The sequence below is a fragment of the Rhodococcus sp. P4_E4 genome (assembly GCF_056401575.1).
The window spans coordinates 1-90117 of sequence record NZ_JBFUJB010000018.1; the positions used below are offsets into that span (position 1 = coordinate 1).

At 62.0% G+C, this 90117-nt stretch carries 56 protein-coding genes and 2 pseudogenes; 24 read left to right on the top strand and 34 right to left on the bottom strand.

The genetic code is table 11. The annotated features are described in order from the left end of the window. Nucleotides 1–5288 (bottom strand): amino acid adenylation domain-containing protein (locus tag AC1DVN_RS20060; protein ID WP_477994153.1); only part of this gene is annotated, 5288 nt, incomplete at its 3' end. A 259-nt stretch (nt 5289–5547) separates the two neighbouring features. Here AC1DVN_RS20060 and AC1DVN_RS20065 point away from each other — a divergent pair. The 3 genes from AC1DVN_RS20065 to AC1DVN_RS20075 are packed head-to-tail and all read left to right on the top strand — an operon-like array spanning nt 5548 to nt 10030. Further along, a complete protein-coding gene (locus tag AC1DVN_RS20065; protein WP_477994154.1) occupies nt 5548–6372 on the top strand; it encodes an FAD binding domain-containing protein in 825 nt (274 codons plus the stop codon). Beyond that, entirely contained in the window at nt 6369–9062 is a 2694-nt protein-coding gene (locus tag AC1DVN_RS20070) for a molybdopterin-dependent oxidoreductase (RefSeq protein WP_477994155.1), read from the top strand. The genes AC1DVN_RS20065 and AC1DVN_RS20070 overlap by 4 nt, the downstream gene beginning before the upstream one ends. Beyond that, nucleotides 9059–10030, top strand: coding sequence for an antibiotic biosynthesis monooxygenase (locus AC1DVN_RS20075; RefSeq protein ID WP_029255495.1), 972 nt, complete (start codon nt 9059–9061; stop codon nt 10028–10030). Before AC1DVN_RS20070 ends, AC1DVN_RS20075 begins: the two co-directional genes overlap by 4 nt. A gap of 85 nt (nt 10031–10115) precedes the next feature. Here the strand turns inward: AC1DVN_RS20075 and AC1DVN_RS20080 are convergent, their stop codons facing one another. Together AC1DVN_RS20080 and AC1DVN_RS20085 are read right to left on the bottom strand one after the other, a co-directional pair. Then, nucleotides 10116–11372, bottom strand: a complete 1257-nt coding sequence (locus tag AC1DVN_RS20080) for an HNH endonuclease signature motif containing protein (protein WP_477994156.1) — start codon at nt 11370–11372, stop codon at nt 10116–10118. Nucleotides 11373–11490: 118 nt separating this feature from the next. Beyond that, nucleotides 11491–14595 carry a multicopper oxidase family protein gene (locus AC1DVN_RS20085; protein ID WP_238076849.1) on the bottom strand — a complete coding sequence of 1035 codons (3105 nt, stop codon included), beginning with the start codon at nt 14593–14595 and terminating at the stop codon, nt 11491–11493. Between the two features lie 317 nt (nt 14596–14912). On the opposite strand from AC1DVN_RS20085, the gene AC1DVN_RS20090 reads away from it, so the two are divergent. Further along, nucleotides 14913–15524, top strand: a complete 612-nt coding sequence (locus tag AC1DVN_RS20090; protein WP_029255497.1) for a VOC family protein — start codon at nt 14913–14915, stop codon at nt 15522–15524. A gap of 34 nt (nt 15525–15558) precedes the next feature. Here the strand turns inward: AC1DVN_RS20090 and AC1DVN_RS20095 are convergent, their stop codons facing one another. The 3 genes from AC1DVN_RS20095 to AC1DVN_RS20105 form a co-directional block, all read right to left on the bottom strand. Then, complete coding sequence (locus AC1DVN_RS20095) at nt 15559–44184, bottom strand: non-ribosomal peptide synthase/polyketide synthase (protein WP_477994157.1); 28626 nt, start codon at nt 44182–44184, stop codon at nt 15559–15561. A gap of 209 nt (nt 44185–44393) precedes the next feature. Continuing rightward, on the bottom strand, nt 44394–45431 hold the full coding sequence (locus tag AC1DVN_RS20100; protein WP_029255498.1) for a cation diffusion facilitator family transporter: 1038 nt from the start codon (nt 45429–45431) through the stop codon (nt 44394–44396). Next, nucleotides 45428–45850: an ArsR/SmtB family transcription factor gene (locus AC1DVN_RS20105; protein ID WP_020907992.1), complete on the bottom strand. Its 423-nt coding sequence runs from the start codon at nt 45848–45850 to the stop codon at nt 45428–45430. Before AC1DVN_RS20105 ends, AC1DVN_RS20100 begins: the two co-directional genes overlap by 4 nt. A gap of 109 nt (nt 45851–45959) precedes the next feature. Here AC1DVN_RS20105 and AC1DVN_RS20110 point away from each other — a divergent pair, with 109 nt between their 5' ends. Continuing rightward, nucleotides 45960–46385, top strand: coding sequence for a nitroreductase/quinone reductase family protein (locus tag AC1DVN_RS20110; RefSeq protein ID WP_029255500.1), 426 nt, complete (start codon nt 45960–45962; stop codon nt 46383–46385). A gap of 60 nt (nt 46386–46445) precedes the next feature. Here the strand turns inward: AC1DVN_RS20110 and AC1DVN_RS20115 are convergent, their stop codons facing one another. The 4 genes from AC1DVN_RS20115 to hisI form a co-directional block, all read right to left on the bottom strand. After that, nucleotides 46446–46832, bottom strand: coding sequence for a DUF2784 domain-containing protein (locus tag AC1DVN_RS20115; RefSeq protein WP_020907994.1), 387 nt, complete (start codon nt 46830–46832; stop codon nt 46446–46448). A 73-nt stretch (nt 46833–46905) separates the two neighbouring features. Next, on the bottom strand, nt 46906–47535 hold the full coding sequence (locus AC1DVN_RS20120) for an SRPBCC family protein (protein ID WP_477994158.1): 630 nt from the start codon (nt 47533–47535) through the stop codon (nt 46906–46908). Nucleotides 47536–47559: 24 nt separating this feature from the next. After that, complete coding sequence (locus tag AC1DVN_RS20125) at nt 47560–47853, bottom strand: DUF1905 domain-containing protein (RefSeq protein ID WP_019748768.1); 294 nt, start codon at nt 47851–47853, stop codon at nt 47560–47562. Between the two features lie 6 nt (nt 47854–47859). Then, complete coding sequence (gene hisI / locus AC1DVN_RS20130) at nt 47860–48207, bottom strand: phosphoribosyl-AMP cyclohydrolase (RefSeq protein ID WP_003942390.1); 348 nt, start codon at nt 48205–48207, stop codon at nt 47860–47862. A gap of 101 nt (nt 48208–48308) precedes the next feature. On the opposite strand from hisI, the gene AC1DVN_RS20135 reads away from it, so the two are divergent. Continuing rightward, complete coding sequence (locus AC1DVN_RS20135; RefSeq protein WP_020907996.1) at nt 48309–48830, top strand: universal stress protein; 522 nt, start codon at nt 48309–48311, stop codon at nt 48828–48830. Between the two features lie 21 nt (nt 48831–48851). Here the strand turns inward: AC1DVN_RS20135 and AC1DVN_RS20140 are convergent, their stop codons facing one another. Next, entirely contained in the window at nt 48852–50333 is a 1482-nt protein-coding gene (locus AC1DVN_RS20140; protein ID WP_020907997.1) for a flavin-containing monooxygenase, read from the bottom strand. A gap of 118 nt (nt 50334–50451) precedes the next feature. Here AC1DVN_RS20140 and AC1DVN_RS20145 point away from each other — a divergent pair, with 118 nt between their 5' ends. Further along, nucleotides 50452–51069 (top strand): TetR/AcrR family transcriptional regulator, encoded by a 618-nt coding sequence (locus tag AC1DVN_RS20145; RefSeq protein ID WP_477994167.1) that lies wholly within the window; start codon nt 50452–50454, stop codon nt 51067–51069. On the opposite strand, the gene hisF is transcribed toward AC1DVN_RS20145, so the two are convergent. The 11 genes from hisF to AC1DVN_RS20200 all read right to left on the bottom strand — a co-directional run bounded on the left by hisF (nt 51066) and on the right by AC1DVN_RS20200 (nt 59456). Continuing rightward, the gene (hisF, locus tag AC1DVN_RS20150; protein ID WP_003942380.1) at nt 51066–51839 is read right to left on the bottom strand and encodes an imidazole glycerol phosphate synthase subunit HisF; all 774 of its coding nucleotides are present in this window, start codon (nt 51837–51839) and stop codon (nt 51066–51068) included. The two genes, AC1DVN_RS20145 and hisF, sit on opposite strands and share 4 nt — an antisense overlap. Continuing rightward, nucleotides 51836–52669, bottom strand: a complete 834-nt coding sequence (locus tag AC1DVN_RS20155) for an inositol monophosphatase family protein (RefSeq protein WP_021333657.1) — start codon at nt 52667–52669, stop codon at nt 51836–51838. Before AC1DVN_RS20155 ends, hisF begins: the two co-directional genes overlap by 4 nt. 9 nt (nt 52670–52678) lie before the next feature. Next, nucleotides 52679–53413: a bifunctional 1-(5-phosphoribosyl)-5-((5-phosphoribosylamino)methylideneamino)imidazole-4-carboxamide isomerase/phosphoribosylanthranilate isomerase PriA gene (gene priA / locus AC1DVN_RS20160; RefSeq protein WP_003942371.1), complete on the bottom strand. Its 735-nt coding sequence runs from the start codon at nt 53411–53413 to the stop codon at nt 52679–52681. 19 nt (nt 53414–53432) lie between these two features. Next, entirely contained in the window at nt 53433–53684 is a 252-nt protein-coding gene (locus tag AC1DVN_RS20165; RefSeq protein ID WP_019748773.1) for a hypothetical protein, read from the bottom strand. Continuing rightward, nucleotides 53681–54316, bottom strand: a complete 636-nt coding sequence (hisH, locus tag AC1DVN_RS20170) for an imidazole glycerol phosphate synthase subunit HisH (RefSeq protein ID WP_003942389.1) — start codon at nt 54314–54316, stop codon at nt 53681–53683. Before hisH ends, AC1DVN_RS20165 begins: the two co-directional genes overlap by 4 nt. A gap of 9 nt (nt 54317–54325) precedes the next feature. Beyond that, the gene (locus AC1DVN_RS20175; RefSeq protein WP_024487482.1) at nt 54326–55447 is read right to left on the bottom strand and encodes an MFS transporter; all 1122 of its coding nucleotides are present in this window, start codon (nt 55445–55447) and stop codon (nt 54326–54328) included. Between the two features lie 92 nt (nt 55448–55539). Further along, a complete protein-coding gene (locus AC1DVN_RS20180; protein WP_007732248.1) occupies nt 55540–55689 on the bottom strand; it encodes a hypothetical protein in 150 nt (49 codons plus the stop codon). Continuing rightward, nucleotides 55686–56300: an imidazoleglycerol-phosphate dehydratase HisB gene (gene hisB, locus AC1DVN_RS20185; RefSeq protein ID WP_003942383.1), complete on the bottom strand. Its 615-nt coding sequence runs from the start codon at nt 56298–56300 to the stop codon at nt 55686–55688. The genes AC1DVN_RS20180 and hisB overlap by 4 nt, the downstream gene beginning before the upstream one ends. Further along, nucleotides 56297–57439, bottom strand: a complete 1143-nt coding sequence (locus AC1DVN_RS20190; RefSeq protein WP_019748776.1) for a histidinol-phosphate transaminase — start codon at nt 57437–57439, stop codon at nt 56297–56299. The genes hisB and AC1DVN_RS20190 overlap by 4 nt, the downstream gene beginning before the upstream one ends. Continuing rightward, nucleotides 57436–58758, bottom strand: a complete 1323-nt coding sequence (gene hisD, locus AC1DVN_RS20195; RefSeq protein ID WP_020908000.1) for a histidinol dehydrogenase — start codon at nt 58756–58758, stop codon at nt 57436–57438. Before hisD ends, AC1DVN_RS20190 begins: the two co-directional genes overlap by 4 nt. Nucleotides 58759–58910: 152 nt before the next feature. Further along, entirely contained in the window at nt 58911–59456 is a 546-nt protein-coding gene (locus AC1DVN_RS20200; protein WP_019748778.1) for a hypothetical protein, read from the bottom strand. 55 nt (nt 59457–59511) lie between these two features. On the opposite strand from AC1DVN_RS20200, the gene AC1DVN_RS20205 reads away from it, so the two are divergent. The 3 genes from AC1DVN_RS20205 (at nt 59512) to AC1DVN_RS20215 (ending at nt 64671) form a co-directional block, all read left to right on the top strand. Beyond that, complete coding sequence (locus AC1DVN_RS20205) at nt 59512–62781, top strand: arabinosyltransferase domain-containing protein (protein WP_477994159.1); 3270 nt, start codon at nt 59512–59514, stop codon at nt 62779–62781. A 140-nt stretch (nt 62782–62921) separates the two neighbouring features. Beyond that, a complete protein-coding gene (locus tag AC1DVN_RS20210; RefSeq protein ID WP_477847084.1) occupies nt 62922–64175 on the top strand; it encodes a glycoside hydrolase family 1 protein in 1254 nt (417 codons plus the stop codon). A gap of 46 nt (nt 64176–64221) precedes the next feature. Then, nucleotides 64222–64671: a DUF8021 domain-containing protein gene (locus AC1DVN_RS20215; protein WP_003942394.1), complete on the top strand. Its 450-nt coding sequence runs from the start codon at nt 64222–64224 to the stop codon at nt 64669–64671. Here AC1DVN_RS20215 and AC1DVN_RS20220 read toward each other — a convergent pair. Beyond that, nucleotides 64649–65452, bottom strand: coding sequence for an AraC family transcriptional regulator (locus AC1DVN_RS20220; RefSeq protein ID WP_133727455.1), 804 nt, complete (start codon nt 65450–65452; stop codon nt 64649–64651). The two genes, AC1DVN_RS20215 and AC1DVN_RS20220, sit on opposite strands and share 23 nt — an antisense overlap. A gap of 92 nt (nt 65453–65544) precedes the next feature. Here AC1DVN_RS20220 and AC1DVN_RS20225 point away from each other — a divergent pair, with 92 nt between their 5' ends. Then, complete coding sequence (locus AC1DVN_RS20225) at nt 65545–66348, top strand: sulfite exporter TauE/SafE family protein (RefSeq protein WP_259349288.1); 804 nt, start codon at nt 65545–65547, stop codon at nt 66346–66348. On the opposite strand, the gene AC1DVN_RS20230 is transcribed toward AC1DVN_RS20225, so the two are convergent. Together AC1DVN_RS20230 and AC1DVN_RS20235 are read right to left on the bottom strand one after the other, a co-directional pair. Continuing rightward, nucleotides 66345–66986: a dihydrofolate reductase family protein gene (locus tag AC1DVN_RS20230; RefSeq protein ID WP_477846885.1), complete on the bottom strand. Its 642-nt coding sequence runs from the start codon at nt 66984–66986 to the stop codon at nt 66345–66347. The two genes, AC1DVN_RS20225 and AC1DVN_RS20230, sit on opposite strands and share 4 nt — an antisense overlap. Continuing rightward, nucleotides 66980–67636 (bottom strand): nitroreductase family protein, encoded by a 657-nt coding sequence (locus AC1DVN_RS20235; protein WP_003942413.1) that lies wholly within the window; start codon nt 67634–67636, stop codon nt 66980–66982. Before AC1DVN_RS20235 ends, AC1DVN_RS20230 begins: the two co-directional genes overlap by 7 nt. 110 nt (nt 67637–67746) lie before the next feature. On the opposite strand from AC1DVN_RS20235, the gene AC1DVN_RS20240 reads away from it, so the two are divergent. Beyond that, on the top strand, nt 67747–68376 hold the full coding sequence (locus tag AC1DVN_RS20240) for a LysE family transporter (protein WP_019748785.1): 630 nt from the start codon (nt 67747–67749) through the stop codon (nt 68374–68376). Nucleotides 68377–68397: 21 nt separating this feature from the next. Here the strand turns inward: AC1DVN_RS20240 and AC1DVN_RS20245 are convergent, their stop codons facing one another. From AC1DVN_RS20245 to AC1DVN_RS20265, 5 genes are all read right to left on the bottom strand, one after another. Continuing rightward, the gene (locus tag AC1DVN_RS20245) at nt 68398–69069 is read right to left on the bottom strand and encodes a DUF1345 domain-containing protein (protein WP_020908009.1); all 672 of its coding nucleotides are present in this window, start codon (nt 69067–69069) and stop codon (nt 68398–68400) included. A 68-nt stretch (nt 69070–69137) separates the two neighbouring features. Further along, nucleotides 69138–70457, bottom strand: coding sequence for a lipase family protein (locus tag AC1DVN_RS20250; RefSeq protein WP_477994160.1), 1320 nt, complete (start codon nt 70455–70457; stop codon nt 69138–69140). Between the two features lie 20 nt (nt 70458–70477). Continuing rightward, the gene (locus AC1DVN_RS20255; protein ID WP_214500078.1) at nt 70478–71809 is read right to left on the bottom strand and encodes an SAM-dependent methyltransferase; all 1332 of its coding nucleotides are present in this window, start codon (nt 71807–71809) and stop codon (nt 70478–70480) included. A 145-nt stretch (nt 71810–71954) separates the two neighbouring features. After that, nucleotides 71955–73529, bottom strand: coding sequence for a pyridoxal phosphate-dependent decarboxylase family protein (locus tag AC1DVN_RS20260; RefSeq protein ID WP_214500077.1), 1575 nt, complete (start codon nt 73527–73529; stop codon nt 71955–71957). Continuing rightward, a complete protein-coding gene (locus AC1DVN_RS20265; RefSeq protein WP_477994161.1) occupies nt 73526–74923 on the bottom strand; it encodes an MFS transporter in 1398 nt (465 codons plus the stop codon). The genes AC1DVN_RS20260 and AC1DVN_RS20265 overlap by 4 nt, the downstream gene beginning before the upstream one ends. A 123-nt stretch (nt 74924–75046) precedes the next feature. On the opposite strand from AC1DVN_RS20265, the gene AC1DVN_RS20270 reads away from it, so the two are divergent. The 3 genes and pseudogenes from AC1DVN_RS20270 to AC1DVN_RS20280 all read left to right on the top strand — a co-directional run. Beyond that, nucleotides 75047–75700, top strand: coding sequence for a GNAT family N-acetyltransferase (locus AC1DVN_RS20270; protein ID WP_211917609.1), 654 nt, complete (start codon nt 75047–75049; stop codon nt 75698–75700). 59 nt (nt 75701–75759) lie between these two features. Then, nucleotides 75760–76188, top strand: a pseudogene (locus AC1DVN_RS20275) (DUF4287 domain-containing protein); the annotation flags it as partial. Beyond that, nucleotides 76154–76261 (top strand): annotated as a pseudogene (locus tag AC1DVN_RS20280) (hypothetical protein); the annotation flags it as partial. The pseudogenes AC1DVN_RS20275 and AC1DVN_RS20280, both read left to right, overlap by 35 nt. Nucleotides 76262–76408: 147 nt before the next feature. Here the strand turns inward: AC1DVN_RS20280 and AC1DVN_RS20285 are convergent. Together AC1DVN_RS20285 and AC1DVN_RS20290 are read right to left on the bottom strand one after the other, a co-directional pair. After that, the gene (locus AC1DVN_RS20285; RefSeq protein WP_279219748.1) at nt 76409–77140 is read right to left on the bottom strand and encodes an IS6 family transposase; all 732 of its coding nucleotides are present in this window, start codon (nt 77138–77140) and stop codon (nt 76409–76411) included. A 339-nt stretch (nt 77141–77479) separates the two neighbouring features. After that, the gene (locus AC1DVN_RS20290; protein ID WP_477994162.1) at nt 77480–77875 is read right to left on the bottom strand and encodes an AMIN-like domain-containing (lipo)protein; all 396 of its coding nucleotides are present in this window, start codon (nt 77873–77875) and stop codon (nt 77480–77482) included. 422 nt (nt 77876–78297) lie between these two features. Between AC1DVN_RS20290 and AC1DVN_RS20295 the strand changes: the two genes are divergently transcribed. Then, on the top strand, nt 78298–78600 hold the full coding sequence (locus AC1DVN_RS20295; RefSeq protein WP_378668758.1) for a peptidase inhibitor family I36 protein: 303 nt from the start codon (nt 78298–78300) through the stop codon (nt 78598–78600). 1510 nt (nt 78601–80110) lie between these two features. Here AC1DVN_RS20295 and AC1DVN_RS20300 read toward each other — a convergent pair. Next, nucleotides 80111–80719 (bottom strand): TetR/AcrR family transcriptional regulator, encoded by a 609-nt coding sequence (locus AC1DVN_RS20300; protein ID WP_113684132.1) that lies wholly within the window; start codon nt 80717–80719, stop codon nt 80111–80113. 115 nt (nt 80720–80834) lie between these two features. On the opposite strand from AC1DVN_RS20300, the gene AC1DVN_RS20305 reads away from it, so the two are divergent. From AC1DVN_RS20305 to AC1DVN_RS20340, 8 genes are all read left to right on the top strand, one after another. Beyond that, nucleotides 80835–82391, top strand: coding sequence for an AMP-binding protein (locus AC1DVN_RS20305; protein WP_133727460.1), 1557 nt, complete (start codon nt 80835–80837; stop codon nt 82389–82391). A 12-nt stretch (nt 82392–82403) separates the two neighbouring features. After that, nucleotides 82404–83594 (top strand): acyl-CoA dehydrogenase family protein, encoded by a 1191-nt coding sequence (locus AC1DVN_RS20310; protein WP_113684134.1) that lies wholly within the window; start codon nt 82404–82406, stop codon nt 83592–83594. A gap of 100 nt (nt 83595–83694) precedes the next feature. Next, nucleotides 83695–84024 (top strand): YidH family protein, encoded by a 330-nt coding sequence (locus tag AC1DVN_RS20315; RefSeq protein ID WP_230091163.1) that lies wholly within the window; start codon nt 83695–83697, stop codon nt 84022–84024. Then, a complete protein-coding gene (locus tag AC1DVN_RS20320; RefSeq protein ID WP_477994163.1) occupies nt 84021–84332 on the top strand; it encodes a DUF202 domain-containing protein in 312 nt (103 codons plus the stop codon). Before AC1DVN_RS20315 ends, AC1DVN_RS20320 begins: the two co-directional genes overlap by 4 nt. A gap of 170 nt (nt 84333–84502) precedes the next feature. Further along, the gene (locus tag AC1DVN_RS20325) at nt 84503–85828 is read left to right on the top strand and encodes an MFS transporter (RefSeq protein ID WP_477994164.1); all 1326 of its coding nucleotides are present in this window, start codon (nt 84503–84505) and stop codon (nt 85826–85828) included. A 53-nt stretch (nt 85829–85881) separates the two neighbouring features. After that, a complete protein-coding gene (locus AC1DVN_RS20330; protein WP_477994165.1) occupies nt 85882–87114 on the top strand; it encodes a serine hydrolase domain-containing protein in 1233 nt (410 codons plus the stop codon). Nucleotides 87115–87313: 199 nt separating this feature from the next. Continuing rightward, nucleotides 87314–88048 carry an SDR family NAD(P)-dependent oxidoreductase gene (locus AC1DVN_RS20335; RefSeq protein WP_195849594.1) on the top strand — a complete coding sequence of 245 codons (735 nt, stop codon included), beginning with the start codon at nt 87314–87316 and terminating at the stop codon, nt 88046–88048. A gap of 728 nt (nt 88049–88776) precedes the next feature. Continuing rightward, on the top strand, nt 88777–89133 hold the full coding sequence (locus AC1DVN_RS20340) for a hypothetical protein (protein ID WP_279219894.1): 357 nt from the start codon (nt 88777–88779) through the stop codon (nt 89131–89133). 669 nt (nt 89134–89802) lie between these two features. On the opposite strand, the gene AC1DVN_RS20345 is transcribed toward AC1DVN_RS20340, so the two are convergent. Further along, nucleotides 89803–90117: diiron oxygenase (locus AC1DVN_RS20345; RefSeq protein WP_477994166.1), on the bottom strand; the 315-nt coding region annotated here is incomplete at its 5' end.

Sequence of the window (90117 nt, forward strand, 5' to 3'; positions counted from 1 at the left end):
ACCGCAACCCCCACACCATCCCAACCACCCACCACCAACCCACGCTCGGGCGCACCCAGAATCTCCGTATCACCCACTGGGGCAGTTGGATCCGATACGACGGACCGCAGTAGGCGGACGAAGCGCTCCCCGAATTCGGTGACTGTGGTGCGCTCGAAGATATCGGAGGCGTAGGTGAAGGCGGCGTCGAAACCCACCGGGATTCCGTCCTTGCCACGCTTTTCGGAGAGCGACAATTGCAAGTCGAATTTGGCGACACCGATGTCGACTGAAACAACATCGACACCGAGTCCTGGTAGTTCGAGGTGAGGATCTGCGGTGTTCTGAAATTCCAACAGAACCTGGAAGAGCGGTGAATGAGATGGTGAACGCTCCGGAGCAACTGCATCGACGACTCGCTCGAACGGCACCTCGGTTTGCCCGAACGCTGCCAGATCAACTTCGCGAGTTCGTGAAAGGATTTCCTCGAAAGTCGCGGCGGTATCAACGGCGGTTCGCAGGACGACCGTGTTGACGAACATCCCGACCAGATCGTCGAGGACTTGCTCGGCGCGCCCTCCTACCGGAGTGCCGATCGCTATGTCCGGCGAGGCGCTCAGCCGTGCCAACAGAACGGCCAGCACTGCGTGCATCACCATGAACGGTGTCGCGTTGTGATTCCGAGCGAGTTCGAGGAGGTCACTGTGCACGTCTGCGGGCACCGAGAATCGGACCGATTCACCGCGCATGGATCGTTCCGCCGGCCTCGGTCGATCCAGCGGAAGGTCGATCACGTCAGGTAGACCGGACAGGGTGGACGTCCAGTAGTCCAACTGCTTCGCCTGGAGCGTGTCCGGATCGGCGTCACTGCCGAGCAGTTCGATCTGCCATTGGCTGTAGTCGGCGTACTGCACAGGCAAAGGCGGCCAGTCCGGTGCCCGACCGGCAGCCCGCGCCGCGTAGGCGCGGGTCAGGTCGCGGGCCAGCGGCTCGAGTGATGCTCCATCCGCCGAAATATGGTGAACCACCAACGCGAGGACGTGAACGTCCCGAGTGATTCGAAAAAGGGAGCCGCGCACGGGCACGTTCGCGCTCACGTCGAACCCCTCGCGAGCGAGATCGGCGACGCGCCTGTCCAAGGCTTCCTCGTCAACGGATACTTCCCACGCCATCTCCGACGTCACACGTTCCGAAGGAACCACGACCTGATGTGGACCGTCGACCGACGCCGGGTAGACGGTGCGAAGCGATTCATGTCGATCGACAACATCTCCCATCGCGAGTTTCAGCGCAGCCACATCCAACGCCCCTGACAGTCGGACCACCATCGGGATGTTGTAGGCCGGGGACGACGTGTCGAACTGATTGACAAACCACAGGCGTTGTTGCGCCAGAGACACCGGAATCTTGTCCCTGTACGAATGTGCCTGCAGGATTGGACGCTTCGAACGCGAGGGATCAACGCCGGAGGACTTCGCGTCACGCACGTGGAGAGCCAGTGATTCGATCGTCGGTGCTTCGAACAAAGTCCGCACCCCGAAATCGATTGCTTCAGCGGCATTGACTCGTGCGATCAGCTTTGTGGCGATCAGTGAGTTCCCACCCAGCTCGAAGAAGTCGTCACCCGCACCCACCGCCTCAGCACCTAGAACGTCGGCAAAAATCTCGGCCAGCAGTAGTTCTTCGGCGCCCTCGGGCGGGCGAAAGTTGTCCGACCGAGCATCGAACCGAGGTGCCGGTAAGGCAGCGCGATCGACCTTTCCCGATGGAGTTACCGGCAACTCGTCGAGAAGAACAAAGGCCGCAGGAACCATGTACGACGGCACACGGCTCGCGGCGTACTGCGTCAGATCGGCCGTCGAGAGCGCACTTCCGCCGGCAGGCACGACGTACGTGGTAATCATCGTTGTACCGGAGGGAGCCGCACGCGCCACGGTAACTGCATTCTCGACCTGCGGACACGACTGCACGACGCTGTCGATTTCCCCGAGCTCGATACGGAATCCGCGAACTTTCACCTGGAAATCGCTGCGGCCGACGTACTCGAGTGCACGGCCACGGCGCCGCCGCACCAAGTCCCCCGTTCGATACATCCGCCGGCCCGGGAGACCGAACGGGTCGGCCACGAATCGTCCTGCGGTCAACGCATACTTCCGGTGATATCCGCGTGCGAGCGCGTCTCCCGAGATGTACAGCTCGCCCACAACACCGTCGGGGACGGGGTGCAATCGCTGATCGAGCACGATCTCCTCGAAACCGCGGAGCGGACCGCCCACTGTGATGTTCTCCGACGACACCATCGGCTCGCCGATGTTCGACATGACGGTGGTCTCGGTCGGCCCGTAGGCATTGCACAGCCGTCGGCCGGGAGCCCACCGCTGCACAAGATCCGGCGGACAGGCCTCACCACCGACCACCACGTCGCCGAAGTCCGAAAGGCCCTCGGGCGAAACTGTTCCGAGCGCCGCAGTAGTGACAAAACCATGCGTGACACGCTGGGATTCGAGGAAGCGAGACAGCTCGTCACCGCCGTAGATCGTGCTCGGTACAATCACCATGGTCGCTCCGGCCCCGAAAGCCAGCAGGTATTCGAAAATCGAGGCGTCGAAACTCGGGGTCGAGAAGTGCAATGTTCGCGCATCCTGGGTCGCACCGAACCGCGAACGCTGTTCGGCAGCAAGCGCTTCCAGTCCACGATGCGATACCGTCACCCCCTTGGGGAGTCCGGTGGAACCCGAAGTGTAGATCACGTATGCGGGATTGTCGGGCCGGATCGGGTGCACCCGATGGACGTCGGAGATGGAGCGCACGGACAGCCGTGCAAGTCGGCCACGGAACTCAGCGTCGTCGATTGCTATCCAGGAAATCGAGTCCGGCAAACGATGAAGTTCGGAAACGACCGTGAGCCCCAGTACGGCGCCGGAATCGTTCAGCATGAAGCGAACACGTTCACCCGGATAGGTCGGATCCACCGGCACGAATGCCGCGCCGGCTTTGGTCACCGCCAACATCGCGACAACCGATTCGATCGAACGCGTCAAACCCAGCGCCACACTGTTTTCCGGACCGATGCCGCGGTCGATCAAGACTCGGGCCAACTTCGACGAACGATCGTCGAGTTCTCGATACGTCAACTCGCCATCGAGATACGACAGGGCCACGCCGTCGGAGTGTGTGCGCGCCGCACCGTCGAACAGTTCGGCCAGGGTGCGGTGCGAAGCGCGAGGGTCACTGCGGACAGGCTGCATCGCGGATCGCTCGTCGTCGGACAAGATGTCGATGTCGCCGACCATCATTGCCGGATCTGTGGTGACGGATTCCAGGACGCGCGCGAACCGCAAACCGAGGCCACGTGCCGTCTCGGCGTCGAACAGGTCGGTGGCAAACGCGAGCGTCACCGTGATTCCGGACGGCGTACCCACCTCGTCGAACAGTTCGACTGCAGACACTCCGAGATCGAAGCGGCCGAGGTCGGGAGGGTGCTCGTCAGCGCTGGCGACGGACTCGAACGTCACCTGTATCACCGGCGCATACGCAGGTACATCCTCCACCTCGAGCGACTGCGCCACCTGCTCGAGCCGTATCCCACTGTGCGGCAGCGCATTACTTCGGACCTCGACGACACTGCCCACGAGCGCCGTGAACGGCGTCTCCAGATCGATGCGACTCCGGATGGCAACGATGTTCGTGTCGGATCCCGTCGGCGTACCGATTACCACGTCCGAAGCCCCGGACAATCGGCTCACCACTAGCGCGAAGCCCGTATGTAGGACCGCGCGTGTGTCCGTCCCGAGATCACTTGCCATTTCTGTAATCCGCGCGTGGGTGTCTGCGGCGATCACGACCTCAACCTGTGCACTGTCCAGCGATTGCGTTGCAGGCCTTGGTCGATCGAAGGGAAGTTGCAAAAGTTCGGGCGCCCCGGTGAGCTCATGTCTCCAATACTCGAGGTGCCGCACTTCGCGTTGTCGTCGCTCGCCCTCCCGGGCCGTCGGGCCGTGAATGTCTGCGAGCTCGGCACCGGAATCAGACGCGATCAACTCTTCCAGCAAGCCGACAAAATTCCGGTGGTGCTCGCGTAAACCCGCCTCCTCGTATCGGATCGGGTTTGCCCGGAAGTCGACACGCAGCCTGTCGCCGCTCGGATACACGTTGACCAGAAGGTCTTCCACCGGCCCGGAGGTGACGATGTGATACTCCCCAACCACCTCGCCCAACTGCACCTCCTGGCGAAACAGCATGACGTTGACCATGGGCCCGGCATATGAGTCTTCGCCTTCCAGACCGCTCGTCACGCCTGCGTCCCGACGGATGTCGTCGAGGCTGCAGCGCTGGTGCCGCAATGCACCCATGAGCTCATGCTGGACCTGGGCGAAGAGTTCACCGACGGTGTCGACGGCGGCGACACTGATGAGCAGCGGCGCGACGTTCACCATCATGCCGCCCGAGTCCCGCAACACCGCCGTAGTCCGTCCGGACATCGGAACATGAATCTGGACAGTCTCTTTCGCCGTCATTCGCGAGAGGTACAACGCGAGCGCAGCGACGACCGTTGCAGCGTGGTTCTCGGATTCGTGGAGAAGGGCACAGCTCCGGTCCGACATCAGTGTGCTTTCGAGTCGGCTCTCGATGTGTGCGGGCCCAGAAGCCTCCGCCAAGCTGGATCCGGCACCGACTGTATTGCGCCCTGCCCAGTACTCACGATCGGCAGCGAATCGATCCGACTGTCTGTACCGCTCGTCGATGTCGTACAGCGTGCGCAGTGTCGCGGCACGACTCGGCTGCAGATCTTTTCTCGCCGCCGAGGCCGAGTACCGATGCGCAATGCGGTTCATCATGGTCATGGCACCGAAACCGTCGAGCGCGACATGATGGATACGGCTGTACCACAGATAGTGCGCGTCACCCACGCGCAGCACAGCGGTCGCGACGATTCCGTCGACTGCCAGGTCGAGCGGCGTCCGGCAATCTCGACGCATCCACTCGAGCGCAGCCTCGAAGGGATCCTCGGTCCAGCGGAAGTCGACCAAACCGACCGAGATTTCGGCCTTCTCGTCCACGTACTGCATCGGCTGACCATCAACCTCGATGACTTTGAGCATGGGAGATTGAAACTCGTAAGCACCTGCCCGCGTTTCGCGATCCAGTAATTCGACGTCGAGTTCGCCGCGCAACTCCACGTAGTGCGCTATCAGAATCGGGACTTCGGGATCGAATTGCTGAGCGAACCAGGTTGCCCGTTGGGCGGCCGAGAGCGGAAAGAGGGTCTCATCAAAAGGGTCGGTCCGTCTTACCTCGAAGGGTTTCACAGCGCCCCGCCCCGCATGATCTCCGCGGCCGCCGAGTGCGTAGCCGCGTCCGAATCAACAGCGCGAAAGCAAGAGGCTGATCGCGCCTCTCAAGCAGTCGTACCCAGAATCGGCAAGCACATGCACGGACCACCAGGCGATGTCACGTACGTATCGCCCATGTTTCACGTGCCCGATATGCACTAAAAGTGTGAATGTGTCCCGTCACCTCGGTAATGTCCCACTCCGAGACGACACATCCCCCGAGGGGAGCAGGCGCATGGACATCACCACCATTACCGACGTGATACGCCGACCACCGGATCGCCCAGGGGACGTGTGGCGTCCCGGCGACGCCTGGCTCGCGGGAGGAACGTGGCTGTTCTCAGCGGAACAACCCGACACACGTCGACTCGTCGACCTCACCGCGCTCGGGTGGACACCACTGGAGGTCGGCGCGACTCATTTCAGTGTCGGAGCTACGTGCACCGTTGCCGAACTGTATGCGTTTGTCCCGCCGGACAATTGGGGTGCGAGTCCACTTATTCGCGTCAGCTGCGAGTACTTCCTCTCGTCTTTCAAGGTGTGGAATTCGGCCACCGTAGGCGGGAACATCTGTATGTCGCTTCCCGCCGGACCGATGATCACCCTGGCAGTTGCACTCGAGGCTACTTTCACGCTGTGGGCCACCGCCGGAACAGTGAGGACCGTCGACGCGCGCGACTTCGTGACCGGTGACCACCAGAATGTCCTGGAGCCGGGCGAAGTTCTTCGGAGCATCGAGTTCCCGGTGCACGCGCTCACCAAACGCCACGCCCACCGCCGCTTCAGTCTCACGCACCTCGGCCGTTCGACGATCTTCATGATCGCGACGCAGACTCCGGGAGCCGACGACTTTCACGTCACCATCACCGCCGGCACTACGCATCCGATACGGCTGACGTTCGACACGATGCCGGACGAGCACTCTCTGCGACGAGCTGTCGACTCCATTTCGGCCGACAGTTGGTTCGACGATCCCAACGGAACCCCCGACCACCGCCTGCACCTCGCCCGTCACTACGCCGACGAGCTCCGAATCGAACTCACGGGGAGCCAGTCATGAGCTACACGGTGAACGACCGGAAGTTCGACGAGGAACCGTTCCCGGGACAGTGTCTCCGGACGTTTCTTCGACACCTCGGACACCACGGGGTGAAGAAGGGTTGCGACGGCGGGGACTGCGGGGCGTGCACAGTGTGGCTCGACGGAGCGCCGATACACAGCTGCATCACGCCCGCCTTTCGCGCCGACGGTCGCGCGGTGACCACGATCGAGGGACTCGGTACGCCCGAAGATCTCCATCCGATTCAGCAACAGTTCCGGGATGCACCCGGCTTTCAGTGTGGGTTCTGCACCGCCGGAATGATCATGACCTCCGCGGCGCTCACCGACGCGCAGAAAGAAGACTTGCCGCGAGCGCTCAAGGGAAACCTGTGCCGCTGCACCGGTTACCGATCCATCGAAGACGCGGTCAACGGTGTCGGCGCTGTCGAAGTTGCCCTCCCCGGACAGGCGGTCGGGACCAGCGTCGGGGCGCCGGCGGCCACCGACGTCGTGACCGGCCGAGCCGAATACACTATGGACACCGCGATCGACGGCATGCTGCACCTGAAAGTGCTGCACTCGCCCCACGCGCATGCACGCATCACCTCCATCGACACCACCGAGGCGCTCGCCGTCCCCGGTGTCCATCGCGTGTACACCTGGAAAGACGTGCCGCGCAAGCTCTTTACAACGGCAATTCATACCGACCACCTTGTTGATCCGGACGACACGTACATCCTCGACAACGTCGTGCGGTTCGTGGGTCAGCGGGTGGTGGCCGTCCTCGCCGACTCCGTCGTCGCTGCGGAAGAAGGCCGTCGGAAGGTGAAGGTCGATTACGAGATCCTGCCTTCCGTGTTCGATCCGGAAGAGGCCATGGCCGACGGCGCTCCAGCCCTGCACGGATCCGACGATCCCTTTGTTCGAGATCCCGAGCACAACATCCTGCTCGAACTTCACGGTCACGTGGGCGACGTCGAGGCCGGGTTCGCCGAGGCCGACGTCATCCACGAAGGCACCTACTTCTCGCCGCGAGTGCAGCACGCACATCTCGAGACGCACGGTTCGATTTCATGGATGGAAGACGGACGCCTTCACGTTCGCACGAGTTCGCAGTCCCCCTCCATCGCCAAGGTCAAACTCGCCCATCTCTTCGACCTCCGCCCGGATCAGCTGCGCGTGTTCTGCAAACGCGTGGGCGGCGGGTTCGGAGGAAAACAGGAAGTGATCAGCGAAGATCTGGTGGCGCTCGCCACCCTGGACACCGGTCGTCCCGTCTGCCTCGAATTCACCCGAGAAGAAGAGTTCACCACCGCGTCACCGCGTCATCCGATGAAACTCACAATCAAGCTCGGAGCAAAGTCGGACGGGACACTCACCGCGTTCCACTATCGCAACGTCTCGAACACCGGTGCATACGGAAACCACGGCGGAGAGACACTCTTTGCCGGCGGCGCGGCAGTCTCGCTCTATCGCTGTGCGAACAAGAAGTTCGATGCGTATTCCGTGTACACCAATAACGTCCCGAGCGGCGCTTTGCGTGGGTACGGGATGACTCAACCGGCCTTTGCCGTGGAATCGGCCATGACCGAATTGGCCATCGCGCTGAACATGGATCCGCTCGAACTGCGTCGACGCAATATCGTCCGACCTGGCGATTCACTCGTCGCACTCGAAGACGGCCCAGACGACGTGATCTTCACCGAAGACGGACTGGGGCAATGCGTCGATCTGATCGACGCAGCGTTGAAGCGCCAACCGGTTCCCTCGCTCGGAGACGATTGGCTGATCGGCACCGGTACTGCCAGTTCACTACATGAGACCGCGCCACCCACCGAGCACATTTCCGAGGCTTGGCTCACCCTCGGCGAAGACTGTGTATACGAACTTGCTATCGGCACAGTCGAATTCGGTGAGGGAACTTCTACGGCCCACGTGCAGATCGCCGCAAATCAGCTGGGCACAACACCGTCACGTGTACGAATCATTCAGTCGGACACCGACCGAACCGGTTTCGACACAGGCGCTTTCGCCAGCGCCGGCCTGTTTGTCGCTGGGAACGCGGTACTCCGCGCGTCGAATGCGCTCCGCGATCGACTACTGGCCTTCGCCGCACATCACACCGGCGTCTCGATTGACCTGTGCTCGATGGACGACGACAAGATCGTCTGCGGTAGTACTCGATTAACACTGCAAGAGTTACTCGAGGCTGCACGCCCGCGCGGGATCCGATTCACCGAAGCACGGAAAGCGTACGGGTCGCCGCGCAGCGTGGTGTCCAACACTCATGGCTTCCGGATCGCCATCCATCGCATCACCGGCGAGATCCGCATCCTCTACAGTGTCCAAGCCACCGACGCTGGGGTGATCATCAATCCGGCGCAGGTGCGGGGACAGATCGAAGGTGGCGTCGCCCAGGGCATCGGCTTCGCACTCACCGAGAACTTCCACGTAGACGCAAACGGCGCGATGACGAACCCGAATCTACGTAACTACCGGATCCCGACCTATGCAGATGTCCCACGCACCGAGGTGATCCTCGTCGAGTCATCAGACTCCGTCGGCCCACTCCGCTCCAAGGGCATGGCGGAGTGCTGCATCAATCCGGTTGCCCCTGCTTTGGCGAACGCACTGCAGGATGCCACCGGGTCACGATTCCGGTCACTACCGCTCACCCCGGAACGCATCTACTCAGGCCTGAACCGATGACCGCGAACACATCGGCGGACAGCGCCGCTACGGTCATCATCGGCCAGCGAGTGCGTGCCGGACTGGAGAAAGAATTCGAGGTCTGGCAGAAAGATCTCAACCGGGCGGCCGCAGATTATGCAGGCTTCCTCGGGGCAGAAATCGCGGCTCCGACGCCCACCCAACCTGATTGGGTGATCGTGTACCGATTCGACTCCATCGCTCATGTTCAAGCGTGGATCAACAGCGCGACGAGGCAGGACTACCTCGACAGCGGTCGTCAGTTCTTCGACGGCCCGGCCACGCAGCAGGTAGTGAGCGGCGGGATCAGGCCTCCGGACCCACTGCTGACTGTCGTAGTGACGCACCGAGTAGGTGACGACAGTATCGACGAGTTCCTTGCCTGGCAGGATCGCCTTCGGGAGGTGGAGAGTGCTTTCGACGGATTCCGCGGCACCGAACTGTTTCGCCCAGTCGACGGTGTGCAGGATGAGTGGACCCTGCTGTATCGCTTCGACAATGCTGCCCATCTCGACACGTGGCTGACTTCCCCTGAGCGACAACAGCTTCTCGCCGAGGGTCGCAAGTTCCACGACTTCGAACTGCGAACCGTGGACAATTCGTTCGGCAGTTGGTTTGCCTTCGACGAGAACGGAAACGAGGCCCCTCCACCTTCGGAGACAAAAACCTCGATCGCGGTCTGGGTCGGTCTCTACCCGACTGTCGTCTTGCTAACTTTGGCGCTGTCACCGCTGAAGCTGCCACTCTGGCTCGGATTGTTGATCGGCAACCTGTTGTCGAGCTTCATCATGAGTTTCTTCACGATGCCGTACTACGTGAATCGGCTCCTGCACCGTTGGCTGCGTCCACCTCCAGGGATTCCTGTCGCAAAAACCAACGCGCAAGGGGTGGCGATCGTCGCTGCGGTGACCTTGTTCTGGGTGGTCGTCTTCTATCTGGTGACTACTCAGTTCTGGTCGCTGCCCTGAGCTCTCCAGAACGCGAAATGCCAGCGCATGTACCGGGGCATGATTCTTCCCCGGTGCATACGCTGGCATTTCCAGTTATGCCCGTTCAGGCGGCCGTCGGCGGGCTGTTCCCRCCGATCGGMTGCTGATACGGATCAACCGACATCGGCGGRTAGAACACCGWCTTCCGATCCKGKCCGATCTCCACCCGCCACTCCGTGTGGTGCAGTGTCCGATGATGRTGACCGCACAACAAGATCAGRTTGTCGAGATCTGTTGGGCCRCCATCGTTCCAGTGAACAATATGRTGAGCATCGCACCACCCCGACGGAGTCCCGCACCCCGGAAACGCACACCCACCATCACGAACCGCCAACGCACGCCGCTGCGGCACCGTCGCCGTTCTCGCTTCCTTACCGCACTCGAGCGGAACACCCTTCTCGTCCAACAAGATCCGCGTCACGGTGCAGTCGCACGCCAACATCCGCGCAGTATCGATACTGATCGGGCCCACCCAATCCGTCCACGCAAGCCCCAACTCCTCAGTGGACGGCAACAGGTCTTTCAACGCCTGCAGATCCGTCAAGTCCTTCGCGGACGCGGTGACCGTGATGTGTGGTTTCACGCCGCCTTCGATCGGACCCAACCCCGCCCGCTCGTACCGGCGCAATAACTCGTACCGGCGCAATAACTCGCAAAACCCGTCCGCCCGTCGTAATGCCGGCGTGCGGGTGTCCTTGACACCGTCCTTCTCCGGCGTCGGAGCCGACAAACTCGACAACAACGTGATCAGACGGGCCCCGTTCACAGCATCCAGATCGCCCTTCACCGTGACCCGCCCGTACAAGCCTTTCGAGGCGTAGAACTCGTTACGCTCCGAATCTTCCCCGACCGGAACACCGTCCTCGCGTTTTCCGTACTGCTTCTCGATCCGCCGAATCGCCGCCCGCACCGCATCACAATCCGCGATGTTCTTCGACGCCAGACCAAGCAGAATCCCGCGAGCCTTGTCCACATCTGCCAGAGTCATGTTCTTCGGTGGATGCTGACAAAACGACGCCACCTGACGGGCTTTCAACGCATCCACGTCACCCCGGTGAAACGCATCGCCGACAACGGGTTCGAGCATCAACAACCGCGCCAACCCGACCAGCAGACTGCACTCACCGATCTCGAGATTCGTCGAACCATGCAACCACTGCGCGATCGCCCGAAAACCCTTCCCCCCGAGAACCTCACGGGAAAACATTTCCACGATCAACAACACCATCCGCGACTGCAACTCGTGTCGGACACGCACCAGATCCAGAACCTCACTCTTGAGGCCCTCGCCATCCAGCTGCCACGCTTCCCGACTGTCCATACTCAAAGTCTAATCGAACATACTTTCGAGATCCAGAGACATAACGGACAGGTTTCAAGAAACATCGAACTCGAGACCGGTTGATATATAACTACTTTCAGAAAATCTCAAAACCTGATCATCGACCACCGAGCGGCAGAACTCCCCCGCCGACGGGATAGGGCGGCAGCGTTCCCACAAGCGTCGGTGTCAATGTGGTCGCAGACGGATCGGCACGACCGAGAGTGAATTTCCGAACTTCGGCACCCGTTCCGTTGCTGCCGCTGACGAGGAGATCCGCGCCGGTAGTCGTGCTCGTCGTGGCCACTCCCACACCCGACCCTGGATCGGTGAACGGGTCGAAAGCTGCAACCTCCCGAAATGCCACGTCCGTCGAATGGTGATCTGGACTCTCGAGGTACATCTCGGGTGCACCGTCGAGCCTGGATCCACTCGAGAAGACGCGGATTGATCCGTCTCCTCCGAGCATGCCTGCCACTATCGACTTTGCGCCGCCCTCGGCGCCGGCCACCCAACCCGTCGACAGAGACACCCCGTCGCGGTAGCCCTGGTCGAAGGCCAAGAACTGTGATGTCGTTACCGGACCATCCGTATGACCTGCGTGTTCATCGGAGTCGCCCTGCGCAGCCGCCGTCGGTTCGTACAGGTCGTAGCGGAACGTCTTGATCAACGGCTCCTCGCCCGCACCGGGTGCTGTCACGATGCTCGCTCGACCGGAGTGACTGTCGACCATTCCGGTTGCGAACGTGACTCCGCTACTCGATCCCGGGTACGGCGAGAACGAACCGAATTCTGCGGGTGCGGACCTCTTGTCCGCCGGAAGGTCGGTGGAGTAAATCTTGACCTGCGACTCCATCCCCGGGCCTGATGCAACGATGATGTTGTCTGCCAGTGCATTTCCGTCGATGTCGACACCACCGACGTTCACTCCACCGCGGAAACCCACATCGAAGGGCGCAAATCTTGCCAACTCGTCGGTGAACGGCACGCCGCCGACTGCGTTGTACGCCACCACTTCCGGAGCCGAGCCTGCCCCTGTTCCAGCGACCAGATCAAGCACCATGTCTCCGTTCACGTCCGCCATCGCCACACTCGGGGTGCCTTCGAACGACGGGAAGGGCGTCACAGCGGTGATCAGTTTGTCGCCGTTGGCATCGAATATCTGCACCTTGGCGGGCACGCCGGCCGAACCAGGTATCGCGACGGCATACGTCGATACCTCGGGAATCACGTTGACGGTAGCCATCAAACCGTTGTCCTCGTGATTGAGTCGGTGGCAGTGAATCACAAAGGTTCCGGTGTACTCGGTGAACTTCGTTCGCAACGTCACTGACGCAGGCTCGAGAGCATTCTCATTCTCGTCAGTCACCGGAGCAGGCACGTTCACATTGTCGATCCCCCAGGGCTGAACCCCTGTCGTCGTCCCTGCGACGGGATCAACGACTTCCATCACTTGGAAGTCGTTCACGTGAATATGCATCGGGTGTTCGTCGTTGTTGAGGTTCGTGATCTTCCATTCTTCAACGGAATTCAGCCGCGGTTGAATCAGCGGGATGTTGGGGAACGTGTTGTCGGCGAATTCGTAGGTGAAGGCCTTCGGATCGCTGTTGCTGGCCTTCTCGTTTCCGAACCCACCGGACACTGTGAGGTTGCGGGTCACGTCGGGCGTCATCGCTGCTGTATCCACGAACGAGGTGTAGGTATCGAGCTTCTGTCCGAACTCGAAGGGAGTCGTCTTCCCTTCGCCCTCGTCTGGCGTCGCGCGGATCAACTGCTGAGTCGGGAACGTGAAGAATCCGTCCGCGTAACTGATCACCGACGGGTCGACGGTGACGGTTCCGAGTTCGGCGGGCGGATTGTCGGTACCGTTGTTGGTATAGAGAATTCCCGGATTGCTCACCGGTTTCGCACCTTCCAGCGGTGGCATCTCCAGCACCAGATCGCCGGACTCCGGCATCGTCACGGCGATTGCATAGCGCGAGGCCGGCGGAATCACCAGCCTGGTTCCGTCCCCGTCCACGGGTGGCCTGACCTCGTCGAACGGGTTTCCGTCCTGCCCCACGATTGCGAACTTCGGATGGGTGCCGGTTGCGGTTTCCGTCAACGTAACCGGCATGTAGGCAAAGTCGCTGATGTTGGCAAGCACCCAGATCTCGGTCTGCCCCGGCTTCAGTTTCAGCGACGGCTGGAACTGACCGTTCACGGTGTACTGCACATCGCGTTGGTTGTCCGGCAGTGAGGGATCGGCCGGAACACTCGTCGATTCACCCACGAAGCTCTGCAGATTGCCTGGAACGAATTGATTCTGTCCACGATGATTGGCCGGGGACAACGGTCCCGCGTACCAGTTGGTGAAATACTGCGCGCCCTCGGTGGTGTCCGAGAAATTCACCGGAGCAAGGCTCGGACGGTACGTCCCGTCGGCTAATTCGGTACCGGCGGGTGGCGTCAACGTACTGACGAATTGGGGCCAGTTCGCGTCGTTGAGCTGCCGGCCCTTTCCTTTGCGGTCGAATACGAAGTTGTACTGCAGTGCCATATCGCGAATCGGAACGTCGTTTGCCGTCACGACAGGCAAATTCCCGTCCGGCCGGCCGATTTCCAGTAGCCCGGCCAAGCCCATGTACGTCTGCTGGGCGGTGAGGGTGTGCCGGTGACTGTGGTACCAGTAGAGACCGTTCGGCATCGTCCCCGGAATCGCGTAGTCGTACACGTTTCCCTGGCCGGCGGGAATGTTGAGCAACACGTTGTCCGCATTGCCGTCCGGACTCACGTGCACTCCGTGCGTGTGCAGATTCAGCGGAGCCGACGTCAGCGCCGGCGGATAGATCGGCACGTCCCCGCCCGCCGGTGTGAATGCCGGATCGTAGAAGTCCTCGATCGTGAGATCCTGCAAATCGTTGTCGTAATGAATGATCAATCGCTCTCCGGGATTGACGCGGAGAGTCGGCGCCGGATAGACGTCACTCGCCGAGGTCGATCCGTCCGACGCCGTACCGCGGATGACCTCGTACCCGAAGAGCAGAAAATTCGACACGGGCGCCGAAGCGGTATCGAGCGGAATCACTCCCTGATGAGCGGACAAGCGCACCTCGAGAACACCATCTCGGCTACTCAGTTTCACCGGCTCCCGGTAGTCGACGGCGGTTCCGTCCGAGCCGTAGTTGGCGCCCACCTCGGGCGCCGATTCAGCGGACGTACACGCGGCCAACGCCATCGTCATGGACACCACTACTGCTGCGGCTAACGACCTTCCTCGCAGTGCGATCACTGGTTTCCCCGTTCCATGGTGGCGTGAGATACGTCCGATCAGCGCTCATCAGCCTATCGAGAAAACATCGGCTGAACAGTACATTCACGACAAATTGCCCACCTAGTGCCCGCTCGAGCGCTGCACCTTGCAAGCAGTCTCAGCAAACCGATCAGAAATCGAGAAGCACAGCCAAGGGGCCCGCAATTACGTTGAAACACATGAACACACCACAGAAGTCCACTTCCGACCACACGTCGTCAATCCACACATCAGCAGGGAGCGCCCGGATGACCACCGCGCAATCCGTGATCCTCGACGTACCCGACCTCGTCGCAGCCGAAGCCTTCTACAACGCTCTCGGCGTCGGAGATCGAATCCAGCTACGCGAATCGAACGAACCGACAACCGGATTTCGTGGGTACACCCTTTCGCTCGTCGTCTCCCAACCGAACATCGTCGACGCCTTCGTCGGCGCCGCACTCGCAGCCGGTGCCGCCGTCTTGAAGCCGGTGAAGAAATCCCTCTGGGGATACGGCGGAGTCCTTCAGGCTCCGGACGGTTCGATCTGGAAGATCGCCACGTCGTCGAAGAAGAACAATGAACCCGCCACCCGCACAATCGACAGCCTCGTGCTGCTGCTCGGCGCCGAAGACGTCAAGGCCAGCAAGCAGTTCTACCTCGACCACGGCCTCGAGGTGTCGAAGAGCTTCGGCCGCAAGTACGTCGAATTCACCAGCGCAGCAAACAATGTCACGCTGGCACTGTACGGCCGAGGCGCCCTGGCAAAGGACGCCGGGCTCGCTCCCGAGGGCACCGGATCGCACCGAATCACCATCACCGGTGCGTCCGAACCCTTCGCGGATCCTGACGGTTTCGCCTGGGAAAGCACCCATTCCTGACGCAGGCGGTGTCTCGAGAACACGCCCGCCCGACTCAGGACATCCGACGAATCCTCTCCAAGTTGTGCGACATCAACGGACCAACGGTCTCGAGAGCGGCGGGCGAGGTGATGTCCCAGTGAGTGCACTCGACGGGGTGATTCACGATATCCCCGCTGACATACGCACGCCATGAATCGACTCCACGGTTCAGCCATGGATCATCCAGCGCTGCAGTGAAGTACAGCACGTCGCCATCGAAGATCCCCGGCTGGTGAGCCTGCATCAACGTGTCGTTGTGCCGGGCCGCGAAGACAAGCCTGCCGACATCTTCCGAAGTCAACTCGCCCATGGCGTGCGCGAACTCGAGTCCCATGTCCGCGTCGTCGTCAGCGTCCGAACCTTCACCGTCTTCAGCGGCATGGGCGAAGCTGTCCAGCATCACCAACGAATCGACCGACTCGCCCGCTGCCTGCAATAGCACCGCCATCGAGTGTGCGATCACGCCACCGAGCGACCAACCGGCAAAGTGATACGGACCTTCAGGCTGGATTTTTCGAACTTCCTCGAGGTACCTGGCGGCGGTGAACTCGATGGACTCCGGCAGCGGATCCGCGGACGAGACTGCTGGAGTTTGGATCCCGTACATCGGAGTCGCCGAATCGATGTACGGCGCCAAGCCGGCATAGCTCCAGGCCAGGCCGACGATCGGATGGACGAAGAACACAGGCGGCCGATCACCGGTCGTCCGAATCGGGAACACGACGTCCAGCGCGCCGGAAGATTCTTGTCCGGAGTCGACACGAATCGCAATCGACGCCGGAGTCGGCTCGGTCATCAACCACTGCAATGGGATCTCGCGAGCAAGCGACATCCGCAGTTTGGTCACTACTCGCATCGCCGACAGTGAGTTCCCACCGAGTTCGAAGAAGTTGTCGTCGGCGCCGACGTCAGCGATCTCGAGGACCTCCGAGAAGGCAGTGGCCACAGCGATTTCCGTAGGCGTGCTCGGCTCCCGATACACGATCTTCGACGCAAAATCAGGGGTCGGCAATGCCTTCTCGTCGACCTTTCCTGTCGGTGTCGTCGGCACCTTGTCGATGAAGACGACAGCGCTAGGGATCATGTGACGTGGCAAGAACTCGGAGACAAAGGCGACGACCTGATTCACCTCCGGCGCAGTCCCCGGCGTCGGCACGACGTACGCGACCAACGCGGTGTCCCCGGACGGTGTCCTCTTGCCGCGGGTCATGGCCACATCCACGTCCGGGTGTGCGTGCAGGGCCGAGTCGATCTCCCCGAGTTCGATGCGATGACCACGAATTTTGACCTGAGTGTCGGTCCTGCCCCGGTACTCGATGGTGAGTTCGGGTGTCCAGGCGGCAATGTCGCCCGTGCGATACAGACGATCACCCGGCCGGCCGTGCGGGTTGGCAACAAATCGGGTTGCCGTGAGCACAGACTGGTCATGGTATCCCCGGGCGAGAGCCGGCCCGGACACGTACAGTTCGCCCGGCGTCCCGATCGGCACCGGGAGCAGTCGCGAGTCGAGGATCAGAGTGTCGAATCCACGCACGGGTGATCCGATCGTGACTGGTTTGCCCGCGACGAGATCACCGACGGTGGAGATGTCGGTTGCCTCGGTAGGCCCGTACCCGTTGAGCATGGTTCGACCACGCTGCCAACGGTTCACCAGTTCGGCAGATACCGCTTCCCCGCCCACACCGAGAACCCGAAGCTCTTCGAGCCCTTCCGGTTCCATCGACGTCAACATCGCCGGAGTGATCAGTGCGTGAGTGACCCGACGTCCGATCATGAACCGGGACAACTCTTCTCCGCCCAGGATGGTGGGCGGTGTGACGACCAGAGTCGCCGCCGCGGACAGCGCCGACATCATTTCACCCACCGACATGTCGAAGCTCGGCGAGGTGTTGTGCAGGAATCGTGAGTGCGAGTCGACGCGATAGTGCTCACGACGCTCGGCGGCAAGATTCGCGAGACCACCATGCGTGACCACGACGCCCTTCGGTTTGCCCGTGGATCCGGACGTGTAGATCATGTAGGCCGGATTGTCGATGCGAGCCGCTCCCGCGATACTCGACTCGGGTAGCTCTTGGATCGCGGTTTCGAGTGCGTCCAGATCGAGCCAGCGCACCGAATCGGGAAGTTGATTCCCACCTCGGCTGATGCCGATGACAGCACCGGAGTCTGTGATCATGTGTTCGATCCGCTCAACCGGATAGTCAGGATCGACGGGCAAGTAGGCGGCGCCGGTCTTCGTCACTGCCCACACCGACATCACGGACGCTGCCGATCGCCGGAGTGCCACGGCTACAAAGGTTTCCGGACCGACTCCGTGATCGAGCAGGATGGAAGCAAGGCGGTTCGACCAGGCGTCCGCTTCACGGTATGTCCACGCACGCCCGTCGGCCCAGATCGCGATTCCGTCGGGGTTCTGTGTGACGGCGGAAGCGATGAGATCAGCCAGGGTTGCGCTGGGCGCAGCCGGCAGGCCCGATACCGGGACAAGCAGGCGACGCTCGTCGGGCCCCAGAACATCCAGGATTCCGGCAGCGGTGTCCGGCAACTCCACGAATGCACGCAGGATCCGAAGCATCCTCTCGCGCAGAACCTCGATCGTCGGCGCATCGAAGACATCCTGCTGATACTTGAGCGTGAATGAAATGCCGTCATCAGCGACAACGGTAAGTGTCAACGGATAGTGGGTCGCATCGTCACCGGTGATCGCAGTAACCGTCATGCCGTCGATCGAGCTCGTTGCAGCGATACCTTCCGTATCGACGGGGTACGACTCGAAGACGGTCAACGTGTCGAAGTCAGCGGCATTTCCGACGCTCTTGACGATCTCCGTCAGTCCGAGTTGGTGGTGCTCGAGAAGCGCCGCCTGTTCTGCCTGCAGCCGTGAGAGCAAGGAACGCAAAGACTCCGCGGGGTCGATCGTGACCCGGACGGGCAGCGTGTTGATGAACAGGCCGACCATCGACTCGACATGATCGAGCTCGGGAGGACGACCCGACACGGTTGCACCGAACACGACATCCGTTCGACCCAGCTGGCGCGCCAGCAGAATTCCCCAACCGGCCTGCATCATGGTGTTCAATGTGACGCCGTTGTCGGCGCTGAAGGCACCGAGCTGCTCGGCGAGTTCGGGCTCCACCTGAGTCACAACCGACTCGACGGTGCCGGCACTCGAACCAGCAGACCGTTCCCCGGCGAGCAGGGTCGGCTGCTCGAGCCCGGACAGCGCCTCGGCCCACGCCAACTCGGATTCCGCAGCGTCCCGAGAATTCAACCAGGACAGGTAATTACGATAGGACGCTGCGCGGGGAAGCACCGACTCGTCGCCGTGCGTTGCGTAAAGAACCATCAGGTCCTTCATCAGAAGCGGCATCGACCACCCGTCGAGAAGAATGTGGTGCAGTGTCACTGCAAGCGCGTGTCGACTGGGATCTCGTGTGATGAGCGTGAACCGAAGCAATGGCGGTGTTGCCAAATCGAAACGCTCGGATCGATCACGCGCGAGGGTTCGCTCGTAGACAGCTTCGCGCTCACTCGCAGGCTCGGCACCGAGGTCGACCACACGCCACGGGACATCGACCTCACCGAGAACGATTTGCGCGAGTTCGCCGGACAGATCGGCGACAAAGGCGGTCCGTAGGTTGTCGTGACGGTTCAGCAGAGCAGTCACGGCCCGGTTCATTCGTATCGGATCGACAGTTCCTGTCAGCTCCAGAACCATCTGGGTCTGATAAACGTCGGCACTGTTGCCGGCGAGCAACGAGTGGAAGGCAAGTCCGTGCTGCAACGGCGACAGTGGCCAAATGTCACTGACCAGCGGATACCGGTCTTCCCAGACATCGATGTCCTCTTGAGAGACCGTCACCAACGGAACGTCGGAAGGCGTCAGGCCTCCCCCAGCGCCTCTGCCGACGTGGGAGACCAGGCTCCGCAGCGCGCTCGCCCAGTACTGCGCCAAGCCTCGGACGTCCGTTTCGGTCAGGAGGCGTCCGGCGTAGGAGAACGTCGCGGACAACTCGGCATCACCCGAAATGTCTGTGACTATCGCGTTGATGTCGAGAACTGCGGCGGCAGGCATGTCGGGGTTTCCGGGGCCTTCGATGTCACCGACATCCACGGACGGAGTCCACCCCAAATCGGCGAACTCCTCCGGGACGTTGCCGGCAGACACGCGACCGAGGTAGTTGAAACTGATTTGCGGCATGCTGTCCGGCAGTGGTGTACCCGGGTCGCTGCCGGTCATGTCGCTGCCGGCCGTATCGCTGTCGGTCAGATATCGGAGGACCCCGTAGCCGATGCCACGACCGGGCACGGCGAGCAGTTGTTCCTTGACCGACTTGACGGCCCGACCCGCCGCGACGCCGCCGCGCATGGCGTCGTCGATGTCGAGCGCACCGAGTTCGAGGCGCACGGGATAGACGCTGGTGAACCAACCGACGGTACGCGAGAGGTCAGCACCGGGTGCAGTCTGCTCTTCTCGCCCGTGACCTTCCATCTGGATGAGCGTCGATGTGGTGTGCACGCCTCGTTCGCGACGCCACCGAGTGACTGCAAGCGCCAGAGCTGTCAGCAAACCGTCGTTCACGCCGCCACGGAACGCGGCCGGAAGCTCGGTCAGCAGTGCCTGAGTCGTCGACGCGTCGACGCGCACCTCGATGTCGCGGACAGTTGCGACCAGATCGAGCGAGGGGTCGAAGCGCGCCGATCCCAGATCCGGGTCCTCGCCGTCGACGATTGCCCGCCACGTCGGCAGGTCTGCCGTCGCCCCAACTGCACTGTCCTGCAGCGCATGTGCCCAGCGACGCATCGACGTGCCGACAGGTGCCAGCTGCGCCGGCGCACCATTGGAGATCTGTGCCCACGCGGTCATGAAGTCCGGCACCAGGATTCGCCACGACACTCCGTCGACGACCAGATGGTGCATCACGACGAGCAGTCGCCCGGTCACCTTTTCCGCGTCACCCACCGGCGCGAGCCAGACGCACGCGAACATCACACCGCCGCGCGGATCAAGTTCTCGTCGAGCCAGTTCCACTTGGGATCGTGCCAATTCGGTCAAGCTTTCCGCGCTGTCGACGGCAGCGGGATCGAAGTCGACCTTCCGCACACGTGCGGCCACGTCCACGCTTCCGGGCTCGGCCACGTGCAAAGTTTTGCTGTGCAAGGTCGACCGAAGCATGTCGTGGTGATCGACGACGGCGGCCACCGTGGCGACGATCCCCGCCTGATCGACGCCGACTGGCAGATCCAGTGCGATCGACTGTGAGTAGCGATCGAAGTGATCGGTGCTGCCGAGCACCATGCGCATCACCGGCGTCAGCGGCAACTCTCCGACACCGTTGCCCGGCAGTTCGGCAAGTACCCTCTGCGCCGGCGCGTCAGATCGCAAAACGACCTGTGCCAGCGCGGCAACAGTCTTCTGTTCGAAGACGTCTCGTGGGGTCATCACGAGACCACGAGCCTTCGCTCGGGAGACCAGTTGGATGGATGCGATGCTGTCGCCGCCGAGCCCGAAGAACGAATCGTCGACGCTCACCGCCTCGACACCGAGCAGGTCTGCGAACAGCGAAGCGAGGATCTCTTCCGTCTCGGACGCGGGTGCTCGATAGCGCACCTTCGACGCGGAGAACGTCGGAGCGGGAAGAGCCTTGCGGTCAAGCTTTCCGTTCACGGTCACCGGTAGAGCGTCCAGCACGACATACGCGTCGGGCACCATCGGTCGTGGCAGCGCGGACTCCAGATAGCGCCTTACGGACTCGGTATCGATCACGCGCCCAGCTTGCGGCACCAGGTATGCCGCCAGCCGCTTGCCCAGTGCAGTCTCGACGACAAGCACCACGGATTGCGCGATCTCGTCGCACTGTGTTGCTACCGTCTCGATTTCACCGAGTTCGATGCGTTGACCTCGGATCTTGACCTGACTGTCGATCCGTCCGCGGTACTCGATGGTGAGATCGGCCGTCCAGGCAGCGATGTCACCGGTCCGGTACATGCGCTGTCCAGGATCACCGTGGGGATCGGCGATGAATCGTGTTGCGGTGAGAATGTGTTGGTTGTGGTAACCGCGAGCCAAAGCTGGCCCCGCCACGTACAGTTCACCAGGCGTACCGATCGGCACCGGTCGCAGTCGAGTGTCCAGGATCAGGGTCCGGAATCCGCGCACAGGTTTACCGACCGTGACAGGTTGTCCCGCTTCGAGGTCTGCAACTGTGGAGATGTCGGTCGCCTCGGTCGGTCCGTAGCCGTTGAGCATCGTTCGCCCTGGCTGCCAACGATCGACCAGTTCAGCGGATACCGCTTCACCGCCCACACCGAGAACGCGAAGATGTTCGTGGTCGTGGGGGGCGATCGTGCTCAGAACGGCCGGGGTGATCAGAGCGTGAGTGACTCGTTGCGAGTCCAACAACTCGGCCAAGTCGTCACCACCGATCGTGGTCACCGGAACGATCACCAATGTTGCTGCAGCAGAGAGCGCGGAGATCATTTCGCCGACAGCCATGTCGAAGCTGGGTGACGCGGTGTGCAGGAACCGGGCGTCGGGCGTGATCTGGTAGTGCTCACGCCGTTCGGCCGCCAAGTTGGCGAGACCGGAATGAGTGACAACCACGCCCTTGGGCTTGCCCGTCGAACCCGACGTGTAGATCATGTACGCCGGATTGTCGATCCGCACCGGCGGCCAGCTCGCGCTCACCGGGGCTGCCGCCAGTTCTTCGGCGATGTCCTCGAGAACCAACCATTCGACGTCGTCGGGCAGGAACTGACGCTGCTCGGCGATCGTCACACCCAACCTCGCTCGAGAATCTTCGAGAATGTGGTCGATGCGATCGGCCGGATAGCTCGGGTCGACCGGCAGATATGCGGCACCCGTCTTGGCAACCGCCCAGACTGCGAGGACGGATTCGAGCGATCGTGGAAGAGCCAGCGCAACAAATGTTTCCGGTGTGATGTCGCGTCGCAGCAGGACGTGAGCGAGGCGGGTCGAGAGTTCGTCGGCCTCGGTATAGGGGACGGCGCGGCCATTCCACAGGAAGGCGATCCCCGTTGGATTCGACGAGACCGCAGCAAAAATCAGCTCGGACAGAGTCGCGGGATGCGCCGCCGTAAGTCCTCGCACCGGCACCAGTAGGTTCTGCTCGTCCCGATTCAGGACGTCGATATCCCCGATTACTCTCGCGGGATCCCGCGTCAGCTGCTCGAGCATCATGACGAATCGGTCGGCGAACGACGCAGCCGTGGAACGGTCGAACAAATCCGTCGCGTAGGTCAGCGAGCCACTAACCGCTACCGACTCGGTGTCTGCGCCGCTGGTAGATTCCGTGGTCTCGAACAACGTCAAGGCAAGATCGAATTGAGCTGGAGTGACGTCGAATTCGACGGCGGACACCCGCAGATCAGGAAGCTCGAACGTGGCGTCTTCGATATATTCGTAGGCAAACGTGACTTGGAACAGCGGTGTGTGAGCCTGTGAGCGAACAGGTTGCAGAGCGTCCACCAGTCTCTCGAAAGGCACATCGACGTTGCCGAACGCACTCAGATCTCGGTCACGCACCTGGTCGACCAACTGCGCGAACGTCAGTGCGGGGTCGGCCTCCGTTCGCAGGACGACCGTGCCGACGAACATTCCGATGAGATCCTCGAGAGCCGCTTCGCCTCGTCCGGACACGGGCGTGCCGACGATGATGTCGGTGCTCGCCGACACTCTCGCCAACAGTGCCGCATACGCAGCGTGAATCACCATGAACACACTTGCGTTGTGGTGATCGGCGACCTCACGAACGCGATCCATGATCTCGGACGCGATGTCGAAGCGAACCATCGCACCGTTCTGGGTGGCCACCGCCGGTCGCGGTCGATCGGCCGGAAGCTCGAGCAGTTCCGGAATCCCGTTCAATGTTGATTTCCAGTAATCGATCTGAGTCGATGCGATGCTCTTCGGGTCAGCCTCGTCACCGAGGAGCACCCGCTGCCACAGCGCAAAGTCGGCATACTGGATCTCCAGCGGCGCCCAGAACGGGGCCTGGCCGGTCAACCGTGCCGAGTAGGCGATCATGACGTCGCGAGCCAACGGCGTCATGGACACGCCGTCCGCACTGATGTGATGCACCGACATCACCAGTACATGCTCGAATTCCTCGACGCGGTACAACTTCACGCGAATCGGCACGGAAGCAGTGACGTCGAAACCTTCGGACATGACCTCGAGAATGCGAGTGTCGAGGTCGCCACGGTCGACGTCGATCGGGCTCAGATCGAACTCGACGTCCTCGGGTGTCAGGATCACCTGGACGGGGCCGTCACCGTTGTCGGGGAACACTGTTCGCAGCGACTCATGGCGCGTCAGAACATCACCGAAGGCGCCGCGAAGCGCCGGAACGTCAACGGTGCCGGCGAGTCGGATGGCCAACGGGATGTTGTATGCCGCAGATTCGACATCGTACTGATTGAGGAACCACATCCGATTCTGTGCAAGTGAAAGCGGGATCTGCTCCGGACGAGTCTGCACCTCGAGGGCAGGCCTGTCGGCACGCTCTGCATTGTCCAGTGCAACAGCAAGTTCCGCCACAGAGGGGTGATCGAACAACGTCCGAAGCGGCAACGCGGTACCAGCGTGTTGGTTGATGCGGCTGACAAGTCTGGTCGCATTGAGCGAATTACCACCCAACCCGAAGAAATCATCATCCACACCAACCCGCGACTCACACCCCAAAACCACCGCAAAAGCAGCAGCCACCACCAACTCCGAAGCAGAACCAGGCGCCCGAAACACCCGCACACCGAAAACAGGCTCCGGCAACGCCTTCCGATCCAACTTCCCCGCACTCGACAACGGGAACTCGTCAACAACAACCACCACATCCGGAACCATGTACGACGGAAGCACCAACCCCACCGCAGCCCGCGCCCCCACCGAATCCACCGAAACTTCCGCATCGACCGAGGACCCAGCCGTCACATACCCGACCAGACGACTCCCCCCATGCACCACCACCACAGCACCAGAAACACCCGGCAACGCACCCAACGCCGACTCGATCTCACCGAGCTCGATCCGCACCCCACGAATCTTCACCTGAAAATCCGACCGACCCAAATACACCAAAGACCCAGCAGCACTCCACAACACACGATCACCCGTGCGATACATCCGAGCACCCACCACAAACGGATTCGCCACAAACCGATCCGACGTCAAATCCGGACGCCGATGATAACCACGAGCCAACTGCGCACCATCGAGATACAACTCACCCGCAACACCCACCGGCACCGGACGCAACCGCGAATCCAACACATACCCACGCGTATTCCACACCGGCGTCCCGATCGGCACCACCCCCGACACCGAACCCACAATCCGATGCGCCGTCGTCGTAATCGCCGCCTCCGTCGGACCATACGTGTTATGCACCGCAGCCGACGTCAACGAACCCAACGCCACCGCAAGCTCCGGCGACAACTCCTCACCACCGGCAAACAAATGCCGCAACGAACCCAACGCACCACCAAAACCATCAGCCACCAACGCCGCAAGCACCGACGGAACGAACTCCGCCACCGAAATCGCATGCTCGACCATCACACCCGCAAGATAATCCAACTCACGATGCCCACCCGGCCGCGTCACCACCAACCGCGCACCCACCGTCAACGGCAAAAACGACTCCCACACCGACACATCGAACGTGAACGGCGCACGCGCCATCACCCGATCATCAGCACCCACCCCGTACTCCCCAGCCAACCACGCCAACTGATTGACAATCGCCCCATGACTGACCGACACCCCCTTCGGCCGACCCGTCGAACCCGACGTGAACATCACATACGCCGCATTACCCGACCGCAACGGCGCAACCCGATCACCATCAGAAACCCGACCACCCGAAAACCCACCCACATCAAGACCATCGAGAACAACAACATCCACACCCACAGGCAACACACCCACAAACGCAGAAACAGTCAACACGAGCTGCGGCGCAGCCGAATCAACCACAAACCCGATCCGCTCCACCGGCAACTCCGGATCAATCGGCACATACGCACCACCCGCAGCAACAACCGCATGCATCGCCACGATCATCTCCACCGAACGCTCCACCGCAAGACCCACCAAAACATCCGGCCCCACACCACGCCCGATCAACCACCGCGCCAACCGATTCACCCGCACACCGAACTCGGCATACGACAACACCACATCACCGAACACCACAGCCACACGACCCGACGACACCTCAACCGAAGCCGCCACCAAATCCGCCAACGTCACACCGTCAACACAACGATCCGTCTCATTCACACCCCCCAACACCAACCCACGCTCCACCACAGACTCCACCTCGAACATCTCGACTCGCCGATCCGGTTCTGCGACAGCAGTAGTCAAGACCGATTCGAAGGCGTACATCAGGCGTGAGGCGGTGGATTCCTCGAACAGATCAGTGGCGTAGGTCAACTGAACGACAAGCCCTGCCGGTAGGCCGTCGTTGTCGAATTGTTCGGCCGCAACAAAATCGAGGTCGAACTGAGTGCTCACCACCGCAGGTTCGATGCTCTCGATGTGCAACCCGTTGAGAGTCAACCGTGAATCGAGATGGTTCTGTAGTGCGAGGCTGACCTGGAAGAGCGGTGAATAGGACTGCGAACGAACGGGATCGAGTACCTCGACCAGACGCTCGAACGGAACGTCGCCGTGCGCAAAAGCCTGAAGATCGACGTCGCGGACTCGGGACAGCAGGTCGGTGAACTCCTCACCTGGATCGACTCTGGTGCGCAACACGACGGTCCCCACGAACATACCGACGAGATCGTCGAGCACGCGTTCGCCGCGCCCGGCGGTCGGCGTCCCGACGGCAAAGTCGTAACTGCCGCTGAACCGTGACAGTACGACGGCCAGAGCAGCATGCAACACCATGAACGGCGTAGCGCGATGCCGTCGTGCCAGTTCGGAAATTGCCTGTTGCAGAGCAGGTTCGAGATGCACGCTCAGAAGCGATCCTCGTCCGGAGGCCTCAGCCGGGCGGGGCCGATCCAACGGGAGTTCGAGGGCGGCGGGCGCTCCCTCGAGAGCGTTCCGCCAGAAGTCCAACTGTCGTGTGACGAGTGAGGTCGACGATTCTTCCGAACCCAACGTCTCGAGCTGCCACAGCGCGTAATCCGCGTACTGCACCTCGAGCGGCGCCCACAACGGCTCCATACCTCGGGACCGCGCCTCGTACGCCACCATCACGTCACGCGTCAACGGACCCATCGAGAAACCGTCACCCGCAATGTGATGCACCGTCATCGCCAGGACGTACTCGAACTCGTCAACCTGCAACAGCGAGGCTCGAACGGGGATCTCGGACGTGACGTCGAACGTCACGCCGAGAACATCGGCCAGCACGCTGTGGAGCGAATCCTCCTGCACCGTGACAATGTCGAGAATGTCGAGAGCACGAGGTTCCTCGACGACCTCCTGGTAACCCGTTCCGTCGTACTCCGGGTACACGGTTCTCAGGACCTCGTGGCGAGCGATCACGTCGGCGACACTGGCGCGCAACGCCTCGACATCCAATGGACCTGTGAATCGCAGAACCACCGGGATGTTGTATGCCGACGAATCGGGATCGAAGCGATTGAGGAACCACATACGAGTCTGCGCAGCGGAGAGCGGAATCCTCGCCGGCCTCGGCTGCGAACCCAGCGCGGGCCGCCGCGAAAGCTCGGCAGTTTCCACCACTGCAGCCAACTCTGCGACAGTGGGCGACTCGAAGACCACACGCACGGGCAAGTCCGTGCCCGCCGCGGCGTTGATCCGCCCGAGCACCCGAGTTGCACTGAGCGAATTGCCGCCGCGTTCGAAGAAGTCGTCGTCGATGCCCACCTCCCCCGTGCTTCCGCTGCCGAGAACCTCGGCAAAAGCGGTCGCCACCGACAGTTCGGCCGGTGTCGTCGGTGCACGGAAACCACGTGCCTCGAAGACTGGCTCCGGTAGCGCATGTCGATCTACCTTGCCTGTACTCCCCAGCGGCAGGGAGTCGAGCGTCATCAGCGTTGTCGGAACCATGTAGCCGGGCAGGGTGGCGCGCAGTCGTGCCAGAATCGCTGAGCTCTCGATGTCCGAGCCAGCTGCCGCGGTGACGTAGCCGACCAGGTTTTGCTCACCGGTGGCCGACGTCGTGACCGTGACCACCGCATCGCGGATCGGTCGTTCGGCGCGCAACGCTGTTTCGATCTCGCCGAGTTCGATGCGGAAACCTCGGACCTTGACCTGGAAATCTGCACGCTCGAGGTATTCGAGGCTGCCCGCGGCATTCCACCGAACCAGATCGCCGGTTCGATAGAGACGCTCTCCCGTTCCATTCGGGTCGGCGACGAAACGGCTCGAGTTCTGCCCCGCATCCCCGATGTACCCGCGCGCCAGCTGAACTCCAGCGAGATAGAGCTCACCTGCCACACCGACCGGAACCGGGTGAAGCCGCTCGTCGAGTACATGCAGGCGCGTGTTCCAGGCGGGGGTTCCGATCGGCACTACGGCAACGTCTGCATCGCTCGTTCGGTGCGCTGTGACGCTGACCGCTGCTTCCGTGGGTCCGTACAGGTTGTAGACCTGCGCCGAACTCTGCTCTCGCATGTGCTCGGCTGTCTGTATCGGGAGAGTCTCGCCGATGCACAGAATCCTGGTGAGCGAATTCGGCAGTCGGCGCTCGGACACACTGAGCAGCGACAACATCGAGGGGACGGCATGCAGTGTCGTGACGTGCTCACGCTCGATCAGCAGCGTGAGGTACTCGCCGTCCTGCTGTGCCCCTGACTCGGCGAGAATCATGCAGGCGCCGGTTTGCAACGCCCACCAGTATTCCCAAACGGACAGGTCGAAGGTAGATGCAGTTTTGACGAGTACGCGGTCGTGCGCGCCGAGCGGGAATTGATCCTGCTTCCACAAGAGTTGGTTCGTGATCGCTCGATGGGAAATCGCCACGCCCTTGGGCTTTCCGGTGGATCCCGAGGTATAGATCGCGTATGCGATGTTGTCCGGTCGCAGGCAGGCGAGGCGTTCGGTGTCCCGAATCGGTGCTGCGTCGTTTCCGTCCAGATCGAGAGTTTCGATGTCCACGACGTGGAACTGCCCGTCGAGCGAATCGCGGGAAGTGCTCAGAACAACTGCGGGCGCTGCAGATTCGAGGATGTGAGCCGTGCGTTCTGCCGGCTGATCCGGGTCGAGCGGAACGTAGGCCCCGCCTGCCTTCACCACCGCGTACATGGCAACGACCAGTTCGACGGAGCGCCGCAGATTGAGCGCGACAGTCACTTCCGGGCCGATCCCGATTCCGATCAAATACCGTGCCAGGCGGTTGCTTTCGGCGTCGAACTCGGTGTAGGTCAGGCGACGGTCACCGAGAACCAGCGCTTCGGCGCGCGGTGTTCTGCGCACCTGGGCGTCGAACAGATCCGCGAGGGTCGTCTCTGGAACGACAGTGTCGGTGTTGTTCCACGTGTTGACGGTGGCCGCGATCTCTTCGTCGCCGAGCAGAGCGACGTCGCCTACCGGGAGGTCCGGGTTTCGACCGATCGAATCGAGAACGCGAAGCAGACGGTTGGCGAATGTCGCCACTGTGGATTGGTCGAACAGATCCGTTGCATAGGTGAACGACGCCGACATCGACCCCGAGTCCCCAGGGGTGACGGTCAAGTGCAGGTCGAACTTCGCCGTCCCGACTGGGGCGCCAACTGCCGCGATCTGCAGTCCGGGTAGCTCGAACATTGTCGGCGTGAGGTTCTGGAAGGACAGTGCCACCTGGAACAACGGATGGCGGGCTGTCGATCTGACCGGATCGATGATCTCGACGAGCCGCTCGAACGGTAGGTCCGCGTGCGCGAAGGCGGCGAGATCCTGATCGAGGGTGTGGTTCAGCAGGTCCGTGAACGGTGCTGCCGTGTTCACCTGGGTTCGCAATGCCAAGGTGTTCACGAACATCCCCACGAGTGCATCGAGCGACTCGTGCCCTCGTCCCGCGATGGGCGAGCCGATGGTGATGTCAGCACTGTTGCCCAACCGGGCAAGCAGTGCGGCGAATGCCGCGTGGACCACCATGAACAGGCTCGCGCCTGATCCGACAGCAAGATCACGCAGTCGATCGGCGGTGTCCGAGCCGATCGTGAAGTGAATCTCCTTGCCGCGGTAGCTCTGACGGGGCGGACGTTGCCTGTCCGTCGGCAGACTCAACAGGTCCGGAATTCCGGCGAGTGCAGAGGTCCAGAACTGAATTTGTCTCTGAGCATCGACGGAGGGATTCTCATCCGCGCCGAGCAGATCATGTTGCCAGAGCGCGTAATCCGCATACTGCACGGGCAACGGTGTCCACTGTGGAGCTTCGCCGCGAGACCGCGAAACGTAGGCACCCATGACGTCGGCGGCCAGGGGTCCGAGCGATGATCCGTCCGATGCGATGTGATGCATGACGACGGCGAGCACATGTTCGGTCTCGGAGATTCGATACAGAGCGGTCCGCAGTGGTACGTCAGTTGTCACGTCGAATCCGGTGCCGGCAAGAGCAAAGAGCCGCTGCGACGCTTCGGCTTCGGTGACGTCATGCGGAACCAGATCGAGATCCACCGAAGACTCGGGCAGGATTTCCTGGCGAGGACCGTTCGGGGAATCCGGATAGTAGGTACGCAACGACTCGTGGCGTTGGACCACGTCACGAAGCGCGAGAGCCAACGCCGGCGCGTCCAGGGTTCCGCTCAGACGAAGCGCCAGGGGCAGGTTGTCCGTGGCAGCCGCGGTGTCGAATCGATTGAGGAACCACATCCGATTCTGCGCCGGTGAGAGCGGAATACGTTCAGGTCGCGGTCGTGCTTCCAATCGGGGCTGATCATCACGTTCTGCCGAGTCTGCCACCAGTGCAAGTTCTGCGACGGTCGGCGCCTCGAACAGCGCCCGAACCCCGAGTTTGATCCCGAACGTGGCGTTGACTCGGGCAATCGCCCGAGTCGCGCTGAGCGAGTTTCCACCCAGCTCGAAGAAACTGTCTTCTGCGCCGACGGTACCGGTACCGAGAACGTCGACAAAAGCGCTCGCGACACGAATCTCTGCGAGTGTGGTCGGCACCCGGAACATCGCCGAGGCGATGAACTCCGGAACGGGAAGTGCTGCGCGATCAAGCTTTCCGGCCGGAGTCAGGGGTAGCAGATCCAGCAGGATCACGGCACTGGGCACCGAGGCACGTGGCAGCACCGCGGATACGGCTTCGAGGACGGACTCCGCCGACACCGCATCTGTGGTGGTGACGTAACCGACGAGTTGATCGCCGAGAGAGTCATGTCGGTGAACAGTGGCGGCAGCAGCGCTCACTCCGCGAACGGAGGCGAGCGCTGATTCGATCTCCCCCAGTTCGATGCGGAGCCCGCGAAGCTGAACTTGGGCGTCGGATCGTCCGATGTACGCCAGTTCGCCCTGCTCGGTCCAGGCGACGACGTCGCCGGTCCGGTACATCCGCGCGCCCGATGCACCGAACGGGTTCGCCACGAAGCGTTCTGCGGTCAATGCCGCGCGCCGGTTGTACCCACGTGCCAGGCCGGGTCCCGACAGATACAGCTCGCCCCTGACACCGACGGGGACGGGATTGAGGGCGGAATCGAGGACCAGAACGTGTGCGCCTTCGAGCGGAATACCGATCGTGACGGGCGAGAGTGACGTGTGACGGTGTTGCTCGCCGTCACCGACCAGAGCTGCAGTGTCGTGGAGAGCCCCGGTCTTGGTGATGACGATGGTGCTCTCGGTCGGCCCGTAACTGTTGAAGAGTCTTGTCTGGCTGGGAAAACGGTCGAGTAGCTGCGGCGGAAAGACGTCGCCGCCGAGCACGACGACTTCGAGATCCGACAAAATGCCTGCGTCGACGGTGGTCATCGCAGCAGGAGCCGTCACCACATGGGTGACGCGATGACGCCGGATCACGTCGGTGAGTTCCTCGCCGGCAATGACCGACGGAGGTGTGATCACCATCGTGGCACCGGCGGTGAACGCAAGGATCATCTCGAACATGGACGCGTCGAAGCTGGCCGAGGACAGTCGCAGTACCCGAGAGTCGCGCGATACCGCCAGATCAGTGCGGGTCCGAGCGGAGAACACGGACAGTCCCCGGTGAGTGACAGCGACGCCCTTGGGGAGACCGGTCGAGCCTGACGTGTAGATCAGGTAGGCAACATGATCCGCGTGCAATGGGCGGATCCGATCGGCATCGTCGACCTGCGCAGCGAGGTAGCGATCGAGGTCGAGATAGTCGATCTCGATCGTATCGATTCCGTTCGGAAGTGTTGGCGCCGTCTCGGAGTCGGTGATCACGACCAGCGCTGCAGAGTCTGCCAGCATGTGTGCGATGCGCTCGTCGGGATACGTCGGATCCACCGGAACGTACGTTGCTCCGGACTTGGCAACAGCCCACAGTGCGAGGATGGACTGCGTCGAACGTGGAAGAGACACCGCAACAGCTGTTTCGGGGCCTATCCCACGTTCGATGAGGAGCCGAGCCAGCTGTGAGGATCGCACATCCAGCTCGCTGTACGTCATCTCACCGTACGACTCGGAAACGATTGCCACATTCGCGGATTCCGAGTGCAGGGTCAACAGATCTGCCAGGGTGCGAACCGTTGGCGCTGACGGACCGAATGCCGAAGTAAGTCTGGTGTATTCGTTCTCGTCCAGAACGGCGATATCCGCGATTGCCACTTCCGGAGTCTCGACAATCTGCGCGAGAATCCGGTGGAACCGCTGCGCAAATCCGTCCACGGACGTGCCGGTGAAGAGGTCTGTGGCGTATGTCCAGGTGAGATTCAACGAATCTGCGTGCTGGACCATCGTGATCTGGAGGTCGAACTTTGCCGCGGCGACTGCGTTGTCCACGGCTTCGATCTCGAGACCAGGCAGCGTGAACGCAGCGGTTCCCTCTTGCTCCTGAGACAGAGCCACCTGGAAGATCGGCGCGTGGGCCTGGGAGCGAGCGGGTTGCAGTATGTCGATCAGCCGCTCGAATGGTAGGTCGGCATTCTCGAACGCAGTGAGGTCAGTGGCTCGCACCTGCGCCAACAGATCGAGGAACGACATCGCCGGGGTGAGACGGCTGCGTAGTGCCACCGTGCCGACGAACATTCCGACCACGTCGTCCAGCGCTTGTTGGCCGCGTCCGGAAATCGGTGTCCCGATCACCACGTCGTCGGTCGCACCGAGGTTGGACAGGAGCACCGCGAGGGCCGCCTGGAGCACCATGAAGGTCGTGGCGCCCTGTGTGCGGCCCAACTGCCCGAGTGCAGTGACCATCGCGGGCGCCAACACCAGTTCGGTGTTCGCTCCGCGCAGCGACGCAATCGCCGGCCGCGGGAAATCGGCCGGAAGTTCGAGAAGCTCCGGCGCGCCGGCCAACTGGCCACGCCAATACTCGGCCTGCGCCGAAGCAAGACTGGTCTGATCACTTTCCGAACCGAGGACCTGGTGTTGCCACACGCTGTAATCCGGATACTGAACAACCAACGGGGCCGGTGACGGCTCCGTACCCGAACGGCGCGCCGAGTAGGCCAGAACGAGATCCCGTGCGAGCGGCGCCACTGACGCACCGTCCGCGGCTATGTGGTGAATCACGGCGACCAGGATGTGTTCGTCAGCCGAGAGCTCGAACAGGTTTACCCGCAACGGGATTGCTCTGGTGACGTCGAACCCCTCGTCCACAGCGCCGACAATCTGATCGGCAACCTGTTCGGGAGAAACCACCGTGTGACGAAAAGGAACGTCGACGTCGTCGAGAATCCGCTGGAAAGGCCCTTCGGCATCGTCAGGGAATATCGTCCGCAAGGATTCGTGGCGAAGAACGATGTCCGACAGAGATTCTCGGAGAGCCACTGAATCCAGCCGGCCGCGCAGGCGAAGGACGAGCGGGATGTTGTACGCGGGCGAGGCAGGATCGTATCGATTGAGAATCCACATTCGCGATTGCGCCGGCGAGAGCGGGATTCGCTCGGGCCGAGGCCCGGCGGCCAGAGCGGGCCGCGTTCCGCTCTGCGTTGCATCGACTGCCACAGCGAGGGCCGCGACTGTCCTGGCATCGAAGAGAACCCGAACCGGGAGGGTGACTGAGAGTTCGGTGCCGACCCGTCCCATCACTCGGGTAGCACTCAGAGAGTTTCCACCGATGTCGAAGAAGTCGTCCGTGATGCTGACCTGGTCGACTGCCAGGACGTCACCGAAGATCCGGCCGATCAACTCCTCCGTCTTCGTGACGGGTGCGACATACGCATTCCGGCGCATCGTCGGGGCAGGCAGCGCGCGGAAATCGACCTTTCCGGCCGGCGTCAACGGAATTTCCTCGAGAACGATCACCGAGGAAGGAACCATGTGTGCCGGCAGTCGACTGGAGACGAAGGTGCGCACTTCTTCCGGATCCAGATGACCACCGACCACGTACGAGTGCAGTCCGACGGTGTCGTCTGCTGTCGTCACCGCAGTTCGTACGCCAGAGTGCGCACCGAGCACCGCGTCGATCTCACCGAGTTCGATGCGGAAACCGCGAATCTTGACCTGCGAGTCACTGCGGCCGAGATACTCGATTTCCGTTCCACGACGTCGCACGAGGTCTCCGGTGCGGTACATCCGCTGCCCCGAACGTGAGGGGTCGGCAACAAATCGAGACGCTGTCAGGTCGCCGCGATGGTGGTAACCGCGGGCAAGTCCACGGCCGGTCAGATACAGCTCACCCGTCACTCCGTCTGGAACCGGACGGAGGCGAGAGTCGAGAACATGTGCGACGGTGCCGCGAACTGAACTACCGATGGTGATCCGATCAGTCGCAGACATGGGCCCCGCGAGGGTAGCCATGACGGTGGCCTCGGTGGGACCGTATGCGTTGAACATCTTTCGCGTCGACGCCCATAGCGCGACCAACGCAGCGTCGCACGCTTCACCGCCGACGATCACGGTACCGAGATCCGGAACCTCTGCCGGTTCGATCGTAGCCAGGGCCGCCGGGGTCACAAATGCGTGACTGATCTTCGACGCCCGCATGAGGGCCGCGAGTTCGCTTCCGCCATAGATGCCCGTGGGAACAACATGCATCGCGGCACCGGCACCGACAGCCATGGCCAGTTCGAGCACCGATGCGTCGAAGCTGGGTGAAGCGAAATGCATCGTGCGACTGAGGTTGTCGAGTTCGTATCGGCGAACCTGCTCGTCGACCAGCGCCGCGAGACCCGCATGGGAGACGACGACGCCCTTCGGAGTGCCGGTCGATCCCGACGTGTAGATGACGTACGCGGTGTGGTCCGTGCGAATCGGTGACGTGCGCTCGGAATCGAGGATTCGCGTGTCACTGACGTCGTCGCGATCAAGCGACGCCACTACTTCTTCCGTCAGCGTCAGGACTGCTCCCGAATCAGTGAGCATGTGCTCGATTCGCTCGGCCGGGTAGCTCGGGTCGACGGGTACGAACGCCGCTCCGGTCTTGGCAACGGCCCAAGTGGCGAGTACAGAAGATGCCGACCGCGGAATGGCGATCGCCACTACCGATTCAGGGCCGATCCCTCGAACTACGAGTGCCCGCGCCCACCGATTGGTACGCCGGTCTACATCGTCGTAAGAGAGTTCGAGGTCGCCGCACAGTATGGCCGGACCACCGTTGGATTTGATGACCCCGGCCGTGAGGATCTCCGGCAGTGTCAGCTCCGTCAAGGCGACCGACTGGGCAGTTCCCTGACGTTCGATCTCTGGCATCGTCCGCAGATCGAGGTCGCCGACCACTGATTCGGGTTGGGCGACAACAGCGTCGAGAATGGCGACGAACCGATCCGCGAGCTCGCGCACAGTCGATTCGTCGAAGATGTCGAGGGCATAGGTCCACGTCGTGGTCACCGACCCGTCCGGGCGCGGCGACGAGACATCCAGTTGGAGATCGAATTTCGAGATCGGAGCATCCAACGGGACCTGAGAAACTTCGAGGCCGGGAAGCTTCACGGATGGGGTCGGAATATCGCCGGTCGCGAGTACCACCTGGAAGAAGGGGTGGTGCGCCGTCGAGCGAGGCGGGTCGAGCACCTCGACGAGACGCTCGAACGGAATATCTGAGTGGGCAAATGCCGAGAGGTCGGCGTTACGGGTCGATTCGAGCAATCCGCGGAACGAAGCCGTCGGATCCACCTGAGTCCGGAGAACCACGGTTCCGACGAACATGCCGACGAGGTTGTCGAGGGCCTGATCGCCGCGTCCGCTGACCGGGGTGCCGATCGCGATGTCGGACTCCCCCGCCATCCGAGACAGCAGTACCGACAACGCCGTGTGCAGCACCATGAACGGTGTGGACCGAGTGCTGCGAGCCAGGGATTCGACGGCGCGGTGCGTCTGCGCCGAGAGGGTCGACGACACCGTCGCACCTCGATAGGACGCGACTGTGGGATGCGGCCGATCCGTCGGGAAATCGAGACGGGTCGGGACGTGCGCCAATGCAGCGCGCCAGTATTCGATCTGGCGCGATGCCTCCGATTCCGGATCGTCCTCGTTGCCGAGAGAATCGATCTTCCAGAGCGTGTAGTCCGCGTAGTGAACGCTCAACGGCGACCACTGTGGCGCGGTTCCCGCGAGCCGTGACGCGTAGGCCGTCATCACATCCGCGGCCAGTGGTTGCATCGACCAACCGTCGCCACTGATGTGGTGGACGACGAGTACAAGAATATGCTCCCGACCAGACGTCCGGAGAAGCGAAGCCCGCACCGGAACCTCGGTGGTCACGTCGAACCCGGCACCGACCAATTCGCCGATAGCCGCGACGGGGTCACTGACATCCGCGGGTTCGAGAGCAACTGGCGCGTCGTCGAGAATGCACTGGTAAGGACCTTGATCCGAATCAGGATAGAGTGTGCGCAGCACCTCGTGCCGGTCGATGACATCGCTGATCGCCTGGCGCAAAACCTGAATGTTCAGGTTGCCGGACAAAGCGAGTGCTGCCGCAATGTTGTACGCCCCGGATTCCGGATCGAATCTGTTGAGGAACCACATACGCTGCTGGGCCGGTGAGAGCGGAATCTGGTCCGGTCGAGGGCGGGGTCCGAGTTCGGTGAACCTGGACGGCGCGCTGCCGGCGACGAGTCCGGCCAGCGCACCAACTGTCGGAGCGTCGAACAGGTCTCGGACACCCAGAGTCGATCCCAGTGCCGAGTTGATCCGTGCCACCACCCGCGTAGCCGTCAGAGAGTTGCCACCGAGCGCGAAGTAGTCGGCGGTGAGGCCGATTTCGCTCACACCGAGGAGTTCGGCAAAGATCGCGGCAACGGCCTTTTCGAGTTCGGTGACGGGAGCGACATACTCAGCTGCCGCCGAATCCGGTTCCGGCAGCGCACGCCGGTCGAGTTTTCCGTTGGGGCCCAGCGGCATCGACGTCAAGAACACGAATGCGGAGGGAACCATGTAGGTAGGCAGCTTCGCCTGCGCGTGCGCGCTGAGAAGGGCACTGTCGATTGCCGAATCAGCTGTCACGTAGGCGATCAGACGATCCTGACGTACGACGGTGGCGGCCGAGAGAACTCCCGACAGTTCCAACAGGACCCCGTCGATTTCTCCGAGTTCCAAGCGCTGCCCGCGAAGCTTCACCTGGAAGTCGGTACGACCCAGATACTCGATCTCACCGGTGGAGTTCCACATGACGAGGTCGCCGGTCCGATACATCCGGCCGGGACCGAAGGGGTTGGCTACGAAACGATCTGCTGTCAAGTCAGAGCGTTGCACGTAGCCGCGGGCGAGTTGGACTCCCGCGAGATAGAGTTCTCCCGCCACTCCGATCGGGCTCGGCGCGAGGCGGTGGTCCAGCACATAGGTCTGCGTGTTCCAGACCGGAGCGCCGATCGGCACCGGACCTGTTGCGGCGGCATCCGTCTGGTGGAAAGTGACGTCGACGGCAGCTTCGGTGGGACCGTAAAGATTGTGCAGACGTGCACCGAATCGTTCGTGGAAGCGAACGACCGTCGCACGCGGAAGTGCCTCGCCGCTGGCGAACACCTGACGAACGGATCGACGTTGTGCGAGATCGCCGTCGACGAGGAAGACGTCGAGCATCGACGGGACGAAGTGCAAGGTGGTGACACCTTCGCGAGCGATCAGCTCGGAGAGGTACCGAGAATCGCGATGTCCATCGGGTTCTGCAACTACCAGTCGCGAGCCGGCGACGAATGGCCAGAACAACTCCCACACCGAGACGTCGAAGGTGGCGGGTGTCTTGTGCAGCACGACGTCGTGACGGCCGAGCGGATATTCATGTTGCATCCACAGCAGGCGATTGACTATCGCTCGATGCGACACTGCAACGCCCTTGGGCTTTCCGGTGGACCCGGATGTGAAGATCACATAGGCAACGTGATCCGGCGATACACGACCGAGACGCTCGACGTCTGCGAACCGCTCGGTGGAGTACCCCGAAAGATCGATCTCGTCGAGAAGTACGGGGTTGACCCCATCTGGCAGCGATGTGGCGTCGGCCGCGACCGACAGGACGACCGACGGTGCTCCGATGTCGAGCACGTACCGGATCCGCTCGTCCGGATGCTGCGGATCGATCGGAAGATACGCACCGCCGGCTGCGATGACGGCGTGCACTGCCACCACGTACTGCGCGCTCCGGTGCAGAGCGATCGCGACCAGTGACTCCGGCCCGACGCCGCGTTCTACGAGGTGACGAGCGAGAGAGTTGACCTGGGACCGGAATTCTCCGCGACTGATCGTCGTGCCCGCGAAGGTCAGTGCAGCATCGGCCAAGTCGGCGATACCCGAGTCGACGATTTCCGAGTCGGCGCCGAGTAGGTCGAGCAGCGTCTTGTCAGCGATGACGTGGGAAGTGTTGTTCCACTCGTCGAGCACGAGCCGACGTTCGGCATCGTCGAGAGAGTCGATGTCCCGGATGCGGACACTCTCGTCGGTCATCGCAGCGAGTATCGATGCGAGACGTCCGCCCAGACGCACCGTGGCGTCGTGGTCCATTGCGTCGGGTGCGTACTCGATGGTGAGACGGAGGCTCGGTTCGAGGACGGTGACCAGCGCCAGCGGGTAATGAGTCGCGTCTGCGACCTCGATACCCGTGACGCGCATCCCGGCGATGTCCGTCGCGGATTCGAGCGCCGAACGATCCACGGGATACGACTCGAACACCGTCAACGTGTCGAACACCGCGCCGGCGCCCACCGCCGACTGCACCTCGGCAAGACCGACGTGATGGCTGTCAAGCAACCGGACCTGCTCGGACTGAACTTGTTCGAGCAGTTCGGAAACCGAACCGTCCGGGTCCACGCGGACCCGAACGGGGACGGTGTTGATGAACAGGCCGAGAATGTCTTCGACCCCGGTCAGCGACGCGGGTCGACCGGAGACGGTGGCGCCGAACACGACGTCGTCACGCCCGAGCATTCCACCCAGCAGCAGGCCCCATGCTGTCTGGACGACGGTGTTGACCGTGACCCCGGTGCGCTTGGCCAACGCGACGACGGCCTCGGTCGACGAGGCTTCCAGCGGGACTTCGACATCCACGGGAACTGCGTGCACGGAGGACTCCGTACGGTGTGGTGCGATCAGCGTCGGTTCATCTACTCCAGACAGTGCGCCGATCCACCTGTCCAATGCCGCGCCGTTGTCTTGTTCGGCGAGCCAGTGCAGATAGGTGCGATACGACCGAGCGGGAACCGGCAGCGACGCGTCTGCGGCGTAGAGCGACAGAAGATCGCGCACCAACAACGGCATGGACCAACCGTCGAAGAGAATGTGGTGATTGGTCACGATCAGGTGCGCCGAATCCGCACCCTGGCGTACCAGGACTGCACGAAGCAGTGGGGGCGCGCTCAGATCGAACGGTGCCGTGCGCTCGAGTTCCGCGACGACGTGCGGATCATCCCCGAGCGCCTCCCGCCATGGAGTTGTCACGGAATCGAGAACGAGCTGTGCTGCAACGCCGTTCGAGTCGTACACGAAAGCAGCCCGAAGTGCGGTGTGGCGCTCGAACAGTCTCGAAAGCGAACGCTGTAGTCGATCGCTGTCGACGATCCCGGCGAGGGACAGAACGATCTGGCCGGTGTAGACGTCGACGGCATCGGCGGTGAGGCCGGCGTGAAACTGGAATCCGGCTTGCAGCGGCGAGAGCGACCAGATGTCCTCCAGGTGGCCGAACTGCTTCTCCCACAGTTCTATTTCGTCCTGCGAAGCCGAGACCAGAGGAACGTCTGACGGTGTGAGGCCGGCATGATCACCGACGGAGGCGGCAATCTTCTCCAGTTCGACGCGCCACGCCGTCGCGAGCTCCGCGACTGCAGCGGGTTCGAAGATACCTTCGGGGAAAGCAAATGACGCCGAAAGGAACTCGCCTTCCGGACCGTCCACGACGGCGGCATTGATGTCGATCGCATAACTGACCGCGAGATCGCTTCCGCTGCCGTTGTTGAGATCGATTCCGGCGTCGGGAATCCAGCCCGCGGCCCGCAATTCGTCACCGAACTCCGCGGTGGACATCTTGCCCAAGTAGTTGAAACCGATCTGCGGTTCCGGGCCGGTCAGCATCCCTGCACGTCGGAGCAGCCCGTAACCGATACCGGACCCCGGCGTGGTTCTCAGCTGTTCCTTGACGGATTTCACGACCGCCGGCGTGTCCACTCCGAGTCCGGTGAGATCGATCCGAACCGGGTACACCGCCGTGAACCAGCCGACGGTCCTGGACAGGTCGGCACCGGGCAGCACGGCTTCGTCTCGTCCGTGACTTTCGAGCGAGACCAGCATCCGCTGTGATCCGCTCCAGGTGCGCAATGCCAGGGCAAGCGCACTGAGCAAGCCGTCGTTGACACCGGTCCGATAGTGCGACGGTACCGCGCGCAACAGGTGATCTGTTGTGTCACGGTCGATGTCGACCCGGACCCGACGCAGTGACGACCCTCGGTCCCGTTCCGCATCGAGAGGACGCGAACCGATCGGCGCACCATCGGAGTCGACGACCTCACGCCAGTACTCGAGTTCCGCCGACGGTGACAGCTCGGTGAGTCCGTGCGACCAACGCCGCAGTGACGTTCCGACGGGCATCAGTACCGGCGTGCCACCGTGAACGATCTGTTGCCAGGCTACAGCGAAGTCCGGAAGGAGAATCCGCCACGAGACGCCGTCGACAACCAGATGGTGGATGACGACCACCAATCGGCCCGAATCGTGCGTCGAGTCGAGCCAGACGATCTGAGCAGTATCTCCGCGGTACGGATCGAGCCTCGACGCGGCGTCCGCGGTCGCCTGGGTGAGAGCTTCCTCGAACTCGGGGGTTCCGGGTAGCGCTTCGGTGACGGTCCGACGAACCCATGTATCGACAGCACAGCCAGGGGCAATGTCGAATCCGGAGTGGTCGGGCAGCAAACGCGCGCGAAGAGCGTCGTGTTGATCGACAACTACTTGAAGAGTTGCCGCGAGGCGCGAGAGATCAAGTCCGACAGGAACACTGACCGACACGGCTTGATAGAAGGTGTCGATGCTGCCGGCCGTGCCCAGTATCTTGGCTGCGATCGGGGTCAGCGGGACAAACCCCACTCCCTTACCCGGCAGTTCTTCGAGTACGACCGATTCATCTGCCGGGAGTGCGATTTCGGCCAATCGCGCCACCGTCTTGCGTTCGAACACGTCGCGAGGAGTGAAGACAACTCCGGCGGCTTTTGCTCGAGAGACGAGCGAGATCGCGACGATGCTGTCTCCACCCAGCGCGAAGAAGGAATCGTCGACGCCGACTCGCTCGACGCCGAGTACCGACGCAGCGGCGTCGGCGATGATGCGCTCGACCGGACCGCTCGGCGCCCGGTAGTTCTGAGCCGCCGAACGAAATTCCGGTTCGGGTAGCGCCTGGCGATCGAGCTTGCCTGCCGGGGTCAGTGGCACTTCGGCCAGCGGTATCAGCTGGGACGGCACCATGTGAGCGGGCAGGAATCGAGATGCGTGTGCGATCAACGCTTCTTCGTCGAGATCGTGTCCCGGCTTGATCTTCACATACGAGTACACGGTGCCGCCGGCAAGCGTCACCACGAAATCGACGGATTCATGGCGTGCGAGCACAGCGTCGATCTCACCGAGTTCGATGCGAAGTCCATTGACCTGCACCTGGAAATCGGAGCGGCCGACGTACTCGAGTTCGAGAGTCCGAGTCCAGCGGACCACGTCTCCGGTGCGGTACAACCGAGTTCCGCCGCCGAGAGGATCGGCGACAAAACTCGCAGCGGTGAGAGCTGAACGTGAGTGGTAGCCCTGCGCCAATCCGGGGCCACCGAGATACAGTTCACCGGCCACCCCGGCCGGCACAGGTCGCAACCAGCGGTCGAGAACCATCAGATGCGCGCCCTGAATCGGAGAACCGATCGTGATGGCCTCGTCCGACGCCAGCGGGGGTGTCGTGGTGATGACGATGGTCGACTCGGTGGGGCCGTAACTGTTGTAGAACCGGCAGATCGGGCCGAAGCGTCGAACCAGGTCCGGCGGGCACACGTCACCTCCGACAACCACAGCTTCGAGATCCGGAAGATCGGTGGCGTCCACCGTGCCCAGAATTGCCGGCGCACTGATGATGTGGGTGACGCGCTCGCTGCGCAGCAGTTCTGTGAGCTCGCCGCCGCCGTAGACATCTGCCGGAGCGATGACCATCGTCGCCCCGGCACTGAACGCCTGAACCATTTCGAAGACGGAGGCGTCGAAACTCGCGGACGAGAATCGCAGAACTCGCGAATGCGCACCGACGCCGAGTTCGGGGCGACCCCACGCGGTGAAATCGACCAACGCATTGTGCGTGACGGCAACACCTTTCGGTGTACCGGTGGAACCGGACGTGTAGATCAGATAGGCGATGTGATCGCTTCGCAACGGCGCCGTGCGGTCAGAGTCGTCGACGACGGACTCGTCGCCGACAAAGCTGAAGGCGTCGATCGAGATGCAGTCCAGATCGACGGGCAGCATCTGATGGACAGTCGAATCAGTAATTCCCACAACAGCATTACTGTCCCCGACCATGTGACCGATTCGTTCGACCGGGTACGTCGGATCGACCGGAACTGATGCAGCGCCGGTTTTGGCAACCGACCACCACGCGATGACGGCATCGATGGATCGAGGCAGCGCGATCACGACACTGGTGCCAGGACCCACTCCGCGCCGGATCAGCATTCGAGCGAGTACGTTGGAGCGACGATCGAGTTCGCGGTAGCTGAGCTGCTGGGTACCGCAGCTCAGTGCGATCCCCTCAGACGACGCCGCGACGCCGTGGGCGAGAATCGTGGGCAAGGTCATCGGTGCCAGTGCGTCAGGGCCGCGTGCCGGAACGAGCGACTTCCGCTCGGCTTCGCTCAGGATCTCGAGATCGTGAACACGAGTGCCCGGCAGCGCTTGCGTGTACCGGGACAGCAGTTCGACGTATCGGCGGACATGGTCGCTCAGGACATCTGCGGTGTACAGATGGGGATTGGCTTCGAAATCGATTCGCGGCGCCTCTCCCGAGGCACTCGGATAGATGTTGACCGACAGGTCTTCCACCGGCCCTGTCGACAAGATGTGGAATCGACCAGTCACCGACCCCAGGACCACTTCGGGGTGAAAGTTCATGATGTTGATCGCGGGACCGAAGAACCCACGCTCGGCACCGACGCCTCGATCGCGCCTCATGTCCTCGGTGCGGTACCGCTGATGTCTGAGCGCGCCGGTCAGTTCGAGCGAGGCAGCCGCGCTCAATTCGGCAACCGTGGTCGAAGCGGTCACCGCGAGGCGCAGCGGAACGACGTTGGAGATCATGCCACCCGAACCACGCAGAACCCTGTTCGTTCGCGCGGTCACCGGCAAACTCAGCACTACGTCTTCGGTGCCGGTCACCCGGGCGAAGTAGAGCGCGAAGGCAGCCACCGCCGCCGCCGAAGAGAACTCGTCCGCCTTCGCCGTCGCGTTCGCACTGTCGAGTGTTCGGCCGACCACGACCGCACCCGGTGTGGCGTCCATCCGCTTCCCGGCCAGACTTGCCACGGCCGGAAGCTCTGCTGTCTTGGCTGCCCAGTAGTCCTGATCTCGGCGGAATCGCGGCGAGTGCCGATACTCGGCCTCGGCGTCGTGCACGGCCAGAAGATCGGTTGCCGACGATTCGGGGACTGAAAGGCCGGCGACCTCCGCTGAGTAGAGCTCGGCGATGCGTGTCATGAAGTTCATGGCGCCGTAGCCGTCGAGGACCAGATGATGGATCCGGCAGTACCAGAACTGGCGGTTCGCGCCGACGCTCAGGACGGCTGACTTCACCAATCGATCGGCGAGTAGATCAAAAGGTCGGGTGTACTCCTGCCGCATCCACTCGAGTGCGGCTGCCTCCGGCTCGCGCTCACCGCTCAGATCGACGACTTCGACGCTCTGACTGAGCTCGGAATCGATCTGCTGAAACGGTTCGCCGTCGATCTCGAGCAGTTTCAGCATCCCGGAGCCGAACTCATGCGCTGCTGTGACGCAGGCACTTTCGAGCACCGCCGCGTCGAGAGTCCCGTCGACTACGACATACTGCGCGATCGTGATCGGCACATCAGTGCGCAGTAGCTGGGCAAACCAGATTCCGCGTTGCGCGCTGGTCAGCGGAAAGGGCTCGAAACGTCGATCAGCATGCACAGCGTCGTTCTCTCATCTGCCGAAAAAAGTACCGACGGCCTGCATCGATTGCCGTGGACCTGCGGCGCGAGACGACCGTGCCGACTACCACTCGACACAGTCCGCCGATTGATCAAAGATAGGGTTGCATAACCTTCCCATCTCGTCAAATGGCAAAACAAGTTCCCATGCGATCACATAAAGGATTCCGCCAGGTCTTTTTCTGCAGATCAGACCTGGGATTCGAGTGCGGTCTCAATATTCGGTGCGTCATGCGCCGGGTACGCATGCACCAAGGCGGTAGCGAGTTTGGGTACCGCGTGAGTGAGCGAATGCTCGGCGCTGTGTGCAATCGCGTGAGCTTCGGCAAGCGTTGCCCGGGGATCGATGTCGAGTTCTGCATCGGCATGCAGTCGGTGTCCGATCCACCGCATCTTCAGATCACGAACACCGAGGACTCCGGGTTCGTGCATCAATGCATGCTCGGCGCCGTCCACCAACTCCGGTTCGACGCCGTCCATCAACCGCCGGAAGACGTCTCGCGCTGCAGTCCTGAGCACCGCCACGATGGCCACGGTGATGACAAGGCCGATGATCGGATCTGCCAACGGGAAACCCAGCGCAACTCCCCCGGCCCCCAGAAGGACTGCGAGCGAGGTGAATCCGTCTGTCCGAGCATGCAATCCATCGGCCACCAGGGCCGCTGAACCGATTTGCCTGCCGACCCTGATCCGATACAACGCCACCAATTCGTTTCCGATGAAACCGATCAAACCTGCCGCCGCTACCCAACCGAGGTGCTCGATCTCGACCGGGTTGATCAATCGCCTCACCGCCTCGACACCGGCGATCACTGCCGACAGTGCGATCATGGCGAGCACGAACAGTCCGGCCAAATCCTCCGCACGCCCGAAACCATAGGTATAGCGCCTGGTTGCAGCGCGCCGACCGAGCGCAAAGGCAATCCAGAGTGGGACTGCCGTGAGCGCGTCGGAGAAGTTGTGAATGGTGTCCGCCAGCAGCGCCACCGAACCCGAGATCGCCACGATCGCAACCTGAGCAACTGCGGTGACTCCGAGCGCGACAAGACTGATCTTGACCGCCCGGATGCCGATTGCGCTCGATTCCAATGCGTCGTCAACACTGTCGGCAGCGTCGTGACTGTGCGGGGAGAACACTTCGCGGACTGCCGATCGAAATCCCTTCGGCCCGTGGCCGTGTCCGTGGCCGTGGCCGTGACCGTGGGACGTCTTTGGTTCGTGCGTCATGACGCACCTTCTTCTTGATCGCTACGATCGACCTTCGCCGAGCGCTCCGGGTGTATCTCCCGAAGCTCACCTTCACTACGGTGATGCCCCGGCAATCCTGGTCCGGCATGCTCGGCATTGAAGACCGCATCCGTAACCAGTTGGCGCACATGGTCGTTCTCCAGACGATAGAACACCGTCGTACCATCGCGGCGCGTTCGTACCAACCTTGCCATGCGCAATTTCGCCAGGTGCTGCGACACCGAGGGCGCCGGCTTGCCGACGCGTTCCGCCAGTTCGTTCACCGAGCACTCGCGGTCTACCAATGCCCACAAAACCTGCACACGGGTTGCGTCGGCCAGCATGCGAAACACCTCGACTACGAGGTCGACTTGATCATCGGGAAGCTTGCGGCGACAAACACCACTATCTGCGTTCATACGTAGATAGTAGATCATGCTGGACGCCGAAGATGACCTCTCGTCGATTCACCAGTTGTGCAAAGCTTGGCGGCAGAGCCCTTCGCCACTCGCAGACCGGGAGACAACGATGAGTACCGACGATTGGAACGCAGGAATCATTGCGGAGTTTCGGGAGAACGAGGGCAAGGTAGGTGGCCCCTTCGAAGGTGCGCCCATGGTGTTGGTCCACCACACAGGACGCAAATCCGGACGCGATTTCGTGAGTCCCATGATGTATCTGGCAGACGAGCAGGATCCGAAGACCATCTACGTTTTTGCATCCAAGGCCGGTGCCCCGACCAATCCCGACTGGTACTACAACCTCGTTGCCACCGACCAGGCAGAGGTCGAGATCGGCACCGAAACATACCCGGTCTCCGTCAGCGAAGTAACCGGCGAGAAGCGTGACCGCATCTACGACGAGCAGGCCAGTCGATACCCGGGATTTGCCGAATACGCGGAGAAGACAGCTGGGATCCGCACAATTCCGGTGGTGGCACTGACTCGCGCGTAAATCCTGATCGCGCCTCCCCGCCGTTTCCATCCGGAAACGGCAGGGATCGTTTGTACGGAATCACGACACTGAAGACGCTTTGACCTCAGCCTTCGAATGCCGTCCGAGCAGCACGTATCCGACCCAGGATCCGACAACCACTGTCGCCGCGAGCGCCTGTACCAGGCCTTCGATACTCGCCGGATAGAACACGCCGGTGATGTAGTGCGAGATGAATCCGGTGGACGGCAACTCCGCGATACCGGCCATTCGGCGGGCCCAGTTCTCGAGATTGGTCAGCGGGCAGTCATATCCGACCGCTATCGAACCGGCTCCCCAGACGACTGCAAGAAGGTGGAAACCGATGGTACGACGCCACTTCCACGCCACGAACCCACCCAGCACCACATAGAGGACAAACGCGAAGTGGACGAACACCGTCACTACTTCGATGAGCCGATACACCATCGTCGTCTCCGCTCGTGGCGCGGAAGTCCCGCAACAACCAGACTAATCCGATGTTAGTCCTCGTAGAGGTGATCTACCCGGTGTATGCAGCGGTCGTGCGAGCAGCGGCGGCTGCAGCCGCATCCGGGTCGTCGCCCGATGCGATCGCAGCTTCGGCCCACAGTTCACTGCTTCCCGCGATGAATGCCTTGGCCTCGTCGCTCGCCGACCACTCGGGTGTCTCGAGTGGCGTCGCGATCCCCAGTTCCACGTGTCGAGCCAGCCCGAGCAGTCCCATGTCCCACCCGACACCGACGGCACCTGGACCGTACTCGCCCCACCGATCCGGCTCGACGTCCGCGGCGTGTTCGAAGTCGAACAGCGTTGCACCACTGCCTTTTTCGGCGAGATTCACGGTCACGTAGCTCACATCGCCGCCGTATTCCCAGGTGATGCGAAGTGTTCGAGGAGCATCGCACGCCAAAATTTCGCCGCCGGCGTTGCCCTCGAGCTGATAGTGGCCGCCGATCCTGGCTTCTCCCCCGACCGGCATGAACCATTGGGGAATGCGGTCGAACTCGGCGGTGATCGCCGCCCAGACCGTGCCGATGGGCGCCGCGAGGGTCCGCGACATGCGCAACGTGCGTGTTTTCGACTCGTCACCGCCGAACGGGCTCAGCTCTCGCGCTACCACCTGCAACGAATCAACCGCTCTGTCGACCACGACGCTCCTTGGTTCGGGAAAACTTCAGCTCAGTCGCTGCTGTAGATGTACCGATACTTCTTCTCCAGCGGCACTCTTGCCGATCGCCTTGCAGAGCGCCACGCGCAGCGGAAGCCAGTGTGGACCGTCACCGGACGGCATCAGCGTCGCCTCGAAGGGATGTTCACCATCGAGAGTCCCGACCACCTTCACAGCGCGCCTGGTTCCCAGAAGTTCCGCCGAACCAGGCACCGTCAGAAATGTCGCAAACGCCCCGTCTTTCTCGATGGGAGCGGTGAAGGCGTAATCGAGCGGTTGTGGAGTCTTGTCAGCGGCCATCTCGTGTCACTGTTCCGCAGCGAGTAGGACGTCGGTGTCGAAACAGGTGTGAGTGCCGGTGTGGCACGCGGCGCCCTCCTGATCGACGATCAGCAAGACCGAATCGCCGTCACAGTCGAGTCGCACTTCGTGGACGTACTGGGTGTGCCCCGACGTCTCACCCTTGACCCAGTACTGCTGGCGCGAGCGCGAATAGTACGTCCCCTTACGGGTTTCCAGTGTTCGCGCGAGCGCTTCGTCGTCCATCCACGCGACCATCAGCACATCACCGGTCGACTTCTCCTGCGCAACCGCGCTGAACAGTCCGGCGTCGTTTCGCTTCAGCTTCGCCGCGATTGCGGGATCAAGACTCATATGACGTTTATACCTTCCACCTGTGACTTCCGTGGAATTCCCCTGCTTGGTCGCCGTAGAATGGAAGTTTCTTCGCTTCTCGCTCTGGAAGAGGATCCGACATGAACCATCAACGTCATGACGGCCCACACCCGGAGTACACCTGCCACCTCGTGAACGCGAGCACCGATCGCGTCCCGACCCGCCACATCGTTGTCGGGATCGGCACAGGCCTGAGCGGCAAGAATGTCGTCAGCTACGGATTGACGCTTGCCGCCAAGGAGGATTCAGCACTCCACGTCGTTCACTGCATCACGTCCGAGGACTTGCCTGTCGAAACCGACTCACCACAGTTCGAAACGCGTCTGCACGACGAGATGGTGTCGCAACGCGAACAGACAACCTCGACACTTGCCTCGCACACGGACACCTGGACATACGACTGCACCTACGGCGACCCGGCCGGTGTCATCCTCGCGACCGCGGACAAGTACGACGCCTTCACCATCGTGATCGGCTCACCGCGAAAAGGCGCTGCCTCCGCGGTGAGCCAACTGATACACAGCTCGGTCTCTTCCCGACTGAACCGGCAGAACCGCTATCCCGTGATATCGGTTCCGAGCGGAGTCAGATCGGCGAGATAGCCGAACACGGGGCATGCCCGCCTAGCTGATCGAATAATCCTCGAGCGGAAAGCGTTTCGCTTCGACAAACGCATTGCGTGTAGACGTGGGCCGCAGGATCGCCGCCTCCCCGTGCTGATTGAAGTAGTAGCTCCGCGAAGTCTGGCAACTGCCGCCGTAGAAGACGGAGTCCGCCAGGTTCGCCGTCATCCGGTCCAGGAACTCGGCGTTGGCGGTTTCGGTGACCTCGAACGTCTCCGCGCCACGCCGCTTCACCTCGCCGAACAGTCGATCCATGTGCTGCATCTGGGATTCGATAGTCGTGAAGTAGGACAACCCGCTGTACGAGTACGGACTGGCGAGCGTGAGGAAATTGGGGAAGTAGGGAACCGCGACCCCCTCATAGGCCTGGAAACGGTTGTCGCGCCACCACTTACCGAGGTTTCGGCCCTCACGGCCGATAACCTCGATGGCCGGAAAGTTCACATCCCAGAGGTTGAATCCCGTTGCCAGCACCAGCGTGTCGATCTCGGTCTTGCGGCCGTCGGCCGTGACGATTCCGTCGGCAGCAATGTGGTCGATCGACGTGGTTTCGAGGTGCACGTTGTCTTTGGTGAAGGTACGGAAATAGCTGTTCGAGAACGTGGGTCGCTTGCACCCGAAGTCGTAGTCCGGTGTGAGTTGCTTGCGGAGATGCGCGTCACGGACCTGCGACCGCAGAAACGCTCGTGATGCGGCTGCAGCGCCCTTGTTCAACAGTTTGACCTGCTTGTAATGCAGGACCGCGCTGACCATGATCATTTCGAGTATCGACGAACTGACAGCGCGGGCGATTCGCTGGGTGAGCGGAATGCGCGAGAACAGCTTCTGCACTGCGCTCGGAATGGGGACGTCGATCTTGGGAACGACCCAGATCGGGGTGCGTTGGTAGACGGTCAACTCTGCGGCCTGCCGCGCCACCTCGGGGATCAACTGCACGGCGGTGGCGCCGGTTCCGATGATTGCAGTCTTGGTGCCCGACAAGTCGTAGGAATCGTCCCAGGCGGTGGTGTGGATGATCTTGCCCGCAAATTCGTCGATACCGGAGATGTCCGGTCGATGAGGCTGCGAGAGGAAACCCGTCGCAGTCAGGAGGTACTTGGCAGTGATGTCCGGTGCCCCCTCCACGGATACGACCCAGTGCGAGGAATCTTCGTCCCAGCGGGCTCCGTTGACCACGGCACCGAACGTCATGTGCTTCCGCAGGTCGTACTTGTCCGCGACATGATCGGCGTACTTCTTGAGTTCGGCACCCGGTGCGAAGAGCCTGGACCAGTTCGGATTGGGCTCGAACGAATACGAGTAGGTGACCGACGCGATGTCGACAGCCAAACCGGGATAGCGGTTGACGTGCCAGGTTCCACCCAGATCGTCCTCACGCTCGAGGATCGCCAGGTTGTCCAGGCCCATCCGCTTGAGTTGAATGGCCGCACCCATTCCGCCGAAGCCCGCCCCCACCACTACTGCGTCGTACTGCACTGCCATCGGAGAATCCCTCTCATGAACTGCACACCCATGAACCACGCACCCGTGAACTGCACATCAGAAACTGACACGTCATTCCGTTATTGAGAACGGTATCATTCCAGACGTGACGAAGGCCATGACCCGAGCGGAACGAAAAAGAGCGGAATTGCGCCGCGAGATCATCGACGCATCATTCGAGTGCTTCGCGGAACGCGGCTACCACGCGACCGGAATTGCCGATATCGCAACAACTCTCGGAATCGGTCACGGCACGTTCTACCGATACTTCGAGAACAAGCGCGACATCATCGACCACGTCATCGACGATCTGATCGCAAAGATCATCAGCGCACTCGCCGTCGAAAATGCCCCTGACGCAGCAAATACGTTGGACGAGTACCGCGCCCAGGTCGGTCGCATCGCCGAAGCGCTCCCCCGCATCTTCTTCGACGACCCGCGCATTCCGCGGGTTCTGCTCTTCGAGACGACAGGCGTCGACGCCGATCTCACTGGCCGGATGCTCGATCTACTCGACCAGTCGGCATCGTTGACCGCGGCGTACCTGCATCACGGAGTCGAATGCGGCTATCTACGCGCCGACCTCGACGTCGACAACACTGCGCAGGCCGTCAACGGCATGATGCTGGCAAGTGCGATTCAAGGATTGCGAGCCGATTCGTCCGTCGACTGCACCACGCTGAACCAAGCCATCAGCCGCCTCATGTTCGACGGAATCCGCGCCGAGAACGCCTAGCGAACGACGATTCCCTCGGCACGCATCGCATCCTTGACCTCCGGGATGCTCAGATCGCCGAAGTGGAAGACACTCGCTGCGAGAACTGCGTCTGCGCCCGCTTCGACTGCCGGGGCAAAGTGCTCGACCAGGCCGGCACCGCCACTGGCGATCACCGGTACGTGGACTGCTGCCCGGACAGCGCGGATCATCAGAAGGTCGAAGCCCGCTTTGGTGCCGTCGGCGTCCATGGAGTTGAGCAGGATCTCCCCCACTCCCAACTCGGCACCACGCTCGGCCCACTCGACAGCGTCGATGCCCGTGCCGCGCTTGCCCCCGTGCGTGGTGACCTCCCACCCCGACGGTGTGTCCGGCTGCCCCTGGGGAACGGTGCGGGCGTCGACCGAGAGGACGATGCACTGCGAGCCGAAACGCTCACTCAGTTCCTTGAGCAGTTCCGGGCGCGCAATCGCCGCGGTATTGACGCTGACCTTGTCGGCACCGGCACGCAGCAGACGATCGACGTCCGCGACCGTGCGCACTCCACCGCCGACGGTCAGAGGAATGAAAACCTGCTCGGCAGTACGACTTACGACGTCGAGCATCGTGCCACGATCCGACGTGGAGGCGGTGACGTCCAGGAAGGTCAGTTCGTCGGCGCCCTGAGCGTCGTACGCTGCCGCGAGTTCCACCGGATCTCCGGCGTCGCGAAGATTCTCGAAGTTGACACCCTTGACCACTCGTCCGGCGTCGACGTCGAGGCACGGAATCACACGAACTGCGAGGGTCATGACTGTGGTCCTCCTGAGGACGAAGCGCGCGGATCACCGAGCGCGTTGAGGATATCGAGAATCTCACCGTGGATGCCCGGGGCGGCAGCGAGCACCGACTCCGATTCTACGGTCCACGGGTTGCCGGCCAGATCGGTGACCACCCCACCCGCACCGCGAACGAGAGCGACCCCGGCCGCGTTGTCCCACGCGTTGCGGCCGTAGACGATCGCTCCGCCCAGGATGCCGGCCGCCGTGAAAGCGAGATCGACTCCGGTGGAGCCGTGTATCCGGATCCGCGAGGACACTTTGCTGATCTCGGCGAGGAGGTCGAGACGGAAACTGCCGGGGATCCGGCCGCGACTGTTGACGTTGAGGGCACCCAATCCGACGATCGACGACGCCAGATCGGTTGGCTCCAGCGGCGGTACGGCGATTCCGTTGACCAACAACGGACCGCCGGCACGAGTGGCGTACGTGTGACCGATCAACGGAAGCCAGGTCAATCCGAGCACCGGGACACCATCGTCGAGAAGCGCCAACAGTGTTCCGGCAGTAGGCAATCCGGCCGAATAGTTGAAAGTACCGTCGACGGGGTCGAGAACCCAGACGAGCCCCGAACCGACGTCTGGGCCGCCGAATTCCTCGCCGTGCACCTCGATGCCGGTCTGCTCGAACAACTCCGCGGTCAACCGCTTCTCGAGCGCAAGATCGACCTCGGTGGCAAAATCACCCCAGCCCTTGCGGACCGCACTCGGGGCGCCGACACCGGCGACGAACTGATCGTGGACGCCATCGAGAAGCCGACCCGCAATCGCGAGAAGTTCGTCGAGGTCACGCGTCGGAGTCATCTGGAAAATCTATCCGGAAACTGCTGCCAGCGCTTCGGGGAGAGTGAAGCGACCGGCATACAGCGCCTTGCCCACGATCGCGCCCTCGACACCCTGATCAACCAGGCTGGAAATGGCGAGCAGATCCTCGATGGTCGACACACCACCGGAGGCGACGACGTGAGCGTCGGTGACAGCGCAGACCTGACTGAGAAGTTCGAGGTTGGGACCGGTGAGTGTGCCGTCTTTGGAGACGTCGGTGACGACGTAACGGGTGCAGCCGTCGCGATCGAGACGGGCCAGGGTCTCCCACAGATCGCCGCCGTCGGTGACCCAGCCGCGCCCACGGGTGCGGTACTGGCCGTCGACCAGACGAACGTCGAGTCCGACGGCGATCTTGTCGCCGTACTTGGCCAATGCACGGGCACACCACTCGGGATCTTCGATAGCGGCGGTTCCGAGATTGACGCGGGCACAGCCGGTGGCCAGTGCAGCTTCCAGGGAAGCGTCGTCGCGGATTCCTCCGGAGAGTTCCACCTTGACCGTCAGGTCGCCGATGACGCCTGCCAGCAGTTCACTGTTGGACCCACGCCCGAAAGCGGCGTCGAGGTCGACAAGATGCACCCATTCGGCACCGTCGTTCTGCCACGCAAGAGCAGCGTCGCGGGGCGACCCGTAACCGGTCTCACTTCCCGCCTCTCCTTGCACGAGGCGAACAGCTTCACCGTTGACAACATCTACAGCAGGCAAAAGGACCAGGCTCACGTGCGGTAACCCTAGTAGGTCAGGACCTCGAACCGTCTTCCGGGTCACCGAACGCTTTTCGGGTCATCCGCTTGGATACGACGCCCATTGCCGCGATCGCAGCAACGACCCCCACGAGACCGATCGCGAGACCGACACCCGGCGAGGGTTTGAGCACGACGATGACGACGGTGGCGACCGCCAACGCAGCCACAGCGGCGCCGAGCGAGAACAACGCCAGACGAGCGAGGGAAAAGTCGTCGCCACGGTTCGGGCCGGAACTCCCGGTCACAAACTCTGCACCCAGTTGCTCAGCAACTCGGCGCCTGCGTCGCCGGATTTCTCGGGGTGGAACTGCGTTGCCGACAACGCACCGTTCTCGACGGCAGCGAGGAACTTTCCGCCGTGATCTGCCCACGTCAGCTTCGGAGGTGCGATGTGCTCGGACGGCGCGAGTTCCCAACTCTGCACACCGTACGAGTGAACGAAGTAGAAGCGGGTGTCGGCGTCGATACCCTTGAACAGCGTGCTCGACTCCGGAGCCTCCACGGTGTTCCAGCCCATGTGCGGCAAAACCTCTGCTTGCAGCCTCTCGACGGTGCCAGGCCATTCGCCGCAGCCCTCCGCCTCGACACCGAATTCAACTCCGCGGTCGAACAGAATCTGCATGCCGACGCAGATACCCAGCACCGGTCGGCCACCGGCCAAGCGTCTACCGATGATTCGGTCACCCTGGACTGCGCGCAGACCTTCCATGCAGGCCGCGAACGCACCGACGCCGGGCACCACCAGACCGTCCGCCGCTAATGCAACCTTCATATCGTTGGTCACCTCCACCTGCGCCCCGGTGCGCGCCAGTGCGCGAGTAGCCGAATGCAGGTTGCCGGAGCCGTAATCGAGTACAGCAATCGTGGAAGCGCTCATGCCCCAACTCTATCGGGCAACCCTGCTGCCGATCACTTTGCCGCCCGCGGCCAGTGCCGGGAGCAGAGCGACAACGACCGCAGAGACCGCGAAGACCCACGCATAGCCGGCAGTCGTGGCCACGAATCCCAACGCCAGTGCACCGATTCCGGTGCCGGCGTCGTAGCCGATGTTCCAGATCGCGCTGGCGGATCCGAGTTGCCTCGGGCCGGCAGCCTGAAACGCCATGACCAAGGATTCGTTCTGCACCGCCCCGAACCCGAGCCCGAAAAGGACCGCCGCGCAGAACAAGACCGGCGTCGACCCGCCGTCGACGTTGATCGCGAACAGCACCAATCCGATGGTCGACGACGCCAATGCCGGCGCGAGTGTCCGACCACTGCCGAGACGATCGGCGATCAGGCCCGCCGAGTACCGGCCGATCAACATCGATCCACTGGCGGTCGCCAACACCACACCTGCAACGGCCGCGCGCTCCGAGATTGCGATCGGCAGTAGAGACGACAGCCCGCCGAACGACGCGGATACACACGCCAGAGCGAGCACCGGGACCAAGACGACGAACACACTCAACCGGGCGGATTCGCCGGTGGGCTGGGCGAAGATCTTCGGCAACCCGGCAATGGCCACCAGCGCGAGTGCCGGGATCAGCGCACCGAGAACGAACACCGGTGTTGCCGACCACCGTTCCATGATCGCAAGCCCCAGCGGAAGCCCCGCCATTTGTGACGCTGCGATCGCGATTCCCTGAGCGCCGGTGGCACGGCCCAGAATTCGTTTGGGCGCCAACTCCGCCACGAGCGCACTGCCGGCAACAGTCAGCATGCCGAAACCGATTCCTCGCACCGCGGAAACCGCCAGGACGGGGCCGGCGTCGGCCGAGATCAACAGCACCAACGACGGTGGACCGAGGAGCAGACATCCGACCGCCAGCACGCGCCGGTAGCCCTGCGTCCGCAACAACCGAGGCACGAGCAGTTGCGTCACGACCGTGGCCGCCATGAAGACACCGGTCACCGATCCGGCGAGCGCATCCGATCCGCCGGAATGCGCAACCAGCAACGGCACCACCGGCAACAGCAACGACCAGCCACCGAAAGCTGCCGCCGCCATGATCAGGACACCGATCATGCCCGGAGTGCGAAGCAACCCCGGCGATGGAGCAGGATCTTGCGTCTCAGACACAGTCACTTTTCGCGTCACAGACGCAGTCACTTTTCGCGTCACAGACGCAGTGCGCCCGCTACCGCCGCCAGAACCGCCAACGCCAGAAGGATTCCCGACGCAAGCTTGTTGACCTTGAACATCGAGTAGGCACCGCCCACGGCAATACCCGCGCCGATGAACAGCAGGTAGGTGAAGAGGACGCTCACAGTGTTCCCTTCGTCGACGGCACGCCACTCACGCGCGGATCCGGCTCGACCGCCTCACGCAGAGCGCGCGCAACGGCCTTGTACTCGGCTTCGGTGATGTGATGCTGATCGCGGCCGTACAGAACCCGAACGTGCAGTGCGATACGTGCATTCAATGCGATCGACTCGAACACGTGGCGGTTGATCACCGCGTGATACGGAACACCCGGGTACCCGCCGATGACGGAATGCACCATGTAGTCGGGCTCACCGGTGTGCACGCAGTAAGGGCGACCGGAGACATCGACCGACGCGTGCGCCAACGTTTCGTCCATCGGGATGAAAGCGTCGCCGAAACGACGGATGCCCTTCTTGTCGCCGAGTGCCTGGCCGAGCGCCTGGCCGAAAACGATCGCGGTGTCCTCGACGGTGTGGTGGGCGTCGATCTCGACGTCACCCTTCGCCTTGACGTCGAGATCGAAGCTGGCGTGCGTACCCAAGGCATTGAGCATGTGGTCGAAGAACGGAACGCCGGTGGAGACGTCGACGATGCCGGTCCCGTCCAGATTCAGTTCGACGACGATGCTTGATTCCCGAGTTGTTCGTTCGATCCGCGCGATGCGATCGCTCATGCCGTCTCTCCTGAATTCGTGTCGACCAACTGGGTGCCTGCGATTTCGTCACTGGCCTTGATGAACGCGTCGTTCTCGGCTTCGAGTCCCACGGTGGCCCGCAGATATCCGGGGATGCCGATGTCGCGGATGAGAACCCCGCGGTCGAGGTATTCCTTCCACGCCTGTGCGCTGTCGGTGAACTGACCGAACAAGATGAAGTTCGCGTCACTGGGAATCACTCGGAAACCGGTGTCCGCCAGTGCCTTCGACACCCGATCACGCTCGGCGGACAAGGCGTGGACACTGCCGAGGGTCTCGTCGGCGTGACGCAGGGCGGCACGTGCCGCCGCTTGCGTGACCACCGAGAGGTGATAGGGCAAGCGCACCAACAACAGTGCGTCGATGAACGCGGGAGCGGCGGCGAGATAGCCGAGTCGGCCACCGGCAAACGCGAAAGCCTTGCTCATGGTGCGGGTCACAACCAGCTTGGCCGGGAACTCGTCGATCAGCGTCATCGCGCTGGGGGCAGCGGAGAACTCCGCGTACGCCTCGTCGACGATCACGATGCCCGGCGCCACGTCGAGGATGCGTCGTAGTTCCGCAATACCGACGCTGTGTCCGGTCGGGTTGTTGGGACTGGTCACGAACACGACGTCCGGTCGACGTTCCTCGATCACTGTGACGGCAGCATCCACGTCGAGTGCGAAGTCGTCCCGACGGAAGACCTCGACCCACTCGGTATCGGTACCGTCGGCGATGATCGGGTGCATCGAATACGAGGGAACAAAACCCATCGCGCTACGTCCCGGACCTGCGAATGCCTGCAACAGCTGCTGCAGAATCTCGTTCGATCCGTTTGCCGCCCACAGATTGTCGACGGTGACCGGTACACCCGTCTGCTTCGACAGGTACGCCGCCAGATCCGTCCGCAACGCGACAGCGTCACGGTCGGGGTAGCGGTGCAGTTCCTTCGCGGCTTCGCGCACGGATTCGGCGACATCGTCGATGAGCGCCTGCGTCGGCGGATGCGGGTTCTCGTTCGTGTTGAGCTGAACCGGCACCGTCAATTGCGGTGCGCCGTATGCCGACTTTCCACGCAGGTTCTCGCGAATCGGAAGGGCGTCGACCGTAATCGATTCTCCAGGAGCACTACTCATCGCAGAGCCTCGAATCGTAGACGCACAGCCTCGCCGTGAGCGGGCAGGTCCTCCGCATTGGCGAGCGTGATGACGTGTCCGGCAACGTCTTTCAGAGCCGACTCGGAGTAGTCGATCACGTGGATCCCACGCAAGAAGGTCTGCACGCTCAGACCGGAGGAGTGACGTGCACACCCGGCCGTCGGCAGAACGTGGTTGGAGCCGGCGCAGTAGTCGCCGAGGCTGACCGGCGCCCATGGGCCGACGAACACGGCACCAGCGCTGGTGACCTGAGCTGCGACACCGGTTGCGTCCTCGGTCTGAATCTCGAGGTGCTCGGCCGCATAAGCGTTGACGACGCGCAGACCAGCGGAAACATCAGAAACCAGTACCGTGCCCGACTGGCTGCCGGTCAGTGCCGTGGTGACGCGTTCGCGGTGCTTGGTGATCTCGAGCTGCGCAGCCAGAGCCTTGTCGACGGCGTCGGCCAATTCGACGCTGGTCGTGACAAGAACGCTGGCGGCCATCACGTCGTGCTCGGCCTGACTGATGAGGTCGGCGGCAACGTGGACCGGGTCAGCGGTGTGGTCGGCGAGGATCGCGATCTCGGTGGGACCGGCTTCTGCGTCGATGCCGACCAGTCCGCGGCACAGACGCTTGGCCGCAGTGACGTAGATGTTGCCGGGACCGGTGATGAGGTCGACCGGGACAAGCTCGGTTCCATCGGTGTCGGTTCCGCCGTAGGTAAGGAGGGCGACGCCCTGCCCGCCGCCGACGGCCCACACCTCGTCGACGCCGAGCATGGCTGCGGCGGCAAGAATGGTCGGGTGCGGCAATCCGCCGAAGTCGGCTTGGGGCGGCGAGGCGACAACAAGCGACCCGACGCCGGCCGTCTGAGCCGGCACGACGTTCATGACAACGCTCGACGGGTACACGGCATTGCCGCCGGGTACGTACAGCCCGACGCGCTCGACCGGCACCCAACGCTCGGTGACCGTGCCACCCGGAACGACCTCGGTGACGGTGTCCTTGCGACGCTGATCGGCGTGCACCTTGCGGGTGCGCTCGATCGCAACCTCGAGGGCTTCCTTGACTGCGGGGTCGAGTTCACGAAGTGCGCGCTCGAGCTCGGCTGCGGGTACACGAACCGAAGCCGGACGAACGCCGTCGAACTTCTCGCCGAACTCGAGGGCGGCTTCTGCCCCGCGATCACGAACAGCTTCGACCATCGGGCGAACCTGATGCAGCACCGCGTCCACATCCACTCCACCTCGGGGAAGCGCGGCGCGAAGTTCGGCCGTGGATGGGGTACGACCACGCAGGTCGGTGCGGGCAAGCATGAGAGTTCCTCTCGTACGCAAACGGGGTGCCTGTGCAAGCGGCAGCAAACCGGTCCGGCATTACAGGCCGAAACAATGCGCCTGAAACACAGAACTGATGTCAATTATCCAGGATAGGCGCACCCCATTTTTCACCGGTCCACCTGCGACGCTCACTGCAGGTCCGGCGCCCGCCGCCGGGCGAGTTCGATCAGCTCGTCCCTTCGGTCGGTCGCCACCGAGATTTCGCGTCCGTCGTGCAGACGAAAGCGGACCCCGGCGCCGGGTGACGCGAGAATTACCCGCATACCTGGGCCGGTCATTCGATAACCGATTCCGGAGCCCATCCCGATATGTACTGCAGTTGCAGACACAACTTCGTCCCACCGAAATACCTGACGCAGCCCCGGAGACAGCGCGATCGACACTCGTTCGACGTCTGTGGTGATGATCACGCGCACCTTCCACATGTACGCGGCCAACCCGAAGGACAGGACCGCGGACAACACGGCGCCGACGTAGCCCGCCGGGTCGTGTTCCACGATCGCCGCGAACCCGCAGACAATCACCAGGACAATTCCGAGGACGACGCACAATGCGGCCGTCGAACGCCGCAGAAGTGGGCTCAACGAAATGGACTCGTGAACTTCGTGCACAGCACCCCCGCCTCGATCGCCGACAACCCCCGCACCGCGGAACGGCACCGGGAACACGACCATCCCATTACTCGCGCTTTTATAACAAACACGTCACGCACAGCTAGGGTCCAAAGTCGTGACAGACAGTGACGTGGCCACGACCGCACCTCCGGCCTTGCCGACCCCTCAGCGATCCAGCGGACCGAACCGAGCACGGATCGTTGCGATTGTCGCATCGATCCTCGGCATAGTTTTGTGCGGATCAGTGCCGTTCCTGCCGATCGAGCAGGACACAGCCGTCGTCAACTGGCCGCAGGCCGGGTCGACGACAAGCGTCGAGGCGCCATTGGTCTCGTACACACCGCTGCGCATGGAGGCATCGATTCCGTGCGCGTCGATCAGTGAGTTGGCCGCCACCGGCGGAACACTCGTCTCGACGGCTCCCCCGGGTGCCGCCGATGCGCGCCGCTACGGCTTTGTTGCCACTGTCTCCCCCGAATCCGCCGACGCTCCCGCTCGGGTCGACGTTGTCCTGCGCGATCAAGTGCTGCTCTCGACACCCGTTGCTGATCTGCAAACTGGATGCGCACTCACGCTCGCCGCCGAGCCGACCCGAACCACCTTCAGCGCCACCGGTTCCGAACCGCGCGTCATCGAGGGCGACAGCCGACCACAGGTAGTCGGCGTCTTCAGCGACCTCGATTCGGCATCAGCCGGTTTGAACGTCTCGATCGAGGCGGACTCTCGCTTCACGTCGAGCCCGTCGGTGATCAAGACTCTCGCCATGATTCTCGGGGCACTCACGGCTGTCGTGTCCCTCTTCGCGCTGCACCGCCTCGACAACCGCGACGGCCGGGGCACACGCAAATTTCTGCCCGCCCGATGGTGGAAGTTCACCGTCCTCGACGGCGTCGTCGTCGGAACTCTGGTGCTCTGGCACTTCATCGGCGCTACCACCACCGATGACGGCTACCAGTTCACGATGGCCAGGGCCTCCGAGCAATCGGGCTACATGTCCAACTATTTCCGGTGGTTCGCGGTCCCCGAGACCCCGTTCGGAACGCCGTACTACAACATCCTCGGACTCCTGGCGCACGTCAGCACTGCAAGCCCCTGGGTTCGTCTGCCTGCTCTGTTGGCAGGCATCATCACCTGGCTCGTCATCAGCCGCGAGGTCGCGCCTCGACTGGGAGCCGCAATTCGCGGAAACCGGCTCGCCCTGTGGACCGGCGCGCTTGTCTTCCTCGCGTTCTGGCTTCCGTTCAACAACGGACTGCGCCCCGAACCGATCGTTGCTCTCGGCGTCCTGCTGACGTGGTCCTCGATCGAACGCGCAGTTGCGACGAGACGACTTCTGCCGGTCGCAGTCGCGATTCTGATCGCCGGATTCACCTTGACCGCCGGGCCTTCCGGCCTCATCTGCTTCGCCGCACTGATCGCCGGAATCCGCCCGATCATGCGCATCATCATCGAACGTGCCCGCACCACCGGTTACATCGCGGCCGTCGGGCCACTGCTAGCTGCCGGACTGTCGATCCTCATCCCCGCGTTCGGCGATCAGAGCCTCGCCGCCGTCATCGAGATGCAACGCGTCCACTCGATCTCACCGAACCAGCCCTGGTTCGACGAGTACCTCCGCTACCAATACCTCTTCAACATCTCTGTCGACGGTTCTCTGACTCGCAGATTCGGTGTGTTCGTCATGGTTCTGTGCCTTGGCGTCTGCACCGCGATGATGCTGCGCAAGGGCGGCCGGATTCCCGGTTTGGCCGCCGGTCCGTCACGCCGCGTCGTGGGGCTGACGATCGGCGCACTGCCACTGCTGATGTTCTCGCCGACCAAGTGGACGCACCACTTCGGAATCTTTGCCGGACTCACCGCCGTTCTGGCGATGATGACGGCGGTCGCCGTGGGAACAAAACTCCTGCGCTCGCCGCGCAATCGGGCCCTCTTCGCGGCGGCCGTACTGTTTCTCCTGGCTGTCGCATTCACCGGCAGCAACAGCTATTACTACGTGTCCAGCTACAGCGTTCCGTGGTGGGACAAGCCGGTGTCGATCAGCGGACTCGGCGCGAGCACCGTCCTCCTCGGGCTGACGGTGCTGATGCTCGGCGTCGCCGCGTGGTACTTCTTCCGTGAGCCGTACACCGCCGGGAAGGAACCGTCCGCGAAGCACGCTCGACTGCTTGCCATTTCGCCACTGACGATTGCCGCAGGTGCCATGGTCCTCTTCGAGGTGCTGTCCATGGCCAAGGGCGCGATCACCCAGTACCCGGCCTATTCGGTGGGCCGCGCAAACGTCGACGCCGTTCTCGGCCAACACTGCGGACTCGCCAACGACGTTCTGCTCGAGACCGATCCGAACGCCTCGATGCTGACGCCCCTCTCGGGCAGCGTCGCCACAGCACTCTCCGCCGGTGGGGCTACGGGATTCGATCCGAATGGCGTCGCCTCCGACCTTCGAGCAGACAAGGAAGCCACGGCTACCGGCGGCGCGAACACCGTCGACACCTCCGAGGACACCGCCGGTAACTCGGCCGGAACCGGCGGTGGCGCCGGACAGACCGGAGTCAACGGTAGTTCGGTCGCGTTGCCGTTCGGTCTCGACCCGGCGACAACACCCGTCATGGGTAGTTACGGTCAGCCCTCCCCCGGCACTCTGACCAGCGACTGGTACCAACTCCCCGACGTGGGCGAGAACGCCACACGCGGAGACATCATCTCGATTGCAACCGCTGGTCGTGTTCGGTCGGTCGACAAGGACGGAATCGTCACCTACGGCCAGAACATCGAGGTCGAATACGGAACAGCGCGTGGCGTCGACGATGCCGAAACAGACGCTGTGGAAACACTCGGAAAGATCGCGCCCCTCGACATCGGTCCGGCACCGTCATGGCGGAACCTGCGTGTGCCGCTGGACCAGATTCCCGTCGAAGCCAACAGCATTCGACTTGTCGTCAGCGACTACGACAGCAAGCCCGACCAATGGGTGGCCGTCACCCCGCCGCGGGTTCCGAAGACTCAGAAGCTCAACGACGTCGTCGGTTCACAGGCGCCCGTCATGCTGGATTGGGCTGTCGGACTGGCATTCCCGTGCCAACGCCCCTTCGATCATCGGGTCGGTATCGCCGAGGTCCCCGAGTATCGGATCCTTCCCGACCATTCCGGCGCGCTCGTGACCAGCGCATGGCAGGACCACTACGGCGGTGGACCGTTGGGGTGGATCGATCTGCTCCTGACCGCTCAGACCATTCCGTCGTACCTCGACAACGACTGGGCTCGCGACTGGGGTTCGATCGAGAAGTACACACCGATCGATCCGAGTGCAGTGCCTGCCCAGGTCGACGAAGCGACCGTTCAGCGCTCCGGGACGTGGAATCCGGGATCGATGACCATGGTTTTCTGAGCGGAATTTCTGAGCGGCTGGGTCACTGAGTGACACGGTCCAGTCGCGGGCGGATCGGACGAAACGCCTGCGACTGGACACTTGTATGACTTAGTCTCCCAGGCATGGGAGCCCTGTCACGGTCTGTTACGCCTGCACTCATGGCACTGACGTGCCTGCTCGGGGCGCTCGCCTTTCCCACTCGCGCCTCGGCGGAGGTACCGGATGACTTCCTCTGGGGCGTTGCCACCTCCGGATTCCAATCAGAAGGTTCGTCACCGGACAGCAACTGGTCTCGATACTCCGATTCCGGACGAACCCACGACAAAATCGGTGATTCGGTCGACTTCCGGCATCGCTACGCCGAGGACATCGACCGGGCGGCCGATCTGGGATCGAAGGTTTTCCGATTCGGCGTCGAGTGGGCGCGAGTTCAGCCCGCCGCCGGGATCTGGAACGAGACCGAATTCGCGTACTACGACGACGTGGTGGCTCACATCCGCGCGCGGGGCATGACTCCGATGATCACGCTCGACCACTGGGTGTATCCGGGATGGGTTGTCGATCAAGGCGGCTGGACAAATCCGAAGACGGAAGCCGATTGGCTGGTCAACGCAGAGAAGGTAGTCGAGCGGTACTCCGGAATCGGGGCGCTGTGGATCACGATCAACGAGCCGACTGTGTATGTTCAGCGTGAATTGACCTACGGCGGAATCGCACTCACCCAGGCACCGTCGATGTTCGATTCATTGGTCCGAGCCCACCGGGCGATCTACGACCGCATCCATGTTCTCGATCCCGGTGCCCGCGTGAGCAGTAATTTCTCCTTCATTCCCGGCGTGTCCGAGGCGATCGATTCGGTATTCACGGATCGGGTGCGCGACAAGCTCGACTTTCTCGGGATCGACTACTACTACGGTGTGGCCCTGAACAATCCGACTGCCGCGTACGCCGCACTCGACGAGTTCTACAACGTCACACCACAACCCGAAGGCCTGTACGACGCATTGATGCGGTACTCGGACAAGTATCCGGAACTCCCCCTCTACATCGTCGAGAACGGCATGCCTACCGACAACGGAGCGCCGCGCGCCGACGGTTACACACGCGCGAATCACTTACGCGATCACATCTATTGGATGGAACGCGCCCGAGAAGACGGTGCCGACGTGATCGGCTACAACTACTGGTCCATCACCGACAACTACGAATGGGGTTCGTACCGACCTCGATTCGGCCTCTACACGGTCGATGTTCTCGGCGATCCCACTGCGGCGCGAATCCCGACCGACGGCGTCGACACCTACCGCCGGATCATTCACGAGAACGGCGTCGGGGCCGACTACGTGCCCGTCATGGCCCCGGCTTTCTGCTCGCTCGTCGATCCTCCCCGCAGCTGTACGGCTACTCGATGACGGCCGTTTTCCGAAATTCCTCCACACCTCGTCGTTAGGATGTCCCATGCGAACACTGCGAAATATCGCCGGAACTGCCGCTGCCACGGCTGCCCTGATCCTGGTTGCCGGAGGCGCTGCGACAGCAGCCCCCAACCCGGCCGATTCACCCCGCGAGGCGCAGGCACGTGCCTACATCGACGCCCTGGTCTCCCATGACGTTTCCGATGTTCATTTCGCCCCGGATGCGACGCGCGTCGAAGCCGGACTCAAGACGGGGTTCTCCGGACCACAGATGTCCGCCGACCTCGAAAACGGTATCCAATACCGCGTTATCCAGGGCGTACGAGACCTAGAGATGTCGGAAGCCGGGGACATCGTCTCGACCACCTATCTGCTCGACGCGGGAATCGGTGGCACTCGCCTCATGACCGTGGAGATTCGTGAAACCTTCGAAGTCCGTGACGGTCTCATCCACGACGTCGTCGCCGACATCATCCCGGTGTCTGTGTCGTGACGCGCGCCCGATAGCTACTGGGCGGTGCACCCGAAACTCGGGTGCACATCGCTGCGAAGGCAGCCGGCGTCGAGTATCCGAGTTCAGACGCAACGGCTGTCACACTGGCACCGGCAGAGAGTTTCGGGAGCGCGTGAAGAATGCAGGCACGCTGCATCCACGACGACGCGCTCATCCCCGTTTCCGAGATCAGCAAGCGGTGCAGTGTTCGTTCACTGATGTGGAGTTGCTCGGCCCACCGCGTGGGCGAGTCGTGGATCGACGGGCCGGCGAGATACCGCGTGCACAACGCCCGCAATCCCGGGTGCCGAGGCAGCGGAAGTTCCACAGGCAGGGGCGCAAGATCGCGAAGTTCGTGCAGGATCAGCTGAAATACCGCGGCGCCGCGTCCGTGTGCCGGGAAGTCGTCCTCCACGTTCAACTCGACATCCATGTCGACTGCAGCGACGAGCAGCTCACGCAGGAGCGACGATACTGCGACGACTCGGCACCTGACCGGGAACCACGGCGCTGCGGACGGTTCGATGTAGAGGCTTCGCGTGCTGACGCCGTCCATTGTCACGGCATGAGCGACACCGGCGGGAATCATGACCGCATTGGACGGCAGAACCGTCCACTCACCGTCATTGGTTTCGACGTTCATCGCACCGTTCACAGCGAAGAGAAACTGGGCTCGTCGATGTTCGTGGGCGGCCAACACGTGACCGGGTGGGTAGTCGCTTCCGATTGCGAGAACACCGCGAGGTGAGTGATCGACGTCGTTGATCGAGATGTTGCGCACCGGAGGAACCTACCGAGTCCGTGTCTGATTGACAATGGAACGTGGCGAACCTTCGAATGTGCGCCAGCGGAGAAATCGCTACCGTTCATCAAGTGCTTCATTACGCCCTCATCCTTCTCGCTTTCGGCGCCTTGACCGGAGTCACCACCGTTCTGTTCGGATTCGGTGGCGGGTTTGTCACCGTCCCAGTCGTTTACGCTGCATCCACACTTCGGGCGGACGCCATCGATCCGATGCATGTCGCCGTCGCATCCTCGGCGGCAGTGATGGTAGTCAATTCACTCGGTGCCACAATCGCATTCAGGAAGTCAGGACGGCTTCGGGCGGAGTACATCAGACCACTGATCGGCCCCGTCGCAGTCGGAGCAGGCCTCGGAGCGGTTGCGGCAGGTCACGTCGACGACGGCGCCGTCAGGATTCTTTTTGTCCTCTACCTCGTGGTCACAATCCTCGACAGCCTTCTGCGACAAGGGTTTCTGACACCACCTGAACCTCGAGAACATCTTGACCGTCACGGCGTCCGCGCTGTCGGGATAGGCATCGGCGCCGTCGCAAGTTTCCTCGGAGTCGGCGGGAGCGTCATGACGGTTCCGATGATGCGTCGCGGCGGAGTTCCGATGGCCGACGCCGCCGCGAGCGCCAACCCGTTGAGCTTGCCTGTCGCCGTCGTCGCGACTGCAGTGTACGCGGCCTCATCAGGGCACAGCACCGCCTCGGATCTGTCAGCGGGCAGACTCGGCGCAATCGACCTTCTCGCCGTTTGCGCGTTACTGGCCGGCTCTCTACCTGCGATTGCACTGAGCCGGCGAATTGTCGGCGCCATCCCGGACCGGATCCATGCCGCCGCCTACATCGCTCTACTCGCAGTAGTCACGGCGGTGATGATCGCGGCTTAGCGGACGGCGTACCGCAGATAGATGACGCCGCCGTCGAAGGTTTTCTCTTCGAGCAGCTGCAGGTCCAGTCGCCCGCGCGGAAGGGCAGGCAATCCGCCTCCTACGCTGACCGGGCAGACGAACAGTCGGCATTCGTCGACCAGCCCCGCCGCGAATGCACTTGCAGCGATCGTCGGCCCGCCGATCGAGATATCTTGTACCGCTTCGCTCTCGAGCGCACGAACGGCGTCGGCGTCGAAGTCCCGGGAAATCGTTGTGCGCGCCGTCGATACCTCGTTCAGCGTCGTGGAGTACACGATTTTATCGATGCCACCCCAGATCTGAGCGAACTCGACTGTCGCCGCCTCGATTCCGGCAAACTCGTCCGGCACCGAAGAACCTACCGATGCGGAAGTACCTTGAAGGTCCTCGTGTGCCGTTGTCTCCCAGGGAATCATCGTCTCCCAGGGAATCATCGTCTCCCAGGGAATCATCGTCTCGTACATCCGGCGCCCGAGCAGGTACGTGCCGACTCCCCTCTCGAGCTCGTTGACGAACGAATGGACCTGCGCGTCGGGAACCGCCCAGTCGAAGTTCCCCTGCTCATCAGCCACATACCCGTCGATCGAGCAGATCGCCGAGTAGATCAGGCTCACCATCGGTCCACGTGCAGCACGTTGTCGACCGGTTCACGGGCGGCGGGTTTGAACGTCTCGCCGGTGAAGTACGCCGTCGGGATAAGCGCCGCCTGATGGAATCCGGCCGGAATACCCAGCAGCTCGGCAACTTCCGCTTCACGCTGCAGGTGCAATGTCGTCCACGCCGTACCGAGTCCACGTGCCCGTGCGGCCAGAGCGTAACTCCACGCGGCCGGGAGTAGAGAACCCCACAGACCGGCCTGGTTCCCCTCCGGCAACGTCTTACCCGCCTTGATGCACGGAATGAGAAGAACCGGCACCTCGCCCATGTGCTCACCGAGCCACGCGACGCTGGTGCCTACTCGCTGTTGGATCGGCGCGCGATCGGGATCATCGGCGAAGAGTTTTGCCGCCGAACCGTGAGAAGCAAGGTACTCGTCGGTGACTTCCTTGTAGATCTGCCCGACTGCTGCACGCAGTGCCGGATCGGTCACCACCATCCACTGCCACCCCTGGCGATTCGAACCGGAGGGCGCCTGCAGGGCGATCTGGAGGCATTCCTTCACCAGGTCCAACGGCACGGGACGGGTCAGATCCAGACGCTTTCGAACGGTCCGCGTTGTGGTCAGTAATTCGTCGGGTGTCAGGTCGAGTACGGGATACGACGTCATCTCCCGATCATTGCACTGTCGCGAGCAGTGAGCAGGACAGTCCGTCTACACTTTTCTGATCCCGTGCGTGCTGGTTGTCGGGAGTATTCCCCGATCAAAGGACTTTCGACATGAGTTGGCACGTCTGGTTGGCGTTCTTCGGAGCAAGTTGGGTGATCAGCCTGTCACCGGGGGCCGGCGCCATTGCGTCGATGTCGTCAGGGCTTGCCTACGGCTTGCGGCGCGGATACTGGAACATCTTCGGGCTGCAGTTGGGATTGCTGCTGCAGATCGGAATTGTCGCGGCCGGGGTCGGTGCAATTCTCGCCAGTTCGACCGTGGCCTTTTCCTTGATCAAGTGGTTCGGTGTGGCATACCTCGTCTACCTGGGAATCAGGCAGTGGCGATCGACGCCTACCGAGGTGGAGACCGACGAGGCAACCGCGAGCAGTTCGGGCCCGATGATGATGCTTCGCGGTTTTCTCGTGAACGCGAGCAACCCGAAGGCCGTCGTTTTCATGCTCGCTGTGCTCCCACAGTTCCTGGACCCGTCGGCACCGCTGCTTCCGCAGTATCTGATCATCGCCGCCACGATGTGCGCAGTCGACGTGATCGTGATGACCGGATACACCGGGCTGGCTGCACGGGTGCTCACCTTGATGCGATCCCCCAAACAGCAGCGAACCACCAATCGAGTGTTCGCCGGCCTGTTCTTCGGAGCCGCCGGCTTCCTCTCGAGCATCGGGCGTGCAGCGGCTTGATCGGTCACACGGCTTGATCGGTCACAGGCCTGCAATCAAGTTGACGACGGACGCCACGATCACCGAACCGAACAGGTACGACAGCAATGCGTGGCCGAGCGCCATCGCGCGCATGTCCGACGACTTCAAGTTGGTGTCGGAAATCGCGAAGCTCATCCCGACCGTGTAGGCCACGTAGGCGAAATCGCTGTACCGCGGCGGTTCTTCCTGATTGAAATCGATTCCGCCGTCGGGGCCCGAGTAGTACAGGCGCGCATAGCCGAGGGCGAACAGCGTGTGGACCGCCAGCCACGAGATCACGACGCTGCCGACTGCAACCGATGCCGCCACGACTTGGTAGTGATGTCCGTCGGGTGCCGCCAAGAGCAGGAACGCGATACCGACCAGGCTCGCGACGGCAGCGCCGAGAATCAGCAGGTGTGCGACGTTGCGAGCCGGTTCTTCCCGCGTTGCGTGGCTCGCGGTGAGCGTCGCATCGAAGGGCCAGACCAGAATCCACGTCCACACCGTGAACACCATCGCCGCGACATCCCAGCCGATCAGGAAAGCGAACCGGGGGTAGCCGACCAACGCCGTGACGACACCTGCAGCGACACCGAGCACCAGACCTGTCGACACTCTCAGCGCTGGCCCGGCACCCAGCTCACTCCGCGGAACCGGGTTGATCGGAAGGTCGTGCGATCGATCGTTCACGGGCTCAGTCAACCACCGTTCGCAATGAGACGGTGGTTACGCCGCAAGGTAATCGAGAAGCAGGTGTCTCAGGCGTTGCACGCACCGACCAATGGCTTGCCGTTGAATTTGTCCAGCACGTACCGCAATCCGACACCGAAGTCCGCTACGGCCGGCGCGAGGTGATTGTTACCGCTCCCCGGATTCACTGCAGGCAGGGTGTCGGTGAACAACGTCGCCTCGGCCCCGCGCGCGCACCAGTCCTGAACCAGGCGCCGGGTTTGCTCGTACGGGATGAAATCGTCGTTGAGCGCGCCGTTGACCAGAATCGGCGAGGCCGGGGTTCGCCGCCCGATGCGTTGTTCCTCGATCACCTGCTGGATCTCCGGTACCGATTCCACCACGTCGGCAAGTGGCCGGCCGTCCGTGGTCCACGACGCCGTCGACTGCTTCCCGTACTTGGTTCGGGAATCGATGAGGCATTGCCCGGCGACGTCGGCGAGCACGGACCGGCCGTAGTCGTTGAGTCGAGATTCGATCGGCTCTCGGGCGGCGGGATATCGGTCGAGGACGCCGTTGATCGTGTAGCCGATCGCGGCCATCAGGCCGGTACCGTCGATATGACGCAGAACGCTTGCCAGGTCTGCCGGGGGCGCGCTCGCGTAACTCCCGACCAGATTCAACTCAGGCGCGTATTCGGGTGCCAGTTCGGTTGCAGCGGCAGTGGCGCCGCCGCCCTGCGAATGGCCCCACAGCGCTATCGGATCGTCCTCTCCTGCCTTCGCCAAGGCTCGGGCAGCGCGTGCACCGTCCAACATCGCGTGGGCTTCCTCGGCGCGATTGACGTAGGTATGGATACCGGGTGTTCCGAGTCCGATGTAGTCGGTGACAAACACGCGAACGCCCTGGGCTAGGAATGCGAAAGCAAATGCGGACTCGTAGTTGACACCGACACTGTCCACACCGGCACCGTAGTTCGACGGATTCCCGGGTTCCGCCAGGCGGAGTTGACCGGCAGTGGGAAACATCCTCGACGGCGCGCACTGATCACCTTGGCCCTGAGTGCCCGGACCGATCACGACCGTCGGGCGCGGGCCCGCGCCTGACCACGGGGCAGCCGGCTCCAGGAACGAGCCCGACACAGCAACATTGGATCCGTGGGTGTCGGTACTCGAATACAGGATCCGGGTCCCGACACCAGGCACTCCGCCAACGGCACCGGCCAGCGGCAGCGGTTCCGTCCGAATCACCGAACCCGGATCACCGACGTCGCCCGGAATCGCGTCGTAGAAGTCGTTCACAGGTTCGGCGTTCGATATCGGTGTGAACAGTAGCGAGGTCGACAACAGCGCCGATACCGCAACGGCCGAAACCTTCAGTGCCGCGAGGACAACCTTCCGGGTGCTCATGGAAATCCAACGTATAGGCCTCAGTCGACGCGCGGACCGGTTTCGATCTGCGGGACTTCAATCGATCGATACCAACTGCTACGCGAGCGGGCCATGCCACTGGCCCCCCGATCGCCTGGTTTCACGGCCAGGACCTGATGAATCGTAAGCCTGTGCGGCTCCTCGAAACCCAGGGCACTGGCAGCGAGATACAGCAACCAGGTACGCACGCGGGGAGCACCGACCTGTAGGACCGATGCGTCCCAGTTCTCGCGAAGGTTCTGTACCCACGCGCGCAGTGTCAAGGCGTAATGCTCGCGCAACGCCTCGCTGTCACGCGTCTCGAAACCTGAAAGTTCCAGCGCATCAATGGTTTTGCTCAGCGGAAGGATCTCACCGTCCGGGAAGATGTACCTGTCGATGAAACTGCGTCCGTCATCGACGTTGTCCGACAAAGACTTCACCGCCGCGATGGCGTGATTGAGCAGACGACCCTGCGGCACGAGCAGGTCGAAGAGTTTTGCCGTGTACACCGGCAAATTGGCCAGGCCCACATGCTCGGACATGCCGATGCTCGAAATCGCGTCGTACGGGCAGTCGTCGACGTCGCGATAGTCCTGCACCCGAATCTCGATACGATCGGCCAAACCCGCGTCGGCAACTCGTCCCTTGGCGTACTCGACCTGCTCGTTGCTCAGTGACACTCCGACGACGTCGACGCCGTAGTTCTGGGCAGCGTGCAGTGCCATCGATCCCCAGCCACAACCGACGTCGAGCAGTCGCATTCCCGGCTTCAGATCGAGCTTGCGGCAAATCAGATCCAGCTTCGCGTACTGAGCAGCTTCGAGGGATTCGACCCCTTCCGGCCAGTACCCGCACGAATAGACCATGCTCGGCCCGAGAAACATTTCGTAGAAGCGGTTCCCGACGTCGTAGTGATGGGAGACCGTGGCCGAATCGCGTGATTTACTGTGCCGCTTGCCTCGCTTACGACGCATCTCGATCGACGGAGGCGATGGCGGTGGACCCACCGCCCCCAAGCCGGCGAAAGTACCGGCGGCGCGCACCAGCGAGCGCAACGGCAACGCCGACAAACGATTCTCACCGAGCCGCGTGACCAGATCCGGGACATCGAGGAGCGCAAAGATATCGCCGTCTACGTCCAGATCGCCGGACACGTATGCCCTCGCCAGTCCCAATTCGTTGGGAGAGTACAGGACTCGGCGTAGGGCACGCCGATTCCGGAAATGTACCCGCGCAGCGGCGTCCGGCGGACCTGCCTCCGAACCGTCCCAACATCGCACGCGAACCGGAAGCGGAACCCCGATCACTTCCTCGAAAACCGTCAAAATTTTGGTCGCGGCACCAGTCACAGATCAACCCCTCCGACAAAAGATGGTTAGCCGATGACAGAAAACTTACGCCCGATTCGCGAATCTTTCGCGCCATTTGTCCGAGTTTTGGGCAGTGTTCATCGCAGTTTCGGTATTCATCGAGGTTTCGGTATTCATAGCGGTGTCAGGGCTCCACCAGCCCGGCGAGGAATTCCACCAGCAGTCTCTTAGTCACCTCACGTGGCAGCGATTCCACTGCCGCGAGGACGGCCGCCATGTCCAAGGGAGAATCAGCAGAACCCCGAGGATCCAGCCCCGCCGACCTCAAAGCTGCCGCGACAGCGTCACTTGGCAACGCAAGAACATCGGCGACGGTGACATCGCCACGTTCGAATGCTCCGGCCAATTCTGCCAGGGCCGGCGGCGCCTCGGCTGCCGCCAAGCCGCGAACGTCGTCGGCACCGAGGACGAGCGCATTGGTCAACTCGCCGAGCACCGACTCGGTCACCGGGGTGACGGTGAGGTGGGTTGTTCGAGGTAATACAGTTCCGTCAGGTTGCGTCGACGCCGGCTGCCCTTGAAGGACGAAGCCGCGGGCACCGACAGCGCTGACCCAGCGATGCGGATCGACTCGACGTTCGAGGGGCACCGAACCATCGGTGGCGACCGCGAACAGCGGCCCCACCGGCGAGCCCACGACGCGAAGCCCGTCGATGCTCTGGACCGTTTCGATCAGCGCACGGGTGGCCCGCTGCGCCCGGGACACCAGTTCGGCGTACCCCGATTGCCCGAGAACTTGCGAAATCGCCCACGCTCCGGCCAGTGCAGCAACGGATTTGGAACCGAGCAGAGTGGGATTGACCACCGGATACCCCGGCCAGTCCGTGAGCCCGAAATACTGCTTGCGATGCAGGTTACGCCCACGGTGCAGCAAGACCGAGACGCCCTTGGGCGAGTATCCGTACTTGTGGAAGTCGACCGACATGCTGGTGACATCGGGCACCTGGAAATCCCAGGGCGGCAGATCACCCCACCACGGCAACGCAAGCCCACCGATGCAGGCGTCGACATGTAGTGGAACCGAATGTGCACGAGCAACTTCCGCGACGTCGGCGATCGGGTCGAGTGCCGCGAACGGGTAATTGGGCGCCGAGACGACGATCAGAACCGTGTCCTTCCGAACTGCCGTCGCAATATCGTGTGCTCCCACGCGCCCCGACGTGGGATCTACGGGTACCAGGATGAGTTCCAGTCCGAGTAGGTGCGCTGCCTTGTGGAAAGCGGCGTGCGCGGTGGTCGGAAGAACCAGCGAACCCTCACCCGGCGGGAGGCCGCGGAAGTCGCGAGCTGCCTTGACGGCCAACACACAACTCTCCGTTCCGCCGCTGGTGACATTTCCGACGACTATGCCTCCGGTGTCTGTGTCTGTATCTGTGTCTGTATCAGCGGCTGGGTCTGAAGCTCCATGGAGGAACTCGCGAGCGAACGCAACCAACTCACGCTCCATCACCGCCGTGGACGGGAACACCGTCGGGTCGAGACCGTTGACCGGCTGAACCAATCGAGCTGCGTCCGCTGCCAACTCGTCGAGGGTTGCGAGACCGCTGTCGTACACGTACGACAGAACCCGGCCTCCGTGCGTCGGGGCGTCCTGCTCACGAAGCGAACGCAGCCGAGTCAAGATGTCGGCCGCCCTCTTCTCGAGGTTCGTGCTCTCGACGATCTTGCCCTGAAGTTCCTCGGCCTGAGTGGAACTCATCGTTCACCTACGTTCTCGTGAGTGGATTCTTGTTCGGTGCGGTAGTTCCGCAGTACGACCAGGCTGATCGCAACCAGGATCGCCGGGACGACCGAGAAGCCAAGGGCTATTCCGGTCAGCGCTGATTCCGGTTGCACGACAGTTTCGCCCGCAGTTTTCGAAACGAAGCCGGTCACCGCGAGTACACCCAAGAACACCGCGGGCCCCAGGGCAAGGCCTGCGGTTTCCGAGGCTGTCCAGATACCACTGAGCGAACCACCACGTTGGCGTCCACCGATTCGCGCGTCGTCCTCGATGACGTCAGGAAGCATCGCCAACGGGAAAACCTGCATGCCGGCATATCCGACGCCGGCAAGGGCGACGGCACCGTAGATCCACGAACCGGCGTTGACAGCCGCAAGGGTCAACAACGCCGTCGCGACGACAAACAGAACCGAGGACACGACGTAACCGCGAAGCTTTCCGTACCGATGCGAGAACCGGTACCACAGCGGCATGACGACGAGAGCTGGTCCGACGAGTGCAACGAACAGACCGGTGAGCGCGCCTTCGCTGCCCATCACATAGGTCGCCAGATATTGCGCACCCGCCAACATCACAGCGGTGGCAAGTGCTTGGAGCACGAAGACGATGACCAGCAATCGGAACGCGCGGGTACGTCGTATCGCGTCGAACCCGTCCCGGTACTGCGAGAGCAACGAGCCGACCGGCGCGTCCGCGTGAGTCACCGTGTGGCGCGCCGCTCCGCGAACTGCCCAGATCATTGCCCCACACATCAGCGCCGACACCCCGATGGCCATGACCAGATAACCGCGTGCTCCGCCCCCGGCAGCGTCGCGAAGTTCCGGTCCACCAGCGCCGATGACCAGAATTGTCAGGGCCAACACCTCAATTCGAACCGATACCAAACGAGTGCGTTCGTGGTAATCGCCGGTCAACTCGGTCGGCAACGCGATATATGGAACCTGAAAGAGGCTGTACGCACTCGCCGCGAGCAGGAAGAAGACGAGCACCCACAACGCCCCGACTCCGGGGCCCGCAGACACGGGGGCTGAGAACGTGAGAATGAAGAGCAACGGCAGTCCCAGAGCGCCTGCAAGCATGAGTGGCACTCGCGTACCAGTTCGATGAGAGCTTCGATCGCTGATCGACCCGATCAGCGGATCGATCAGGACGTCGGCGATTTTCGGGACAATGACTACAAGCGACGCGAGCGCCGCGGCCACGCCGAGCGTATCGGTCAGGTAGTACGCCAGTACCAGACCTGGAAGCACGCCGAATCCACCCGTGCCGACACTTCCCGCTGCGTATCCGGCCACCACACCACGCGAAAGCCTGTCAGGCGATCTACCTTCACGAAGACGTACCGGTTTGTCTGTAGTCACCGTCCACACACTAATGTCACGTCTCCATACCGCGAGGGCAAAAGAATCTCGATGACCAGAAGTCGCTCACTCGGACGGGCCGGGCATGCCAGACTGTGACCCGATTCGCACACGAACGAAAGCCTGAAGACGATGGTTGATCCACTGACAGAGATCTGGCCTCCGTACGGAGTCACGATCACGTGTGGGCGCATCACCTTGGTCCCTGTGCGCGACGACCATTTCCCCGAACTCGCTGCGCTGGTCCGAGCCGGCATTCACCCTGCCGAACAGATGCCGTTTCTCGTCCCCTGGACGGTGGGCACTCCCGAAGAAGTGTCGCGAAGATTCATCCAATACCACTGGTCGGTCCGCGGAGCGATGACCACGGCCGACTGGAAATTCGAAACAGCCATTGTCGTCGACGGAGAAATTGTCGGCTGCCAGGCGTTCGCCGCGACGGACTTTCCCAAAAGTCGTACCGGTGAAACCGGCTCGTGGATCGGGCGCGGGTTCCAAGGCCGGGGCATCGGCACTCTTGCCCGACAGGCAATCTGCGCATTCGCATTCGACTCTTTGGGCGCACGCAGCGTCGTGTCGTCGGCGTTCACGGACAACCCCGCCTCGATTACGGTGTCGACCAAAGTCGGGTACCGCGCCGACGGCACAGTAGAGGAGTTGGCTGCCGACGGCCGAATGACCGTGCGTCGACTCTTCACCCTCAGGCGCGAAGATTTTGTCGCACCGCCGTACCCCGTCGAAGTGACCGGCGCAGACGCGCTCAAGGAGATGCTGGGCATCGACTGAGCGAGCTACACGTGCACAGCGGCAACCGGTAGAACAGACGCATGGAACCCTCCGACATGATGGCCGCAGTCACCTCGTCCATGCGCGACCGTACCGGACGCACTCTCGAAGAATGGGTTGAGGCTGTACGCACGTCGGGGGTCGACCCGCTCGATCAGAACGAAGTCCGCAAGTGGCTGAAAGCAGAGCACGGTGTACCGCAGAACTCGCAGTGGGCAATTGCATTCGAGACAGCCAAACAGTCCGGATGGGTGGAGCCGACCGTCGAGCAATACATCGACCAGCAGTACAGCGGCCCGAAGGTAGCACTGCGACCCATCTTCGATGCAGCCCGACGTCTGATCGAAGAGCTCGGAACCGATGTTCGAGTCGAAGGCCGCGGAACATACACGCCCTTTGTTCGCGCTCGCCAATTTGCTGCCATTAGCTTTTCTGGTGGTCACCGAGAACGAAGTGATCCTGATCGACGGCTGCGTCGGATCCGGAAAACCCCGCAACCGCAGCCAATTCGACCATCTGGACCCCTCTTGGTTCACAGAATTCACCAACACCGGCTTCACCCCGGATGACGTCTCCACCGTCGTCCTCTCACACCTGCACGTCCATCACGTCAGATGGGCCACCCAGCGCGGCTTTGTCAACTTAACTGAACGTGACTGGGGATCAACAGCCTTCAGCCAAGCTGTATTCTGTTGGTGGGAACCCGGTTCAAACGACCGGTACATTTGTGACGTCGTTCCAGGTGGCGAATCGGGTGGTCATTTCGGAGCGGTAATCGCTCGCGGTGAGCTTGTGTCGGCCGGGCCGGAAGTGCGGGGAGATCGCGCTGAATACCGCCAGAAACCGTTGAGCCGCACCGGATGAGCGGAAGCCCGTCATCGCGTGTTCTCGCTGTCTGGTGGGTTGGTGCGAGTTCTCGTCCCGGTTGTTGAGGTACTTCGAGCGCCGATGTTCCACCGATGGCATCAACTCCCGGTGCGCCACAACGTAGCTGGCGAGCTTATCGGTCACCAGCACCCTCGGTACCCGCCCCTGCTTGCGCATCAGCTTGCCGAAGAAGCGTTTCGCAGCCTTCGCGTTGCGTCGTGACTGAACCAGGACGTCGAGGACATTGCCGCTCTGATCGACCGCCCGCCACAGGTACTTCCGGATACCGCCGATCTTGACGAACACCTCGTCCAGGAACCATTTATCGCCGGGTTCGGGAGCACGTCGGCGCAGGCCACGCGCATATTCGGGCCCTAACTTCGCGCACCATGTACGGATCGTCTCGTGCGAGACCACGATGCCGCGGGCGAGCATCACCTCCTCGACGTCTCGCAAGCTCAAGGTGAACCGGTAGTACAGCCACACGCAGTGGGCGACGGTCTCCGCGGGATAGCGGTGTCGTTTGTACGGCGACCGCGTCGAATCCACCCGTGTCTCGTCCCCAAAGCTCATTCGACGATCATCCCTGACTGACGGCCCAGTTAAGTTGACAATGCCCGAGAGACGGCGACAAGCCAATGCGTCATCCGTCCGATCCTGCTTGCCTGCAACGATTACGAACTGTGTCCTACCACCGAAAATTGATTGCCGTGCCGAGACCTCATCTCCTCGACGAGGATGTCGATCGAGGCCATTCTCCGACGACGAAGCGGGTAGATATGCATGCACAGTTTCGCGCTCGAACACTTTCCACGGCAACCAGTCGCAGAGTTCCAGTCCCCGGTTAGGGACGCCTCAGTCCCTCGATCCACCGATTTCCACTGATCTCAGCTCAGGATATTATGTTCCATATCAATGTGTTTCGTCGACCAAAGCCACGACCAACTGGGCGCCATCCGAGGTTGTCCGCTCGCTCACGTCGACACGAGTCACGCTGGTGCGTACTCCGATAAATGATTGAGAAACCCTGTCGAATTGAGGCATCTCGATCACCTCGACAACATTGCCGACGGCGTTAGCAGCGTGTCGCTGCAGATCACCATCAGCAGGACCCGAAACCTTCACTTCGGCCAAATCAACTTGAATGATGGCGTTTCCAGAGACTGACTGCGCCCCTCGTCCGCCGTATGCAATCGCCTCGGAAACCGGGCGCAGGGACCAGGCGATGCGGCCAGCACCTTGAAACTGATCGATAACCTCCTCGCCGACCTCCGATTGGTTGAGATCGATCGACGTCAGTGTCAGCAATGAAGTGTCATCGGGACCGTTCGTGGGCGGGGCGGGAATGGGTTCCCCAGCAACCAACGCCCCTGCTTGCGGCACACCGGCACAACACCGCAGCGAATCCGATGCAGTCGAGGAAGCCGAGGAGATCGGCGGAACTGAAGGTTCACCGCACGACGACAACGCAATGACGGCAACGAAACATCCGGTGTACTTACCAAGCTTCGTACTCGAACGCTATATCAAATTCTCAAACAGATCATCGCCCCAATCCCGTTGGCGCGTCTTCTGTTAACCCTGACGGTCATCGAGGCGCATATTCAACGATACTTGCCCCAAATACAAAACAGGACAGTTTGCTTTGCGTAAATCGTCCAAATCACACCGAAGGTGGAAACATGAGAACAGCGATGCGGTACCTCACAATGACGGCCCTAGCTGCCGCCATGACTATCGGATGGAATGCCCCCGCAGCATCAGCTGCCCCAACCTGTGGCGGAAACACAGTCTGCACGTGGTCGGGCACGAACTACACAGGCTCGTACCGAATGTTCAACCCCAATCCGAACGCCTTCTGCGGAACCACCGTGATCTCCGTCAGCTCCGCAGTCAACGGGTCTGGCAAAGCAATGGATTTCTGGTCGGGACCCAACTGCACCGGGGGGCACACAACCGTCTGGCCAGGCGGGACCAATCCTAACCTAGGGTTCTCCGCCCAATCGGTAGGATGGTGCTCCGTTTGCCGATAAATACAGGGGGCACAACATATTTACGTCACCCAAGTGTAACCAAGACATCCCCGCCGTGCGACACACATTCGTCGATGACCGCCGAGGCGTCAATAGAAATGCAACTACCGAGATCATCGGACGGGTCAGCTGCGTGACCCATGCCAGCGCGGCAAGTTTGCGAACATGACGAAGCGACTAGTGCCGGACCACACCAGCGGCTTCTTCATCTTCTTTGGAAGACTCGTCCATGGTCGACCACAGCGCGTAACCGGCGGACATCCTGCTAGCGCCTTCTGGTCTGTTGCCGTGATGGCAGACCGTGCAGCTGTTCATGAGCTGGTGGTCGACCTCGGGCTCCAGCGGTGGTGGAACTGGTGGTGTCGAGGTTGACTAGTTCCTGCTCCGGCGCGGCAAGTTTTGAAGTTAGCCGAATCTCGATCGATGAATAATTAGGTTGCGATACTTCATGTTTGATCTGAGTGGTCGACAATTTCGCCGGGTCGCCCGATCACACCGATTCGAGTCGATTCATGGGCCAAATACGAACATTCGTGGTTAGACCGTAGAGTCGCCATATCGATTTCGCTGGGCGGGGTTTGCGCGACACCGCCGGCACATAGGGTCGAGGCAGCGCGCGGGTACTTGACGAGTGCTGAGCCCCACCTCATTTACCGTTTGCGGCCCACCCGCTTTACAGCCGCCACGATTTCGGGCGAGCATCCCCGATACCGGATCTCGTCGAAACTCCACATGCGACAGGGAGGATCAAGGCAAAAACCGCACCGGCACAACACGCTTAACGATCGTGTACGTCACTCCATCGTGGACCTGCACTGTCCTGCAGCAAAGGTACCGCGCTGAGATTGTCCAATCCGGCGATGAGGTAACCCGACTCGAATCCAATCGAGTCAGTTGGAGCCCGACCGAAATATGTATGCCCCCAGGGAGGCCTTAGGGGGCACACACTTCGAGTGCCGAGTTACAATTCACCTCAGCGGGGCGAAGGTGCAACTGTGACGAGCGTGTAGCCGATCACCAAGTAAAGCAGCACCGCCTAGTCGAGCGTCAGGGCCGGTGGCGCTGTTCGCCGGGCATAGTCAAGTTAATTGGAGTGCAACAGCTTTCGAGTCCAGCAGGCCATCACACGGAGCAGCCGTTCAGACAGCGCGGGACTTTTCGGCGACCTGATCCCACACCTGAATAGGAGGGCTCTTTCGGTGCAGTGATCGCTGACGTCATCCGATTACGACGCGGGCGAAAGTGCGGGGAGATGCGCCCGAAAGCGGACAGGAATCGTTGCACACCGGTGCTCACCGACGCAGACCAACTGTGAGCGATCCCCCTGTCATCGCTCGCGACCTGATCAGCGAGGGTTTCGAACGACGATGACGAAAGCTTGCCCCAGTAGAGATTCCCGGCGCAGTTCAGCTTGGGATTCAACACTTTTCGACTGTAGACGCCGCAGGTCGGTGAGCACGCCGAGGCGATTCGCGGTGAGCTCGCCGCCGCAACGCACAGGTGGGAACAGCTATTCGGATTTCAACTCGCCGTCGAAGCCCGAGGACCAGTAGCGTCCTCGCAGCGAAAGTTCGAGCAGCATCTCGGTGACCTCTTCCGGGGTCAGCGGCGGTGGGTCGGATTCGAGCCACCATTGCATGACTGCGATCTGTTCTCCCACCCACGCCCGGGAGAGAACTTCGATGTCGATTCGCGGGGTCACTCCGAGCGCTTCCGCCCGCGCGGAGAATATCTGTACCGCTGCGGCACTGCGGTCCTCGATGAATTTTCGCAGCGCCTTACCGTCCCCCTCCCCGCGCAATATCACGCGGTAGACGTCGCGTTCCTCCGCCGCATGTCGAAACATCTCGAGTACCGGCTTGCCGGTGAAGCCGACCGAGGAGGCGGGTACGAGTGGACCGAGTCGCTCGTGCAGGTCCGCGCTCAAATCGGAAACTACCTGCCCGAGCAGGTCATCCTTGTCGGTGTAGTGGCTGTAGAAGGTTGCCCGACCCAGATCCGCGCGGTCTGTGATGTCCTCGACGGTGATCCCTGCATATCCGCGTTCCAGAACCAGGGACACCAGCGCGTCCCGCAGCAATCGTCGGGTACGCCGAACACGTCTGTCTTCTGGAGGCACTGGCTTCCCTTCCTTCGCAACTGTTGTAGGCAGCATAGTCCAACATTGACAGGGCGATTGAATATAGACACACTGTCCAATAACATTCGTGATGTCGAATTTTCTTGGAGAGTTCATGAACCTCGGTACCTATCTCGCCCGAAGCGCCAGTTTCCATCCGGATATCGAAGCCCTTGTCTGCGGCGACGATCGGTGGACATACAGCGAACTCGACACGGCTGCAAACCGTCTCGCGTCCGCTCTCGCACTTGCCGGCGCACGGCCGGGACACATGATCGGCACCTTCGCCGGAAACTGCGGGGAACTCGTCGTGACCGAAATGGCCTTGTGCAAGGGAGGGTTCGTCCGGGTACCGATCAACGCACGACTGGGCACGGACGAACTCGCGCATATCCTCGCCGACGCCGATGTCCGTGTTCTGTTCGTCGACGCCGCCCACGCCGGTATGGCACTGAAAGTCGTCGCCGACGCCGGGCTGAACTGCCAGGTGTTCGACTACAGCACTTCGACTCCCGGCGCGGACAGCTATCACGGACTGCTGGCTACGGGCAGCGAAGACAACGTCGAGATGGACGTCGACATCGACGCCCCAGCAGTTCTCAACTACACCTCCGGGTCCACCGGAAAGCTCAAAGCTGCGATCCAGAGTCAGGGCAACCGCTTGGCCAATCTGCGCAAGCGATTGATGAGTCCTGAAGGCGCCCCGTCAGTGGGCGATCGCTACCTCGCCCCCGGCCCGATCACACACGCATCCGGGATGGTGATGCTCGGAATGTTTGCACGAGGTGCAACCGTCGTGGTTCTTCGGTCCTGGAATACCGAGTCCTTCTTGCGGACCATCGAACGCGAGCGCATCAGCACCACATTGGTAGTCCCGACGATGCTCAACCTGCTGATGGATCATCCGTCGGTTACCGGTATCGATTTGAGTTCGCTGCGCTGCATCGGGGTGGGCGGCGCACCCGTCTCTCCGCAACGACTGCGTGACGCGGTGAAACTGTTCGGTCCCATCGTCATTCAGGGCTACGGACTCGGCGAAACAACGAGCGTCGTCACTGTTTTGACTGCCGACGACATTGTGCGCGGCATCGATTCCGACCCCGACCTTCTTCTCTCGTGCGGACGACCTGCCTACGACACCGATGTCCGCGTGGTCGACGACAACGGTGAACAGGTCGCGGCGGGCATGATCGGCGAGATCGTCGTCAGAGGCCCGGACTGCGTACGTGAGTACTTCCGCGAACCCGAGCTGTCCGCCGAGACGTTCCGGAACGGCTGGGTTCACACGGGCGACGTGGGCTACTTCCGTAAGGACGGCTACCTCTTCATCGTCGACCGCAAGAAGGACATGATCATCTCGGGCGGATTCAACATCTACTGCAGCGAGGTAGAGGCCGCACTCTACGAACATCCGGCCGTTTCCGAAGTCTGCGTCGTCGGAGTCCCCGACCCTAAGTGGGGCGAGGCGGTCAAAGCGATTGTCGTACGTCGGAGTGGAAGTCAGACCACAGCAACTGAATTGATCGACCACTGCGCGACTCGTCTGGCAAGCATGAAGAAGCCACGTTCGGTCGACTTCGCAGATTCGTTGCCTGTCAACCGAAACGGCAAGATCGATCGTCGCGCCGTTCGCGCAACCTATTGGGCCACTGCTGACCGTCACGTCAACTGACAGGAAATAGACATGTCATTCGCTCTCACCCCTACCTACGACGACAATCCCAAACTTCAATCACTCGTCGAGCGTCTGCGCGAGTATCTCGACGGCGAACTCGCCGCGTACGAAGCAGGATTGGGACTCACCCAGGAATCCCACTACACCCGCGAGACGCTCGAGCCAGTATGGAAGCGCAGCCGCGAACTCGGCTTCTACGGCATCCATCTTCCCACCGAACTCGGCGGCCAGAACCTCACCTTTACCGAACTCGCCGCGCTCAAGGAAGAGGTCGGCGCATCGCCGCGGGTCCTCTCTACGTCGGTACTCGGAGACATGGGCGGCCCGCTCCGAGCTGGATCGATCTTCCAATACGCCACCGAACACCAGATGGAAAAGTACTTGCTGCCAGTGCTGCGCGGCGAGAAGGCATGCTGCTTCTCCCTCACCGAGAACGACGCCGGTTCCGACGTTCGCGGCATGCTCACCACCGCAACCCCGGACGGCGCCGGATGGCGCCTGAACGGCCACAAGGTGTTCTCCTCCGCCGGCCCGTTCGCCGATTTCTCGGTCCTGATCGCCAAGATGGCATCCAGCAGCGACGGCGACGGTCCGGATTCGTACTCGGCCTTCCTGGTCGACCTGGACGCTCCTGGCTGCGTCGTGGCCGAAGGTGATGTCCCGATGTCCGGCCAGCACATCGAAGCGGACATCATCCTCGACGACTGCTACGTAGGTCCGGAACAGCTCCTCGGAAATGTCGGCGAGGGCTTGCGGATCGGGCTGGGACGAGTGACGGTCAATCGGCTCCTGCACTGCCCGACCGCGCTCGGCGGAGCCCGCCGAGCGCTGGAATTGTCGTTGGAGTACAGCAAGACTCGCCAGGTGCAGGGCGCTCCTCTTGCGATGTTGCAGTCCATCCAACACAAACTCGCCGACATGGCGACCGATTACTACGCCGCGCGGTCGATGACCTATGACGCACTCGCCGCACTCGACACCGGTGCACGTCCGCGGATCGAAGCCTTCATGTGCAAACTGTTCGTTGCAGAGAAGGCCTTCACCATCGCTGACCATGCAGTTCAGATCCACGGCAAGTCTGGCGTCATACGCGGTTCGGAGATCGAATCGCTGTTTCAACGTCTGCGCATGTTCCGAATCCTCACCGGATCATCAGAGATCCAGAAGAACGGCATCGCCCACCAATTACTCACCACCTGAACATCATTCACCCACATTCGTGTCCAATCCGTGCCCGTCAGGTCGTCTCACGCTCGATGTGACGACCGGGCGGGCACTCGACGTTTCAGAGGCAACCACCGTGATCGAGCACGAACCGGACTACAGATTCAGTCTTGCGAACGAGCGAACATTTCTCGCATGGATCCGAACGGCGTTGGGGTTGCTGGCCGGCGGCGTCGCAGTCGGCCAGTTCTACGTACCCGAAAAGGACGACAACATGCACAGAATGCTCGGAGTCGTGTGCACCGTGGTGGCGTCGGTGATAGCGATCGGCGCGCTCCGGCACTGGAAAGCCACTCAGACCGCGATGCGGCGTGATCATCCCTTACCCAAATCGCCGATGATCCCGCTTCTCGTGGGCGGGGTGTGTCTCGTTGCGGGTCTGAGCGTAGGAATGACCGTGCTGTGACGGACAGCGAGCCTCCTGGATTGCAGCCCGAGCGAACCGTGCTCACCTGGCGACGCACCGCCCTCACCTCGCTGACGGTCACAGTGATCGCCGGCCGTGAGATCGCTCTGGATCCGTCGATCCCAGGGTGGGCACTCTTCGTCGTACTGATGCTCACGACAACCGGCATCGCGGCGGGCATCGTCGTGCGCCGTCGACGCACCGTGCTCGACGCCGAGGATTCGCGCACGTTCCCCCACCTGCTGCTCTCCGTTGTCGCCATGAGTGTTGCGTTTGCCGGGGGATGCGCGGCGGTGAGCGCCTGGTGAGGAACTTAGTCATTCCTGAATCGACGGCGGGAAGATGCGTCGACCACCTCTAGACATCATGTCTATTTATGTATAGTCTCGCCAATATTAATCTATGTGACTCAGTGCACATCATTCTGCGCGCACGCCGAACTTGCGAATAGGCAGCGAGCGCATCCTCCGGAGGAACAATGACCACAGAAATTGCGTCGCCTACCCAGTTTCAGCGCGGTCGGCGAGGAAAGAACCTCGCTCTCCTGACCGGCTCTACGGCAATGGACAACGCCGAGAGCAGCGTGACGTCCGTGATGTTCCCGCTGATGCGCGAGGCAATGGGGCTCTCGTCAGCTGCACTCGGCACGATCGTCGCCGTATCGAAAGCAGTCGGGGTGTTCACCGCAATTCCCTGGGCGTTCCTGGCCCGCCGATATTCTCGCAAGTCGGTACTTGCCGTCTGTTCAGGATTCTGGGGCGCCTGGGTGATCCTGGCCGGCCTGTCCGGCAGCTTCACTCAGTTTCTCGTTCTGTATGCAATCGGTGCTGCAGGTTTCGCCGGAGCCGGCTCGATCGCATTGTCCATACTCGGCGATTTGTACGAAGACGCGCGCCGTGGTCGCGCAACCGGATTGATGTACGGAGGTGTCGCCGTCATCACCGGCGCGACCGCTCCCGTATTCGGACTGTTAGCGCGCTTCGAAGACGGGTGGCGCTACGGCTACATCATCACCGGCGCGATCTGCATCATCATCGGGGTGCTGATCCTGATTTTCCTCGACGATCCTGAATCCTCCGATACACACCCGCAGACGACCAGCGAGGATCTCGAGACCAAAACCCGATTCTGGCGTGAAGGTATACGAGAGCTCCTCGCCATCAAGACATACCGATACATTCTGATCCAACGCATCTTCTCCGGCCAGAACGTCATCATGAGCTTCAGTATCGTGTTTCTCGTCGAGGAGCATGGATTTACTACCACTACGGCATCGATCATCGCGCCGCCCTTCGCAATCGGTTACCTCGTGGGCACTTTCGTCGGAGGGCGAGTCAACGATGCCGTCCATGTCATGCGACCGCGCAGCGGACGCATCCTCATGCTGCAGGCCAGCCAACTCGGATTTGCCCTTGCCGCATTAGTCGCTACACAGATCTCCTGGAACAGCATTGGGGCTTACGCCGTCATGTTCGCGATCGTCGGCGTCCTTCAAGGTCAGGTACCTGTGGTCAACCGGCCGATCATCATGGCGGTGGTCCGCCCGGAACTACGAGCACTCGCCTTCGCAGTATCGCTCTCAACCGTCGAAGCACTCGCGTACGCCGGTTACGCCTTCCTCGTCGGAATCCTCGGTGACAGAATGGGATTGCAGGGTGCGCTCTTCATCGTCACCGTCGTCCTGACGACCCTCAACGGGGTCGCTTCGGGCGCCCTGTATCGGCCGTACGCCCGCGACAGCGCGGCCTTGCTGACCGCAGTCACGTCTCTCCACGACCAGAATGCGCATTCCGAGGTCAGGTGATTTCGCCCCCCACCGCACGAAACTCGACAAATCAACTCAGAAGAGGACCTTTGATGACACGAACCATCGCGATGGACGACCTTCGCTGGGCCCGCGGATTCACCGACCCGGCCGACGTACGCCAACAGGCCACGACGATCCGAGAGATGCTACCGACCCGCCGCGTGTGGCGTGGCGACGGACCCACATGGACCCTGCCGACCGACTACACCGACTTGTCCGGCATCCCTCTGAACCTTCCGGATCAACCGGAGCAGTCGTTGTCCGACTTCCTGGCGGGCGCGCACAGCGACGGCATCGCCGTCGTGCATCGCGGCCGCCTCGTGTACGAGAGCTACCTGCACGGATGCAAAGCCCATGAACCGCACCTGAATGCTTCGATGGCGAAGTCCTACGTTGGTTTGATGGCCGCACTCGTCGAAGCACAAGGACTGTTCAGCCGCGACGACGTTGCATCGAAGTTCATTCCCGAGTTGACAGGAACTGCGTTTGGAGACAGTAAGATTCAAGACCTGTTACACATGGGCACCGATGTGACCTACAGTGACCGAAAGTTCTATCGCACCGTCGAAGCCAGCCGATTCTGGGCCGTTGTCGCCCCGAACCTGCGCCCTGCGAATTATCGCGGCCCGGAGACCATCCTCGAGCACCTCGCCACCGCACGAACCGCAGGCCCGACAGGCACCGAATTCCGCTATGAGAATGGCAATGTCGAGACGGTAGGCGAAGTATTGCGCCGCGTGACCGGGACTTCGCTCGCCGAACTTCTTAGCGAACTGGTCTGGTCTCGGATCGGAGCCGAGGAAGATGCGTTCTACATCGTCGACTCGTCCGGAACAGAAATGGCGGCCGGCGGTTTCAGCGCAACCCTTCGAGACGTAGCCAAAGTAGGTGAGATGATCCGCTGTGGCGGCGCCGTTAGCGATCGTCAGGTGATCCCACCCAGCATCGCGCGATCCCTGACCGCAGACGTACCCGCAGGTTATCCCTCGGAAGTCAGAAGCCCGCGCGCACCTGTCGACTCTCCCCCGACGATGAGCTACCACGACTACTGGTGGATCCTCAACGACCCGTTCGGATCGTTTATGGCAAGCGGAATCCACGGCCAGAGACTTTTGATCTCGCGCAACCTGGAATTGGTCGTCGCTCATTTCGGAGCGCACATCCTCTCCCCCGCGACAGGCACCCCGGACTTCGTACCCGCGTTCATTCAGGTCGGCACTCACCTGACGTCGAGCCCGCGTGAGCTGGCCCCCTCCAACCAAACTTCGCAGGCCGAAGAGTAGTAGCCCTAACAATGCTCAACCTCACCCGGAGCGGCACGACGAGTTCAGCGCACTGAACATTATTGAGCCGCAACGACTCCGAACATCCCATGCATACCAGAAACAAAGCGCCGGGCGAAAACCTGACCTATTTGGGCGAACGCATATCATTACACGACCCCACACCAAATCACTCATGCAGAATAGAAATGAGCGTGCAATGCACACCCCCCAGATCGGAATCGTCACCGGCGCAGGCTCAGGACTAGGACGGGCCACCGTCACCCAGCTCCGCCAACTCGGCGCAACAGTCGAAGCATGGGACAAGAACGAACACACGCTCGCCACCCTTCCCACCGACGAACACGTGCGCACCCACGTTGTCGACATCACCGACGAATCTCACGTGAGCACCGCCGCTGCCGAAGCAATCTCCCACCACCAGGGAATCGACTTCGTCGTCAACTGCGCCGGCGCCTATCTCTATACCTCCCTCGAAGAAACAACCACCGAACAGATCCGAAAACTCCACGACCTCAACATCATCGGACCCACCCTCGTCGTGCAAGCCTTCCTACCCGCTCTACGCTCATCACGCGGTTCCATCGTCAATGTCGCCAGCACCGTGGCACTCAAACCCACAGCCAGCAACTCGCACTACGCAGCCTCGAAAGCCGCACTTGCCCAACTCACACGATGCTGGGCCCTCGAACTAGGCCCCGACGGCATACGCGTCAACGCCATCGCGCCAGGCCCCATTCGAACATCACTGTTCCGCAACGCCGGCATGACCGAAGCACAAGAGAACGAGCTCCTCGACACCCGAACAGCCACACTCCCACTTCGACGCGCCGGCACCCCCGAAGAAGCCGCGATCTGGATCGCACGCCTAGCCCTCGAAGACAATTGGACCACCGGGGCGATCATCCCCGTCGACGGAGGCATGTCTCTGTGAACACCGCTATCCGGCGCCCTCGGAACAACCAAGCAAACGTACCCAACGGGATGCACGAAACCGAGTGATTCCCCCACCATCATTGGGGCTTCGGGCAGAGGCCCGACCTCAGTGGAGGGGGACTGTCGCTAGGTCTGTGCCTATCGGGCCGCTGGACGGCTTAACCAACTCACCAGGCATTCGGCAACGACCCCAGCCGACGCCGAGATTCAAGTTTGATCGGGGTATACGTCCCGGCCCACAATTCCTCACCCACGCACAATAAGCCGAGCAGCCACGCGAGGCGGCTACCTGCTGTTCGCCGCTGAATAGGCTCCGCCGCCGGCCCCTATTCCAATCCTGCAGTGGTATGGACTTTTGAGAGGCAGCAGTTGGCTCAAACCCCCTATCACCCAACGCAACCGACCACGCGTAGCGGGAGATCGCCAAAAGATCGAACACCGCGACCTTGGGCACAGCTTCGATCGCCCACATGAATTCGTCTTTACCCTCCTCTGTCCATCTGTGACCATGTGGCAAGTGTGCGGGCATTGGACCGGCACGTGCCGTGGCGTTACGGCACGTCAGCGTTACCAGGTCCTCGGCGGCGATTGCCGTAACCCGAACATTGCGTGACTGGAAAAGAGGCGACACAGGACGAACCTTTCCCTCGGCAATCAGGACGACCCTCACTGTCGTCGGCATGGGCGGCCCGTAACTGACCATGAAATCGAGGTCAGAATAGACGCGTGACCATGTGGATAATCGCAGCCGTAGTTGAGCTCGCCGCGATCGTTGCCCTCGGCGTCCTCCTCGTCGTGTCGAGAAAGAAGCTCAGGGACACACGGAACGCACTCGAACGAATCCGGAGCGACTCGCCTCGACGTCGACGGCGGGGAATCGCCTCACGGGCGCTGCGTGCCCTCTACCCGCGGGCCCAGGACGACGAACTCCTCAGATGGAAGCTCATTCGCTGCTTCCAAAGCTTCAACAACGAGGCGATCAATACGCTGCTGACCGGCATCGAACACAACGATCCGAACCCCGCGATCCGCCAGGAAGCGCATCGCTCCCTGACTGTCCTAGCCGGTCGATCGAAGATGTGAAGCCCGAACGCACTGACGCGACATAGTCCAGAAACTATCCCGGTTCATTGCCGACCTTTGGAAGTGGCATTGATAGATCGAGAACAAAATTGCCGTGGTATCAGCCTAGGGGCGTGTCAACCACAGGCCCCGGCTCGCTCCGTTTCTGCACAGTACACACGGTCGAATACGAGTTACGTTGCCATGCAAACAATCTAGGATTCAGTGACGCCAGCTCCGCCGAGGTCAGGCCGAAGGGTTCTTCTGCCAAACGGTTGACGAGGAATTTCAGCACAAGGCCGCGGCGATGATGTTCGACGTCGGGGGTTCTGGCACACGTCGTAGGCGTCACGTTGCAGCGCATGGACTTCCCTGCCTCGGGACGATCCTGCGAGCAGAACATACGATCAACGCAACTGCGATACGACGGCATCAACGACCAGTTCCACGATCACTTCGGCGACACGCTCCCCGAAGCGGCGAAGCCCACTTCGACGAATTGCAGTCACTCGACCCTCTCGCCCAAAGATGCGGCTAGCTGAGAGGAGGTTCGCGCCCGAGTGCGACGAAACAAATGTTGGGCAACCGGCCGCCACGCGCCAAAATCGCCACGACGCGACACCTGCTGGTAGACGAGGGAATTAAGGCGATCCTGTAACGCAACCGCCAGGGAGAAGCGCCGCCCCAATGCTAGGCAGCAGCGTTGTGCGAGCTGCGGTGAGGTTCGCTACGGAAGCGCGATGCGCGGCCGTCCATCTTGCAGGCCTTCCACACCAGGCGCGAGGCACGGTTCATCAGGCCGGTGTCGGTGGCCAGCATGCGGACGTCACCGAAGTAGTTGCGCAGGGTCTGGCGCGACTCGGGCAGATCCCAGAACAGGTCCTTCTTCACGGACTTCGGGATGTCGAACTGCTTCCAGAAGGACTTCGGCGGGATGACGATGGCGTCACAGAGAATGCGCATGACGATCGGGAACAGCAGCGAGAGGACGAACCGGTTCGGGCG

Coding starts and splice junctions, on each gene's coding strand:
- AC1DVN_RS20065 (WP_477994154.1), top strand. CDS start 5,548: ATGGACATCACCACCATTACCGACGTGATACGCCGACCACCGGATCGC.
- AC1DVN_RS20070 (WP_477994155.1), top strand. CDS start 6,369: ATGAGCTACACGGTGAACGACCGGAAGTTCGACGAGGAACCGTTCCCG.
- AC1DVN_RS20075 (WP_029255495.1), top strand. CDS start 9,059: ATGACCGCGAACACATCGGCGGACAGCGCCGCTACGGTCATCATCGGC.
- AC1DVN_RS20085 (WP_238076849.1), bottom strand. CDS start 14,595: ATGACGATGGCGTTGGCCGCGTGTACGTCCGCTGAATCGGCGCCCGAG.
- AC1DVN_RS20090 (WP_029255497.1), top strand. CDS start 14,913: ATGACCACCGCGCAATCCGTGATCCTCGACGTACCCGACCTCGTCGCA.
- AC1DVN_RS20100 (WP_029255498.1), bottom strand. CDS start 45,431: ATGACGCACGAACCAAAGACGTCCCACGGTCACGGCCACGGCCACGGA.
- AC1DVN_RS20105 (WP_020907992.1), bottom strand. CDS start 45,850: ATGAACGCAGATAGTGGTGTTTGTCGCCGCAAGCTTCCCGATGATCAA.
- AC1DVN_RS20110 (WP_029255500.1), top strand. CDS start 45,960: ATGAGTACCGACGATTGGAACGCAGGAATCATTGCGGAGTTTCGGGAG.
- AC1DVN_RS20115 (WP_020907994.1), bottom strand. CDS start 46,832: ATGGTGTATCGGCTCATCGAAGTAGTGACGGTGTTCGTCCACTTCGCG.
- AC1DVN_RS20125 (WP_019748768.1), bottom strand. CDS start 47,853: ATGGCCGCTGACAAGACTCCACAACCGCTCGATTACGCCTTCACCGCT.
- hisI (WP_003942390.1), bottom strand. CDS start 48,207: ATGAGTCTTGATCCCGCAATCGCGGCGAAGCTGAAGCGAAACGACGCC.
- AC1DVN_RS20135 (WP_020907996.1), top strand. CDS start 48,309: ATGAACCATCAACGTCATGACGGCCCACACCCGGAGTACACCTGCCAC.
- AC1DVN_RS20140 (WP_020907997.1), bottom strand. CDS start 50,333: ATGGCAGTGCAGTACGACGCAGTAGTGGTGGGGGCGGGCTTCGGCGGA.
- AC1DVN_RS20145 (WP_477994167.1), top strand. CDS start 50,452: ATGACCCGAGCGGAACGAAAAAGAGCGGAATTGCGCCGCGAGATCATC.
- hisF (WP_003942380.1), bottom strand. CDS start 51,839: ATGACCCTCGCAGTTCGTGTGATTCCGTGCCTCGACGTCGACGCCGGA.
- AC1DVN_RS20155 (WP_021333657.1), bottom strand. CDS start 52,669: ATGACTCCGACGCGTGACCTCGACGAACTTCTCGCGATTGCGGGTCGG.
- hisH (WP_003942389.1), bottom strand. CDS start 54,316: ATGAGCGCTTCCACGATTGCTGTACTCGATTACGGCTCCGGCAACCTG.
- AC1DVN_RS20175 (WP_024487482.1), bottom strand. CDS start 55,447: ATGATCGGTGTCCTGATCATGGCGGCGGCAGCTTTCGGTGGCTGGTCG.
- hisB (WP_003942383.1), bottom strand. CDS start 56,300: ATGAGCGATCGCATCGCGCGGATCGAACGAACAACTCGGGAATCAAGC.
- AC1DVN_RS20190 (WP_019748776.1), bottom strand. CDS start 57,439: ATGAGTAGTGCTCCTGGAGAATCGATTACGGTCGACGCCCTTCCGATT.
- hisD (WP_020908000.1), bottom strand. CDS start 58,758: ATGCTTGCCCGCACCGACCTGCGTGGTCGTACCCCATCCACGGCCGAA.
- AC1DVN_RS20200 (WP_019748778.1), bottom strand. CDS start 59,456: ATGGTCGTGTTCCCGGTGCCGTTCCGCGGTGCGGGGGTTGTCGGCGAT.
- AC1DVN_RS20210 (WP_477847084.1), top strand. CDS start 62,922: ATGGCACTGACGTGCCTGCTCGGGGCGCTCGCCTTTCCCACTCGCGCC.
- AC1DVN_RS20215 (WP_003942394.1), top strand. CDS start 64,222: ATGCGAACACTGCGAAATATCGCCGGAACTGCCGCTGCCACGGCTGCC.
- AC1DVN_RS20230 (WP_477846885.1), bottom strand. CDS start 66,986: ATGGTGAGCCTGATCTACTCGGCGATCTGCTCGATCGACGGGTATGTG.
- AC1DVN_RS20235 (WP_003942413.1), bottom strand. CDS start 67,636: ATGACGTCGTATCCCGTACTCGACCTGACACCCGACGAATTACTGACC.
- AC1DVN_RS20240 (WP_019748785.1), top strand. CDS start 67,747: ATGAGTTGGCACGTCTGGTTGGCGTTCTTCGGAGCAAGTTGGGTGATC.
- AC1DVN_RS20250 (WP_477994160.1), bottom strand. CDS start 70,457: ATGAGCACCCGGAAGGTTGTCCTCGCGGCACTGAAGGTTTCGGCCGTT.
- AC1DVN_RS20260 (WP_214500077.1), bottom strand. CDS start 73,529: ATGAGTTCCACTCAGGCCGAGGAACTTCAGGGCAAGATCGTCGAGAGC.
- AC1DVN_RS20270 (WP_211917609.1), top strand. CDS start 75,047: ATGGTTGATCCACTGACAGAGATCTGGCCTCCGTACGGAGTCACGATC.
- AC1DVN_RS20285 (WP_279219748.1), bottom strand. CDS start 77,140: ATGAGCTTTGGGGACGAGACACGGGTGGATTCGACGCGGTCGCCGTAC.
- AC1DVN_RS20295 (WP_378668758.1), top strand. CDS start 78,298: ATGACTATCGGATGGAATGCCCCCGCAGCATCAGCTGCCCCAACCTGT.
- AC1DVN_RS20305 (WP_133727460.1), top strand. CDS start 80,835: ATGAACCTCGGTACCTATCTCGCCCGAAGCGCCAGTTTCCATCCGGAT.
- AC1DVN_RS20310 (WP_113684134.1), top strand. CDS start 82,404: ATGTCATTCGCTCTCACCCCTACCTACGACGACAATCCCAAACTTCAA.
- AC1DVN_RS20325 (WP_477994164.1), top strand. CDS start 84,503: ATGACCACAGAAATTGCGTCGCCTACCCAGTTTCAGCGCGGTCGGCGA.
- AC1DVN_RS20330 (WP_477994165.1), top strand. CDS start 85,882: ATGACACGAACCATCGCGATGGACGACCTTCGCTGGGCCCGCGGATTC.
- AC1DVN_RS20335 (WP_195849594.1), top strand. CDS start 87,314: ATGCACACCCCCCAGATCGGAATCGTCACCGGCGCAGGCTCAGGACTA.